Annotated in this window: 107 protein-coding genes, 4 tRNA genes and 3 pseudogenes (1 of these 114 running past the window's edge); 96 read left to right on the top strand and 18 right to left on the bottom strand. The window is 64.4% G+C overall.

The window, feature by feature from the left end; genetic code table 11:
- The 3 genes from VN706_20265 to VN706_20255 all read right to left on the bottom strand — a co-directional run.
- Positions 1 to 42: the 5' end (the start) of a diguanylate cyclase gene (locus VN706_20265; protein HXT17977.1), read on the bottom strand. 1,047 nt of this gene lie to the left of the window's left edge; 42 of the gene's 1,089 nt are visible here — the first part of the coding sequence; it begins with the start codon at positions 40 to 42; its stop codon lies off the left edge, out of view.
- Complete coding sequence (locus VN706_20260) at positions 26 to 457, bottom strand: response regulator (GenBank protein ID HXT17976.1); 432 nt, start codon at positions 455 to 457, stop codon at positions 26 to 28. Before VN706_20260 ends, VN706_20265 begins: the two co-directional genes overlap by 17 nt.
- Positions 458 to 897: 440 nt before the next feature.
- Positions 898 to 1,596, bottom strand: a complete 699-nt coding sequence (locus VN706_20255) for a hypothetical protein (protein ID HXT17975.1) — start codon at positions 1,594 to 1,596, stop codon at positions 898 to 900.
- Positions 1,597 to 1,649: 53 nt separating this feature from the next.
- Here VN706_20255 and VN706_20250 point away from each other — a divergent pair, with 53 nt between their 5' ends.
- The 8 genes from VN706_20250 to VN706_20215 all read left to right on the top strand — a co-directional run bounded on the left by VN706_20250 (position 1,650) and on the right by VN706_20215 (position 8,677).
- Positions 1,650 to 2,981 carry a thymidine phosphorylase gene (locus VN706_20250; GenBank protein HXT17974.1) on the top strand — a complete coding sequence of 444 codons (1,332 nt, stop codon included), beginning with the start codon at positions 1,650 to 1,652 and terminating at the stop codon, positions 2,979 to 2,981.
- Between the two features lie 168 nt (positions 2,982 to 3,149).
- The gene (locus VN706_20245; protein ID HXT17973.1) at positions 3,150 to 3,395 is read left to right on the top strand and encodes a hypothetical protein; all 246 of its coding nucleotides are present in this window, start codon (positions 3,150 to 3,152) and stop codon (positions 3,393 to 3,395) included.
- 5 nt (positions 3,396 to 3,400) lie between these two features.
- A complete protein-coding gene (locus tag VN706_20240) occupies positions 3,401 to 3,844 on the top strand; it encodes a DUF983 domain-containing protein (protein HXT17972.1) in 444 nt (147 codons plus the stop codon).
- Positions 3,845 to 3,853: 9 nt separating this feature from the next.
- The gene (locus VN706_20235) at positions 3,854 to 5,917 is read left to right on the top strand and encodes a M3 family metallopeptidase (protein ID HXT17971.1); all 2,064 of its coding nucleotides are present in this window, start codon (positions 3,854 to 3,856) and stop codon (positions 5,915 to 5,917) included.
- A gap of 223 nt (positions 5,918 to 6,140) precedes the next feature.
- Entirely contained in the window at positions 6,141 to 6,608 is a 468-nt protein-coding gene (locus tag VN706_20230; protein ID HXT17970.1) for a MarR family transcriptional regulator, read from the top strand.
- A gap of 72 nt (positions 6,609 to 6,680) precedes the next feature.
- Complete coding sequence (locus VN706_20225; GenBank protein ID HXT17969.1) at positions 6,681 to 7,103, top strand: DoxX family protein; 423 nt, start codon at positions 6,681 to 6,683, stop codon at positions 7,101 to 7,103.
- Positions 7,100 to 8,005 carry a VOC family protein gene (locus tag VN706_20220; protein ID HXT17968.1) on the top strand — a complete coding sequence of 302 codons (906 nt, stop codon included), beginning with the start codon at positions 7,100 to 7,102 and terminating at the stop codon, positions 8,003 to 8,005. The genes VN706_20225 and VN706_20220 overlap by 4 nt, the downstream gene beginning before the upstream one ends.
- A gap of 9 nt (positions 8,006 to 8,014) precedes the next feature.
- A complete protein-coding gene (locus tag VN706_20215) occupies positions 8,015 to 8,677 on the top strand; it encodes a DsbA family protein (protein HXT17967.1) in 663 nt (220 codons plus the stop codon).
- Here VN706_20215 and VN706_20210 read toward each other — a convergent pair.
- Positions 8,655 to 9,323, bottom strand: a complete 669-nt coding sequence (locus tag VN706_20210) for a VTT domain-containing protein (protein HXT17966.1) — start codon at positions 9,321 to 9,323, stop codon at positions 8,655 to 8,657. The two genes, VN706_20215 and VN706_20210, sit on opposite strands and share 23 nt — an antisense overlap.
- 134 nt (positions 9,324 to 9,457) lie before the next feature.
- On the opposite strand from VN706_20210, the gene VN706_20205 reads away from it, so the two are divergent.
- Genes VN706_20205 through VN706_20195 form a run of 3 tightly spaced genes read left to right on the top strand, consistent with a single transcriptional unit; the run spans position 9,458 to position 12,584 of the window.
- Positions 9,458 to 10,051 carry a TetR/AcrR family transcriptional regulator gene (locus tag VN706_20205; GenBank protein HXT17965.1) on the top strand — a complete coding sequence of 198 codons (594 nt, stop codon included), beginning with the start codon at positions 9,458 to 9,460 and terminating at the stop codon, positions 10,049 to 10,051.
- Positions 10,048 to 11,244, top strand: a complete 1,197-nt coding sequence (locus tag VN706_20200; protein ID HXT17964.1) for a cytochrome P450 — start codon at positions 10,048 to 10,050, stop codon at positions 11,242 to 11,244. The genes VN706_20205 and VN706_20200 overlap by 4 nt, the downstream gene beginning before the upstream one ends.
- Positions 11,245 to 11,285: 41 nt before the next feature.
- On the top strand, positions 11,286 to 12,584 hold the full coding sequence (locus tag VN706_20195; protein HXT17963.1) for an MFS transporter: 1,299 nt from the start codon (positions 11,286 to 11,288) through the stop codon (positions 12,582 to 12,584).
- A 15-nt stretch (positions 12,585 to 12,599) separates the two neighbouring features.
- On the opposite strand, the gene VN706_20190 is transcribed toward VN706_20195, so the two are convergent.
- Positions 12,600 to 14,189, bottom strand: coding sequence for a M28 family peptidase (locus VN706_20190; protein HXT17962.1), 1,590 nt, complete (start codon positions 14,187 to 14,189; stop codon positions 12,600 to 12,602).
- A gap of 171 nt (positions 14,190 to 14,360) precedes the next feature.
- Between VN706_20190 and VN706_20185 the strand changes: the two genes are divergently transcribed.
- The 4 genes from VN706_20185 to VN706_20170 all read left to right on the top strand — a co-directional run bounded on the left by VN706_20185 (position 14,361) and on the right by VN706_20170 (position 21,763).
- The gene (locus VN706_20185; protein HXT17961.1) at positions 14,361 to 14,729 is read left to right on the top strand and encodes a PadR family transcriptional regulator; all 369 of its coding nucleotides are present in this window, start codon (positions 14,361 to 14,363) and stop codon (positions 14,727 to 14,729) included.
- 1 nt (position 14,730) lies between these two features.
- A complete protein-coding gene (locus VN706_20180) occupies positions 14,731 to 17,409 on the top strand; it encodes an ABC transporter permease (protein ID HXT17960.1) in 2,679 nt (892 codons plus the stop codon).
- A gap of 167 nt (positions 17,410 to 17,576) precedes the next feature.
- A complete protein-coding gene (locus tag VN706_20175) occupies positions 17,577 to 20,087 on the top strand; it encodes an ADOP family duplicated permease (protein ID HXT17959.1) in 2,511 nt (836 codons plus the stop codon).
- A gap of 119 nt (positions 20,088 to 20,206) precedes the next feature.
- A complete protein-coding gene (locus VN706_20170) occupies positions 20,207 to 21,763 on the top strand; it encodes a lipopolysaccharide biosynthesis protein (GenBank protein HXT17958.1) in 1,557 nt (518 codons plus the stop codon).
- A gap of 92 nt (positions 21,764 to 21,855) precedes the next feature.
- Here the strand turns inward: VN706_20170 and gyrB are convergent, their stop codons facing one another.
- From gyrB to VN706_20150, 4 genes are all read right to left on the bottom strand, one after another.
- Positions 21,856 to 23,802 (bottom strand): DNA topoisomerase (ATP-hydrolyzing) subunit B, encoded by a 1,947-nt coding sequence (gene gyrB, locus VN706_20165; GenBank protein ID HXT17957.1) that lies wholly within the window; start codon positions 23,800 to 23,802, stop codon positions 21,856 to 21,858.
- Between the two features lie 153 nt (positions 23,803 to 23,955).
- Complete coding sequence (locus VN706_20160; GenBank protein HXT17956.1) at positions 23,956 to 24,267, bottom strand: DUF721 domain-containing protein; 312 nt, start codon at positions 24,265 to 24,267, stop codon at positions 23,956 to 23,958.
- Positions 24,264 to 25,409: a DNA replication and repair protein RecF gene (gene recF, locus VN706_20155; GenBank protein ID HXT17955.1), complete on the bottom strand. Its 1,146-nt coding sequence runs from the start codon at positions 25,407 to 25,409 to the stop codon at positions 24,264 to 24,266. The genes VN706_20160 and recF overlap by 4 nt, the downstream gene beginning before the upstream one ends.
- The gene (locus VN706_20150; protein HXT17954.1) at positions 25,406 to 26,182 is read right to left on the bottom strand and encodes an enoyl-CoA hydratase-related protein; all 777 of its coding nucleotides are present in this window, start codon (positions 26,180 to 26,182) and stop codon (positions 25,406 to 25,408) included. The genes recF and VN706_20150 overlap by 4 nt, the downstream gene beginning before the upstream one ends.
- A gap of 76 nt (positions 26,183 to 26,258) precedes the next feature.
- Here VN706_20150 and VN706_20145 point away from each other — a divergent pair, with 76 nt between their 5' ends.
- The 9 genes from VN706_20145 (at position 26,259) to VN706_20105 (ending at position 34,459) form a co-directional block, all read left to right on the top strand.
- Positions 26,259 to 27,284, top strand: coding sequence for a hypothetical protein (locus VN706_20145; GenBank protein ID HXT17953.1), 1,026 nt, complete (start codon positions 26,259 to 26,261; stop codon positions 27,282 to 27,284).
- A 12-nt stretch (positions 27,285 to 27,296) separates the two neighbouring features.
- Entirely contained in the window at positions 27,297 to 28,319 is a 1,023-nt protein-coding gene (gene mtnA, locus VN706_20140) for an S-methyl-5-thioribose-1-phosphate isomerase (GenBank protein HXT17952.1), read from the top strand.
- Positions 28,316 to 29,803 carry a glycerol kinase GlpK gene (gene glpK / locus VN706_20135; GenBank protein HXT17951.1) on the top strand — a complete coding sequence of 496 codons (1,488 nt, stop codon included), beginning with the start codon at positions 28,316 to 28,318 and terminating at the stop codon, positions 29,801 to 29,803. The genes mtnA and glpK overlap by 4 nt, the downstream gene beginning before the upstream one ends.
- A 1-nt stretch (position 29,804) precedes the next feature.
- Positions 29,805 to 30,443 (top strand): uracil-DNA glycosylase family protein, encoded by a 639-nt coding sequence (locus VN706_20130; GenBank protein HXT17950.1) that lies wholly within the window; start codon positions 29,805 to 29,807, stop codon positions 30,441 to 30,443.
- The gene (locus tag VN706_20125) at positions 30,443 to 30,757 is read left to right on the top strand and encodes a hypothetical protein (GenBank protein ID HXT17949.1); all 315 of its coding nucleotides are present in this window, start codon (positions 30,443 to 30,445) and stop codon (positions 30,755 to 30,757) included. Before VN706_20130 ends, VN706_20125 begins: the two co-directional genes overlap by 1 nt.
- A gap of 88 nt (positions 30,758 to 30,845) precedes the next feature.
- The gene (locus VN706_20120; protein ID HXT17948.1) at positions 30,846 to 31,301 is read left to right on the top strand and encodes a cytochrome c maturation protein CcmE; all 456 of its coding nucleotides are present in this window, start codon (positions 30,846 to 30,848) and stop codon (positions 31,299 to 31,301) included.
- On the top strand, positions 31,298 to 33,346 hold the full coding sequence (locus VN706_20115; GenBank protein HXT17947.1) for a heme lyase CcmF/NrfE family subunit: 2,049 nt from the start codon (positions 31,298 to 31,300) through the stop codon (positions 33,344 to 33,346). Before VN706_20120 ends, VN706_20115 begins: the two co-directional genes overlap by 4 nt.
- A 4-nt stretch (positions 33,347 to 33,350) precedes the next feature.
- Complete coding sequence (locus VN706_20110; GenBank protein ID HXT17946.1) at positions 33,351 to 33,983, top strand: cytochrome c-type biogenesis protein CcmH; 633 nt, start codon at positions 33,351 to 33,353, stop codon at positions 33,981 to 33,983.
- Positions 33,980 to 34,459, top strand: a complete 480-nt coding sequence (locus tag VN706_20105; GenBank protein ID HXT17945.1) for a zinc ribbon domain-containing protein — start codon at positions 33,980 to 33,982, stop codon at positions 34,457 to 34,459. The genes VN706_20110 and VN706_20105 overlap by 4 nt, the downstream gene beginning before the upstream one ends.
- Before the next feature lie 38 nt (positions 34,460 to 34,497).
- On the opposite strand, the gene VN706_20100 is transcribed toward VN706_20105, so the two are convergent.
- The 6 genes from VN706_20100 to cutA form a co-directional block, all read right to left on the bottom strand.
- The gene (locus VN706_20100; protein HXT17944.1) at positions 34,498 to 34,821 is read right to left on the bottom strand and encodes a hypothetical protein; all 324 of its coding nucleotides are present in this window, start codon (positions 34,819 to 34,821) and stop codon (positions 34,498 to 34,500) included.
- A 163-nt stretch (positions 34,822 to 34,984) separates the two neighbouring features.
- Positions 34,985 to 36,697, bottom strand: a complete 1,713-nt coding sequence (locus VN706_20095) for a hypothetical protein (protein ID HXT17943.1) — start codon at positions 36,695 to 36,697, stop codon at positions 34,985 to 34,987.
- Between the two features lie 21 nt (positions 36,698 to 36,718).
- Positions 36,719 to 37,477 carry an ABC transporter ATP-binding protein gene (locus tag VN706_20090; GenBank protein ID HXT17942.1) on the bottom strand — a complete coding sequence of 253 codons (759 nt, stop codon included), beginning with the start codon at positions 37,475 to 37,477 and terminating at the stop codon, positions 36,719 to 36,721.
- Between the two features lie 13 nt (positions 37,478 to 37,490).
- A complete protein-coding gene (locus tag VN706_20085) occupies positions 37,491 to 39,020 on the bottom strand; it encodes a transglutaminase-like domain-containing protein (GenBank protein ID HXT17941.1) in 1,530 nt (509 codons plus the stop codon).
- An 11-nt stretch (positions 39,021 to 39,031) separates the two neighbouring features.
- Entirely contained in the window at positions 39,032 to 39,370 is a 339-nt protein-coding gene (locus VN706_20080) for a tetratricopeptide repeat protein (protein HXT17940.1), read from the bottom strand.
- A gap of 115 nt (positions 39,371 to 39,485) precedes the next feature.
- Positions 39,486 to 39,821: a divalent-cation tolerance protein CutA gene (cutA, locus tag VN706_20075; protein HXT17939.1), complete on the bottom strand. Its 336-nt coding sequence runs from the start codon at positions 39,819 to 39,821 to the stop codon at positions 39,486 to 39,488.
- A gap of 55 nt (positions 39,822 to 39,876) precedes the next feature.
- On the opposite strand from cutA, the gene uvrA reads away from it, so the two are divergent.
- The 21 genes from uvrA to rpoC all read left to right on the top strand — a co-directional run bounded on the left by uvrA (position 39,877) and on the right by rpoC (position 62,300).
- Positions 39,877 to 42,711, top strand: coding sequence for an excinuclease ABC subunit UvrA (uvrA, locus tag VN706_20070; GenBank protein HXT17938.1), 2,835 nt, complete (start codon positions 39,877 to 39,879; stop codon positions 42,709 to 42,711).
- A 32-nt stretch (positions 42,712 to 42,743) separates the two neighbouring features.
- A complete protein-coding gene (sdaAB, locus tag VN706_20065; protein HXT17937.1) occupies positions 42,744 to 43,412 on the top strand; it encodes an L-serine ammonia-lyase, iron-sulfur-dependent subunit beta in 669 nt (222 codons plus the stop codon).
- A 6-nt stretch (positions 43,413 to 43,418) separates the two neighbouring features.
- Entirely contained in the window at positions 43,419 to 44,300 is an 882-nt protein-coding gene (gene sdaAA, locus VN706_20060) for an L-serine ammonia-lyase, iron-sulfur-dependent, subunit alpha (GenBank protein ID HXT17936.1), read from the top strand.
- A gap of 150 nt (positions 44,301 to 44,450) precedes the next feature.
- Positions 44,451 to 44,855 carry a hypothetical protein gene (locus tag VN706_20055; GenBank protein HXT17935.1) on the top strand — a complete coding sequence of 135 codons (405 nt, stop codon included), beginning with the start codon at positions 44,451 to 44,453 and terminating at the stop codon, positions 44,853 to 44,855.
- 3 nt (positions 44,856 to 44,858) lie between these two features.
- Positions 44,859 to 45,638, top strand: a complete 780-nt coding sequence (locus tag VN706_20050; protein ID HXT17934.1) for a PspA/IM30 family protein — start codon at positions 44,859 to 44,861, stop codon at positions 45,636 to 45,638.
- 17 nt (positions 45,639 to 45,655) lie between these two features.
- Positions 45,656 to 46,858, top strand: coding sequence for an AI-2E family transporter (locus VN706_20045; GenBank protein HXT17933.1), 1,203 nt, complete (start codon positions 45,656 to 45,658; stop codon positions 46,856 to 46,858).
- A gap of 123 nt (positions 46,859 to 46,981) precedes the next feature.
- Positions 46,982 to 47,518, top strand: coding sequence for an ATP-binding cassette domain-containing protein (locus VN706_20040; protein ID HXT17932.1), 537 nt, complete (start codon positions 46,982 to 46,984; stop codon positions 47,516 to 47,518).
- A 54-nt stretch (positions 47,519 to 47,572) separates the two neighbouring features.
- Complete coding sequence (cysS, locus tag VN706_20035) at positions 47,573 to 48,988, top strand: cysteine--tRNA ligase (protein HXT17931.1); 1,416 nt, start codon at positions 47,573 to 47,575, stop codon at positions 48,986 to 48,988.
- Between the two features lie 93 nt (positions 48,989 to 49,081).
- Positions 49,082 to 49,154: transfer RNA gene (locus VN706_20030), tRNA-Thr, on the top strand.
- Between the two features lie 82 nt (positions 49,155 to 49,236).
- Positions 49,237 to 49,321: transfer RNA gene (locus VN706_20025), tRNA-Tyr, on the top strand.
- 87 nt (positions 49,322 to 49,408) lie between these two features.
- Positions 49,409 to 49,481 (top strand) — tRNA-Gly (locus VN706_20020).
- 75 nt (positions 49,482 to 49,556) lie between these two features.
- Positions 49,557 to 49,629, top strand: a tRNA-Thr gene (locus VN706_20015).
- 136 nt (positions 49,630 to 49,765) lie between these two features.
- The gene (gene rpmG, locus VN706_20010; GenBank protein ID HXT17930.1) at positions 49,766 to 49,918 is read left to right on the top strand and encodes a 50S ribosomal protein L33; all 153 of its coding nucleotides are present in this window, start codon (positions 49,766 to 49,768) and stop codon (positions 49,916 to 49,918) included.
- The gene (gene secE / locus VN706_20005; protein ID HXT17929.1) at positions 49,918 to 50,217 is read left to right on the top strand and encodes a preprotein translocase subunit SecE; all 300 of its coding nucleotides are present in this window, start codon (positions 49,918 to 49,920) and stop codon (positions 50,215 to 50,217) included. Before rpmG ends, secE begins: the two co-directional genes overlap by 1 nt.
- A gap of 3 nt (positions 50,218 to 50,220) precedes the next feature.
- A complete protein-coding gene (gene nusG, locus VN706_20000; protein ID HXT17928.1) occupies positions 50,221 to 50,769 on the top strand; it encodes a transcription termination/antitermination protein NusG in 549 nt (182 codons plus the stop codon).
- 178 nt (positions 50,770 to 50,947) lie between these two features.
- Positions 50,948 to 51,370, top strand: coding sequence for a 50S ribosomal protein L11 (gene rplK / locus VN706_19995; protein ID HXT17927.1), 423 nt, complete (start codon positions 50,948 to 50,950; stop codon positions 51,368 to 51,370).
- Entirely contained in the window at positions 51,370 to 52,062 is a 693-nt protein-coding gene (gene rplA, locus VN706_19990) for a 50S ribosomal protein L1 (protein ID HXT17926.1), read from the top strand. The genes rplK and rplA overlap by 1 nt, the downstream gene beginning before the upstream one ends.
- A 3-nt stretch (positions 52,063 to 52,065) precedes the next feature.
- Positions 52,066 to 52,617 carry a 50S ribosomal protein L10 gene (rplJ, locus tag VN706_19985; protein ID HXT17925.1) on the top strand — a complete coding sequence of 184 codons (552 nt, stop codon included), beginning with the start codon at positions 52,066 to 52,068 and terminating at the stop codon, positions 52,615 to 52,617.
- Between the two features lie 95 nt (positions 52,618 to 52,712).
- Positions 52,713 to 53,093, top strand: a complete 381-nt coding sequence (gene rplL, locus VN706_19980; GenBank protein ID HXT17924.1) for a 50S ribosomal protein L7/L12 — start codon at positions 52,713 to 52,715, stop codon at positions 53,091 to 53,093.
- 255 nt (positions 53,094 to 53,348) lie between these two features.
- Positions 53,349 to 57,980, top strand: a complete 4,632-nt coding sequence (gene rpoB / locus VN706_19975; GenBank protein HXT17923.1) for a DNA-directed RNA polymerase subunit beta — start codon at positions 53,349 to 53,351, stop codon at positions 57,978 to 57,980.
- Positions 57,981 to 57,983: 3 nt separating this feature from the next.
- The gene (rpoC, locus tag VN706_19970; GenBank protein ID HXT17922.1) at positions 57,984 to 62,300 is read left to right on the top strand and encodes a DNA-directed RNA polymerase subunit beta'; all 4,317 of its coding nucleotides are present in this window, start codon (positions 57,984 to 57,986) and stop codon (positions 62,298 to 62,300) included.
- A gap of 57 nt (positions 62,301 to 62,357) precedes the next feature.
- On the opposite strand, the gene VN706_19965 is transcribed toward rpoC, so the two are convergent.
- Positions 62,358 to 62,765, bottom strand: a complete 408-nt coding sequence (locus VN706_19965; protein HXT17921.1) for a GxxExxY protein — start codon at positions 62,763 to 62,765, stop codon at positions 62,358 to 62,360.
- 421 nt (positions 62,766 to 63,186) lie between these two features.
- Here VN706_19965 and VN706_19960 point away from each other — a divergent pair, with 421 nt between their 5' ends.
- The 8 genes from VN706_19960 to rpsG all read left to right on the top strand — a co-directional run bounded on the left by VN706_19960 (position 63,187) and on the right by rpsG (position 78,281).
- Positions 63,187 to 63,750 carry a hypothetical protein gene (locus VN706_19960; GenBank protein ID HXT17920.1) on the top strand — a complete coding sequence of 188 codons (564 nt, stop codon included), beginning with the start codon at positions 63,187 to 63,189 and terminating at the stop codon, positions 63,748 to 63,750.
- Positions 63,751 to 63,796: 46 nt separating this feature from the next.
- Entirely contained in the window at positions 63,797 to 65,221 is a 1,425-nt protein-coding gene (locus tag VN706_19955; protein HXT17919.1) for a 1-acyl-sn-glycerol-3-phosphate acyltransferase, read from the top strand.
- A 273-nt stretch (positions 65,222 to 65,494) separates the two neighbouring features.
- Positions 65,495 to 68,608 (top strand): SusC/RagA family TonB-linked outer membrane protein, encoded by a 3,114-nt coding sequence (locus tag VN706_19950; GenBank protein ID HXT17918.1) that lies wholly within the window; start codon positions 65,495 to 65,497, stop codon positions 68,606 to 68,608.
- A 2-nt stretch (positions 68,609 to 68,610) separates the two neighbouring features.
- Entirely contained in the window at positions 68,611 to 70,242 is a 1,632-nt protein-coding gene (locus tag VN706_19945) for a RagB/SusD family nutrient uptake outer membrane protein (protein ID HXT17917.1), read from the top strand.
- 17 nt (positions 70,243 to 70,259) lie between these two features.
- Entirely contained in the window at positions 70,260 to 71,081 is an 822-nt protein-coding gene (locus tag VN706_19940) for a hypothetical protein (GenBank protein ID HXT17916.1), read from the top strand.
- Between the two features lie 409 nt (positions 71,082 to 71,490).
- Positions 71,491 to 77,265, top strand: a complete 5,775-nt coding sequence (locus VN706_19935) for a flagellin hook IN motif-containing protein (GenBank protein HXT17915.1) — start codon at positions 71,491 to 71,493, stop codon at positions 77,263 to 77,265.
- 159 nt (positions 77,266 to 77,424) lie between these two features.
- Positions 77,425 to 77,811, top strand: a complete 387-nt coding sequence (gene rpsL / locus VN706_19930) for a 30S ribosomal protein S12 (protein HXT17914.1) — start codon at positions 77,425 to 77,427, stop codon at positions 77,809 to 77,811.
- Complete coding sequence (gene rpsG / locus VN706_19925; GenBank protein ID HXT17913.1) at positions 77,811 to 78,281, top strand: 30S ribosomal protein S7; 471 nt, start codon at positions 77,811 to 77,813, stop codon at positions 78,279 to 78,281. Before rpsL ends, rpsG begins: the two co-directional genes overlap by 1 nt.
- Positions 78,282 to 78,368: 87 nt before the next feature.
- On the opposite strand, the gene VN706_19920 is transcribed toward rpsG, so the two are convergent.
- Positions 78,369 to 79,760, bottom strand: coding sequence for an Ig-like domain-containing protein (locus VN706_19920; protein HXT17912.1), 1,392 nt, complete (start codon positions 79,758 to 79,760; stop codon positions 78,369 to 78,371).
- A gap of 166 nt (positions 79,761 to 79,926) precedes the next feature.
- Here VN706_19920 and VN706_19915 point away from each other — a divergent pair, with 166 nt between their 5' ends.
- From VN706_19915 to map, 29 genes and pseudogenes are all read left to right on the top strand, one after another.
- Positions 79,927 to 80,238, top strand: a complete 312-nt coding sequence (locus VN706_19915) for a hypothetical protein (protein ID HXT17911.1) — start codon at positions 79,927 to 79,929, stop codon at positions 80,236 to 80,238.
- A gap of 311 nt (positions 80,239 to 80,549) precedes the next feature.
- Complete coding sequence (locus VN706_19910) at positions 80,550 to 81,383, top strand: TonB-dependent receptor plug domain-containing protein (protein HXT17910.1); 834 nt, start codon at positions 80,550 to 80,552, stop codon at positions 81,381 to 81,383.
- 556 nt (positions 81,384 to 81,939) lie between these two features.
- Positions 81,940 to 84,042: an elongation factor G gene (gene fusA, locus VN706_19905; protein HXT17909.1), complete on the top strand. Its 2,103-nt coding sequence runs from the start codon at positions 81,940 to 81,942 to the stop codon at positions 84,040 to 84,042.
- A 44-nt stretch (positions 84,043 to 84,086) separates the two neighbouring features.
- On the top strand, positions 84,087 to 85,289 hold the full coding sequence (gene tuf, locus VN706_19900) for an elongation factor Tu (protein ID HXT17908.1): 1,203 nt from the start codon (positions 84,087 to 84,089) through the stop codon (positions 85,287 to 85,289).
- Positions 85,290 to 85,307: 18 nt separating this feature from the next.
- Entirely contained in the window at positions 85,308 to 85,673 is a 366-nt protein-coding gene (gene rpsJ / locus VN706_19895; GenBank protein HXT17907.1) for a 30S ribosomal protein S10, read from the top strand.
- A 185-nt stretch (positions 85,674 to 85,858) separates the two neighbouring features.
- Positions 85,859 to 86,542, top strand: a complete 684-nt coding sequence (gene rplC / locus VN706_19890; GenBank protein HXT17906.1) for a 50S ribosomal protein L3 — start codon at positions 85,859 to 85,861, stop codon at positions 86,540 to 86,542.
- A gap of 11 nt (positions 86,543 to 86,553) precedes the next feature.
- Complete coding sequence (rplD, locus tag VN706_19885; GenBank protein ID HXT17905.1) at positions 86,554 to 87,429, top strand: 50S ribosomal protein L4; 876 nt, start codon at positions 86,554 to 86,556, stop codon at positions 87,427 to 87,429.
- Positions 87,430 to 87,432: 3 nt separating this feature from the next.
- The gene (locus tag VN706_19880) at positions 87,433 to 87,720 is read left to right on the top strand and encodes a 50S ribosomal protein L23 (GenBank protein ID HXT17904.1); all 288 of its coding nucleotides are present in this window, start codon (positions 87,433 to 87,435) and stop codon (positions 87,718 to 87,720) included.
- Positions 87,721 to 87,730: 10 nt separating this feature from the next.
- Positions 87,731 to 88,561, top strand: coding sequence for a 50S ribosomal protein L2 (rplB, locus tag VN706_19875; GenBank protein HXT17903.1), 831 nt, complete (start codon positions 87,731 to 87,733; stop codon positions 88,559 to 88,561).
- A gap of 12 nt (positions 88,562 to 88,573) precedes the next feature.
- On the top strand, positions 88,574 to 88,900 hold the full coding sequence (rpsS, locus tag VN706_19870) for a 30S ribosomal protein S19 (protein HXT17902.1): 327 nt from the start codon (positions 88,574 to 88,576) through the stop codon (positions 88,898 to 88,900).
- Between the two features lie 3 nt (positions 88,901 to 88,903).
- Positions 88,904 to 89,260: pseudogene (gene rplV / locus VN706_19865) on the top strand (50S ribosomal protein L22).
- A 95-nt stretch (positions 89,261 to 89,355) separates the two neighbouring features.
- Positions 89,356 to 90,015 carry a 30S ribosomal protein S3 gene (gene rpsC / locus VN706_19860; protein ID HXT17901.1) on the top strand — a complete coding sequence of 220 codons (660 nt, stop codon included), beginning with the start codon at positions 89,356 to 89,358 and terminating at the stop codon, positions 90,013 to 90,015.
- 15 nt (positions 90,016 to 90,030) lie between these two features.
- Positions 90,031 to 90,459, top strand: a complete 429-nt coding sequence (rplP, locus tag VN706_19855; GenBank protein HXT17900.1) for a 50S ribosomal protein L16 — start codon at positions 90,031 to 90,033, stop codon at positions 90,457 to 90,459.
- On the top strand, positions 90,449 to 90,673 hold the full coding sequence (gene rpmC, locus VN706_19850; GenBank protein ID HXT17899.1) for a 50S ribosomal protein L29: 225 nt from the start codon (positions 90,449 to 90,451) through the stop codon (positions 90,671 to 90,673). The genes rplP and rpmC overlap by 11 nt, the downstream gene beginning before the upstream one ends.
- Before the next feature lie 19 nt (positions 90,674 to 90,692).
- On the top strand, positions 90,693 to 90,950 hold the full coding sequence (gene rpsQ, locus VN706_19845) for a 30S ribosomal protein S17 (GenBank protein ID HXT17898.1): 258 nt from the start codon (positions 90,693 to 90,695) through the stop codon (positions 90,948 to 90,950).
- Between the two features lie 28 nt (positions 90,951 to 90,978).
- Entirely contained in the window at positions 90,979 to 91,347 is a 369-nt protein-coding gene (gene rplN, locus VN706_19840; protein HXT17897.1) for a 50S ribosomal protein L14, read from the top strand.
- A gap of 95 nt (positions 91,348 to 91,442) precedes the next feature.
- Positions 91,443 to 91,763, top strand: a pseudogene (gene rplX / locus VN706_19835) (50S ribosomal protein L24).
- On the top strand, positions 91,763 to 92,443 hold the full coding sequence (gene rplE, locus VN706_19830; GenBank protein ID HXT17896.1) for a 50S ribosomal protein L5: 681 nt from the start codon (positions 91,763 to 91,765) through the stop codon (positions 92,441 to 92,443). The pseudogene rplX and the gene rplE overlap by 1 nt, the downstream one beginning before the upstream one ends.
- 98 nt (positions 92,444 to 92,541) lie before the next feature.
- Positions 92,542 to 92,727, top strand: coding sequence for a type Z 30S ribosomal protein S14 (locus VN706_19825; GenBank protein HXT17895.1), 186 nt, complete (start codon positions 92,542 to 92,544; stop codon positions 92,725 to 92,727).
- 121 nt (positions 92,728 to 92,848) lie between these two features.
- Positions 92,849 to 93,247 carry a 30S ribosomal protein S8 gene (gene rpsH, locus VN706_19820; GenBank protein HXT17894.1) on the top strand — a complete coding sequence of 133 codons (399 nt, stop codon included), beginning with the start codon at positions 92,849 to 92,851 and terminating at the stop codon, positions 93,245 to 93,247.
- Between the two features lie 11 nt (positions 93,248 to 93,258).
- The gene (rplF, locus tag VN706_19815) at positions 93,259 to 93,798 is read left to right on the top strand and encodes a 50S ribosomal protein L6 (GenBank protein HXT17893.1); all 540 of its coding nucleotides are present in this window, start codon (positions 93,259 to 93,261) and stop codon (positions 93,796 to 93,798) included.
- A 3-nt stretch (positions 93,799 to 93,801) separates the two neighbouring features.
- Positions 93,802 to 94,155 carry a 50S ribosomal protein L18 gene (gene rplR, locus VN706_19810; GenBank protein ID HXT17892.1) on the top strand — a complete coding sequence of 118 codons (354 nt, stop codon included), beginning with the start codon at positions 93,802 to 93,804 and terminating at the stop codon, positions 94,153 to 94,155.
- Between the two features lie 370 nt (positions 94,156 to 94,525).
- Positions 94,526 to 95,056, top strand: a pseudogene (rpsE, locus tag VN706_19805) (30S ribosomal protein S5).
- Positions 95,056 to 95,316 (top strand): 50S ribosomal protein L30, encoded by a 261-nt coding sequence (gene rpmD / locus VN706_19800; protein HXT17891.1) that lies wholly within the window; start codon positions 95,056 to 95,058, stop codon positions 95,314 to 95,316. The pseudogene rpsE and the gene rpmD overlap by 1 nt, the downstream one beginning before the upstream one ends.
- 48 nt (positions 95,317 to 95,364) lie before the next feature.
- Entirely contained in the window at positions 95,365 to 95,817 is a 453-nt protein-coding gene (rplO, locus tag VN706_19795) for a 50S ribosomal protein L15 (protein HXT17890.1), read from the top strand.
- 12 nt (positions 95,818 to 95,829) lie between these two features.
- Positions 95,830 to 97,170, top strand: coding sequence for a preprotein translocase subunit SecY (gene secY, locus VN706_19790; GenBank protein ID HXT17889.1), 1,341 nt, complete (start codon positions 95,830 to 95,832; stop codon positions 97,168 to 97,170).
- A gap of 76 nt (positions 97,171 to 97,246) precedes the next feature.
- Entirely contained in the window at positions 97,247 to 97,774 is a 528-nt protein-coding gene (gene idi / locus VN706_19785) for an isopentenyl-diphosphate Delta-isomerase (protein ID HXT17888.1), read from the top strand.
- Between the two features lie 3 nt (positions 97,775 to 97,777).
- Positions 97,778 to 98,431 carry an adenylate kinase gene (locus tag VN706_19780; protein ID HXT17887.1) on the top strand — a complete coding sequence of 218 codons (654 nt, stop codon included), beginning with the start codon at positions 97,778 to 97,780 and terminating at the stop codon, positions 98,429 to 98,431.
- Positions 98,428 to 99,180: a type I methionyl aminopeptidase gene (gene map, locus VN706_19775; protein ID HXT17886.1), complete on the top strand. Its 753-nt coding sequence runs from the start codon at positions 98,428 to 98,430 to the stop codon at positions 99,178 to 99,180. The genes VN706_19780 and map overlap by 4 nt, the downstream gene beginning before the upstream one ends.
- 23 nt (positions 99,181 to 99,203) lie before the next feature.
- On the opposite strand, the gene VN706_19770 is transcribed toward map, so the two are convergent.
- Positions 99,204 to 100,610, bottom strand: a complete 1,407-nt coding sequence (locus VN706_19770) for a DUF5700 domain-containing putative Zn-dependent protease (protein HXT17885.1) — start codon at positions 100,608 to 100,610, stop codon at positions 99,204 to 99,206.
- A 201-nt stretch (positions 100,611 to 100,811) separates the two neighbouring features.
- Here VN706_19770 and VN706_19765 point away from each other — a divergent pair, with 201 nt between their 5' ends.
- From VN706_19765 to VN706_19700, 14 genes are all read left to right on the top strand, one after another.
- The gene (locus VN706_19765; protein HXT17884.1) at positions 100,812 to 103,727 is read left to right on the top strand and encodes a M14 metallopeptidase family protein; all 2,916 of its coding nucleotides are present in this window, start codon (positions 100,812 to 100,814) and stop codon (positions 103,725 to 103,727) included.
- Positions 103,728 to 103,855: 128 nt separating this feature from the next.
- Positions 103,856 to 104,476, top strand: a complete 621-nt coding sequence (locus VN706_19760; GenBank protein ID HXT17883.1) for an aspartyl/asparaginyl beta-hydroxylase domain-containing protein — start codon at positions 103,856 to 103,858, stop codon at positions 104,474 to 104,476.
- 113 nt (positions 104,477 to 104,589) lie between these two features.
- Complete coding sequence (locus VN706_19755; protein HXT17882.1) at positions 104,590 to 105,636, top strand: integron integrase; 1,047 nt, start codon at positions 104,590 to 104,592, stop codon at positions 105,634 to 105,636.
- Between the two features lie 943 nt (positions 105,637 to 106,579).
- A complete protein-coding gene (locus VN706_19750; protein HXT17881.1) occupies positions 106,580 to 107,086 on the top strand; it encodes a hypothetical protein in 507 nt (168 codons plus the stop codon).
- Positions 107,087 to 108,058: 972 nt separating this feature from the next.
- Positions 108,059 to 108,592 (top strand): hypothetical protein, encoded by a 534-nt coding sequence (locus tag VN706_19745; GenBank protein HXT17880.1) that lies wholly within the window; start codon positions 108,059 to 108,061, stop codon positions 108,590 to 108,592.
- A 162-nt stretch (positions 108,593 to 108,754) separates the two neighbouring features.
- The gene (locus VN706_19740; GenBank protein HXT17879.1) at positions 108,755 to 108,958 is read left to right on the top strand and encodes a hypothetical protein; all 204 of its coding nucleotides are present in this window, start codon (positions 108,755 to 108,757) and stop codon (positions 108,956 to 108,958) included.
- Positions 108,955 to 109,254: a type II toxin-antitoxin system RelE/ParE family toxin gene (locus VN706_19735; protein ID HXT17878.1), complete on the top strand. Its 300-nt coding sequence runs from the start codon at positions 108,955 to 108,957 to the stop codon at positions 109,252 to 109,254. Before VN706_19740 ends, VN706_19735 begins: the two co-directional genes overlap by 4 nt.
- 798 nt (positions 109,255 to 110,052) lie before the next feature.
- Positions 110,053 to 110,601 (top strand): hypothetical protein, encoded by a 549-nt coding sequence (locus tag VN706_19730; protein HXT17877.1) that lies wholly within the window; start codon positions 110,053 to 110,055, stop codon positions 110,599 to 110,601.
- Positions 110,602 to 110,751: 150 nt separating this feature from the next.
- Complete coding sequence (locus tag VN706_19725) at positions 110,752 to 110,964, top strand: type II toxin-antitoxin system HicB family antitoxin (protein ID HXT17876.1); 213 nt, start codon at positions 110,752 to 110,754, stop codon at positions 110,962 to 110,964.
- Positions 110,965 to 110,967: 3 nt separating this feature from the next.
- Positions 110,968 to 111,180 (top strand): type II toxin-antitoxin system HicA family toxin, encoded by a 213-nt coding sequence (locus VN706_19720; GenBank protein ID HXT17875.1) that lies wholly within the window; start codon positions 110,968 to 110,970, stop codon positions 111,178 to 111,180.
- Between the two features lie 1,545 nt (positions 111,181 to 112,725).
- Complete coding sequence (locus tag VN706_19715; protein HXT17874.1) at positions 112,726 to 112,950, top strand: type II toxin-antitoxin system HicB family antitoxin; 225 nt, start codon at positions 112,726 to 112,728, stop codon at positions 112,948 to 112,950.
- A 326-nt stretch (positions 112,951 to 113,276) separates the two neighbouring features.
- On the top strand, positions 113,277 to 113,726 hold the full coding sequence (locus tag VN706_19710; protein ID HXT17873.1) for a hypothetical protein: 450 nt from the start codon (positions 113,277 to 113,279) through the stop codon (positions 113,724 to 113,726).
- A gap of 160 nt (positions 113,727 to 113,886) precedes the next feature.
- Positions 113,887 to 114,393 (top strand): hypothetical protein, encoded by a 507-nt coding sequence (locus VN706_19705; protein HXT17872.1) that lies wholly within the window; start codon positions 113,887 to 113,889, stop codon positions 114,391 to 114,393.
- A 198-nt stretch (positions 114,394 to 114,591) separates the two neighbouring features.
- Positions 114,592 to 115,161, top strand: a complete 570-nt coding sequence (locus VN706_19700; GenBank protein HXT17871.1) for a DUF4236 domain-containing protein — start codon at positions 114,592 to 114,594, stop codon at positions 115,159 to 115,161.
- Positions 115,162 to 115,343: the final 182 nt, after the last annotated feature.

Below are 115,343 nucleotides of genomic sequence, written 5' to 3'. Positions count from 1 at the left end.
GATCAGGATTCGCGCTTGCTCGTGATCACGTGGCGCTTCCATCACTCTTTCCGAGGAATCGTTGAACTTCCGCAACGACCGCCCTCGGCTCGCACGGCTTCGCGAGATACCCGTCGCAGCCGACCTCCATCGCTTTCTCGCGGTCCGAGGCCAGGGCGTGCGCGGTCAGCGCGATGATCGGGATGTCGCGCGTCTGTGGATCGTGCTTGAGCACCTGCGTCGCCTCCCAACCGTCGATCACCGGGATGGAGATATCCATCAGGATGAGATCCGGCTTTTCGGTGCGTGCCTTCGCGATGCCCTCTTCACCATTCAGGGCCTCGGTGACCGAATAGCCGAAATGCCGCAAGATCGTGGAATAGACGATGCGGTTGTCCTCATTGTCTTCGACGAGAAGTACCGTTTTTCCGTTCGCGGTCATGCGTGTCCTCACACCATCGACGGTGGCCTGAATCATTGGACCCTCTCGTCCCGGCGCTGTGATCGCGGTGCTCGGCGTGCCTTGCGCTGCGAGTGCCGACTGCAGTGAACTATCAGGAACGATGAAGCAGAGAGTTGGACTGGGATGTCCAGCTCGACCTCAATCAACAAACACTGACCGTGGTCGAGCCAGTACGCCGCAAGTTTCTTACCACGGTCCACGGAGACGATTCCGATGTCCTACGCCGGCCCCGCCCAACGCCCCCAACGCGCCCCTAACATATACCCAGCATTGGGGTTGGCCATCGGCCTGGCCGTCGGTGCGTGCATTGCCGTCCTGGCGACTCCGCAATCCGGCCCCGACGCCCGCCGAGCCCTCAGCCGAGCAACGCGCCGATTCGCCCGCCGCGGCCACTACGCCTGGGACGACCTGCGCGACGAGCTCCGCCACTACCGCCACGAGCGCGCGCGGCAGCGTCAACGCCTCAAATCACGCAGCAGAGCGGAAGCCTCGTCCTTGTAATGAGCGTCGTTGGGATCGGTCGCCGGCGCGCGCCCGATCCACTCGAGCTGCTCGAAGGCCTTGGCCTTCTGATCGCGATCCGCATACACGCGGGCGAGATCGAGACGGTGCGTGATCCGATTGGGCTCGATCGCCACCGCCTCTTCGAGATCGCGCTGCGCGTTGTCCCAACTTGCTTCGCCGAACACCTTCCCGCCAAGCAGCGTCTTGGCGGTCGTGCGCTCGATCCAGTTCAACTGCATGATGTGCTCGTTCCACACGCCGAGCACGTGCAGCGCGCCGGCGTGCTTCGGCTGCGCGCGCAGCGCCGCGTTCGCCTCGTCATACACGACCTTGGCGAACTTGACCTGATCGCGCTTGCCCATCGTCAACGCGCGCCGGCCGATGGCGCGCGCCAGATGAAAATGCCCCTCGGCATCGTTCGGATTTGCCGCGATCGCGCGCCGCGCGTAGTCTTCTGCCTTCTTGTACAGGGCTTCGCGCTCGTCCGCGTTCTGATCGAACTCGCCGCGATCCACCGCATCACCCGCGGCCTTGATCAGCCACGCGTAGCTCGTCGTATCGGCGGCAGAACTTCCAGTACTCGATTGACCGTGTGCGACGCGGCCCGCGGAAAGCAGCGCCGCAAGGGCGGCGAGAGTGCCCAGTCTCATGATGGCTCCAACAACGTGGGTTGGGTGGTTGGAATTACCCCACAGATCGGTAAATGCTCGCACATCGTTTGATCGAACGTAAGCGCGACGGCGGCAGAATCGAGCCGGGAGAGTGGCGTGCGCTCGCATTGGCCTACGCCAAAGGGCACGTCCCCGACTATCAGATGGCCGCGCTCCTGATGGCCTGTTTTCTTCGCGGGCTCGATCGCGCCGAAACCGCGGCGCTGACGGAAGCCATGCTGTTGAGCGGCGATCGCCTGGAGCTCGAGCACCTGGGCCGTCCGCGCGTGGACAAGCATTCCACCGGCGGCGTCGGCGACAAGGTCTCGCTCGTGCTCGCGCCGATGGTCGCCGCGCTCGGCGTCGCGGTGCCGATGATGTCCGGCCGTTCGCTCGGCCACACAGGCGGAACGCTCGACAAGCTCGAGTCGATTCCCGGCTTTCGCACCGATCTCACGCTCGCGCAGGCCGTGCGGCAGATCGAAGAGTTGGGCTGTGTGATGATCGGCCAGACGCCCGAGATCGCACCCGCCGACAAGAAGATGTATGCGCTGCGCGATGCAACCGCGACGGTCGAATCCATTCCGCTCATCGCGTCGAGCATCATGAGCAAGAAGCTCGCGGAAGATCTCACCGGTCTCGTGCTCGACATGAAGCGCGGCAGCGGCGCGCTCATTCCCGACGTCGACCGGGTGCTCGAGCTTGCGGAGGTGATGATCAAACTTGGCGCCGATCATGGCTGTCCGTGCGTCGCGCTCGTCACCGCGATGGACCGTCCGCTTGGACGCGCGTGCGGCAACGCGCTCGAGGTCGAAGAGGCCATCGCCGCGCTCAAGGGCGAAGGTCCGCCCGAGCTCATGGCCGTGACCTACGCGCTCGGCGCCGAGATGCTCGTGCTCGCCGGCGTGGCGGAAAACACCGATCAGGCGCGGCGAGAGCTGGAGAAGACGATCGGCACCGGTCGCGCCGCCGAGCATTTTCAGAAAATCATCGAAGCGCAGGGCGGGAACCCGTCGGTGGTCGATGATCCGTCGATTCTTCCGCAGGCCGCGGAGTGCGAGATCTTCGCGGCGCCGCGACGCGGATTCGTCGCGCGCATCGAGCCCAGGCACCTGGGTCGCGGCATCATCGAGATGGGCGGAGGCCGCACGCGCGTCGAGGACATCGCCGATCCATCGGTCGGCTTCGTCGTCACCGCGCGACCCGGCGATTGGGTCGAGGCCGGTGAGGCGATGGCCACGATCTTCGCGCGCGATCGGGCGGGCATCGGCAGCGGCCGGCAGGCGTTGCGCGCGGCGTTCGTCATCGCCGACGAGGCCGAGCCGCCGCTGCCGATGGTGTCGCATCGCGTGACGATCGACGGGGTGGAGACAGTGTCATCCTGAGCGAAGGCGCGCAGCGCCGGAGTCGAAGGACCCCCGTCCCGACGAAGGAGCCATTCAGCGCTCCGCTGCGCTCAAGACGACGCGCGTAATGGCCGCGCAGTTGCGTGAAGGAATTGACCCGAAGAGCTTTCGAACTTCACTGGTCTCATTCGTCGTCCCGAGGAAGCAATGCCACCCAACATGGCCCGCATGGCTGGACTAGGCGCATACGGCGCGTGTGCGCTGTTCGTCCTGATCTATTTGTATGTCGCATGGATCAGCCGGCATACCGCGACCGGCGGCATGATGACGGCGTTGTCCGTCGTCACGTGGATCTCCCTGGCGTTGGTCGTCCTGGCGCTGATCGCCGTGCACGTCGCCGTCGGCAAGCAGCTGATCTACATCGCCAATCGCGGCGGCCCGCGCGGAGTTTGAACGACGTGGCGGCAACCTTGCCGCCGGCGTCGAGCGTGGCCACGAAATTCGGCCGCGCGATCGTCTTGCGCTGCCCCCGGTGTGGCGGCAGCGGAATTCTGCGCGGTTGGCTTCACCTCCAGGAACGCTGTCCGCGCTGCGGCCTCGCGCTCGAGCGCGGTGAGCGCTCGGATTTCTGGATCGGCGCGTACGTGTTCAATCTCGTCGCCGGCGAGGTGCTCGGACTCGGTATTCCGATCGTGTGGATGATCATGTCATCGCCGAATCAGCCATGGACGGCCATCGAGATCCTGGCCGTGGTCCTCTGCGTCGCGCTGCCCTTCATCTTTTTTCCATTCTCTCGAACGTTGTGGCTGGCGTGGGATTTGAGTTTCCGCCCGATCGAGCCCGGCGACGCCAAGGGCGGCGCCGCGGGCGATGTGAACGCTCCGCCGCATCCGAACGACTGACCCGCATACGTGACCGCTACGTCTGAATTCCTTGCCGCCGACAATCCATTCGCCGCGGTAAGCACGCTGCCGTTCGGCGCGCCGCCTTTCGATCGCATTCGCGACAGCGATTACGAGCCCGCGATTGAAGAAGGCATGCGCCGCCAGCTGCGCGAAGTCGACGCCATCGTCCATGACACGGCGCCGCCGACGTTCGACAACACCCTCGCGGCGCTCGAGCGGTCGGGCGACCTGCTGACGCGAGCACTCAAGGTCTTCGGTGCGATCACGTCGGCCAACACGAACGACACCTTGCAGGCGGTGCAAACGCGCACCGCGCCGCATCTCGCGGCGCACAGCGATGCCATTTATCTGAATGACAAGCTGTTCGCACGCGTGCGCTGCCTGTACGACTCGCGTGACACCCTCGGCCTGGACGCCGAGCAGCGCCGCCTCGTCGAGCGCTATCACACCGATTTCGTCCGCGCCGGCGCACGGTTGCCAGAGGCGGACAAGGCGCACCTGCGCTTGCTGAATCTCGAGGAGTCGACCCTCACCACCGAATTTCAGAATCGTCTGCTGGCCGCGACCAAAGCGGGAGCGCTCGTCATCACGGATCGCGACGAGCTCGATGGACTGAGCGATGCGGACATCGCCGCCGCGGCCGAAGCCGCGATGGAACGGGATCTTCCCGGCCGGTGGGTGTTGCCGCTCCAGAACACCACGCAGCAGCCGGCGCAGGAGTCGCTGCGCCGCCGCGACGTTCGTGCGCGATTGTTCGAGGCGTCCATTCATCGCGCCGACAAGGGTGATACGCACGACACGCGCGGGATCATCAAACGCCTCGCCGAGGTGCGCGCGGAACGGGCCAGGCTGCTCGGCTACGCCAGCGATGCGGCATACGTCCTCGAGGATCAAATGGCCAAGACGCCGGCCAACGCGATTGCCCTGCTCACGGACATCGGCGCCGCGGCGGTGACCAAAGCCAAGGCGGAAGTCGCGAAGATGGAGGCGTTGGTCGAGCGAGCGGAGACCCACTTCGCGCTCGAGCCGTGGGACTGGCAATACTATGCCGAGCAGGTGCGCCGCGCGGAGTATGATATCGATGAGAATCAGATCAAGCCGTACTTCGAGCTCGAGCGCGTGCTCGTGGACGGCGTCTTCTTCGCGGCGACGCAGCTGTTCGGCTTGACATTCAGGGAGACGACCGCGTTTCCGGTCTACCATCCCGACGTGCGCGTATTCGAAGTGTTCGATGCCGACGGATCGCCGCTCTCGATCTTCTACGCGGACTTCTTCCAGCGCGACAACAAGAGCGGCGGCGCGTGGATGGATTCCTTCGTCGATCAATCGCGCCTGCTCGGCACCAAGGCGGTCGTCGTCAACGTGTGCAACTTCGCGAAGCCTCCCGCGGGAAAGCCCGCGCTGCTCGGCTTCGACGACGTGACGACGATGTTTCACGAGTTCGGGCACACACTGCACGGCATGTTGTCGGACGTGGCGTACCCGACGCTCTCCGGAACGAGCACGCCGCGCGACTTCGTCGAGTTTCCGTCGCAGTTCAACGAGCATTGGGCGCTCGAGCCGTCGGTGTTCGCGCGATACGCGCGGCATCACGAGACGGGAAACCCGATGCCCGACGCGCTGGTCCAGAAGATCAAGAAGTCGCGGACGTTCAATCAGGGCTTCGCCCTCACCGAGTATGTGTCGGCGGCGTTGCTCGACATGGCGTGGCATACGTTGGCGCCGGGCGATGGCCCCGGCGACGTCGCCGCGTTCGAAGCCGACGCGCTGCGGCGGTTTCAGATCGACATGCGCGAGGTGCCGCCGCGATATCGAAGCACGTACTTCGCGCACATCTGGGACGGGGGATATCAGGCGGGCTACTACGCGTATCTCTGGGCCGAGGTGCTCGATCACGATGCGTTCGCGTGGTTCGAGGAGCGCGGGGGCATGACGCGGGAGAACGGCGAGGCGTTTCGGAGCGCGATCCTCTCTCGCGGCGGCACGCGCAACGAGGCGGAGCTCTACCGCGAGTTTCGGGGACGAGAGCCGAAGATCGAGCCGTTGTTGCGGGCGAGAGGGCTGACCTGACCACGGACAACGGCGGACGAACACGGACAGGCGCGGCGACGGCGTTTGAAGATGAGTGCTTTGTTGAGAACTTCTTCGGGATGGTTCGCCAGCCGAAGCGACTCGAGGCTGTTCCAAGAACATCAGTTCACTTGCAGTTGACGCCGTCTCCGTGCCGTTCCGAGTTCGTCCGCCTTCGTCCGTGGTCCTTGACGATGCGTGTTATAACACCTATCTTGCGGGCATGTCATCCGGCCTCCGATCCGAAATCAAGCAAACGAAACCGTTTACCAGCCTCGAGCAGGAAGCCCAGCTCAACATTGAGCGCACCGCGGCCGTGCTCGGCCACGCGTTCGCCGAAGCGCTCAAACCATACGGCGTCACGCCCACGCAATACAACGCGCTGCGCATTTTGCGCGGGGCGGGCAAAGAAGGCTTATGTCGGAACGAAGTGCGCGATCGCCTGATTGCTCAGGTGCCCGACGTCACGCGGCTGCTCGACCGCCTCGAGGAAATCGGGCTCATCGAACGCGAGCGCAGCACCACCGACCGACGGCTGGTCGGCACCCGAATCACCACACGAGGCAACGCACTGCTCCGCACGCTGGACGAACCCATCGCTCGAGTCCACAAACAGCACTTGGGCCACATGACGAACAAGCAGCTTCGGGCACTCAACGAGCTGCTGACGTTGGCGCGCCAGGGTGTCTGATGTTCGACCGAATAGGTGTTATAACACTAGTAGTCCTAACAGCGTAGTGATCCTCTACCGGAACGACCACCCATGACCAACGACAACATCCCGCGCGTCAACCTCGGCCTCCTCGTCCTGCGTCTCGTCGCCGGCGGCATCATGATCGTGCACGGGCTGCAGAAAGTCTTCGTGTTCGGGCTCGGCAACGTCGGCGCGAACTTCGTGAAGATGGGCATTCCCGGCGCGAACGTGATGGGCCCGTTCATCGGTGTGCTCGAGGTCCTGGCGCCCATCGCGATTCTCATCGGCCTGCTCACCCGGCTCGCCGCGCTCGGACTGGCGTTCGATATGCTGGGTGCAATCACGTTCGTGCACTTCAAGAACGGCTTCTTCGCGCCGATGGGTTTCGAGTTTCCACTCTCCCTCCTCGGCATGTATGCCGTGCTCGTCATCGCGGGCGCGGGGGATTATTCGCTCGACGCGTCGCTCGCGCGGCGGAGGACGCACGTATGACCACCATTGCATCCGCTCTTCCATACGGCATTGCGCCGCCGGGATACCGGCTGCCCGACGCCACACATATCGGCCGGGTTCGGCTGCAAGTCGCCGATCTCGAACGCTCGATCGCCTATTATGAAACGGTCATCGGCTTGCGCGTGATCGATCGCGCCGGCGGCGTCGCCATGCTCGGTGCTCAGGAAGGCGACCGCGTGCTCGTCGAGCTGCACGAAAAGCAGGGTGTTCGGCCCGTCGCGCGTCGCGGGCACATCGGCCTGTATCATTTCGCCATCCTGCTGCCGGACCGCGCGGCACTCGGCCGCTTCGTCGCGCACCTCGGCGACATCGGCGCGTACGCCGGTATGTCGGACCACTTCGTCAGCGAAGCGGTCTATCTCACGGATCCCGACGGGCTCGGCATCGAGGTGTATGCGGATCGTCCGCGCAGTGCGTGGCGCGCCGAAGATCGCCAGCTGGCCATGACGACGATTCCGCTCGACGTGCCCGACCTCGTCGCGTCGGCGAACGGCGAGAAATGGACGGGCGCGCCGGCCGGCACCACGATCGGTCACGTACACCTGTACGTGCGCAACATCGAAGAGGCCGAGGCGTTCTATCATCGCGCGCTGGGACTCGACAAGGTGGTGTGGAGCTACCCGGGTGCGTTGTTCATGTCGGCGGGCGGCTACCACCATCATCTCGGAACCAACACGTGGGCGGCCGGCGCGCCGCTCTCGACGGTCGACGACGCACGGCTGCTCGACTGGGAGCTGGTGCTTCCCGGCGAGAGCGACGTGAACGGCGCGGTCGAGAGTCTGGAGGCGGCGGGGCATCTCGTCGATCGCCCGAGCAGCGGTGTCGCCGTACGCGATCCATGGGGCACGCAACTGCGGCTCGTCACCGGCCGCGTCGATTAGAGAACTGGTATGACGGCGATCGATCTCCATTGGCAGTCGCCTGAAGTCGTGTACGTGTTCGACGGCTACTGCGGCTGGTGTTACGGCTTCGATGAAACGCTCATGGCCTTCTGGCAAGCCAATCGCCACCGTGTGCCGTTTCGGGTGGTGAGTGGCGGCTTGTTCGTTGGCGCGAACAAGCCGCGCATCGGCACGTTGGGTTTCATTCGAGAGGCCAACGCGCGCGTGACGCAGTACACCGGCGCGCAATTCGGCGATGGATTCGACGCGGTGCTGCGCGATGGCTCGCTCGTGCTCGACTCAGAGGCCGCCGCCGCGGGCTTCGCGGCGTTGCGCGAGCAGGCGCCCGAGCGCGCCGTCGAGATCGCCGCGGCCATGCAGCACGCGTTCTACATCGACGGCCGTAGCCTCTCTGACCCGGACACGTTCGCCGACGTCGCGCGCACCCTCCAGCTGGACGCGGCGAGAGTGCGCGCCTTCATGACCGGCCCGCAAGGCGGCATGGCCGCGACCGAAGACTTCGCGCTCGCACGCGCGCTCGGCGCGACGTCATTTCCGACGCTGCTCGTGGTCAGCGATGGATTCATCTCACCGCTGCCGCGCATCGGCGCGTCGGTGCAGATGCTCACGCGTCATCTCGACGCGGCACTCAGCGCCCGCGCAGCTTCTTGATCAGATTGGGCAGGAAGGAGAGCGCGAAGAGCGCGGCCATGACGATGGCCGCGACGAGAAACGCACTCTTGCCGCCGCCGCGGAATCCCGCCGCCACGCGATCGCCGACATAGACCGCGGCGATGCTTCCCGGGATCACGCCGATCGCCGTGGCAAGGAGATACGGAAGAAACGGTACCTTCGTGGCGCCGGCGGCGTAGTTGAACACCCCGAACGGCACGATCGGCAGCAACTGCACGCGCAGCACGGTGAGAAACGCATTGCCGCGCTCGAGATCCTGCAGCTTTTCCTGATAGCGGCCGAGCATGCGCTTCGCGGCGCCGGCCCACGCGCCGCGCGCGAGCCAGTAACCGGCCGTGCCGCCGATCATCGAGCCCGTCCACACCCAGATCGTACCTTGTACGACACCGAACATGGCGCCCGCGCCGTACGCCAGCGGTGAGACCGGTGCGGCGAATGCCGCGACGACCCCGTAGGCGATCGCGAACACGGGTCCGAACCACGGAAGGTTCTGTGCGCGGTCGGCCGCCGCGGTGAGCTTCGATGGATCCTTGAGATTGAAGTAGCCGAGCTTCCACGCGGCGACGAGAAACGCCGCGATGAGGAGGAGCGGCACGAGGAGCCGTGCCCAATCGCTTGGGCGCATCGGCTCTCCTTGGGTTCGGGCGGGGCTCACGGTCGCTTCCATCGGACCCATCGACCTATGCAAGGAGCTTGCTAGCGTCGAGTACGCTATTACGAGACACTTGCGTTCCGTAATTAACCGGGCGAGGTTGAATTATGACACGCCAGCGTATCGTAAATCGGCCGCGCGGACGGCCGCGCAGCCAGGATGCCGACACCGCCCTTCATGCCGCTGCCATCGCGCTCATTCGCGACATCGGCTACGACGCCGTGACCATGGAGGGGATCGCCGAACGGGCGGGAGTGGGCAAGGCGACGCTCTATCGGCGGTTCGCGTCGAAGGAGCCGCTCGTCGTCGAGGCGCTAGGCGGAATCATGCGCAAGGTTCCCGTGCCCGACACCGGCACGCTCGGCGGCGACGTGCGCCGCCTGCTGCGCTCCACCTCGATCATGTACGAGGATCCGGCGACACGCCACTTGTTGTCCGGTCTCGTCGCGGCGATGGCGCGCAATGAGGCGATTGCTCGCGCGGTCCGTCACGGCTTCGTGGCGACGTGGCGCGATGCCATGCGACAGATCCTCGCGCGCGCCGCCGCGCGCGGCGAGCTGCGCCGCGGACTCGATGCGGCGTTCGCCACGCATCTCTTCGCCGGACCACTGCTTTATCGTTTTCTCATCGACGGCGACCGCGTGGACGAACGCTTCACGCGCCGCGTCGCCGCCGTCGTGCTGCGAGGTATCGCGTTGTGATCGACATCTTCTCCGAGGACGCACGTCGCAATCCGTATCCCCTCTACGCACAGCTTCGGTCCGCGGCGCCGGTGTTTCGCGAACCACGCACCGGTCTGTGGATGCTCCTGGGCTACGACGACACCAAGCGCGGACTCGCCGACGCCGCGACGTTCAGCTCGGCCGCGTCGCCCGGCGGGGCGCTGACGAGTCAGTGGTTGATCTTCGCGGATCCACCGAGGCACACGCGGCTGCGGTCGTTGATCGCGCGCGCGTTTACGCCGCGCTCCGTGGCGGCGCTGGAAGCGCGCATCGATGCGCTGGCGCGTTCGCTGCTCGATCGCGCGGACGCGAACTCCGACTCCGGCGAAATCGAGTTGATCGGCGATTTCGCGATGCCGCTGCCGCTCATGGTCGTTGCCGAGATGATTGGCGCGCCTCCGTCGGACTACGCGACGTTTCGCCGGTGGAGCGATGCGATCGTCCGATTGAGCCACACCGTCAGCGGCGATCCGCGCGCCGCGCAGGCGATTCACGACGTCACCGTCGCGAACGCGGAGATGCGCGAGTACGTCGGCCGCCTCGTCGACGAGCGGCGCTCGCGGCCAGAGAACGATCTGCTGACGGCACTCGTGCAGCCGAACGAAGAAGGCGAACGCCTGACCGATGACGAAATCCTGGGATTCTTCCAGCTCCTGATGCTGGCCGGGCACGAGACGACGACGAATCTGATCGCGAACGCCGTGTTGTCGTTCATCGAACATCCGGATCAGCTCGCGCTGCTTCGTATCGCGCCGGAGTTGCTGGCTCCGGCGATCGAGGAGGTGCTGCGATATCGATCGCCGGTACAAACCATGTTTCGCGTCGCGAAGAAGGACGCGCGAGTCGGCGATCACACGATTCCCGCCGGGCAGATGGTGCTGCTCGTGATCGGAGCCGCGAATCGCGACCCGCGGCGGTTCGACGGGGCCGAGTCGTTCGATGTGACGCGGCATCCGAATGCGCACATCGCGTTCGGGCACGGCATTCACTTCTGTGTCGGGGCCCCGCTGGCGAGGCTCGAGGCGCGAATCGCGCTCGGATTATTGCTCGAGCGATGGACGCGGTTCGAGCGCGCCGGCGACGAGCCCTGGACGCCGCGCGAAGCGTTCCACGTGCATGGTCCGGAGCGCCTTCAGCTACGTTTCGAGCGGTCGGAGGCAGCGCGCGCGTAGCGCGCCTCCAGCGGTCTCCATATTGCTCGTCCACCCCGCCGATGCCGTCGAACCAACCGCCGCGCCCGCGACTCGGACGCGCGCTCGCACACCGAAATTTTCGTCTGTTCTTCAGCGGGCAGAGCGTTTCGCTCATCGGCACGTGGATCACGCGCGTGGCGACGAGTTGGCTCGTGTATCGGCTGACGCACTCCGCGCTGCTGCTCGGCGTGGTGGGATTCGCCGGCCAGATTCCGACGCTGCTGCTTGCACCGTTCGCGGGCGTGTTGGTGGATCGCTGGGACCGGCATCGCATTCTCGTGTGGACGCAGGTGCTGTCCGCGCTCCAATCGCTCGCGCTTGCCATTCTCGCGTTCACCGGGGCGATCGACGTGGCGTGGATCCTCGTGCTGCAGGTGGTGCAGGGCCTGATCAACGCCTTCGATACGCCCGCGCGGCAGTCGTTCGTCGTGCACATGGTGGACGATCGCGCGGACCTGCCGAACGCCATCGCGCTCAACTCGACGATGGTGAACGGCAGTCGCATCATCGGTCCGTCGATCGGCGGCGTGATCATCGCCGCCATGGGCGAAAGCTGGTGTTTCCTGATCGACGCGATCTCGTACGTCGCGGTGATCATCTCGCTGTTGATGATGCGCGTCAAACGCGATGCGCCGGCGTCGACGCGCGCGGGGATGCTGTCCGAGTTGCGCGACGGCTATCGGTACGTCAGCGGATTTCCTCCGGTGCGATCGGCGTTGATCCTGCTCGCCGTCGTCAGCTGCATGGGGATGCCGTACAGCGTGCTCATGCCGATGATCGCGTCGACCACGTTGCACGGCGGCGCGCACACGCTCGGCTTTCTCATGACCGCGTCCGGACTTGGCGCCGTCGCCGGCGCGCTCTATCTCGCGAGCCGGTCCAGCGTGCTCGGTCTCGGTCGCGTGATGATCGTCGCGACGATGACGTTCGGCATTGGGCTCATCGCCTTCGGGCTTTCACAGTCGTTGTGGGCGTCGCTCGTGATCCTGCCGTTCGTGGGCGCGGGCTTCATGGTGAACATGGCGTCGGTGAACACGATCCTTCAGACGATCACCGAAGAGCGTTTGCGCGGCCGGGTGATGGCGTTTTATACCATGGCGTTCATGGGTTCGGCGCCGATCGGCAGTCTGCTGGCCGGTGTCGTCGCCGACCGCATCGGCGCGTCGGCGACGATCATTCTCGGCGGCGTCGTTTGCGCGGCGGCCGGCGTGTGGCTCGCGACGCGAATCAGATCGCTGCGCGAGCACGTGCGGCCGATTTACGTCGAGCGTGGAATCCTGTCCGCGGTGCAGGCGGAGTCGGGAACGGCGCCGCTCTAACGACACGGTGGTTCGTTACGGCCGTTGCGTGGCCGCCCAGCTGCGCGGGGCTTCGTCGCATTGCGGAACACGCATCGGCTGTCCACTGCGCGGGTCGATTGGCGGCACACGTCGCGTCCGCGAGAGGAACGTCGGATCTTCCGATGCCTCGTACGCGAACAGCGCGACGAGCGTGGCGTTCCGCTTCACGTTGTCGAAATTGATCTTGTCGTACGTGTCGCGGTTGGTGTGCCAGGTGTAATCGGTGTACGACCAATCGGACGACGTGAGAAAGAATCCCGGTGCGTTGCGGCAGTCGAACGCGTCGCTGTCGGTGCTTTCGTTGTGCGCGACACCGGGCATCATCAGCGCGATGCTGCGCGTCATGTCGGCGGGCATGCGCGACATCCAGCGCGCGAGCGCCGGAGCGCCGTCGACGAAGCCGTTCGTCTGCACGCTGTCGATCTCGCCGGTGCCGTTGTCCTGATTGAACAGTGCCTGGAGTCCCTTGAGGATCTCGGGATGGTCCGCGGCGAACGCCGACGATCCGATGTCGCCTTCCTCTTCGCCGCTCCAATGCCCGACGAGAATCGTGCGCTTGGGGTGCGGATAGATCTCGTGGAGTATGCGCATGGCCTCGAGCATCGTGATCGTGCCCGTACCATTGTCGGTCGCACCGCTACCGGCGTCCCACGAGTCGAGATGCGCGGAGAGCATGACGTATTCGTTCGGCTTGTCGCTGCCCGTGATGCGCGCCACGGTGTTGAAGACCGGCGACTCTGCGGCGGCAAGCGTCGCCTGCGCCACCGCTCGCACGCGCGGATGCTGTCCGTTCGCCGCGAGACGCGCGAGCAGCGAATAGTCTTCGCACGACACGTCGAATGAGGGTACGGTGCGTGACCGCGCGGATTGGATCTTGTCCACGCCCCAGCCGCGCGACCAGGAGTTCGTGAGAACCGCCGCGACGCCCGCGCGCTCGAGCACGGGCATGAGATTGCGGGTGCTGACGTGCGCGGCGGTGAAACGCGCGGTCCAGTCGGATGCGACGCTGTCGCGCACCGCGCGCGAGTGCGCGTAGGTCGCCGAGTCGGCCCAGAAGCGCGTGTCGGAATCGGGGCGGCAGCTTGGCTGCGGCATCGACGCCAGCACGATCTTGCCCCTGGCGCCGGCGAGCCACCGCGCGAAGCCGGCGCTATCAACGATCTCTGATGCGCGCGGAATGATGACGACGTCGGTGGTGACGCCGCCCGCCGGCGTCGTGGCGCTCCAGGCGTGCATCGTTGCCTCGAGCACACGCACGCGCGGCGCGACGAGCTCGAGACCGCTCGGCCCGCGCGTCCAGTCGCGCCAGGTGCCGTATTGCTCGTTCTTCGCGTCCACGCCCCACGCGCGATAGGTGGCAAGGAGCCAGTCGTTCGCGGCGCGGTTCGCGGGCGAGCCGGTCAGTCGCGGTCCGATCGAGTCCATGAGCACTTGTGCAAGACTCGCGGCGTGCGAGTGGTGCATGCCTTCGTCGTAGAGACGTTGGACGATCGGATCGCCCGTCGGATTGTCCTGGGCGGCGGCGCGCGCCGCGGGCACGGCCAGCACGGCGGCGAAAGCGGGGAAGAGGACGAATGAGCGCATGCCGCACGATAGCGACCCCGCCAATCGATTGTAAGGAGAATGTACGAGATCGGCCGGCGTGCCAACGAAATCACGAGGCGCCGGTTCCAAGGATATAGACTGTCTCTAGCCTACCATATAGACACGCTATATCCTTGATATAGACGGTCTATACCCTTGCTCCAGGCGCTTATGACCAATCGTCGACCCAAGCCGGCCCTCGCGCGCATCGAGCTCCTTCAGGGCACGCTCGATCTCATCATCCTCCAGGCCCTGCGCTGGGGACCGCGCCACGGATACGGGCTCGTACAGCTCGTCCGCGCGACCTCCAACGGCGTCCTGCAAGTCGATGCCGGGTCGCTCTATCCCGCGCTGCATCGGCTCGAACGACAGAAGCTCGTGAAAGCCGAGTGGGAGAAGTCCGATAACAAACAGCGCGTGCGCGTTTATCGCCTCACACCCGCCGGCCGAAAACGGCTCACCGCCGAGCGCTCGCGCTGGCAGCAGCTCTCACAGGCCATCGAAGGATTGTTCGTGCCGCCCGCTCCCGAGGAGGTTTGACATGCCGAACAGCTTCTGGCGCCGCCGGTCAATTCGCGAAAGCGAATTGACCGACGAGCTTCGCACGCACATGAGCATGGCAATCCGCGACGGCATCGCGCGCGGCGAGTCGCCCGAAGACGCGGAACGCAACGCGCGGCGCGACCTTGGCGATACCGTCACCATCCGCGAAGTGACGAGCGACATGTGGCCGCGCGACTGGGCGTCCGAGTTCGCCGGCGACGTTCGCTATGCCATCCGGAGCCTCACGCGCTTGCCCGCATTCGCGACCGCGTGCGTCGTGACGCTCGCACTCGGAATCGGCGCGAACACCGCGATCTTCAGCGTCATCAACGGTGTCGTGCTTCGGCCGTTGCCATACCCGAAGCCGCAGCAGCTGGTGCAGATCACGAGCCAGTTCCCGTCGATGGGCCTCGATCACTTCCCGCTCGATGCGGCCGAGTTTCTCGAGTTCCAGGAGCGAAACCGATCGTTCCAGTCCGTCGGCGCGTACGTCGTGAGCGCGGTGAACCTGGGTGGTGACGCAACGCCCATGCGCGTCACCGCCGCCATCGCATCGTCGAGCATGTTCGACGTGCTCGGCGTCCACCCGGCGATGGGACGCGCATTCACGAATGAGGAAACGCTCCCGAATCAGGCGCCGGTCGTCGTGCTCTCACACGAAGTGTGGCAGAGCGCGTTCGGCGGCCGCCCGATCGTCGGCAAGCAGATTCAAGTCGATGGCATGGCGCGCACGGTCGTCGGCATCATGCCGCCGGGCTTCGACGTGCACGAGCAAGGCGTGCAGGTGTGGGCGCCGCTCACGCTCGACCCGGCGCAGCGAAAGCAATACCGCGGCGGCCACAACTTCCTGCTCGTCGGACGACTCAAGGACGGCGTCTCACTCACACAGGCGCGCGGCGAGCTCACGCAAATGGTGAAGCAATGGAACGTCACCGACGGCGGCACGGTCGGAGCACAGTGCTGCGGCCCGGGTTTCGTGCACACGCCCGATCCGAAATTCCACCCCATTCGCTTCGACGATCTGCAATCGGACACCATCGGAGGCATAGGCCGCGCCCTATGGACGCTGCAGGCCGCGGTTGCGTTCGTCCTGCTCATCGCGTGCGCGAATCTCGCGAACCTCCTGCTCATGCGCGCCGAGACGCGCCACAAGGAGCTGGCAGTGCGCGCCGCGCTGGGCGCCGGCCGCGGGCGGCTCGTGCGGCAGTTTCTCGCCGAGAGTTTTGTGCTCTCGATCACCGGCGCCGTGCTCGGTACCGCGCTGGCGTACGTCGGATTGCGCACGCTGGTTCATGCGGCGTCGGCCGGCATTCCGCGCGCCGCCGGCGTTACCATCGACGCGCGAGTCCTGCTCTTTACACTCGGTCTCGCGCTGTTGACGGCGGTGGTGTTCGGTCTCGCGCCGGCGCTCCAGATGACTGCCGGCAACCTGGGGCTGACGCTGCGCGATGCAGGCAGCCGCACGACGGCGATCGGTGCGCGCGCACGCGTGCGCAGCGGACTTGTCATCCTGGAGATGGCGCTTGCGGTGATGCTGGTCGTCGGCGCGGGGTTGCTCGTTCGGAGCTTCTGGAATCTCATGCGCGTCGACGCGGGCTTCGATCGCACGCATCTCACGACGTTCCGCATCGCGCTGCCGCCCAAGGTGTACACTGATCCCGTTCGTCGCGTCGCGTTCTACGACAATCTGACGCGCGAACTGCGTTCCGTTCCCGGCATCGCCGCGACGACCGCGATGAGCGGACTTCCGCCACAGCGCTCGATCAACGCGAACGACACGGACATCGAAGGATACGTGCCCGCGCCGAACGGCCCGATGGCGAACATCGACTACTATCAGTACGCGCTGCCGTCGTATTTCACGACGATGCACATTCCCGTGGTTGCCGGCCGCGCGTTCGGACCGCAAGACGGTCCGATGACGGCGCCCGTCGCGATCATCAACCAGACCACGGCGCGCCTCTTTTATGGAAAGCAGAATCCGATCGGGCGTCGCATTCGGCCGGGCGGCGATTCAGTCTGGATGACGATCGTCGGCGTCGCGAAGGACGTGAAACAGGGCGGCGTCGACTCGAAGACCGGCACCGAGTTGTATCTCGACTACGAGCAGAGCCCAACGATTCGCCAGTACGCGCCGGCAAGTCTCAACGTCGTCGTCCGGTCGGATCGCGACGTCGCCGCGCTCGCGCCGGGAATTCGGAAAGTCGTCTCGTCGCTCGATGCATCGCTGCCGATCGCGCAGATGCGCAGCATGGACGAAGTCTTCGCGGCGTCCGTCGCACGACCGCAGATCCTCGCCGAGCTGCTCGGCACATTCGCGGTGATCGCGCTGGTGCTCGCGGCAGTCGGCACGTACGGTGTGCTCGCCTATTCGATCACACAGCGGGCGCGCGAGATCGGCATTCGCATCGCGCTTGGCGCGAGCGCGCAGAACGTGCGCCGCATGGTGTTGCGCCACGGACTGGGACTCGCCGTCGTCGGACTCGCGCTCGGCTTGCTCGGCGCGGCGGCGCTCGGACGCCTGACCTCGACGTTGCTGTTCGGCATCGCCCCCGTGGATACGATGACCTATGTCGCGGTCTCGGCATTCATGCTGTGCGTCGCCGGCGCGGCGTCGTTCGTGCCGGCGTTGCGGGCAACGCGGATGGATCCGCTCGAGGCGTTGCGCGCGGATTGACGCAACGGGCGATGTGACGTGTGCGTTTGCGGACAGTGCATCCCATCAGCGAACAGCGATGGGCACCGTCCGCCAACGCAACGCGTTGGTCGATACGCACTTCGTCACCGGGCGGCGCGGCACGCATCGTTCATTGAGACGCGGCATCCGAGCCACCTGAGGACGCGATGGCGTTCATGTCGATGTGGGGCCGTTGGGGCAGTTCTGCCGCGCAGGATCTGCGATTCGGCCGTCGACAACTGACTCGGACACCACTCGGTACGACAGTCATGGTCGTGTCGATCGCGCTCGGCATCGGCGTCGCGGCCGCGGTGTTCACGCTGGTCGATGTGATGCTGCTTCGGCCGCTCCCGTTTCCCATGGCCGAGCGGCTGGTGGTGCCGTTTCAGACCGTGAGCGTGAAGGCGCGCGCGCGACAGGATACCGTGGCGTGGACCTTCGCGCGATACGAGCTGCTGAAGCAAGCCGCCGCGGGCTTCGACGACATGGGATTCGCCGATTGGTCGGACGCGCTCGTCCGCCTGCCGAATGAGGACGATCATCCGATTCGTCTGGAAGCGATCACGCGTTCGTTGTTGTCGACGTTCTCGATCGAGCCAAAATTGGGACGATCGTTCGCCGCCGACGAGGATTCGGCGACACATCCGACGACGGTCGGGATGATCTCGGACCGTCTATGGCGCACCGCGTTCGGCGCGAGTCCGGGTGTCATCGGCACGACACTCGAGATCGATGGTTCGCCGGTGACGGTCATCGGCGTCATGCCGCCGCATTTCACCGGCTTCACCATCGGCGCCGACGCATGGCTGCCGGTGCGCATGATGTCGCGCATCGATCCGTCGGCGCGCTGGACCGAAAAGCTCGCCGGTCTTTCGGGAACTGTCATCGCGCGCACGAGTCGGGGCGTGACGCTCGATCGGGAGCGCGTGTATTTGCGCGCCGCGCTTCCACTCATCGATCAGATCGCGACCAATCGATTCGTCGCCGACAAGCAGGATCGCGGCATTGGCGTCGTCTCGCTCGCCGAAGCGCGCCGTCATCCGCTCGTCAAACCGATTCTCGCGCTGATGAGCGCGGCGGTGATCGGTCTCTTGGCGATCGTGTGTGCGAACATCGCGTCGATCCTGCTCGCCCGCGGCCACGCGCGCCGCGGCGAGATGGGCGTGCGGCTCGCGCTCGGCGCATCGGGCGGGCGAGTGGCGCGCCAGGTGCTGACGGAGTGTGCGTTGCTCGGATTCGTTGCGCTGCCGTGCGGAATTCTGCTCGGATCGTTCTGCGCGCAAGCGCTCGCGGCACTTCGGCCCGCCCTCCCACAAAACTGGGTGCTGCTGCGCGGCACGGATTTGCTCGCCGGCGCGTCGTTCGATCCGAACATGCGCGTCGTCGTCTTCGCGTCGCTCGTGACGATCGCGGCAACGCTGCTGTTCGGCATCGGTCCGGCGATCGCGGCCGCGCGTGTCGATGCGAAGGAGCTCATCGCGACGTCGGGCGATCTGCATGCGACGTCGCCGGTGAAGGGCCGGCAGTTGCTGGTCGCCGCGCAGATCGCGCTGGCGACGATGCTGCTGATCTCCGCCGGCTTGATGCTGCGCAGTCTCGACGTCCTGCTGCACGTCGACCTGGGATTTCAGCCAAAGGGCGTGTTGACGCTGCACGTCGCGTCGAACGATACGTCCGCGTCCGCGCGCATACGCCGGGCGGACTTCATCGCGCAGCTCACGACGATGCCCGGCATCACGTCAGTGGCGACGTCGGGTTGCGTGCCGTTCGACGTCGCGTGTCTCTATACGCTCGGCGTGCACTCGATCGGTGGCGTCGGCGGCGACCGACCGATCGAGGCCGAGCTGCACGGTGTGTCGAGCGGCTACTTCCGAACGCTTGGTATTTCGCTCGTCGGCGGACGCACGTTCGTCGATGCCGACACGATGGGCGATCATCCCGTGGCCGTGATCGGCGAGACGATGGCGCGCGAGTTGTACGGCGACCGTTCTCCGGTCGGCAAGGCGCTGGCGCTCGATCAACCGAATGCGCGGCCGATGACGATCGTCGGCGTCGTGCGCGACGTGCGATTCCGCTCGGTCGATGCGGCGCGTTCGCCGGCGGTGTACACGCTGCAATCCGAAGATCAGCAATCGCCCCGCTTCGGCGCGACGCTCCTGGTGCGAACGAGCATGAGCGGCCCGGCCGTCGCGACGACCGTGTCGCGCGCGGCGCAGGCGAGCGCGGTGCCGATGTCGCTGTCGAGCGTGCGGATGCTCGACGAGATCGTGAGCGCGGAGATGTCGGCGACGCGCGTCGTCGCGGTCCTCCTGCTCGGCTTCGCCCTCACGGCGCTCGCGCTGGCGAGTCTCGGTGTGTATGGCGTCGTTGCGTTCGTGGTGTCGCAGCGCAGCAAGGAGCTGGGGTTGCGTCTCGTGCTTGGCGCGGACGAGCGAACGCTGCTGTGGTCGACGGTCGGACGTGGCGCGATGGTCGTCGCCATCGGCTTGGGGAGTGGCGCGCTGGTGGCGATCGGAACGTCGCGACTGGTGGCGTCGTTCCTGTTCGGGATCAAGTCGCTGGATGCGACGACCTATGTCGCGGCGCTCGCGATCGTGGGCGTGGTGGGTGTCGTGGCGACGTTCCTGCCGGCGAGACGGATCATGCGGATCGACGCGGGGATGTCGTTGCGAGGCTGAACAGCGACCACGGCGATACATTTTTCGCGTATCAAGCGAGAGACCCAGCCGAGTATGGCCGCACCCAAAACACCACAGAATCTGCCGGTGAGTTCAACGGGCAGGGTCGCTTCGACGCCGTGAACGGCGGCGGCTCGGCCGGAGACACGGCGTTCGGCGGCGGTTTCGGCGCGAAGCTGCAGCGGCTCGGTCGCGAGTCCCTCGTATACGGGCTCAGCTCGATCGTCGGCCGGTTATTGAGCTACCTGCTGCAGCCGTACTACGCGCATCATTTCGATCCCGCGCAGAACGGGGTTCAGAGCGTCGTCTACTCGTACATCCCCATCGTTTCGATCGCGCTGTATCTCGGGATGGACGTGGCGTACATGCGGAATAGCGCGTCATCGCGCGCCGATCTTCGCGAGCGGCAACGCGTGTTCACCATGTCGTTCGGAATGGTCGTTGTGATCGGCGGCGCGATCACGGCGATCGTGCTGCTCGCGGCCCCGTGGTTGTCGGGCGCGGCGCGGCTCGACGCAGCCTCCATTCGATACACGATGGCCATCGTGTACTCCGATGCGCTGCTCGCGGTGCCGTATGCGCATTTGCGAATGACGAATCGCTCATGGCGGTATGCGATCCTGCGGCTTCTCTTCGTCGTCATCAGCGTGGCGCTCAACATCGTCCTGATCGGGCGGCTGCACTGGGGTGTGCAAGCAATTTTCCTGGCGAACGTCGTTGCGAACCTGTCGGTGCTCGCGCTCTTCCTGGCCGAGATCGGCCGGCTGACGCGGCCGGCGCTTCTGCGGGGCGCACCATGGAAAGCGCTCTGGAAGTACGCCCTGCCGATCATGCCCGCCATGCTCGCCGTCATGCTCGTCGAGAACGGCGATCGGATCGTGCTCAATTATCTGCCCGAGGCGACGGCGCGTGCCGAGTACGGCATGTTGTCGAAAGACGTCGTTGGCATCTACAGCTTCAACTACAAGCTTGGAGTCGCGATGCTGCTCGTCGTGCAGATGTTCCGGCTCGCATGGACGCCCTTCTCCCTGCAGCACGCGGGCCAGCGCGGCGCACCGCAGCTTTACTCGCGCGTGTTGACCGCCCTGATGCTCGTGTGCGCCGCGGTGTTCCTCGGCGTTGCACTCCTTCTGCCGTCGCTCGTTCAGGTGTCGGCGGTGCATCGATACATCAAGCCTGCGTACTGGGTCGGACTGCCGATCGTTCCAGTAATTCTCCTCGGCTACGTGTTCAGCGGGATGTACGCCGTAGTGACCGCGAGCTTGTATATCGAGAGGACAACGCGCGAGCTGCCATGGATCGCGGGCGCGGGCGCCGCGCTCAATATCGCCATCTGCATCGTGGCGGAGTCGCGCTGGGGTATGATCGGCGTGGCGTGGGCGACGCCCGCGTCATTCGCCCTCATGGCTTCGCTCGGCGCATGGCGCGCGAACCGCGTCTACCCGGTGCCGTTCGAGTGGGGACGCATTGCACACGTCGGCTCAGTTGTGCTGGCGATTTTCGTGGCCGACCGACTTGTCGCTGCGCACGGCGTGGATCCACTCTCGGCATCAGGACTGGGGATCAAGCTGCTGCTCTTGTTTGCGCTGCCTGTTGCGCTCGTCATGACGGGGTTCTTCCGCCGAGGAGAGTGGGCAGCCGTGCGGGCGCTGCTGCCCTCACTGTCTCGAACGTGAAGAGGCGAGTGTCATGGACACTCGCCTCCGTCTGAGTTTTCCGATTCGCGGCGCCAGTCGGACGTCTTATGACTCCGACACCGGCAGCTCGATCAAATATCCAGATTCTTCACAAACTGCGCATTCTGCTCGATGAACACCCGGCGCGGCTCGACTTCGTCGCCCATCAGCGTCTGGAAGATGTGGTCGGCGGCCACCGCGTCCTCCAAGCCGACTTTCAATAGCGTACGCCGCTCCGGATCCATCGTCGTATTCCAGAGCTGGTCGGGATTCATCTCGCCGAGTCCCTTGTAGCGCTGAAGATTCACGTTGTGCTTCGCGTCGGGTCCGGCCAGACGCGCCGCGATTTCGTCGCGCTCCTGCTCGTCGTACGCGTAATACTCTTCCTTGCCGCGCGCCACGCGATAGAGCGGCGGCTGCGCGATGTACATATAGCCCGCCTCGATCAACTCCGGCATCTGCCGGTAGAAGAACGTCAACAACAGCGTCCGAATGTGCGCGCCGTCGACGTCGGCGTCCGTCATGATGATGATTTTGTGATAGCGCGCCTTGCCGAGCTCGAACTCCTCCTTGATGCCCGAGCCGATCGCGGTGATGATCGTTCGGATTTCCTCGTTCGACAACACCTTGTCGATGCGCGCCTTCTCGACGTTGATGATCTTGCCGCGCAGCGGCAGGATCGCCTGGAAGTCGCGGCGCCGCCCCTGCTTCGCCGAGCCGCCGGCCGAGTCGCCCTCGACCAGGTAGAGCTCGCACATCGCGGGATCGGTCAGCGAGCAGTCGGCGAGCTTGCCCGGCAGGTTGCCGACGTCGAGCGCCGACTTTCGACGCGTGAGATCGCGTGCCTTGCGCGCCGCTTCACGCGCGCGCGCCGCCGACACGGCCTTCTCGATGACGATGTTCGCCGAGCGCGGATGCTCCTCGAGATACGCGGCGAGCCACTCGTTGACGAGCGTCTTCACCGCCGACTCGACTTCGGAATTGCCGAGCTTCGTCTTGGTCTGCCCTTCGAACTGCGGCTCGCGAACCTTGACCGAGATCACGGCGGTCAGTCCTTCGCGCACGTCGTCGCCCGAGAGCGTGAAATCCGCCTTCTTGAGGAAGTTGCCCTTCTGCGCGTAGGTGTTGATCACGCGCGTGAGCGCCGACTTGAAGCCCGTGAGGTGCGTGCCGCCTTCGTGCGTGTTGATGTTGTTGACGAAGGAGAAGACGTTCTCGTTGTAGCCGTCGTTGTACTGCATGGCGATCTCGATGCCGACGTCGTCACGCGACGTCTCGACGTACATCACGTCGGCATGCAGCGGCTTGCGGGTGGCGTTGAGATGCGCGACGAACTCCTTCAAGCCGCCCTTCGCATGGAAGGTTTCGGATTTTTCCTGGCCGGCACGCTCGTCGGTGAGCGTGATCATCACGCCCTTGTTGAGGAACGACAGCTCGCGGAGGCGCATCGCCACGGTGTCGTAGCGATAGATGAGATCTGTAAAGATCGTGTGGTCCGGCTTGAACCAGACCTTGGTGCCCGTTTCCCGCTTCGGCACATCCCGCAGGATCTTCAGCTTCGTGGTGGTGTCACCCCGCGCGAAGTCCATGTAGTGCTCCTTGCCTTCCTGCTTGACCCACACCTTGAGCTTTTCAGAGAGGGCGTTCACGACCGAGACGCCGACGCCGTGCAGACCGCCTGAGACGGCGTAGCTGTCCTTGTCGAACTTGCCGCCGGCGTGCAGCACCGTGAGCGCGAGCTCGACACCCGGCATCTTTTCCGTCGGGTGGATGTCGGTCGGAATTCCGCGGCCGTTGTCGTCGACGGTGATCGAATTGTCTTCGTGAATCGTGACGCGGACCGTATCAGCGTGACCGGCGAGCGCCTCGTCGATCGAGTTGTCGACGACCTCCCACACCAGATGGTGCAGGCCGCGCTCCGACGTCGAACCGATGTACATGCCCGGGCGTTTGCGTACCGCCTCGAGGCCCTTGAGCACCTGAATATTGCCTGCGTCGTACTTGCCCTTGTTCCCGTCGTCCGCGGTCGATTTCGCCATTAGTCACCTAGAAAGTGCGCCATGAAAAGCAGTTTCTTGCAGCCCGATGAAAACCCGAAAATCGCGCTGTGTGCAGACCGAGGAATTTAATCAATTCTCACGCTGTATGCAACATTTTGTGATCTAGACAACCGATTGCCATACAAGGCTTTATCATCCAAGTAACCACCGAATTTTCCGGATCGGCACACGGTCGGCTTTCGCGTTCAGCGAACGCAACAGCTCGGGCTCCAGCAACGACAGCTCGTTCATCCACGCATTCGTCGTCACGTGCACGAACAACGTCCCGTTCGCGCTGATCGATTGCGGCGTCGTCACCGACGCGATCTGCGGACCCACCAGCTTCGGCCAGTCCGGAATGATCGCCGCCTGCTCGACGCGATCCGCCAGCCCGCTCTCACCCAACCAGCTCGCCACGATGTTGCCGATGGGCTCAGGGCGCTTTTTCTTGGGCGGTTGGGTCACGTGACTCCCTCGAACCATCCGACCCTCCCGTTTGCGACACGCAGCTTCGCCAGACTGGTGAGCTCGCTCGGAATATCACTCTCGCGCGGCACCGCGAGAATGATCTGCTGATCGCCACTCTCGCGCGTGAGCATCTCGAGAATCCGCGTCGCACGCCGCGCATCCAATTCGGCGAACGGATCGTCGAGCAGAAACACCGGCCGCCGGCCGAGCCGCTCGGTGAACGTAGCCGCCTCGAGCATGCGCAGCGCGATCGCGGCGGTGCGTTGCTGGCCCGCCGAGCCGAACGTTCGCAGATCGCGTCCGTCGAGTGTGACGCACACGTCGTCGCGATGCGGACCGGCGTGCGTGAGGCCGCGCTTGAGATCGATCCCACGCTTCGCCTCGAGCGCCCCCGCCAGCGCCGCGACGGGATCCTGTCCCGGCTCGATCGCGCTCTCATACGCCATGCGCACGTTCGCCGACTCGCCGATCTCGCGACACAACGCCTCGAAGCGCCGCGCAACCGACTCCACCCAAGCCGCACGCGCCGACCAGATCACCGCACCATGCTCCGCCAGCGCCGGTTCCCAGACAGCCGCGTGCGCGGCCACCTGGGAACCGGTCTTATTTGATCGGACCGCGTCACGCAGCGCCGCATTGCGTCGTGCGAGCGCCGCACGATAGCGCTGCAACGCCGGCAAATAGCCGCGCGTCGTGAGCGCGAGCATGATGTCGAGAAATCGCCGTCGCACGTTAGGCGATCCCGCGACGAGCTCGACGTCGTCGGGCGAAAACATCACCGACGGCAGCGCGCCGAGCGCATCGCTCAAGCGCTCGGGAATGGCGCCGTCGAGACGCACGCGCTTGCGCTTGCCCGCGCGTTCGAAGCCCACGCCAACTTGCCGCGCGCAATCTGTCTCGACGTCGGCCTGCAAATGAAACGCCTCGGCACCGAACCGAATGAGATCCCGATCGCGCGCACCGCGCGCCGAGCGGAGGATCTGCAGGTAGTAGATGGCCTCGAGCAGATTCGTCTTGCCTTGGCCGTTCTCTCCGATGAGCACCACGCCCTCGGGCGGCGGCTCGAGCTCCACGCGTTCGAGATTTCTAAAATCGCGAACGTCGAGCCGCACGAGCCGCGCGGTATCCCGCGCGGTCACATGCCCTTGAAGCTGGCGGCCCGCTTCTCGAGAAACGCTCGCGTCCCTTCGCGCTTGTCGTCCGTCGCGGCGAGCAACCCGAACGCCGTCGCCTCATAGGCGAGTGCTTCATCGAGTGTGATGTCGTAGCCACGATCGACCAGCTCGATGCAGTGCGCCACGGCGAGCGGACTGTTGCCGAGAATCGTCTCGAGCATCTTCTTCGCCGCGTCGAGAAGCTCGGCCGCGGGCACGACGCGATTCACGAGGCCGATGCGATACGCTTCCTGCGCGTCGATCATCTCGCCGGTCATCAGCAGCTGCAACGCGCGGCCCTTGCCGATGAGCCGCGCCAATCGCTGCGTGCCGCCGTAGCCCGGGACGAGGCCGAGCTTCACTTCGGGCTGCCCGAACTTCGCGCTATCCGCCGCGAGTCGGATGTGACAGGCCATCGCCAGCTCGCAGCCGCCGCCGAGCGAGAAGCCATTGACCGCGGCGATGGTGGGCTTGGGTGAATTCTCGAAGCGGCGGAACACATCTTGTCCGCGACGCGCGAGCGCCTTCGCCGAAATGGCACTGTGCTTCTCGAGCTCCGAAATGTCCGCGCCCGCGACGAAGGCCCGACCGGCGCCCGTGAGAATGATGCCGCCCACGGCGTCGTCGGCGCGCGCGGCGTCGATGGCCTCGCCCAACTCGGCGATGACGCGATCGTTGAGGGCGTTGAGCTTGTCGGGGCGATTGACGGTGATCGTCGCGATGCGGCCGGCGACGTCATAGAGGAGAGTGTCGTACATGGGGAAGAATTTACCGCTTCGGGCGGATGCGCGCGCGGCCTGATCCGCGGTAAAGATCTTGCCAATCGGGACCGATATGTCCCGTTGGATCCGCCGCCTTGGCACCAGGAAATCAGGGTTTCGGTACGTCGATGAGAGCGACCGGGCGGTGCGCGACAAGCGCACGCTCGAGCGCATCGACGCGCTGCGCGTGCCGCCGGCGTGGCGAGACGTGCACATCGCCGCGACCCCGCGCTCGTCGATTCAAGCGTGGGGATTCGACGCTCGAGGACGGAAGCAGTATCGCTACAATGATCGCGCGGTCGAGCGGCGCGAGCTTCGGAAGTACCATCGCGTGCGGCAGCTCGCGAAGGACTTGCCCAAGGTGCGTCGCGCGCTCCGTGAAGATGCGAAGCCGAACGCGCGCGCGCAGTCACTCGATGCAGACACGGTCGCCGCGACGGTGCTGCGCATCATCAGCGAAACGTTCTGCCGAATCGGCGGCGAGCGATACGCGAAGGAGAACGGCACGTTCGGCATCACGACGCTGCGCAAGTCGCACGTCGATCTCCTGGGCGGCACGGCGTGCTTCGAGTATCGCGGCAAGGGCAGCATCAAGCAGCGTCAGTTCGTGCACGATCGCGAGCTCGTGCGCCTCGTCGCGCGGCAGCTGAAGACCCCCGGGGCGGCGCTGTTTCGCTATCGCGAGGACGGGAAGTGGCACGTGATCACCGCGCGCGACGTCAACGAGTATCTGCAGCGTCGCGTCGGCGGATACAGCGCGAAGGATTTTCGCACATGGGGCGGCACGCTGCGCGCGGCAACCGTGCTCGCCGAGCTCGGACCGGCGCGCTCGGAGACGGAAGCGAAGCGCAACGTCGCGCTCGCGATGCGCCTCGTGTCGTCGGAGCTCGGCAACACGCCGACGATCTGCCGGAAGTCGTACGTGCATCCGATGGTGGTGGCGCGCTATCTCGACGATGGCGAGACGATCCCGCTCCCTCGAGCGCGTCGTACGGCGGCCAACCTCGGCCAGGCGCATTCGCCCGAGGAGCGCGCGCTCATCGCCTTCCTCGACAAGCATTTTCCGGAGCGACGCAAGGCGCCGCGCGCCGACGTTTAGTACGTTTCATTCATGGACGTCATCCAACCGGTCGCCTGGTCGAGCGACGGACAGGGCGTGCGGATTCTCGATCAGCGCGAGCTTCCGGGCCGCGAAGTGTATCGCGATCTGCGCAGCGTCGAAGAGGTCCATGACGCGATCCTGACGCTTGCCGTGCGCGGCGCGCCGGCGATCGGCATTGCCGGTGCCATGGGCATGACGCTCGCCGTGGACGGCGGCGAACGGTGCGTCGACGAGTTGATGATTCATCTCCGGCAAGCGCACGCACGCATTCGCGCGGCGCGTCCGACGGCGGTGAATCTCGCGTGGGCGGTCGATCGCATGTTGAAGACGGCGCAGCGCGCGCATGCCCAAGCGCGCGACGTGGCCGACGCTCTGCACGACGAAGCGACGCGTATTCTCGACGAAGATCGCGCGATGTGCCGCAAGATCGGTGAACACGGCGCCACGCTCATTCCCGACGGCGCGCGCGTGCTCACGCACTGCAACGCCGGCGCGCTCGCGACGGGTGGGATGGGCACCGCGCTCGCCGCGATCTACGTCGCGGTCGAGCAGGGCAAACATGTCGAAGTGTTCGCGGACGAAACGCGGCCGTTGCTGCAAGGCAGTCGTCTCACGGCGTGGGAGCTCAAGCGCGCCGGCATTCCCGTCACCGTGCTCGTCGACGGCGCCGCGGCGTCGCTCATGGCGGAGCACGAAGTCGACCTGTGCATCGTCGGCGCGGATCGCATCGCGGCGAATGGCGATGCGGCGAACAAGATCGGCACGTACGGCGTCGCGATCGCGGCCAAACATCACGGCATTCCGTTCTACGTCGCCGCGCCCACGAGCACGTTCGATTCCGAGACGCGGAGCGGTGAGGAAATTCTCATCGAGCAGCGGAAGCCCGACGAGGTGCGCTGCGGCTTCGGATCGCTCACCGCGCCGAACGACGTCGCGATCTACAACCCGGCCTTCGACGTGACGCCGGCGGCGCTCATCACGGCGATCGTGAGCGATCGCGGCGTGCACAAGCCGCCGTACTCGTTCGCATGAAGTACGTTCTGGCGATCGACGCCGGCACGACCGGCGTCACCTGCCTGATGATCGGCGCCGACGGCCACGTTGCCGGCCGCGGCTATCGCGAGGTGCCGCAGTATTTTCCCGAGCCCGATCGCGTCGAGCACGACGCGCTCGAGATTGTGGAGTGCGTGAAGCGGTCGGCGGCCGACGCGATGCGCGCCGCGAACGCAAAGCCCGAAGCAATCGGCGTTACGAACCAACGCGAGACCGTCGTCGTGTGGGAGCGCACGACGGGGCAGCCCGTACATCGCGCGATCGTGTGGCAGGATCGGCGCACCACGGCGCGGTGCGCCGAGCTCGCGCCGCGCACCGAGTGGATTCACGCGCGCACCGGTCTGCTTCCCGATCCCTACTTCTCGGCGACGAAACTCGAGTGGCTCCTGCGCGAGCATCGGCTGCTCGAGCGCTATCGTCCACGCGAGCTCGCCGCGGGCACGATCGACTCATGGCTGATCTGGCGGCTCACCGGCGGCGCGGTGCACGCGACCGATCACACGAACGCGTCGCGCACGATGCTCTACGACGTCAACACGAAGGCGTGGAGCGCCGAGTTGTGTGAGCTGTTCGGCGTGCCGATGGAAATGCTGCCCGAGGTGCGCGCGTCGAGCGGCGACTTCGGCGAGACGGCGCGCGACGCACTCGGTATCGAAGCGCCGATACGCGGAGTTGCCGGCGATCAGCAATCGGCGTTGTTCGGCCAAGGCTGTTGGACGCGCGGTGCGAGCAAGAACACCTACGGCACCGGGGCATTTCTGCTGCTCAATGCGGGAACGGAGCGTCCGGTGGGCGCGCCGGGTTTGCTGACGACGATCGCGTGCGATGAGCGCGGAAACCCTGTGTACGCGCTCGAGGCGGCGATCTTCATCGCCGGCGCGGCGGTGCAGTGGCTGCGCGACGGACTCGGGCTCATCGAGACAGCCGCCGAGACGGACGCGCTGGCGCGATCGGTGGAGTCGAACGGCGGCGTCTACTTCGTCCCCGCCCTCACCGGACTCGGCGCACCGTACTGGGAGCCGAACGCGCGCGGCACGATCGTGGGCATCACGCGCGGAACGGGTCGTGCGCATCTCGCGCGCGCGACACTCGAGGCGATGGCGTATGGAACGGCTGAAGTGCTGGTGAGCATGGCGGACGCGAGCGGAACGAAGTTCGAGCGACTGCGCGTCGACGGCGGCGCGACGACCAATGAATGGCTGATGCAGTTCCAGGCCGATTTGCTCGGCGTGCCGGTCGAGCGGCCGGATATGGTCGAGACGACGGCGCTCGGCGCCGCGGGACTCGCCGGGCTTTCGGCCGGCGTGTGGCGCGATGCGTCGGAGTTTCTCGCGACGCGCCGCTTCACGACGTTCACACCGGCGATGAGTCGCGCGGATGCCGAGCGACTCACGACGGGCTGGCGCCGCGCCGCCCGTGCGGCGGTGTCGTGGGCGCGCGATCGCGGGGCCGAGGAGCGGTAGCATGTCGGTAAAGTCTTCGCTCGCGCAGCATTGTCGAGCACTCGCCGATTGTCGCATGTGCGGACACGAATCGAACGTGGTGCCGATCGTCTCGAGCGCGACGTCGCCGAAGGTGATGCTGGTCGGACAGGCGCCGGGGCAGGTCGAAGCCGCGGGTGGCAAGCCGTTCGCGGGCCGCGCAGGCAAGACGTTGTTTCGCTGGTTCGAGCGAATCGGCATCGACGAAGCGACGGCGCGTCGTCGGATCTACATCGCGGCGATCACGCGATGCTATCCGGGACCGCATCCCGCTGGGCGCGGCGATCGCGTGCCATCGCCGGCCGAGCAGGCGTCGTGCGCCGTGTGGCTGGATGCCGAGCTACGAATTATTCGCCCAAAGTTACTAATTCCGGTTGGCCGCCTGGCGATCGAGCGATTCTTGCCGAAGCTGCCGCTCGACCAATTGATCGGGCGAGCGCACCAGGTTTCGCACGCGGGCGGCACGTCGCTCGCGATCCCCTTGCCGCATCCGTCGGGCGCGAGCAGCTGGATTCACCAGGACGATCATCCCGCGCTGCTCGAGCGCGCGCTGGACTTGATCGGCCGAGAGCTGGCCGTCAATGGTGTGCGCGGCGACCGCGCCAAACGAGGGGCAGCCTGATGCGAGGATTATTGTTGTTGTTCGCGTTGCACGGAACGGACGATCACCCCGGCGGCGATCGCTGGTTCTCGGCCGACAAGGCGAAGCACTTCTTCGCCGCGGCGTTCGTGCAGAGTGTGTCGTTCAGCGCGTTGCGCGCCGTCGGGGCGTCGCACGGCGCGTCGCTGGCGGGCGCGACATTTCTCAGCGCGGGGGTGAGCGTGGGCAAGGAACTGCGCGATCGCAAGACGGGCGGCGATCCGAGTCTCAAGGATCTCGCGTGGGACGCGGCCGGGATCGTGGCGGCGAGTGCGCTGTTGGGGCATACGCGCTAATCGTCAGTGAGTAGGCCGAACGCCCCCGCAGGAACCCGAACCCGCGCACGCGACATTATATTGTAGCTCTGTCCCACCGAGGCCTCACATGAAGCCACGATCGAAATTTCTGCTTGGCGGTGCGCTGGTGGTTGGCGTCGCCGGCTATCTGATGGCGAGCTCGATCCGCGAGACCGGGCAGTACTATCTCACGCCGACCGAGCTCTCGACCAAGCTGAAGGACCCCCGCTTCACCGACGTCGGCGTCAAAGTCGGCGCGCGCGTCGTGCCGGGCACCATTCAGAAGGCGCCGAGTGGAAAGGAGTACGCGTTCAAGGTGACGGATGGCGCGTATACGTTCCCGGTCGTGTATCGCGGCATCGCGCCCGACACGTTCGCCGACAGCGTGGACGTCGTGATCGGCGGCCGCATGGGCCAGGACGGAACTTTTCACGCGACCGAGCTATTGGCGAAGTGTGCCTCGCGTTATGAAAACGCGCCGGACGCGAACAAATACAACAAGTACAAACAGACACCGGGATACAAGGCGGGCAGCCGCGCGTGACGGTCATCATTGGTGAGTTGTCGCTGTGGGTCGCGTTGTTGATGGCGGCCTGGTCGATGACGGCGTCGTTTGCGGGGGCTCGCTTGCGGCGCGACGAGCTGGTGGAAAGCGGCGTGCGCGGATTGTACGCGACGTTCGCGATGGTGCTCCTGGCGTCGATCGGTCTGTGGACCGCGCTGCTGACGAAGGATTTTTCGATCGAGTACGTCGCGAGCAAGATCAGCTCGACGATGCCGAGCGTGTACATCTTCACGGCGTTCTGGAGCGGCCAGGCCGGCTCGCTCCTCTTCTGGGCGCTCATCCTGTCGATGTACGCGACGATCGCCATCGCGACGAGCCGCAAGTCGAATCGCGAGCTGATTCCGTACGCGACAGGCACGCTGGCCGCGATCCTCGTCTTCTTCATCGCCACGGACGCGTTCAAGGCCAACCCGTTCGCGCGGCTCGACTTCACGCCGCTCGACGGAAATGGAATGAATCCGCAGCTTCAGAATCCAGGTATGGCGATCCATCCGCCCAACCTGTATCTGGGCTACGTCGCGACGGCGATTCCGTTCGCGTTCGCGATCGCGGCGCTGTTCACGCGCCGGCTGGACGCCGAGTGGCTGAGTGTGGTGCGGCGCTGGACGCTGCTCTCGTGGTTCTTCCTCACGGTCGGCATCATGCTCGGCATGTGGTGGGCGTATGTCGAGTTGGGTTGGGGCGGCTACTGGGCGTGGGATCCGGTGGAGAACGCATCGTTCCTGCCGTGGCTGACGAACACCGCGTTCCTGCATTCGATCATGATTCAGGAAAAGCGCGGGATGTTGCGGAAGTGGAACGTCGTGCTCGTGGTCGTGAGCTTCCTGCTCTCGATCTTCGGCACGTTCATCACGCGCTCGGGCGTCATCGAGAGCGTGCATTCGTTCTCGCAGTCGCCGGTTGGGACGTGGTTCGCGTTCTTCTTCTTCCTCTCGACGGGCGTCACGATCTATCTCGTCGCCACGCGATTGCCGAACCTCGAGGCGAAGGCCGAGCTCGAGAGCATGGTGAGTCGCGAGGCGGCGTTCCTCTACAACAACCTGCTCTTGTGCGGCATCGCGTTCGCCGTCCTGTGGGGCACGGTGTTCCCGATCATCTCGGAGTGGGTCAAGAACGAGAAGATCACGGTCGGCCCGCCGTTCTTCAATACGGTGAACGTGCCGCTCGGGCTGCTGTTGCTGGCGCTGACGGGCGTTGGACCGCTGATCGCGTGGCGCCGCGCGTCCGTGTCGAACCTCAAACGGCAGTTCGCGTCGCCGGCCATCGCCGGCCTCGTCGTCGGCGTGGTGCTCTTCGCGCTCGGCATGCGCAACGGGTACGTGCTGGTGGCGTACACGCTGTGCGGGTTCGTCGCGGGGACGATCGTGCAGGAATTCTACAAAGGGATGCGCGCCCGCCAGGCGATTCATGAGGAATCGCTCATTACAGCGTTCATACATCTCGTGGGCCGGAACCGCCGGCGCTATGGCGGGTACATCGTCCACGCCGGCATCGTGATGCTGTTCGCGGCGTTCGCCGGCATGGCGTTCAAGAAGGAATCGGACATCACGATCAGGACGGGCGAGTCGTACCAGACGAAGGATCCGTACGGCCACACCTGGAAGTTCGTGAGCCAGGGCGTGTCGACCTCCGACCGGCGCGATCGCTCCGTGAAGGCCGCGACGCTCGACGCCTTCCGCGATGGCCGGCGCGTCGGCCTCATCACCGCCGAGAAGCGCCAGTACAAGGATGCGATGGGGAACGATCTCTTCAACGAGATCACCGAGATCGGTCTCAAGTCGCGGCCGCGGCAGGACGTGTACGTCGTCCTCACGCAGGTGCCAGACGCCAACACGGCGGAGATGCGCATCACGTTCAATCCGCTCGTGATGTGGGTGTGGACGTCGGGATTCCTGATGATGATCGGCGGCTTGATCGTCATGTGGCCGCAAGCCGAGCGTCGCCGTCCGCAGGCAGGGTACGCCGCGGTCATGCCGGCTCACGGCGCCGTGACCGCGGCAAGCGAAATGCCGGTCGGCGTATGACCCCATGACCACGCGACGTCAATTCCTGGAGCGCGTCGCGGGAAGTGCAGCTGCGCTCTTCGCGGGCGCCGGCGTCTCGGCGCAGACGCCCGCGCAGCGCGGCATGATCCACGACACGATGGTCATGAAGGACACGACCAACCTGTTCGCGATGGATCAGAACGCCGCGCGGTCGGTGCGTCTCCCGCCAAAGCCGAATGCGGTGCCCGTGCTCAGCGATGATGAACGAGATGATCTCGAGCATCGCATTCATTGCCAGTGCGGCTGCACGCTCGACGTCTTCACCTGCCGCACGACCGACTTCACGTGCCAGGTGTCGCCGGCGATGCACGCCGACATCGTGGAGCTCGTGCGCGGGGGCTACGGCGCGCAGGAGATCATCGACGCGTTCGTGAACACGTACGGCCAGCGCGCGTTGATGGCGCCGAAGAAATCCGGCTTCAACTTGCTCGCCTGGATCACGCCGGGGATTGGCGTGATCGTTGCCGGCTCCATCCTCGCGATGCTGCTGCGCCGCATGGGCCGGCGCGCGGCGAGTCATGCGCCTCAGTCGCGCCCGGTGGCGCTCGACGTGGACGCGACGCCCGACGAGTTGGCGCGGCTCGAAGCCGCCGTCCGCGGCGACGACGACGCGTGATCGCGCTCGTTCTCGGCACGCTGCTCGCCGTCAGCGCGCTCGCGTTCGTGCTCTTTCCGGTGTTCTTCGGTGTCTCGCGTCGTCCGGTGCCGACGCGATTCACGCCGCGACTGAACGAGGGTGATTCCGCGGTCGCCGCGTTGCGCGAGATCGAGTTCGATCGCGCGACGGGCAAGTTGTCGGACACGGACTACGCGGAGCTCAAAAGCCGGTACACGCGCGAGGCGATCGAGGCGATGCGTCGCAAGCCGGTGGTAGCGGGCGCGCCCTCGGACGAAGAGATCGAGGAGGCGGTGCGGGCGTATCGCGAGTCGCACGGCGCCTGTCCGGTGCACGGCGCGCGTCCCGAGTCGGATGCGCTCTTCTGCTCGGACTGTGGCCGGTACTTACACGACAGGTGCGCCGATTGCGGCGCACCTGTCGTCGAGCAGGATGCTCGGTACTGCGTGAACTGCGGGAACCGGCTCGCGGCGTAGGGAGGACCGGGGCCGGCTGCGTCGCAGCCTTGACTGCCTTAGCTGCCCTTCTTGGTCGAATCCTTCGGAGCGGCCTTCTTGCTGCTCTTCTTGTGGCTGGCCTTCTTCGGGGCCGTGGCGCCGGCAGCCTTGTCGGCGGCGTTGGAGGCGACCTTGGCTTCCTTCTTCGCGTCGGTGGCGGCCTTCGTCGCCGTCTTCGCGTCGGCCGAAGCCTTGTTCGCGGCCTTGTCAGCGGTCTTCGCGGCCGACTTGGTCGACGTGGCGGCCGGCTTCTTCGCGGCCTTCTTGGTGGTGTCCTGGGCGTGGAGCTGGGCGCCGGCGAGAACAATCGCGGCGGCCGCAAACAGGGCGATACGCTTCATGTGAGACTTCCTCCGGAGGGGTGGGGTTCTATCGAAGCGTCCTGGTCGACCGAGGACGCGATACTCGCAACCGAGCGGACTCCCGAACCCGCTGTGGGAATCCGGGAAGACAGACCCTGGCTCCGAAAACGGCGTCACACCGGCGTTTCGCCGTCATCAAACCTTAACGTTCGACCGCCTCCAGCCGCCGGAGCGCCACCTCGATCGGCACGAGGGTCACGGCGGCGCAGAGCAGCGCCGCCAACCCAAAGCCGATGATCATCTCGATCGGGTCGGCATCCGACCCAAAGGCCTGCGCCGAGAGATACCCGTACACCGGCTTGGCCTCGAGAATCACCACGGCGCCGATCAGCGCCACCGACGACATCATGAACACCAGGCCGCCGAACGACGTCGGGATCTGCGCGGCGTTCTCGGTCTCGAACTGCGGGAACATCGTCCCGAACCCGAGCGCCATGCCCGCGATCGCCAGCGTCATGAACGTGATCGAGAAGACCGACACCGCGAACATGAAGTCGCTCACCTGCAGCAGATAGTCGGTGATGCCGACGATCGCCAGGGCGAGAATCAGGAGCGGTAGCGTACCCACCCAGAACTTCGCCCATAACAATGAGCGAACTGACATGGGGCTGGAGCGAAGCAACCACAGCGTGCGGCCCTCGAGACTCACGCCGGGAAAAATGAACCTCGCCGCGATCGACGCCAGCACAAAACCGGCGAGTACGAGATTCAAAAAGGGCACGACATTCACAAGAAAGAACGTGACCCCTTCGCCGCGCAGCGGCAGAAACTTGATGTTGAACACGTACACCAGCACCAGCACGCCGAGCAGAATGAGCTGCGACCACTGCGTCGTGTCGCGGAAGAAGACGCGAATTTCCTTGAGCACGAGCTCGCGGCGCACGATGCCGACTGGATTGAGCAGCGTCCGCCCCACGCGGCCGAGCGGACCGCCGCGCGCCCAGCGTTGCGCGCTTTCCTGCGCCTTGCTGAAGCCCTTCGCATACAGCCACCGATGCAGCGCCGCGCCGAGCACGAACGAAGCAGCCGCGGTCGACCAGAGCATGTAGTACGGCAGCAAGTCGGTCTTCACGTCGAGCCAGGACATCACCGCGCGCTGCACCCACTCGCTCGGCAGCATCGGCGAGGTGGGCCCGCGCAGGATACTGATGAAGTCAACGAGCGAGCGGAATCCTTCTGGACGCGCGAGTCGCTCGGGCCGCACGAGCCGGAACAACACCACGATGCCGCCGGCCGCGAGCACGGCGATCACGCTCAGAATGTCGCGCGTGCGCCGTGCCGGGAACACGTTCACGAGCAGCAGCGTCACCGCGCTGCCGATTACCGCGGGGACGATCAGAAACGGCAGAAACGTCGCGACGACGATGAGCGGAAAGAGAACACCGCCGTCGTACACGACACCGTACGCGGCGAACATCGGCACCGCCATCAACACGACCATCCAGCTCGAGTTCACGAGCGTTTCGATGAGCTTCGCGAGATATACCTTGAGCCAATCCACCGGCGCCGAAACGAGCAGATCGAGATCGCGCGCGAGGAAGAAGCTCGACAGCGCGGTGATGATGTTCGAGAGCAGCAGAATGGAAAAGAAGCCGACGAGAATGAGCCCGAGCAGCTTGCCGGCGAGCAGCGGTCCGATCTCCTGCACGCCCTTGAAGTAGCGCAGCAGGCGATAGAGCATCACGAAGATGAATGCCCAGAAGCCGAGTCCGAACACCGCGAGCAAGAGCATCCGCGCGCCGTGACCGCGTTCGCCGCCACCGGCCGCGCGCGCGCGGGCGGTGAGCCACTTGGGCACGAGCAGGTGGCGCGTGGACGGGTCAGGGAGTGCCGTCATTCCGGCGATGTGCGTCATTCCGATCGCAGCGAGGAATCTCTACGCATCCAGCACGTCGACCAGCGCGCGCGCCGCGTTCTCGCCCGTCAGGCGCAAGAAAATCTGCTCGAGCCCTTCCGTGCCGGACGCGGCGCTCGAGCGCAGCTCGGCCATGGTGCCCTGGGCGCGAATCACGCCCGCCTGTATGATCGCGATGCGATCGCACAGCGACTCGGCCACCTCGAGCGTGTGCGTGGACATCATGATCGTGTGGCCGCGTCGTGTGTATTCTCTAAAGAGATCCTTCAGAATGCGCGCGGCCTTCGGGTCGAGCCCGACCATCGGCTCGTCGACGACGATCACCTCGGGCCGATGCACGAACGCGCTCGAGATGATAAGTTTTTGTCTCATGCCGTGACTGTAGCTCTCGACCAGCTCGTCGCGCCACTCCTCGAGATCGAACAGTGCCAGCAGCTCGCGCGCGCGGTGCTCGACCTGCTCACCTTCCTGATCGTATAAGCCCGCCACGAAGCGCAGGAACTCGGCGCCCGTGAGCTTTTCATAGATGAACGGCCGATCGGGAATGAAGCCGAGCTTCGCCTTCGCCGCGATCGGTTCACGCTCGATGTTGATGCCGCCGATCTCGACCACGCCGCTCGTTGGACGCAGGATGCCGGCGATCATGCGCAGCGTCGTCGTCTTGCCCGCGCCATTGGGGCCAAGGAATCCGAACAGCTCCCCGCGCGGCACCTCGAGGTCGATGCCGTTCACCGCGGTGAAGCTGCCGTATCGCTTGGTCAGGTTCGTGAGCTTGATCATGCGCGAGGCGTATTCAGGGCGTGGGACGCGAGTTGGCCATCAGCACTTTGATTTGAAGATTGCCCATCACCCGCAGCAGCTCGGCTTGGCGACCGAGTCCGCCGACGATGAGCCGCAGGTGCGCAGCGTCTGCAGGAAACTGGCCGAACGTTGGGTCGACGGGGACCCAGTCCCCGAGGTAGACCTCGGGCCAGGCGTGGTAGTAAAACTTTCCGCCGACGTAGGCGAGGCCCGAGGCAATGCGCGCCGGGAGCCCGATCGCCCGCGCGAGCGCGACGTAGAGTTGGGTGTGCTCGTTGCAATCGCCGACGCGCTTGTCGAGCACTTCGAGCGCACTTGGAATGCCGAAGGTGACGCGCGGGCGAATCGAGTCGTATACCCACGCGTTGATTTGTTCGGCAACGAGCCGCGGGTCGCGATGCGGCCCCTCGATGCGAAGCGCGAGCCGGCGAATCTGCGGATCGTCGCTCTGGATGAGCGGCTCGGGGCTCGTGTACTTCGAATCGACGGGCGGCCGTTGCCCGACGAGATACTTCGACGTGAAGGCTTCCGGCGGAATCTGCGTGATCGTCAGCGTTCCGTTGGAGAAGCGCTGCCGTTGGCCGCTGATGTCGAATCCCGACAGGTCGGCTCCCGTGAGGCGCGCGGTCAACGATTCGACGTTCCGATCGAGCTTCTTGTTCGCGGCGATCGCCGTTGTCTCGAGGATGTCGCGATCGTCACTCACCATGGTGTGATTCGAGTCGGCGCGCCAGTTCTCGAATGCGACTTCGTAGGGCAGGCGCCGCAGCGCGAAGCCAAGCTGCGTCGTCTCCACGATGCGCCCCTGCTCGTCGATCCATCCGGAGAATCCGCCGTTCGACGACGAGGTGATTTGCCACGCGTGAATCGAATCGGGTTGAATGCCGCGCCAACGCTTGGAGGTCGAATCGTACACCGAGCTGTCATTCACGATGAACAGCGATTCGGCGCGCACCTCGAGCTCGACGTTCTTCGGGGCCATCGTCGAGGGATCGAACACGGGAAGCGTGTAGTGTTTGCCGACTTTCGGCTTCTCGCCCAGGGCGACCGCGAGCGGGACGAGCGTCGGAAGCAGGATTGGGCCGTCGATCGGAATGCGCGACGTGCGTCCCGTATCGTTGCCCGACGAGATGTTGAGCAGCAGCACGCTGTCGCCTTCGACCAAACCGCGCGCACGAACCGGCCCGCTCTCCGTGTCCAGCGCAAGATCGAAATTCTTGAGGCGCAGAGCGCGCGAGAGCGTCACGTTGGTGCGCGCGGTCGCGCGGCGCGCTTTCCCACCGATGGGAATGTCGGCGACGAAGTAGTCGTTGACGGTGATCGAGGCTTGCGCGGTGTCGATGGTCGACGAGGCGAAGCCGATCTGTCTCGTGCCCTGCATCACGCCGTAGTAGACCGCGCCGGGAGAAATGCGCATGGCCGCTTCCGCCAGGCGTTCGACTTGCGGGCGGAAGTACTCGCGATGAACCAGCAGCGCGATGCCGGCGAGCCACGCGATGATGATCGCGGTCCCGACCAGCACGCGCCTGTGCATTAGCGGCGTTGCGCTTCCCGCGCGCGTTGATACGCGGCCGTCGCTTCTTCGGGACGACTCATGCGATCGAGTACACGGCCGATGGCGTTCATCGCACGCCAGTTCTCAGGCTGCAGTCGCGCCGCCGTTTCATATGAAGCAAGCGCCTCGGGCAGCCGGTCGACCTGATTGTACGATTCGCCGAGCTGGTAGTGCGCGACCGCTTTCTCGGGATCGAGGCTGACGGCGCGCTCGAGCGGAGCGATCGCATCGCGCCAGCGCGCGCGGCGGCACAGCGAAATGCCGAGCTCGATGAGTGCCTCGACATCGGTTTCTTCGAGTTTGTCCTTCGACGTCATGGTCCGGCGTGAAACGAGAGTTGTCGTTGAGGTACCTGCCGTCAATCGGTCCTGCCGTGCTGCAGTTGTGCTGCAGTTGTGCTGCCGCCGTACTTCCGCCGTGCTACCGCGTTGCTTACGTCAGCGCGAGCGTCGTCTCGCCGTTGATCCACTCCAGGTACTTCTCGGTTCCGGCCTCGACTGGAAGGGCGAGCAGCTCCGGCACCTTGTATGGATGCAGCTCGTCGAACGCGGCGCGCAACGAATCGAGGCGCGCCGAGCGGGTCTTGAGCATGACAACCACTTCGCGCTCGTCGGCGAGCTTGCCTTGCCAACGATAGAGCGAGCGCGCCGCCGGAAGAAGCGTCCCGCAGGCGATCAACCGCCGTTCGAGCAGCGTCCGCACGAATTTCACCGCCTCCTCGTCCGAGGCGACGGTGGTCAGCACGACGATGGCGTCCGTATGAGGCATCCCCGAATATAGCGACCTTGTATCAGCTCGGTCCGATGGGCACTTTTCCCTGGCTATGGCAGAAGATGCGCTGATCGTACGGGGTGCCCGCGAGCACAACCTCAGGAACATCGACGTCACGATCCCACGCGATCGCCTGACGGTCATCACGGGCTTGTCCGGCTCCGGCAAATCGTCGTTGGCGTTCGACACGATTTACGCCGAAGGACAGCGCCGCTACGTCGAATCGCTGTCGGCGTACGCGCGACAATTCCTTGGGCTGATGGAAAAGCCGGACGTCGATTCGATCGAAGGACTGTCGCCCGCCATTTCCATCGAGCAGAAGACGGCGGGCCACAATCCGCGCTCGACGGTCGGCACCGTCACCGAGATCTACGACTACCTCCGCCTGCTATGGGCGCGCGCGGGTACGCCGCATTGTCCCAACTGCGGGCGTCCGGTGCAGCGACAGAGCGCGGCGCAGATCGCGGGGCTCGTGTTGACGTGGCCGCGCGACACACGCATCGAAGTGCGCGCGCCGCTCGTGCAAGGTCGCAAGGGCGAGTTCCGCGATCTGTTCGAGCAGGTGCGCCGGCAGGGATTCATTCGCGCGTACGTCGACGGTGAGCTGATCGAGGTCGCGTCGCCGCCCAAGCTCAACAAGCGCCAAAACCATTCGATTTCCGTGATCGTGGATCGTCTCGTCGTGCGCGACGAAGATCGCGCGCGGTTGACCGATTCGGTCGAGACGGCCCTCAAGCTGGCGGACGGTGTCGTCGAAGTCGGGAACGCCGATTCGAAGACCGCCGAGGTATTCTCCGAGCGCTACGGCTGTCCGACCTGCGGCATCTCCTTGCCCGAGCTCGAGCCGCGACACTTCTCGTTCAACTCGCCCTTCGGCGCATGCCCCAAGTGCGGCGGCCTTGGCACCACGCGCCGCGTGAGCGAGCAGCTCATCCTGGGCGATCCGCGCATCTCGATTCTCGAGGGCGTGATCATCCCGTGGGGTGAGCCGAGCGGGTATCTGCGGAAGATCGTGCTGCCGGCGTTGGCGCGGCAGCTCAAGTTCGATCTGAACGCGCCGTGGGGCGACCTGTCGAAGAGCGTGCGCGACTCCATCCTCCACGGCGACAAAGGCAAGAGGGCGGCAGGCAAAGATTCGATCGAATGGGAAGGCGTGCTTCGCAACATCGAGCGCCGGTACGAGGAATCCGATTCCGATACCGTGCGCATGGAGCTTCAGGAATACATGATCGAGGTGCCGTGCTCGGCGTGCGAGGGCAGGCGGCTCAAGCCGGAATCGCTCGCCGTCACGGTCGAAGGGAAGAACATCGGCGAGGTCGTCGAATATCCGGTCACCGAGACTTTAGCGTTCTTTGATCGCGTGCCGGTGCGCACCGACAAGAAGCCGGGGCTCGATCCGGAAATCGCCGGTCCAATTCTCAAGGAAGTCAAGGAGCGCCTGCGCTTTCTCGTCGACGTCGGACTCGACTACCTCACACTCGGCCGATCGGCGGAATCGTTGTCGGGCGGTGAGGCACAGCGCATCCGGTTGGCGACGCAGATCGGTTCGCGGTTGGTGGGTGTGTTGTACATCCTCGACGAGCCGTCGATCGGACTCCACCAGCGTGACAACTCGCGCCTGCTGGCCACGCTCGAGCAGCTGCGCGACCTCGGCAACACGGTGATCGTCGTCGAGCACGACGAAGAGACCATGCGCGCCGCGAACCACATCATTGATTTGGGCCCCGGCGCGGGGAAGCACGGGGGCGAAGTGATCGCGGTGGGCGACGTCGATCAGATCATGCGCAACCCGAACTCCGTGACGGGCAAGTTTCTGAGCGGCGAGATGAAGATCGCGACGCCGCCGGCGCGCCGGCCGGTCGATGCGCACAAGAAGATTCGCATCGAGGGCGCGCGCGAGCACAACCTGCGCAACCTCGACGTCGAGATTCCGCTCGGCATGTTCGTGGCGGTGACCGGCGTGTCGGGTTCCGGCAAGTCGACGTTGATCGAAGACATTCTGCATCGCTCGCTCGCGCGGCATTTCTATCGGGCGCGAGTGATTCCGGGTGCGCACACGCGCATCACGGGCTTCGAGCACATCGACAAGGTCATCGACATCGATCAGAGTCCGATCGGGCGTACGCCGAGGTCGAATCCCGCCACGTACACCGGCCTCTTTACGCCGATTCGCGAATTGTTCGCCGAGATGCCCGAGGCGAAGATTCGCGGCTACGGGCCGGGGCGCTTCTCGTTCAACGTGAAGGGCGGCCGCTGCGAGTCGTGCCAGGGCGACGGTCTCGTGAAGATCGAGATGCACTTCCTGCCGGACGTGTACGTCCCCTGCGAGGTGTGCAAAGGCAAGCGCTACAATCGCGAGACGCTCGAGGTACGCTTTCGCGGCATGACGATCGCCGACGTGCTGGAGATGACGGTCGAAGACGCGTGCGCGTTCTTCCAGAATCAGCCGCGCATTCATCAGAAATTGCAAACGCTTTCCGACGTGGGGCTTGGCTACATCCACCTGGGCCAAAGCGCGACGACGCTGTCCGGCGGCGAGGCGCAGCGCGTGAAGCTGGCATCAGAGTTATCTAAACGCGACACCGGACGGACGTTCTACATTCTCGACGAACCGACGACGGGGTTGCACTTCGAGGACGTTCGTGTGTTGCTCGACGTGCTGCATCGGCTCGTCGATCGCGGGAACACGGTGCTCGTCATCGAGCACAATCTCGACGTGATCAAGACGGCCGACTGGATCCTCGATCTCGGGCCGGAAGGCGGAAACCGCGGCGGGACGATTGTCGCGCAGGGGACGCCGGAGGATGTGGCGGCGGTACAGGCGTCGTATACCGGTGAATTCCTGAGGCCGTTGCTGGCGAGAGAGAAGAAGCGCAAGGCTGGGTGAACGCGTGTGACACCACCGTCTAGGTTTCACGAATGGTCTCCCTCCTCGACATCATCGGCCCCGTCATGGTTGGGCCGAGCTCATCACACACCGCAGGCGCGTGCCGGATCGGGCTTCTCGCCCGCGGCCTCGTCGGCGGAACGCCCGAGCGCGCGAAGATCGAGCTGCACGGGTCGTTCGCGCGCACCGGTGAAGGACACGGCACCGACAAAGCGATCGTCGCGGGTTTGATGGGCTTTCGCCCGGACGACGATCGCATTCGCACGGCCCTCGAGATCGCGGAGCGTGAGGGGCTGGATTATCGGTTCGAGAAGACGACGCTCGACGAGGAGGCGCATCCGAACAGCGTGCGCATCACCGTCGAGCGCGCCGACCGGTCGGCGGTGATGACCGGCGCATCGCTCGGTGCGGGGCGCGTGCTCGTGAGCAGGATCGATGGGTTTCCGGTCGAGGTATCAGGAAACTATCACACGATCGTGCTGGTGGCCGAGGACATGCGCGGGTCGATCGCGAAGATCGCGTCGCTGCTCGCCGAGGACGGATTGAACATCGCGACGCTTCGGCTCACACGGCAGAAGAAGGGCGGCGACGCGTTCATGGTGATCGAGCTGGACGACTATCCCGACGAAACCGTGCGCGACCACATCCGCGCGCTGCCGTGGGTGCGATGGGCGTTTCGCCTTGATAAAGTTTCGGCATAAAATAATATGTATAAGTCTCTCACGGCGGCCGTCCGCGACGCGACGTCGCGCGGCATCTCGCTCTCCCAGCTCGCGCTCGAGACCGAATCCGACGATCAGGGCCGCCCCGTCGGCGAAATTCGCGACGTGCTGCGCCGCGCGCTGACGGTGATGAAGGGCGCCGTCGAGCAAGGCCTCACCGGCAACATGAAATCCGCATCGGGTTTGGTCGGCGGCGACGCCGCAAAGCTCGTGCACGGGCGCCATGGCCCGCTGGCCAACACGCCGTTCCGGGACATTCTTGCGAGGGCGCTCGCCGTGCAGGAAGTGAACGCCGCGATGGGAGTGATCGTCGCGGCGCCAACCGCGGGCGGCGCCGGTGTGCTGCCCGCGGTGCTCACCGGATTGGCGCACGCCAACAACTTCGACGACGAAAAGCTGATCGACGCGCTCGCGACCGCCGGATTGATCGGCGCCGTCGTCGCCGAGCGTGCGTCGTTGTCCGGCGCGGAGGGTGGGTGTCAGGCGGAGACGGGAGCCGCGGCCGGCATGGCGGCGGGCGCGGGAACGGAAATGATGGGTGGCTCGCCGGAGCAGGCGATGCACGCCGTGGCGCTCGCCCAGCAGGGAACGCTGGGCCTCGTCTGCGATCCACTCGGTGGCCTGGTGGAGCTGCCGTGCGTCTTCCGCAATGCGACGGGCGCGGCGATCGCCCTCGCGGCGATCGAGATGGCGATGGCCGGCATCACGTTCGCCATTCCGGCCGATGAAGTCATCGATACCATGGGCGACATCGGTCGCGAGATGGACGTGCGCTATCGCGAAACGGCGGGCGGCGGCCTCGCCGCCACGCCGACGGGACGACGATTGGCGCGCGAACGGTTGGTGCAGATCAAGCGCAGCGAATGAGACGCCTGTCGGGCCGTCTCGCCGAACGCGCTGTCGCGTCATACCTTATCCGTCATCCCTCGCTGCGCTCGGGACGACACGTAGTGTCAGCTTGAAACGTTCTCGGCTTTGCATCGTAGGAACTAGAGCATCTCACGCCAGGACCACGCGATGGTGACCAAGGAAGACATCGAACGCTTTCTCGACCGGTTGGAGGGCGAGGGGGCGACGTACTCGGAAGTCGAACCCGGCCTCTATGTATTGAAGCCGAGCGGCGAGCTGGATTTCAGCGTCGTCGTGCACTTCTCACCGCCCGTCGTGGTGCTGCGCGTCAAAGTGATGACGCTTCCCAGTAACGCGGACTCGCTGGCGACCCTCAGTCGCCGGCTGCTCGAGCTGAACGCCACCGATCTGGTGCACGGCTCCTACGGCATCGAGAACAATTCCATCGTCATGACCGAGGCGCTCGAGCTGTCGCACCTCGATTTCGAGGAATTCCTCGCCGCCTACGAGAGCATCACCGTGGCGCTGGCGTCGCATCTGCGTGAACTCGGCTCGTACCGCGAGGCACACTAATCCATGGGCATCTTCGATAGACTGTCGGCGCTGCTGCGCTCGAACATCAACGACATGATCTCCCGGGCTGAAGACCCGGAGAAAATGTTGAATCAGATTCTGGTCGACATGCGCTCGCAGCTCGCCAAGGCCAAGCAGCAGGTGGCCACGGCGATCGCCGACGAGAAGCGATTGCGCGATCAGGCGGACGCCGAGTTCAAGCAGGCGGCCGATTGGGAGAACAAGGCGATGCTCGCGATCAAGGAAGGCCGCGACGATCTCGCCAAGCAAGCCCTCATGCGGCAGCAGGAGCATTCCACCCACGGCCAGCAGCTCGAGCAGACGTGGGAGCAGCACCGCATGGAAACGGAGAAGCTCAAGAACTCGCTCCGCGATCTGAACGACAAGATCGAAGAAGCCAAGCGCAAGAAGAATCTGCTCGTCGCGCGGCAGCGTCGCGCGCAGGCGCAGAAGCGCATCGCCGAAACGATGTCGTCGATGTCGGAGAAGTCGGCGTTCGACGCATTCGCCCGCATGGAAGAGCGTATCGAAACGAACGAACGCCAGCTCAAGGCGTCGATCGAAATCGAAGAGGAGTTCACGGGCGACCGCCTCGCGCAGGACTTCAAGCAGCTCGAGCGCGGCGCGGCGGCGGGTACCGTCGACATGCAGCTTCTTGCCCTCAAGCAGAAGATGGGCATGCTCCCTGCTGGATCACCCGAGAAGAAAGCGCTCGGCGCGGGAAGCAACGAAGAGGAAGTCCACGCCGAGATCGAGGACATCACCGAGAAGAAAAGCCATTGACCTCTGACGGCACGCGCATGGTAGTTCCGGTGGGGCGGTTCAAGTTCGGCCCCATCCTGGCAGCGACGGTATTGACAGTCCTGGGCATCTGGCTGTTCAAGACGGTCGCTGAGGTTTTTGTGCTGCTGATGCTCGGCATCCTCATCTCGTTGTTCTGGGGCGCGGTCGCCGGTTTGATCGAACGGCACACGCGCCTGCCCGAGGGCGCGTGTCTCGCGTTCGCGATCATCGGATCGCTGAGCGTGCTGGTGTTGCTGGGGTGGATTCTCGCGCCGCCGGTGATCGATCAGACGCGCAAGCTGATTCAGGCGCTGCCCGATCAGGTGACGGCGTGGGAGAACGGCATCGACGGGATGGCGAACCGCATGCCCGCGCTGCGTGACATTGTCGGACCGCCGGGCGAGCATCGGATGGTGCACGCGGTCTACGATCAATTCAGCGGATTCTTCGGGACGATTCCCACGAAGGTGTTCCAGCTCGTCGATGCCGCGATCAGCATTTTCGCGGTGATGGTGATGGCGATCTACCTCTCGCTGCATCCCGCGTTGTATCGCGAGTGGCTGATCGCGCTCTTTCCGCCGATCCATCGCGATCTCGTGCGCGACGTGCTCGCCGATCTCGCCGATGCGCTGCGTGCGTACATCGTCGGCCAGCTGTTGACGATGACCTTCCTGGGCGCGATCACCGCGCTTGGTTTGTATTTGTTGAACGTGCCGTTCTGGCTGCCGTTCGGCATCTTCACCGGGCTCGTGGCGATCGTCCCGTTCTTCGGCACGCTGTTGTCGACGACGCTGCCGGCGTTGTTCGTGCTGACGGGCAAGGGCTACTACGGCTTCACGCCGCTCGGCCACGCGCTGTTGGTTGTTGGACTTGGCGTGGTGGTGCATTTGATCGAGGGCAACATCGTTTCGCCGCTCGTGATGTCGAAGAAGGTCGATCTGCCGCCGGTGCTGACGATCATGTCGGTGCTGGTGATTGGAAAGTTGCTTGGGCCGCTGGGCCTGATCGTCGCGCTGCCGACGCTCGCCGCGCTGATGGTGATCGTGCGCCGGATTCTGATCACGCGCATCTACGAAGGACAGGGCTTCCGCCGCACGACGCGCGAGCGTCCCGTGGTGTTGCGCGTGCCGGCACCCGGTGGTGGTGTGATCGTGCCGCCGGGGACGTCGTTCGATGTGGTGACGGCGGCGGAGCGGTCGGGGGCGCGGCGGAGTGCGTGAACGTGCGCGAACGTGCGCGCACGTGCGTGAACGTGCGTGAACGTGCGTGAGGCCCGCGCGACAATAGCCCGGTCGGCGACAAAATGATGGTGAACGACGGCGATCCGCGCGAAAGATTGCCGCATGTCGATCGCGCTCGAGGTCCGCGGCGTACGCAAACGCTACATCGCCGGTGACGGCAATTGCGTCGCCTCGGCAAACGTGCTGCGCGGCATCGATCTCACCGTGCGTTGCGGCGACGCCATCGCCATCATCGGTGCCGCGGGCGCGGGCAAGTCCACGTTGATGTTGTGCCTCGCCGGCCTGCTGCGAGTCGACGCCGGCGACATCGAATGGTTTGGCGAACGCGATCGGGCGCTCGCGGCGCGACGCGCGGTCTATCACGTCGCGCGCACCGACTTGCTTCGCGCCGGAGCGGCGGGCGATGCGCACGTCCATCTCGTCGATCTGCCGGCGGACGTCCTCGCCGGCGCCCACGTCCGCACGTGGATTGCCGGGCGTCGAGCGGCGGGCGATGCAATCGTCGTCGGCGCTCGCGAGGCGGACAGCGTCGCCGACGTCACGACGCGCATGGTCGAGCTTCGCGGCGGTGTGCTGCGACCACACGTCCGCGCCGCGACGCGCGTCGCCGAAGGCTTCGCGCGCGCGCAGATTTGTTGACCGCTCTTCGGGACACGTCTAGCATTCGTTGAATTCACCTCAACGCGCTGACGCATGCCCGCCGAATTCCGCCTGTTCAACACGATGACGCGCTCGATCGAACCGTTCGCGCCCGCGGACGGCGAGACGGTACGCATCTACAGCTGCGGACCCACCGTGTACAACCCCGCCCACCTCGGCAACTTTCGCACGTTTTTGTTCGCGGACTTGCTGCGGCGGACGCTGCGTCTGCGCGGATGGAAGGTGCGCCAGGTGATGAACCTGACGGACGTCGATGACAAGATCATCAAGCGCGCGCACGAACAGAAAAAAACGATTCGCCAAGTGACGGAGCCGGTCACCGAAGTTTTTCATCAGGACCGCGAGTACCTGCGCATCGAGCGCGCGGAGGTCTATCCGAAGGCGACGGACTACATCCCGCAGATGATCGCGCTGGTCGCCACGCTGATCGAGCGCGGCGTCGCCTACGTCGCCGACGACCGATCGGTGTACTTCGCCATCGACCGGTTTCCGCAGTACGGGCGGCTGTCGCGCCTCGACAAGCGCGAGCTCAAGACCGGCGCTCGCGTCGCGCAGGATGACTACTCGAAGGAAAACGCGCAGGACTTTGCGCTCTGGAAAGCCGCGACGCCCAACGATGAGGTGACCGGGGCGGCGTGGGACTCGCCGTGGGGCAGGGGTCGGCCCGGGTGGCACCTGGAATGTTCGGCGATGGCGATCGATCTGCTGGGCGAGACGCTGGACATCCACTGCGGCGGAATCGATCTCATCTTTCCGCATCATGAAGACGAAATCGCGCAGTCCGAGGCTGCTACTGGCGCTACGTTCTCACGATTCTGGTGCCATGGTGCCTTCTTATTGATCGAAGGCACCAAGATGGCCAAGCGCCTGGGCAACGTCACCACGGTCAAGGGGATGCGCGAGGCCCAGATCTCGGCAGCTTCGGTGCGGCATTTCGTGTTCAACACGCACTATCGGAAGGAGTTGAATCTGTCCGAGGAGGCGCTCGAGGCGTCGATCAATGCGGTTCGGCGCGTGGGTGATTTCGCGGATCGGTTGGCGGGCGCATCGGGTGGGACGCCGGCACTAGCTGAGGCGGCGAGGACGGCAGTGGCGGAGGTGGAGGGGGCGTTGTTCGATGATTTGAACGCGCCGAATGCGCTGGCCGGGTTGTTCACCTTCATTCACAATGCGAATGCCGAGCTGGACAGGCGCGGCACGGATGAGGCGGCGTTGGATGAGGCGCGGCGAGCGTTTGCGCGGATCGACTCGGTGTTGGATCTGGTGCCGGATCGGATGGTCGAGGATCCTGAGCTCGTTGCGTGGGTGGAGGAGCGGATGGCGGCGCGGAGGGCGGCGCGTGAGCGGCGGGATTTTGCGGCGGCGGACGAGATTCGGGGTGAGCTGACCGCGCGGGGAATTGCGATCGAGGATACGGCGCAGGGGACCAAATGGAAGCGGGCGCGGTAGAACGGGCGAACTCTGTAACTAACGGTAGGAGCGCGTCTTGACTTGCTTTCCCAGCCTGGCTATCCTACGAGTCTCGCGCAAAATTGGCCGTCTGCTGACGTAGCTCAATTGGCAGAGCACCTGATTTGTAATCAGGCGGTTGCGAGTTCGATTCTCGCCGTCAGCTCTGTTTGTTGAGGAAAGGTGATTCGTCGCCGCTATCGGAGCGTCGTAGAAGACGTTGAGTGGGTGGTCGCGCAGGACAATCCGGTGGGGTGGCCGAGTGGCTAATGGCAGCAGACTGTAAATCTGCCGGGTTAACGCCCTACGAAGGTTCGAATCCTTCCCCCACCATGCGAAGGGCGATGGCGTCGGGCGGGTGCCCGCGAGCGGGCGGTTGGTGGAGGATGTGAGTGGAGTTGGAGTGGGAGCGCAGGCGATGCGGGAGTAGCTCAGCTGGTAGAGCGCAAGCCTTCCAAGCTTGATGTCGCGGGTTCGAGCCCCGTCTCCCGCTCTTCGAGTTGTGTCAATGCAACCATCGGTCGCGGCACGGATGCAGGTTTTAGTAAACTGGTAATTGTGCAAGAATGCTGACGTAGCTCAGTTGGTAGAGCACACCCTTGGTAAGGGTGAGGTCATCGGTTCAATCCCGATCGTCAGCTCTGAGCAAGCCTGAACAAGCAGGTTGAAGCACGTTCGAAGATTTGGACATCAGGGAACACGCGGGCGGGAAGAGGGAAGCGGGCACGGCGTCCGGGTCTCGCTTCCCATTTCGTGTCCCGCAATTCGGAAGGCAGCATGCCCAGAGAGAAGATCATCCTCGCGTGCAGCGAGTGTAAGAATCGCAATTACTTCACCACGAAGAACAAGCGCCTGCATCCCGAGCGCGTCGAGTGGAAGAAGTACTGTCCGCGCTGCAACAAGCATCAGACGCACAAGGAAACCAAGTAATGGCGGAAGCGGTCGCGCGTCCGACTGGGTCGGGCACGGGCGGCAGCGCCGGCGGTTCCGGCGGCCGCGGTACGGGCTCGGCGAACGAGCCGGGGTTCATCGGCAGAATGGTCGCGTTCTATCACGGCGTCATGGCCGAGATGCGGAAGGTGACGTGGCCGGACATGGCGCAGGTGCGGTCGGCGACCATCGCCATCATCATCTTCGTGCTGCTGTTGGGCCTCCTGATCACGATTCTGGACTTCGTGCTCACCGGCCTTCTGGTCAAGATGATTCCGTCGCTCTTCGCGGGCCGGTAGCGCATGGCGGAACACCGCTGGTACGCCATCCAAACGACGGCCGGGCACGAGAACAAGGTTCGCTCGCTCTTGCAGCGGAAGATCGAGGCGGACGCTCGCGCGGCGGAAGAGCGTCCGATTCGACAGGCGCTCGTGCCGACGCAGGAAGTGGTCGAGATCAAGAACGGCAAGAAGGTCACGGTCGAGCGGAAGCTCTATCCCGGCTACGTGTTGGTCGAGATGGACATGAATCAGGAAACCGCGCACGTCGTGAACGGCATTCAGGGCGTCATCAAGTTCGTCGGACACGACCAGCGATTCCCGCAGCCGCTCCGGCCGGATGAAGTCAACCGTCTCTTGGGCATTGCCGACGAGCGGGAAGAGGAAGCGCCGAAGGAGGAGATTCCGTTCCTCGTCGGTCAGGCAGTCGCGATCACGGAAGGGCCGTTCACGGATTTCAATGGAACGGTGGAAGAAGTGATGGCGGACAAAGGCAAGGTGCGCGTGTCGGTGTCGCTGTTCGGGCGGCCGACGAGCGTGGAGTTGGATTACCTGCAGTTGAAGGCGTATTAGTCATCCCGAGCGCAGCGAGGGATCTGGCATCACGGTAGAGGGACATCCCTCAGACCAGGACGCAAGATTCCTCGCCTTCGGCTCGGAATGACAGAGGGCCGTCAGCGACCACTCTGACGTAAAAGGTTCAGTGGGAGATCGACCGGTTCTCTGAACCGGATAGTTCACAAGGAGTTCTATGGCGAAGAAAGTCACGGGGTTCGTGAAGCTCCAGATCCCCGCGGGCAAGGCCAACCCGGCCCCTCCGGTCGGTACGGCGCTCGGTCCGCAGGGCATCAACATCATGGCGTTCTGCAAAGAGTTCAATTCTCGGACGCAGGGCCAGGATACGATCCTCCCGGTCGAGATCACGATCTACTCCGACAAGTCCTTCACCTTCATCACGAAGACGCCGCCCGCGGCCATTCTCCTGAAGAAGGAAGCGGGCATCGAGAAGGGATCGGGACAACCGAACCGCAACAAGATCGGGAAGGTCACGCGCGCGCAGGTCCGCAAGATCGCGGAGCTCAAGATGCCGGACCTCAATTGCGACAGCATCGAGTCGGCCATGGCGATGATCGCCGGCGCCGCGCGCTCGATGGGCATGGAGGTCGTGGACTGATGCGCGACCATGGCAAGCAGTACGTCAACGCCGCGAAGAACCGCGACATCGCTTCCACGTACCAGCCCCGTCAGGCGCTGGAGATCGTGAAGAAAGCGGCGTACGCCAAGTTCGACGAGACGGTGGAAGTCGCCGTACGCCTGGGTGTCGATCCGCGCCACGCCGATCAGGTCGTGCGTGGCACCGTCGTATTGCCCGCGGGTACAGGGAAGTCCGTTCGCGTGCTCGTCATCGCGGTCGGCGACAAGGCGAAAGAAGCGCAGGATGCCGGCGCTGACTACGTCGGGGCCGAGTTCATTCAGAAGATCAAGGACGGCTGGCTGGATTTCGACGTCCTCATCGCGACCCCGGATCAGATGGGCCAGTTGGGCCAGCTGGGACGGGTGCTCGGTCCACGCGGTCTCATGCCCAACCCGAAGGCGGGCACGGTGACGTTCAACGTGGGCAACGCGGTGCGTGAAACGAAGGCGGGCAAGATCGAGTTCCGCGTCGACAAGGCGGGGAACGTCCACGCGCCGATCGGCAAGGTGTCGTTCGGGGTCGAGGCGCTCGAGACCAACTTCACCGCGTTCATGGATCAGATCGTCCGCGCGAAGCCGGCCGCGGCCAAGGGTGTCTACGTCAGAAACGTCTCGGTGTCCTCGACCATGGGTCCTGGCGTCGCCGTCGACAGCACCCTCTACCGGGTCTAATCAATGAAGCGCAACGAAAAAGAGCAGCTCGTCACGGAGCTGAAAGAGAAGATTCAGGGCGCCACGGCGCTCTATTACACGGATTTCACCGGGCTGAACGTGAAGCGCATGACGGAACTTCGTCGCACGCTCCGGAAGGCGAAGGTGGAGTACGTGGTCATCAAGAACACCCTCGCGCTGCGCGCCGTGAACGAGAGCGGTCTCGTCGGGCAGAAGCTGCGCGGGCCCACGGGTCTGGTCGTCACGAATGATCCCGTGGCCGCGGCGAAGATCATCACGGATTTCGCCAAGGCGAACGACGCGAAGCCCGAGGTGAAGGGCGGCGTGTTCGAGGGCAAGCAGATCGACAAGGCCCAGGTGACGAAGCTCGCGTCCATGCCGTCGCGCGAGCAGATGCTCAGCGAGCTGGGGGCGAGCATGCAGGCGCCGATGGCGATGTTCGCGACCTATATGAACAGCGTGTTGTCGAACTTCGCGGGGGTGGTCGAAGCGCTCCGCGTTTCAAAACAAGATTCCGCCGGAGGCGGCAGCGTTGCGGGTGAATCCGCGGCGTGAAAGTCGGTCAGCGACCGACAGTAGCAGTACCTGACCGATCCATCGTTTGACCGACTTTTAAAAAACTTGAGGAGATTGACACAATGGCTACGACCATGAGCAAGGACGAGATTCTCGACGCGATCGGCAACATGTCCGTCTTCGAGCTCGCCGAGCTGATCGAAGCGTTCAAGAGCAAGTTCAACGTCACGATCGCGGCGGCCCCGGTGGGCGGCGCGGCGGCGGGCGGCGGCGGCGCGGCTGCGCCGGCGGCGGTCGAAGAGAAGACCGAGTTCGACGTGGTGCTGAAGGATGCGGGTGGCAAGAAGATCCAGGTCATCAAGGTCGTGCGCGAGCTGACCGGCCTGGGCCTGAAGGAAGCCAAGGACCTGGTCGACGGCGCGCCGCAGACGGTGAAGACGGGCGTGTCGAAGGACGAGGCGGCGAGCGTCAAGACCAAGCTGGAAGAGCAGGGCGCGACGGTGGAAGTGAAGTAACGCCGAAAAATTGTCATCCTGAGCGAAGCGAAGGACCTCTTGGTCCTCCGCCGGGACAGGGGTCCTTCGGGGCTTCGCCCCTCAGGATGACGAGGCTTGGGCAACTTCACTTCAGCCAACCGCGCATAAGTGACACGATCTTTAGAGTTCCTTCAAATCAGAGCTGTCTTGAGGCCCTTCTCGCAGGGACGCGCTGCAACGCGCCCCTGCGAGGGCCTTTTCGTCGCCTGAAGCGTATGCGAAACCGGGTGATCCATGGCTGACACGATCAACACGATCAAGCAGATTTCTTTCGCGAAGCTCGAGCAGGGGATGGAAATGCCCCATCTCCTCGACATCCAGACGCGCGCCTTCGAGGCGCTGCTTCAGCTGGATGCGGCTTCGCACGACCGCGAGGACATCGGTCTCGAGCGGGTCTTCAAGGACCTGTTCCCGATTACCGACGTTCACGAAAACTTTTCCCTCGAGTTCGTTCGCTACTCGCTCGGCGAGCCGAAGTACACCGTCGAGGAGTGCATCGAACGCGACATGACCTACTCGGCGCCGCTCAAGGCGACGCTGCAGCTGGTCATCAACGAGGTCGTCAACGAGCAGAAGCGGCCGCGCAACATCATCGAGAAGGAAGTCTATCTCGGCGAGTTGCCGCTGCTCACGCCGCTCGGGACGTTCGTGATCAACGGCGCGGAGCGCGTGATCGTCTCGCAGCTCCATCGGTCCCCGGGCGTCGTGTTCGAGGAATCCACGCACCCGAACGGACAGCGCCTCATCTCGGCGCGCATCATTCCGTTCCGCGGCTCGTGGGTCGAGTTCACGGTCGATATCCACGACGTCGTGTACGTGCACATCGACAAGAAGAAGAAGTTCCCGGCCACGGCGCTCCTGCGCGCGTTCGGCTACGGAACCAACTCGGACATCCTCCGGCTCTTCTTCGCGACGCGCGATCTCGATCTCACCAAGAAGCGTGAGAGCCGCACCGACGTGCGCGAAGTCTACGGCGCGATCATCGCCGAAGACATTGCGCTGCCCGGTGAAGCCACCGCCGAGGACGCACCCAAGGCGCGCACCAAGAAGGCGAAGGCCGAGCGCGAACGTGCCGAGAACGTGCTGTTGGTCAAGGAAGGCGACGAGCTGACGGAAGAGGTGTTCAATCGCCTTCGCCGCCAGAACATCGACACGATCAAGGTCTTCGCGTCGCACACGAAGATCGATCTGCGCGACGAGCAGGACGCGATCGAGCGCGGCGAGCGTCCGGTCCGCCGCCAGCTCGCGCTCGACGTGGTCGATTCGGACGGCGAAGTGATCGCCGAAGCGGGCCAGATGCTGACCGACGCGATCATCAAGAAGATTCGCAAGGCCGACATCACGAAGGTCTCCGCGTTCGTCGCTTCGGGCCGCGCGGAATCGACGCTGATCAAGAACACGCTGGCGAAGGATCCGACGCACAGCGAGAAGGAGTCGCTGTCGCAGATCTACGCGCTGCTCCGTCCGGGCGACGCGCCCGACGCGACGACGGCGAAGCAGGCGCTCGAGCGTCTCTTCTTCTCGCCGAAGCGGTACGACCTGGGCCGCGTCGGCCGATACAAGATCAATCAGCGGCTCGGCATGACCATGCCGGCCGATTACACGGTGTTGTCGAAGGAAGATTTCGTCGAGATCATCCGCTACCTCGTGGAGTTGCACGAAGGGCGCGGCCACGTCGACGACATCGACCATCTCGGCAATCGTAGAATTCGTTCGGTGGGCGAGTTGATCGCCAACCAGTTCTCCGTCGGCTTGAGCCGCATGGCGCGCCTGGTGAAGGAGCGCATGTCGATCAACACCGATCCCGAAAAGATCTCGCTCGACGATCTCGTGAACGCGCGTACCGTTTCGGCGGTGATTCAGGCGTTCTTCGGATCGTCGCAGCTGTCGCAGTTCATGGATCAGACGAATCCGCTGGCCGAGTTGACGCACAAGCGTCGTCTCTCGGCGCTCGGACCGGGTGGTCTGACGCGCGAGCGCGCCGGCTTCGAAGTGCGCGACGTGCACTATTCGCAGTACGGCCGCATGTGCCCGATCGAAACGCCTGAAGGTCCGAACATCGGACTGATCACGTCGCTCGCGTGCTATGCGCGCGTGAACGACCTGGGCTTCGTCGAGACGCCGTATCGCGTGGTGAAGAACGGTCGCGTCACGGGCGAGATCACGTGGCTCGACGCGAACCGTGAAGAGGACGCGTTGATCGCGCAGGCAAGCTCGCCGCTCGACGAGAACGGCAACTTCCTGGACGAGTTGGTGTTGGCGCGGCAGCAGGGCGACGTGCCGCTCACGCCGCGCGATCGCATCGATTATATGGACGTGGCGCCGGAGCAGCTCGTGTCGATCGCGGCGGCGCTGATTCCGTTCCTCGAGCACGACGACGCCAACCGTGCGTTGATGGGCTCGAACATGCAGCGCCAGGCGGTGCCGCTCTTGAATCCGCGCACGCCGCTGGTGGGCACGGGTCTCGAGGAGAAGGTGGCGATCGACTCGGGCGCCGTCGTGATCGCGAAGCGCGCTGGTGTGGTGTCGCGCGTGACGGCGGATGAGATCATCGTCGACGCCGGTCCGGTGGCGGCGAAGAAAGACGCGCAGACGGGAGGAAACGACGGCGATCGTCCGTTGGCGCGTCTGACGCAGCACGATCGCTATCGCCTGAAGAAGTACTGGCGCACGAACCAGGACACGGCGATCAACCAGCGTCCGCTGGTTCGGCAGGGCCAGAAGGTGAAGACGGGCGACGTGCTGGCGGACGGCGCGGCGACCGAGATGGGCCAGCTGGCGCTGGGCTCGAACGTGACGGTGGCGTTCATGCCGTGGTACGGCCACAACTTCGAAGACGCGATCGTTCTCTCCGAGCGACTGGTGAAGGACGACGTCTATTCGTCAATTCATATTCAAGAACTGGAATTGCACGTCCGCGATACCAAGCGCGGCCAGGAAGAGATCACGCGCGAAATTCCGAACGTGTCGGAAGAGGCGCTGCTCGACCTGGACGAGCGCGGCATCGTCCGTATTGGTGCCCACGTCAAACCCGGTGACATTCTGGTTGGCAAGATCACGCCGAAGGGCGAGACGGAATTGTCCCCTGAAGAGAAGCTGCTGACGGCGATCTTCGGCGAGAAGGCGAAGGACGTGAAGGATTCTTCGCTCAAGGTTCCGCCGGGCATGGAAGGCGTGGTCATCGACGTCAAGATCTTCTCGAGGATCGAGGATCAGGTCGTCGAGAAGGATCGCGGTGAACGCATTGGTGAAGTGCGCCGCCTCGAGGCCGATGAGAAGATTCGCGTCAACGAAGTCCGCGACGGCGAGCTGCTCGAGCTGCTCGACGGGCAGACGATCGCGCTGGCCCTCAAGGCGGGCACGGTCGAGGAAGCGATTCCGGCCGGCACGAAGGTGACGGGCGCGCAGCTGCGGGAGATGCGCCTGACGTCGATCGATCTCAAGACGCTTCGCGTCGAGAACAAGCGCATCAACGAGCGCGTGCGTCAGATCATCGACGCTTCGAATGAAGAGAAAGCCAAGATCGAAGAGAAGGCGGAAGAGCGCATCGACCGCATTCTGCAGCCGGATGAGCTGCCTCCGGGCGTCATCCAGCTCGTGAAGGTCTATCTCGCCGAGAAGCGGAAGGTCTCGGTGGGTGACAAGATGGCGGGCCGCCACGGCAACAAGGGTATCGTTGCTCGCGTCGTGCCTGAAGAAGACATGCCGTTCCTGCCGGATGGCCGGCCGGTCGACATCGTGCTCAACCCGCTCGGCGTGCCGTCGCGAATGAACGTCGGACAGATTCTCGAGACGCACCTGGGGTGGGTCGCCAAGCGGCTTGGCTTCTACGCCAAGACGCCGGTGTTCCAGGGCGCGAACGAGCGCGAGATCGGCTTGCTGCTCAAGATCGCGGGTGTGGTGTGGGCACAGCAGGCGCTGAGCCTCCGCACGCCGGCGCCCAAGATCACCGACAAGGAAGTTCGAACGATTCTCGCCGACGTGAAGCCGGATCTCTCGAAGGGCGAGGAAGTGTTCGTGAAGCTGCAGGAAACGTCGATCAACGAGCTCGGTGGCCGCGTGATGTCGCAGGAGACGCGCGACATCTTCCACTCGATCCGCGACTTCATCGCCGACGCGGCGAAGGAGCTGGCCGAGCGCGAGTCGACGGCGGTCTCGAATCAGAGCGAGTTCCACAACGCGTGGGTCGAGGACGACGCGACGCCGGCGAACAAGAAGGCCGAGTACAAGGCGGCGCTCAAGCAGCTGGAGAAGCACGGCGCCATGGAGCCGGCCGATCAGTTGAACGATCTCGAGCTGCCGGCGCTGGCCGGCATGCTCGGCAAGAAGTCCGAGGCGGACGTCGACGCGGCGGCGGTGGAGCTCATGCGCCTTGCCGGGTTGACGCCGTTCGGCAAGGTCCGTCTGCGCGACGGTCGTTCCGGCGAATTGTTCGTGTCGCCGGTGACGGTGGGTGAGATCTACATGCTGAAACTCTCACACCTCGTGGACGACAAGATTCACGCGCGGTCGATCGGACCGTACTCGCTCGTCACGCAGCAGCCGCTCGCCGGCAAGGCGCAGTTCGGCGGCCAGCGTTTCGGAGAGATGGAAGTGTGGGCGCTGGAGGCCTACGGCGCCGCGCACGTGTTGCAGGAGATTCTGACGGTGAAGTCGGACGACGTGAACGGCAGAAGCCGTGTGTACGAGGCGATCGTGAAGGGTCAGAACCTTCCGGAGCCGGGTATTCCGGAGTCGTTCAACGTGCTCGTGAAGGAACTGCAGGCTCTCGGCATCAAGGTCACGATGGGGCAGAGCGTCGACGGGTTCTGGGGAACCGGCATCGACACCGGCACCACGTCCAACGGCAATGGGAGCGAGGAGTAATCGATGATTGACTTCCGTAGCGCGCGCGAACAGCGTGCGAGCTCGTTCGACTTCATTCAGGTCCGCATCGCGTCCCCGGAGGAGATCCGGGGCCCGAAGGATCCCAAAGAGCGCGAGCGTCTCGAGCTTCAGGGCCTCCGCAACTGGTGGTCGTGGGGCGAGGTCACCAAGCCCGAGACGATCAACTACCGCTCATTCAAGCCTGAGAAAGACGGCTTGTTCTGCGAGCGCATCTTCGGTCCGGTCAAGGACTGGGAGTGCCATTGCGGGAAGTACAAGCGCATTCGTTATCGCGGTGTGATCTGCGATCGTTGCGGCGTCGAAGTGACCCTGAGCAAGGTGCGTCGCGAGCGCATGGGTCACATCGAGCTCGCCGTGCCCGTCGCGCACATCTGGTTCTTCAAGACGCTGCCCAGCCCGATGGGCAATCTCCTCGACATCACGCTGCGTGATCTCGAGAAGGTGATCTATTACTCGAATTACGTCGTCATCGAGCCGGGCGAGCAGGACGTGCAGGTCAATCAGCTGCTCGACGAAGACGAGTATCTCAATCTTCGCACGAAGGCGAAGGAAGAGAACGATGCGGCGTTCATGGCCGACATCGGCGCGCCGGCGGTGCGCGAGCTGCTGCGTCGTCTCGACGTGGACACGCTCGCCGAGACGCTGCGTGCCGACGTCGTCACGGAGACGTCGCAGCATCGGAAGAAGATGCTGCTCAAGCGGCTCAAGATCGTCGACGCGTTCCGCAACTCCGGCGAGTCGGGCGATACGCGCAACCGTCCGGAGTGGATGATCCTGGACGTGATCCCGGTGATTCCGCCGGATCTGCGTCCGCTCGTGCCGCTCGACGGCGGCCGGTTTGCCACTTCTGATCTTAACGATCTCTATCGCCGCGTCATCAACCGAAATAATCGACTCCAAAAGTTGATTATGCATCGCGCTCCTGAAGTCATTCTCCGGAACGAGAAGAGAATGCTACAGGAGGCGGTGGACGCGCTGTTCGACAACGGCCGCCGCTCGAAGGCGATCCGCGGTCGCGGCAAGCGTCCGCTCAAGTCGCTGTCCGACATGCTCAAGGGCAAGCAGGGCCGGTTCCGTCAGAACCTGCTCGGCAAGCGCGTGGACTACTCGGGCCGTTCGGTCATCGTGGTGGGCCCCGAGCTGCAGCTGCACCAGTGCGGTTTGCCCAAGCTCATGGCGCTCGAGCTGTTCAAGCCGTTCATCATTCACAAGCTCGTCGAGAAGGGCATCGCCGAGACGGTGAAGCGCGCCAAGAAGATCGTGGAGCGCGAATCCCCCGAGGTGTACGAGATTCTCGAAGAGATCATTCGCGATCACCCGGTGCTCCTGAACCGTGCGCCGACGCTGCATCGTCTGGGTATCCAGGCGTTCGAGCCGGTGCTCGTCGAAGGCAAGGCCATTCGTATTCACCCGCTCGTCTGCGCGGCGTTCAATGCCGACTTCGACGGCGACCAGATGGCCGTGCACGTGCCGCTGTCGTTTGAAGCGCAGCTCGAGGCGCGGTTGCTCATGCTGTCGAGCAACAACATCCTCAAGCCGTCGGACGGCCGCCCGGTCGCGGAGCCCAGCCAGGACATCGTGCTCGGCTGCTACTTCGCGACGAAAGCGCCGGTGAACTTCAACACCGTGCAGGACAAGGAACTGCGCCGCTTCACCGAAGTGGCGGAGATCGAGATGGAGCTCGCGCTCAATCGTCTCACGCGGCACAGCGCGGTGCTGTACTTCGTGCACGACGACGAGGGGGGCGCGCGCTGGGAGAAGACCACCGCGGGCCGCGTGTTGTTCAACGCGATCATCCCGAAGGAGCTGGGCTACAAGAACCACGACATGAAGAAGAAGGCTCTGTCCGAGCTCGTGTTCGAGTCCTACCGCAAGGCGGGACTGGCCGCGACCGTGCAGTTCCTCGATCGCTTGAAGGAGTTCGGCTTCGCGAACGCCACGCGCGGCGGCGTCTCGATCGGTATTGAAGATCTGGAAATTCCGAACGCCAAGGCGAAGCTGCTCGAGGAAGCGACGGAGCGCGTCGAGCGCTTCCAGCGCGCCTATCAGACGGGCAACATCACGAACGGCGAACGCTACAACAAGGTCATCGACACCTGGACGCACGCCAACTCGGACATCGCTGACGAGATGGTGCGCGCGATGCGCGAGTCGAAGCAGGGGTTCAACCCTGTTTTCATGATGTTCGATTCGGGCTCACGTGGTAGCCGCGATCAGATCCGCCAGCTGGCGGGTATGCGCGGCCTCATGGCGAAGCCGCAGAAGAAGCTGACCGGCGGTATCGGCGAGATCATCGAAAGCCCGATCAAGTCGAACTTCCGCGAAGGGCTGTCGCCACTCGAGTACTTCACGTCGACGCACGGCGCGCGCAAGGGTCTGGCCGACACGGCACTGAAGACCGCGGACGCCGGATACCTCACGCGTCGTCTGGTGGACGTGGCGCAGGACGTCACGATCGCCGAAGAGGATTGCGGTACGATCCAGGGTCTCGAAATCGCCGCGCTGAAGGAAGGCGAGGACGTGATCGAGCCGCTCTCGGAGCGAATCGTCGGTAACTTCGCGGCCGAGGACGTCGAGGATCCGCACGAGTTGGATCAGGCGGGTCGTCGTACGCTGCTCGTCGAAGCTGGTCAGTTGATCGACGAGGAGAAGGCGTCCGCGATCGAGGAAGCAGGCATCGAGACGGTGAAGATCCGTTCGGTGCTTACCTGCGAAGCGAAACGCGGGCTGTGCCGCATGTGCTACGGCCGCAACCTGGCCACGATGAACGTCGTGGATCTGGGCGAAGCCGTCGGTATCATCGCGGCGCAGTCCATCGGCGAGCCGGGCACGCAGCTGACGCTGCGTACGTTCCACATCGGTGGAACGGCGGCGCGTATCGCCGAACAGACGGCGCGCAAGTCGAAGGTGGCGGGTGTGATCGAGTACTCGGATCGCATGGTCGTCGTCACGAATCCGGAAGGCCAGAAGATCGTGACGTCGTACGAGGGCGAGCTCTCGATCAAGTCGAGCGGCGACAAGAACGCGAACGTCGCGGCGCGACTGCAGGTCCCGCTCGGCGCCATCATGATGGTGGAAGACGGGAACGAGGTGAAGCGCGACCAGGTGATCTTCACCTGGGACCCGTACACCAACCCGATTCTCGCCGACGTCGAAGGCGCGGTGCGGTTCGTCGATATCGTCGAGGACGAAACGGTATCCGAGGAGCTCGACGAGCTCACGGGTTTGCGTCAGCGCGTGATCATCGAAGACCGTGAGAAGAAGCTGCACCCGCACATCGAGATCATTCAGGAGAAGGCGGGCAAGGAGAAGCGCGTGCGCGACTTCATCATCCCGGCGGGCGCGCAGCTCACCGTGGAAGACGGACAGCGCATCTTCCCCGGAACGATCATCGCCAAGGTCGGCCGCGAAGCGTACAAGACGCGCGACATCACGGGCGGTCTGCCGCGAGTCGCCGAATTGTTCGAGGCGCGTCGTCCGAAGGATCCGGCGACGATTTCGGAAATCGACGGCGTGGTTCGGTTCGGCGAGATCAAGCGCGGCAAGCGCGAGATCTTCGTGGCGCCGATCAATCCGGACGGCTCACTGGACGAGACGCGGGAATCACAGTTGTATGAAGTGCCCGCGGGCAAGCACTTGCGCGTGCACGAAGGCGACCGCGTGCGCGCCGGCGATCGTCTGTCGGAAGGTCCGGTCAATCCGCACGACATCCTGCGCATCAAGGGACCGCGCGCGGTGCAGGAGTATCTCTTGAACGAAGTGCAGGAGGTCTACCGCCTGCAGGGTGTGAAGATCAACGACAAGCACATCGGCGTGATCGTCAAGCAGATGCTGCAGAAGGTTCGCATCATGGATCCGGGCGAGACCGAGTTCCTCGAAGGGGAGCATGTGGATCGCCAGGTGTTCCGCGAGGAGAACGATCGGGCCAAGAAGAAGAAGGAAGCGCCGGCGAAGGCGGAGCCGCTGCTCCTTGGTATCACGAAGGCGAGTCTCACGACGCAGTCGTTCATTTCGGCGGCCTCGTTCCAGGAGACCACGCGCGTGCTCACCGATGCGTCGATCCGCGGCGCGAAGGACGATCTCCTTGGTCTCAAGGAGAACATCATCATCGGTCACCTCATTCCGGCCGGTACGGGTATGTACCGGTACAACGAGGTCGACATCGACATCGCGCAGCCGGAAGGTTTCGAGCCATTGCCAACGATGGCCGAAACGTTGCCGAATGTGTTCTCGATGGCGGACGACGATGACTTCCCGATCCAGGCGCCGCGTGGCGCGGGGGCGAGAGAGGAAGGTTGATCGGCGTTTGATGAGTGAATGGAAAGAGAGGCGAGCTTCGGCTCGCCTCTCTTTTTGTCAATGGACTTCTTCGAGCACTTGCTTGCGGCCGTTCTCGAAAATCATGCGCTTGAAGGTGGCTTTTGGGCCGAAATGCAGCAGCATGCCGACTTCGATGCGCGTTGCGCGAAGCATGTTCAACAACTGCCTGGAGTCCGCGTCGTTGAGTGCTCGCCCGGCCTTTGTCTCGACGACCACTTCTTCGTTGGCCAGGAAGTCGGCGCGGTAATGGCCGATCCGTTGTCCATGGTACACGACGTCAATGGGAGCTTCGCGAACGAAAATCAGTTCGTGGCGTTTCAGCTCGATCTCAAAAGCGCCGCTGTACACGCTCTCGAGAAAACCGTAGCCCAGTTCGTCGTAGACCCGGTAGAACGCGTTGATGATGCGGCTGGTCGTCGCGGCCGCGAGCAGGGGTGTTGGCATGCCGTTACGATAAGTCGCGGGTCGACCGTGTGGCGTACCGAAACCATGCGTGGAAGATCGGAAGAGCGCAACAGCAGCAACGGCATGGACGCGGACGAAACGGACACGGCACGGGCACGGCACGGAGGCGAGAGAGGCTACGCATTCCGCGCTCAAACGCCCAACGAGCCGTGATTTTCCTGGGAGCTACTCGGGATGCGTCCGGTGATGTCCCGACGTCGTTCATAAAGAATTCGTCCGGGCTCGTTGGGCGATTCAATATCGCGGCGCCGTGAATCATCGCGTCCGTGCCGTGCCCGTGCACTGTCCGTGGTGTCCGCGTCCAACGCTGTTGCGCTCTTCCGACAACTCCCGCAACGATTTGATGGGACCCCCGACCCGCCCCGCGCATAGTCTCGAGCACCACCACGGAGATCAGACGATGCGCTACAGCATTTGGAGCAACGGCACGCTCGTCGGGCACACGGAGCTCGACGTCGAATGCATCAACGAAAACTTGCGGATGGGCTTCGTCGAGCCGGCCGAAGAGGGCCGACAGGCGCTCCTCGACGCGACAGGAGTGCACGCGGTGTGCGCGCGCCGGCCAAGTCGTCCCTTCCGCGATCCGGATCCCGACGATGAGCATGGCGCCGAATTCGAGGACGCGCGTGTTCGCCGCGAGGCCCTCAACCTCGAGCTGCGCGACGAGAACGGCGATCTGTTTCCCTGTGCGTTCATGCGCATTTACGACGGCTTCCTCGAGTGGCCGGAGACGGCGGACGATTACGATCCGCTCGACGATCCGGATCTCGACCCCGAAGAGCGCGAACGGCTCGAGGAGTTTGAGGCGGATTTCAACGCGTGGGTCGACGAGCTCGAAGAAGAGCGCAAAGCCGACGCGTGGAAGCGGGGCTACGAAGAACCTGACCTTCGCTGGGAGACGATGCAGTACACGATCCAAGTTTTCCTGCGCGAGGACTTCGGTCCGATCCACGAGTTCGATTGACCGATCCGGCCTTGACGGCGGTCCGTGACTGGGCAATGCTCGCTCCGTGCGAACCTGGATCGTCCTCCTCGGCGCGCTGTTCGCAGCCGCCATCTTCGGCACCTGGTACGCCCGCCGAGCGGGCCGAAAGGCGCTGCTCCGATTTCGCGCGCGCGTCGACCGATTCAAGCTCGCCAGCCGCAAATCCGTCCGAGACCGGCTGCTTGCCGACGCTTCGATCGGCGACGCGGTGCGTGCCTATGCCGCGGCCAACGACGTCTCTGAAACCGCCGCGTGGCGGCGCGTCGACCAGTACGTGCACGAGATCGTGCCGTTCTTCAACGTCGTCGCCTACTACCATATAGGATATCGCGTCGCCGAAAAGATTCTGAACCTCTTCTACAAGGTGACGGTCGAGCACGAGGACCGCGGCGCGATCGGGCGGCTGCCGCGTGATTCCGTGATCGTCTACCTGATGAACCACCGCAGCAACGCCGACTACGTCCTCGTGAGTTACGCGCTCGCCGGGCAGGTGGCGATCTCGTACGCGGTCGGCGAATGGGCGCGCGCGTTTCCGCTGGAGCACATCTTCAAGGCGTTTGGTTCGTATTTCGTGCGGCGGCGATATCGCGAGCCGCTGTACCACGCCGTCCTCGAACGATACGTCCAGCTCATCACGCGCGAAGGCGTAACACAGGGGATCTTCCTCGAAGGCGGCCTGACGCGCGACGGCATGCTCAAGCCGCCCAAGATCGGGTTGCTCGACTACGTGCTCGGCATCGCGCGCGATCCAGGATACCGGTCGCGCATCTTCATTGTGCCGGTCGCGGTCAACTACGATCGCGTCCTCGAGGATCGCTCGCTCTTGCGCGAGCTGGCGTCGCGCGAGGGCAGGGCGCGTCCGTCGCGCGCTGCTCAGCTCGGCGAAGTCGCGCGCTATGTCTGGTGGAATCTCGCACGGCTCATTGCGCGGCGATGGAAGCGATACGGCCGTGCGGCGGTAACGGTTGGCGCGCCGATCGGCGTCGCGCCGTGGCTCGCCTCCAATCCCGACCTCTTCGAGTTGGCGAAACCAGAACGGCTGGCACGCGTGCAGTCGTTGTGCGACGACGTCATGTCACGCATCGGTCTGCTCGTGCCGGTCACGCCCGTGCCGCTGGCGTGCGCGGCGATTCAGAGCTTCGATCGCGACTTCATTCCCCGCGATGCGCTGCTCGAACGGATGGCCGAGATGAGCGATGCGCTTCGCGAATTGAATGGGCGGGTGGTGCGGTACGATGAGGGAATCGCGGCGACGTTCGATCGCGCGTGGCGGATGCTGCGCATGCGGCGCGTGTTGGCGCAATCAGGGGACGGCTACGCGGTGTTGCCGCGAAGCCGGGAGCTGGTGAGCTACTACGCGAACAGCATCGCGCATTTGCTCGGTCCGTTCGAGCACGCGGTGCGTGTGCGCGATGCGCTGCCGGCGCCGTCGGTCGCGGGAATTCGCTGACGAATCCTTTGCTGACGCTTTCTTTGTTGATGAGTCAACTATAATCGTGACCTAGCTTGTACCGCCTCGATACGCCATCATAACGAACCGCGACGAGGCGGACATTCCCAGCGGAAGGCGTTGAGAATCCATGCGGCGCACCGAGCCTACTCCGGTGCGCCCATGAGCGTTTGCTAGTGAGGATTTGCTCATTGGCGCGCCCTCGGTCCGATCGAACGCGATCGGGCGCGCGGAGCTCGGCTCGCGGTCCACCACCACCTGGTACAACTCATCATGAAGAAACGAGTACTCACGGTCTTGCTCGGACTATTCCTGTTTCCTGCGGCCGCGTTCGCGCAGCAGAAAACGGTGACCGGCAAGGTGACGAGTGAGGTTGGTACGCCACTCTCCAGTGTATCCGTCGTCATCAAGGGAACGACGAGCGGCACCACCACCAACGATCAAGGCAACTATTCCATTCGCGCCGCCGTCGGGCAGGTGCTGCAATACCGTCTCATCGGTACCGCGCCGGAAGAGCGCACCGTGGGCAGTGCGGACGTCGTCAACGTGCAGCTGCGCAAGGTCGCGACGAACCTGGACGCCATCGTCGTGACGGCGTTCGGCCAGACGGCATCGCAGCGCGCGCTGGGCACCGCGCAGCAGACCGTCTCCGGTGCGCCGATCGCCCAGACGCAGCGCGAGAATTTCGTGAACGCGCTGCAGGGCCGAGTCGCCGGGGTGGACGTCACGAGCACTTCGGGCATTCCCGGCGCGTCGAGCGTCATCACCATTCGCGGCATCAGCTCGATCTCGAGCTCGAACCAGCCGCTGATGATCGTCGACGGGCTGCCGCTGGACAACTCGACGACGAACACCGCGAACCTGGCGTCCGACGCGCCGACGTCGGCGCTGGCATTCAATAATCGCAACGTCGACTTCACGAATCGCGCGGCCGACATCAACCCGGAAGACATCGAGTCGATCACGGTGTTGAAGGGTCCCGAGGCGGCGGCGCTGTACGGCATCGACGCGGCGAACGGTGCCATCGTCATCACGACGAAGCGCGGCTCGAACGGCGGCCAGTTCGATTACAACAACTCGCTTCGCTTCGACCAGGTACGTGCGAAACCGGATGTACAGGACGTCTACGGCCCGAACAGCACCTGCAACCCGATCTCGACGGCGTTGGCCACGCTCTGCTACTTCGGCGCCCCGTACCCCTCGGGCACGACGTTCTACAACAACGTCTCGAACTTCTTCCAGACGGGCGTGACGCAGAAGCACAACCTGTCGTTCAGCGGCGGTGCGGCGGAGAATCGGCTCAACTATCGCTTGTCGTCGGCGTTCACGCGGGCGCGCGGCGTCGTGCCGAATTCGATGCTCAACAAGGTCAACGTTACGGCGGCTGGCCAGGGTCAGGCGACGTCGTGGCTCTCGAGTGACATCTCGATGATGTACGCGTACGAGAACAACGATCAGCCCTACAAGGGCGATGACGGTCCACTCATCGGTCTTTTGGCATGGCCCGATACAAATAACGCGCAGAACTGGCTGACGCCCGCGGGCCTCCGCCAGCGCATCACGACGGTCGGCGCCGGCTCCGAGCTCGATAATCCGTACTTCAGCGCCAACAAGAACAAGAAGAACGATCGCACGAATCGCCTGTTCACCAACGCGGCGTTCACGATCACGCCGTTCTCGTGGGGCTATCTCAAGAGCAACATCGGCGTCGATGCGTTCACGACGCAGAACCAGGAATTGCGCAATCCGGAAAGCGCCATGGCGTTCACGCAGAACGGCATTCTGGACATCAACGACAACGTCACGCGCAATCTCACGGGACAGACGTTGTTCAACGTGAACGACATCTCGCTCGGCAAGGGGTTCACGATCCACGGCCTCGTCGGCAATGAAATTCAGGACCAGAAGTCGACGGTCGACGGCTCGGAGGGCACCCAGTTCCTCGATCCGAACTTCGTCTCGATCAACAACACGGGAACGAAGTACAGCCGGACGATCATCACGCAGCGTCGTGTCGTCAGCGGGTTCGGCCAGGCGTCACTCGGCTTCCGCGACTACTTCTATCTGACGGCCAGCGGCCGCAACGACTGGACGTCGACGATGCCGAAGAACGCGAACTCGTTCTTCTATCCTTCTGTCTCGTCGAGCTTCGTGTTCACCGACGCGTTTCCGGCGACGAAGCGCTTCTTCGGTTCGGGCAAGCTCCGCGCGGCGTTCGCCGAGGTGGGCCGTGATGCCGCGCCGTATTCGTACGCGACCACGCTCGAATCGAAGACGACGTCGTTCGGCGGCTACGGCTACGGCTTCTACGGTCCAAACCCGGCCCTCAAGCCGGAGTTCGCGAAGTCGTACGAGATCGGCGGCGAGTTCGGCTGGCTCAACGATCGCCTCGGCCTCGATATCACGACGTACCGCAAGCGCACCGAGAATCAGATCGTTCAGAACATCCGTGAGAGCTATGCCACGGGCTTCATCCTGTTCAACCTGAATGGCGCCACGACCCAGAATCACGGCGTCGAGGCGACGTTGCGCGCTACGCCGGTGTTGAAGAGCCACTTCTCGTGGGACTTCACCACCAACTTCACGCTCGCGCGCGGCAAGACGGTCTCGCTGCCGAACTCACTGCCGGAATCGTACAACTCCGATACGTGGCTGTACGGCAACGTGCGCGCGGGTACAGAGCCCGGCCTGTCCACGATGTCGTTCACCGGCTTGTTCTACGCGCGCAACAAGGATTGTCAGCTCCTCATCGATCCGACGAGCGGCCTGCCGATCAAGACGAGCGTGTTCGCCGACGCGAAGTGCGTCGATTCGCATGGCAACACCGTCGTGCAGGGCTACGATCGCCAGCCGAACTTCACGATCGGTCTCCAGAACAACGTCCACTACAAGCAGTGGGGACTGGAGTTCCTGTTCGACATCCGCCGCGGCGGCGACGTCTTCAACGCCACCGAGCATTATCTCACGACCCGCGGTCTGTCGACGGAAACGCTCGACCGCAACACGCCGCGCATCATCAAGGGCGTGATCCGCGACGGCAAGGAGAACACGGCCACTCCGACGCAGAACACGATCGTCGTCGTGCCCTCGCTCAACACGAACTACTACACCGGCATGAGTGAGGAGCTCTTCATCGAGCGCAACATCAATTGGCTCCGCCTGCGCGACGTGTCGCTCACCTACGATCTCCCGCAGACCAAGTATGCGCGCAGCGCGAGCGTGTTCATGACGGCCACCGATCTCCTCATGTTCACGAACTACAAGGGGCTCGACCCGATCGCCAACGGGACCGACGCGGCGTCCGGCGGCTCGGGCGGCGTCGGTATCGACTACGCCAACTTCCCGATTCCGCGCGCGATCAACGTCGGCCTTCGCGTGGGCTTCTGATCATGCATACGAAAACACACTCCATCACATCGCTGACCGAGAAGTCGATGAAACGACTTGGTATCGCGCTCGCACTGGCCGCCGTTGCCGTGACCGCGAGCTGCAAGGATTTTCTGGACGTCAACACCAATCCGAACGCACCGCAGGCCGTCGGCGCGAACTTGTACTTGTCGCCGATGGAACACTGGATGGTGACGGCGCCCGAATTCGACGGACGATTCGTCGGCCGCTATACGCAGCAGTGGTTTCTCGCCAATGGCCAGACGGCCATCAGCACGTGGGACCGCATGGGCTACGACCCGAGCTCCGACAACGGCGCCGAGCAGTGGCGCGACGTGTACTGGTCGCTCGGCCAGAATCTCGTCGACATGATCAACAAGGCTGAAGCCGAGCAGCGCTGGGACATCGCCGGCGCGGGCTACTTCATGAAGGCGTGGGGCTGGTTGGTGCTCACCGATCTGCACGGTGACATCATCATCAAGGAAGCGATGGACCCGACGCGCTCGACGTTCGACTACGACACGCAGGAGTACGCGTACAGCGAAGTCGCGCGTCTCATCGACCTGTCGATCAAGGATCTGCAACGCACCGACGGTGCGGTCGATCCGATCTACTTCGGCAAGACCGACCACCTGTTCAATGGCGATCGCACGCGGTGGTTGAAGATGGCGTACGGGCTCAAGGCCATCTCGCTCAACCATTTCTCGAACAAGGCGTCGTACAGCCCGAAGGACGTGATCGCGGCCGTCGACCAATCGTTCCAGAGCAATGCCGAAGAAGCGGTGTACCAGTACCCGTGCCAGGACCCCGCGTTCGCGGACTGCAACTTCCTGGGCACGCATCGCGGAAACGTCAACAGCTATCGCCAGACGCAATTCGTCGTGAAGCTGATGGACGGCACCGATTTCGGCGCCGTGGATCCGCGCATGAGCCGCATGCTCGCGCCGTCGAGCGACGGCAGGTTCCGCGGCGTCGATCCGACCGTCGCGGGCTATGGCGCCATACCCACCGCGCAGCAGCCGTTCAACTTCTTCGGCTATGCGGGAACCGCCGGCTCTGGTTTGTCGAGCCGCTACATCTTCGACGACAAGAACAAGTTTCCGTTCATGACGTACGCGCAGCTGCAGTTCGTCAAGGCGGAGGCGGCGTATCGCATGGGCGACAAGGCCACGGCGCTCACCGCGTATCGGAACGGCATCTCGGCGCACATCGACTTCGTGAACGCGCGCAACGCCGAAATCAGCTCGCAGTCGGCGACGCCGATTTCGAGCGCCGAGAAGGCGGCATTCCTCGGCGACACGCGTATCGTGCCGACGGATCCGAACAAGCTCACGCTCACGCTGATCATGTCGCAGAAGTACATCGCGCAATGGGCATGGGGACACAACGAGCTGTGGATGGACATGCGCCGCTACCACTACACGGACATCGATCCGGCCAGCGGCACGCAGGTGTTCCCGGGCTTCACGCCGCCGAACACCACCATTCTCTATCCTGACAACGCCGGCAAGGTCGCGCAGCGCATTCGTCCGCGCTTCAACTCGGAATACATCTGGAACGTTCCGGGTCTGTCCAAGATCGGCGCGCTCGCGCTCGACTATCACACGACGCCGCTGTGGATCACTCAACCGTAATCCGGGCCTCACTCATCATGCATAGATCTCGATTCATTGCGCTGTTGCTGGGCGTTGGTTCGCTGGCGGCACTCGCCGCGTGCGACAAGAACGGGGTGCAGGACATCTCGTCGCCGACGTCCGGCGCGTATATCAGGTTCTTCAATTTTGGCGTCACGTCGCCGGGTGTGAACTTCTATGCGAACTCGCAGAAGATCACGGCGATCAGCAACGGCGTCTGCCAGGCCGCGTTGCCGACCGACACGGCGACGATCCGTCTGTGCACGACGACGGGCATCGAGTCGACGTCAGGCACCGGCTACAACGCGGCCGCGAACGGCGCGTTGTACAGCGAGCTTGCGCCGGGCCAGTACACGTTCGCCGGCCAGATCGCGGCGACGACGGACCATGGCGTCGCCGTCTCGACGGCGAGTGCGACGCTCGACGATGCGAAGTTCTACTCGTACTATCAAACCGGCGTGTACAACACGTCGACCAAGAAGGCGGACGCGTTCATCGTCGAAGATCCGATTCCGACCATCTCGGATTACTCGCTGGCGTACGTGCGGCTCGTGAACGCGCTGCCCGGATCAACGCCGATGGTGCTGATCGGCAACAACGAGACAACGGGCGCGCCGGTGACGATCGGTGGTCCCGTCGCGTACAAGTCGGCCGGCACCTTCGTGGCGGTTCCGGCGGGTGTGTACGATCTGTCCGCAACGCAGGGTACGGTCGCGGTGCCGTCGCTGACGGCGGTCTCGTTCGTCGGCGGGCATGTGTACTCCGTCGCGGCGCGTGGTGACTATCAATCCACCGTCACGGCGAACAAGCCGGGGCTGACGAGCACGGCGAACAGGTAGAACGAACAACGCTGACCACGGACCGACGTCGGACGTTCACGGAACGGCACGGAGACGGCGTCAACGGCGGTTGACCGCTGGTGCGTGACTTGTTCAACACCCTCGGGATGCTTCGCGAATCGGAGCATTCCGAGGGTGCTTTTTTAAACAATCATTGAACTGCCGTTGACGGCAGTTCCGCCGTCTCCGTGCCTGTCGGTGGTCGTCCGACGTTCGTCCGCGGCAGCTGTTTTTCGGAACCTTAGCCGCTGTAACACTTCATTACAGGGATGTGAGCAAAGTTTAACGGTGTGTGAATTCACGCCGCCTCACTGCCGTTCTCTAAGGAAGAGGAACGGCTATGAGCTATTCGTGGAATCCATGGGGATCTTCCGGAAACCCCTTCAGATCGCAATTCCTGAGGGGGTCGTTGCACTTGCGCCCGGCGAGCGCGGCAACTGGCTCAGCGGCGGCGCGCGATGCGCTCAAGCAGGCGGCGCAGGGCGTCGTCGACGCGCTCGGCACGTTCAACGGCGCCGCCCCCGCGACAGGCGCCGCGACATCGCGTGCGTTCACGATTCCAGTCACCTCGCTGAGCGGCATCCTCGCGCGGCGCGACGGCGTCGGCGGCGCCTACTCGACGTTTCAGACGACGCAGGCGGTAAACACGCAGACGTCGACCGATCGCGCCTCCTCGTCGCCGCTCGGACTCGATCTGACCACGGCGTATTCGTCGCTCGACTCGGCTGCGCTCGGGCTCGACGTCACGTCGCCAACGTCGGCATCAACGCTGACGTCGTCCGCGTCGCTCGCGCTCGACACGACCTCGCCGGCGGCGGCCTCCTCGCTCGCGTCATCATCGCCGATCGGTCTGGATCTCGCGTCGCCCGACCGCGCGTCGGTGCTCGAGTCATCGCAGCCGCTCCTTCTCGACGTCACGTCGCCGGAAACCGCGTCACAGCTCTCGTCGTCCGCGCTCGGCCTCGATCTCACGTCGCCTGACGCGCCGTCCGAGTTGCAGTCGTCGAGCGGTGTCGGACTCGATGTCACATCACCAGAGCGCGCGTCCACGCTCGATTCCTCGTCGAGCCTTGGTCTCGACATCACGTCGCCGGAAGCGTCGTCCGTGCTCGTATCGAGCGGAACGCTCGGTCTCGACGTGACGACGCCGCAGCGTGTGTCCGCCATTACGTCGTACGCCGCCGTCAACACCGCGACGACGAGTTATGCTCCGAATGTCGCGCTCGGCACCAGCACGAGCGTGGCGACGTTGAGTGGTGTGTACACCGGCGTCGGCACCGCGGCGACGACGTCGACGCTCACCGTGAAGGTGATGGCGGCCGCCACGGTCGGCGCCACCGCGTCGACGGTGCATTTCCAGATTCTCGACGGCGCCACGAAGCTTCTCGACTATTCGGGCAGCATCAAGGCAGGCGATCGCGTCTATCTGGGCGACGACATCGGTCTGTCCATCTCGTTCTCGGCGGGAACGCTCGCGAACGGCCAAACGGGTACGTCGGCGGTCAGTCACAGCGCGCCTGTCATCGACACGGCGGCGAAATTCAACGACCCCGATCCCAATCTGCGTCCGCGCTTCGACAACGCCGCGCAGGTGACCGCCGGCTCGTTCACGATCAACGGGACGACGATCGCCGTCGCGGCCAACGACACGATCGCCTCCGTCATCTCGGCGATCGACAACTCGGCCGCCGGCGTCAGCGCGTCGTTCGACGCGACGACGAAGAAGCTGACGCTGGCATCGAACGACCCCTCGGAAGACAGCATTTATCTCGGGAACGACACGTCAGGCTTTCTGGCGGCCATGAAGCTCACGTCGCAGAGCCAGGAGATCAACACGGCGACGACGTCGTATGCGTCGAACACGTTGACCTTCGGATCCTCCACGACCGTCGCCAGCCTGACCGGCACCTACACCGGCACGGATTCGTTCGCGAGCGCAACATCGCTCACCGTTAAATTTCAAAGCGCGGTCGCCGGTGGGCTGAGCGGCACGCCGCAAACGCTCAAGTTCTCGGTCCTCGATCAGTCAGGGCACTCGCTGTTCTCCTTCAGCGGGTCGTACGTCGCGGGCCAGAAGATCTCGATCGGCAACGACAGCGGGCTGTCGATCTCGTTTTCGGCCGGTACGGTCAGTCAGAACGACACGGCGTCGACGACCGTCAGTAAGACGATCGGCACCGACGTCAACGCCAACGCCGCGTTCAATGCTACCGGCAACGCAGCGCCGCGCTGGGATCCGGGATACACCGTCGGCGCGGGCGCATTCACGGTCAACGGCGTCACGATCAACGTCGCGGCCAGCGACACGATCACGTCGGTGCTGCACAATATCAATACGTCGTCCGCCGGCGTGACCGCCACGCTCGCCAACGACAAGATCACCATCGTCAACAACAGCGGATCGAATCCGGTGGTGATCGGAAACGACACCTCCGGCTTTCTCGCGGCGACGAAGCTCACGACGTCGGTCACCGTGATCGGCAACGTGCGCGACGACCTGCAGGTGTTGTCGAAGACGACGCAATTCTCGAGAGTGACGAACGGATCGTTCAGCATCAACGGCGCGGCGATCTCGGTCGACACGGATACCGACAGCGTGTCGTCGATCGTGAGCCGCATCAACGCGTCGGCCGCGGGCGTGACCGCGACGTACGATTCGGGCCAGGATAAGATCGTTCTGACGACCAACGGGAACAGCGAAGATCTGATCACGGTCTCCGGCGACACGTCGGGCTTCGTCACGGCGGCGAAGCTCTCGACCGCGAACACCGTGAAAGGCAACATTCGCGACGACCAGCAGGTGTTGGACAAAACCACACAGTTCGCCGCGGTGGTGAGCGGCTCGTTCACGATCAACGGCGCGACCGTCGCCGTCGATACGAGCGCCGACACACTCAGCACGCTGATCGCGAAGATCAATGCGTCGGCCGCGGGCGTGGCCGCGAGTTTCGACTCGACCGCGAACACGCTGCATCTCGTCGGCAACACGACCAGCGAGGACCCGATCGTCGTCGGCGGTGACACCTCGGGCTTTCTCACCGCGGCCAAGATGGACACGGCCAACTCGGTGCTCGGCAATATCCGCGACGACGAGCAGGTCCTCGCGAAGATGCCGCAGTTCGCCGGTGTGACGAGTGGATCGTTCACCATTAACGGCACCGCGATCGCATTCGACACGACGACGGATACGATCAGCTCGATTCTCTCGCGCATCACGTCGTCGTCGGCCGGCGTCGCGGCGTCCTACGATGCGGCGAACGACGTCGTGCATCTCACGACGAAGTACGACACCGAAGATCCGATCGCGGTCAGTGATTCGACGGGCCTCTCGAGCGCGTTGCATCTCTCCACGAACAACGCGGTGCCCGGACATCTGTCGGAAGATGGAGTGCCGCTCGCCGATCTCAGCCAGTTTTCATCGGTCGTGGACGGCGCGTTCGTCATCGACGGGCGGACGATCTCGGTCGCGACGACGGATTCAGTCAACGACATCGTCGGACGAATCAATTCCTCCGGAGCCCGCGCGACGGCGACGTTCGACACGAACACGAACAAGATCGTCATCACGACGACGTACAAGACCGAAGACGACGTCGCGATCGGCGGCGACACCTCCGGATTTCTCGCTGCCGCGGGGATCAGCTCGAGCAACACGGTGCAGGGCAACCTGCGCGACGATCAGCAGGTGCTCGCGAAAACCTCGCAGTTCGGTGCCGTGTCGACGGGCTCGTTTACCATCAACGGCGTCGCGATCGCGGTCGATGCGAGCTCCGACTCGCTGGCGTCCGTCATCACGCGGATCAACGGCGCCGGCGCGGGCGTCACCGCCGAATACGACACGATGAGTGATCGCCTGCGGCTGACGGCGACGTTGAATGGCGAACAACTGGTTCAGGTTGGCGCCGACGCCACGGGATTCCTGGGCGCCGCATACCTCGATACGTCGAACACGGTGCGCGGCCATGTCGCCGAGGATGGCGTGGCGCTCCAGGATGTATCGGTGTTCGCGTCGGTCGTGGACGGCTCGTTCGTCGTCGATGGAAAAACGATCACCGTGGACGCCGCCACCGATACCATTCAGACGATAGTTGACAAAGTCAACAATTCCGGCGCACGCGTGACGGCGACGTACGATCCCGTCACGGACGGCCTTCGTCTCGACGCGACGTACGACAGCGAGGACGCCGTGCCGATCGGCGGCGATACCTCCGGCTTCCTCGCGGCCGCGCATGTCGACGCCGCGAACACGGTCATGGGCAACATCCGCGACGACCTGCAGGTGCTGGCGAAGACGACGCAATTCGGAGACGTCACGAGCGGCTCGTTTACGATCAATGGCGTGTCGATCGGCGTCGATCCCGCCAATGATTCACTTACCGACGTCGTGTCACGAATCAACGCAGCCGGCGCGGGCGTGAGCGCCGTCTTCGACGCGCAGGCCAACGCCCTCGAGCTGACGACGACCGGCGACAGCGAAGATCCGATCGCCGTCGGCAACGACACGACCGGCTTTCTCGCCGATGCCCATCTCGACGCCGCGAACACTGCGCGCGGGAACCTGCGCGACGACGAACAAGTGCTCGCCAAGACGTCGCAGTTCGCGTCCGTGACCAGCGGATCGTTCACGGTGAACGGCGTCGCGATCAACGTCGACGCCAACGCCGATTCATTCTCGACGGTCGTCAGCCGGCTCAACGCGGCGGGTGCCGATGTGACCGCCGCGTTCGACGCAAACACCAATCGCCTCACGCTCGTGCGGAGTACGCCGGGCCAGGATCTCATCGACGTTGGCAACGACACCACCGGATTCCTCGCTACGACCGGTCTCGCGACCGCGAACGGTGCGGCCGGAAAACTCAGCGACCTCGCCGAGGTGTTGGCGCGCACGCCCGAGTTCAGCGGCGTGACGGACGGCGCGTTCACGCTCAACGGACAGCAGATCGCCGTGTCGGCGGCGACCGACAGTCTCCAGGACGTCGTCAATCGCATCACTGCCGCGAATGCGGGTGTGACGGCGAGCTACAACGCGTTGACCGACACGCTGTCATTCACGCCCACCATCGCCGGCGCGCCGCTGTCGATCGTCGATGACACGAGCGGATTGCTCTCGGCGCTGCATGTCGCGCAGGGTTCGGCAGGCACGCACGTCAACCCGAACGCGGTGTTCAACGGCGCGGAGCTCAGTGCACCAATGTTCGACCCCGGCCAATCGGTGCACGCCGGTTCGTTCACGGTCAATGGCGTTCAGATCGCCGTCGCAAACAACGACAGCATGACCAGCGTGCTGTCGCGCATCTCGAGCTCGCGTGCCGGTGTGACGGCACACTTCGACCCAACGACGCAAACTGTTTCACTCACCGCGAAAGTGAAATCGTCGTCGCCGATCACGATCGGCGCGGACACATCCGGCTTTGTGGCCGCGGCGAAGATGGATGCGAGCCCGCTGAGCGTCGTGGGCATCGATCCGACGTCGCCGAGTGCGGTGGCCGTTGGCCTCATGTCGGAATATGCGAAGGTGCACGCGGGGAAGTTGACCGTGAACGGCGTCGACATCGCGATCGATCCGTCGAGCACGACGGTCGACGGCGTCGTGAGTGCGCTGAATCAGATCGGCGGCGTCCAGGCGACGGTCGACAGCGACACCGGCGCGGTGAAGATCAACGCCGCTCCGGGTTCGCCCGCGCTCAAGCTGAGCGATTCGAGCGGACTCCTCGGCGCGCTCGGTATTCCGGACTATGCGCTCATGCCGCGAGTGATGGGCTCGGCCGCGCCGCCCGCGGGTCCGGCGAGCAACTCCTCCGCGGCGGCAGTGGGGGTCGAGCAGGCGGTTGGGAATTTCGACGCCATGCTCGAGCGCTGGGCCGTGAGCGGGAGCAACGCGCGACGCATGCTCGGCGACGTGCTGTCGATGATCCACGCGTCGGGCGCGCGAGGTATCGAGTTCGATGCATCGAGTTTGACCCCTCGCTTGACCGTCGACGCGAACCTCCTCGCGAGCAGTCTGGACGCCGGCGGGTCGGTGACCGCGTCTCAGTTGCACACGGGTGGCGCCGTCGCCGGTGTGATGGGTTCGCTGATCGACCGATTCGCGACGGTGGCGAGCACGACCGCGACGGATACGCTCGCCTCGCTCGTGGACGCCGTGCACGCCAACTTTTTGACGTCCGGCCAGTCGTCCCAATAGCACAAGGCATCGCAACCCGGTGTCGTGTCTGGGATTACGACCTCGCCAGCTTGACGCACCGCTCGCGATTGGATACCTTTTCCAGTCTCCCCCGGACCACTCTGGTCAGGCGGGAAGTGCATCCACGGGGCTATCCCGTTCGAATTCCTTCCGTTCTACATGCCAACGATCAATCAGCTCGTTCGTCGTAGCCGCTCCGACGTCGTCAAGAAAGAGAAGTCGCCGGCGCTCAAGTCCAATCCGTTCCGTCGTGGCGTGTGCACGCGCGTGTACACCACGACCCCCAAGAAGCCCAACTCGGCGCTCCGCAAAGTCGCCAAGGTTCGTTTGACGAACGGCTTCGAAGTCATCGCCTACATTCCCGGTGAAGGCCACAATCTGCAGGAGCACTCGATCGTGCTCGTGCGCGGCGGCCGCGTGAAGGATCTCCCGGGTGTTCGCTACCATATTGTGCGCGGCTCGCTCGACGCCAGCGGCGTGAACGGCCGCAATCAGAGCCGCTCGAAATACGGCACCAAGAAGCCGAAGGCCGGAGGTAAGAAGTAATGAGCCGCCGCAAAGGAAGCGTGAAGCGTCCGATTCTCGCCGACGCGCGCTACGACAGCCAGACCGTTTCAAAGTTCATCAACGCCATGATGCTGCAGGGCAAGAAGTCGACGGCCGAGCGCATCTTCTACGGCGCGATGGACCTGGTCGAAAGCCGCACGAATCAGCCGGGCGTGAACGTGTTCAAGCAGGCCCTGGCGAATCTGAAGCCGGTCGTGGAAGTGAAGAGCCGCCGTGTCGGCGGCGCCACGTACCAGGTGCCGGTGGAAGTGCGCCCTGAGCGCCGCACGGCGCTGGCGATGCGCTGGCTGATCAACTACTCGCGCGACCGCAACGAGAAGTCGATGCCGGAGAAGCTCGCGGCCGAGGTGATCGCGGCGAGCAAGGGTGAAGGCAACGCGGTGAAGAAGAAGGAAGACACGCACCGCATGGCGGACGCGAACAAGGCGTTCGCGCACTATCGCTGGTAATCACTCGAGTAGTTCACGAAGACTCGATGACGAAACGCCCCGTCGAATATCGACGGGGCGTTTTGCGTCGTCGGCCGCGGGAATTCCTTACACGCCGCAGAGGAAGTTCGCCGGCACCGGCTGGCTCGCGAGATATCCCGGGAATTGCGCGTAGAACGCCGAGATCGACGTACCGAACGCGGTCTGAAACGCCGTTTGCCACGGCGTGCCCGACGCGATCGCGTCCGCGTACACCTTGAGCGAGCCGATTCCCGCCGACGCAATGAGCTCGTCGACCGCGATCCAGGAATACGGGTACACCGGACCGACCGTGGTTTGAAGCACCGTCGCCGGCTCGAGCGTTGGCAGCGACGGCAAACCCGGCGGCTGCTGCTTCGCGAAGTCGGCGACCTGTTTCGCCATGCAGCCGCGCGTAGTGGCGATCGGAATCAGCTTCTCCGCGTCCATGCCGTCATACCCCATGAACTCGGCCGAGCCTTCGATCAGCCAGTCAGCCCCCGCGGTGTTCGGATTCCCGAGCCACTTGTACTGGAACTGCCAGAGATGGAAGACCTCGTGCACCGTGATCTTCTGTCGCGAGATCGGACCGTTCAGCACCCATCCCGCATTCGAAGTACAGAACGTCACAGCGCCGGCGCCCGTGAAGGCCGCCGAGCCGCCGCGCGAGCAGCCGTCCGACGTCGTCGAGGTCGAGATGGTCGACGCCGTCGTGATGGTTCGCCCGAACGTCGTTTGATAGAAGCCGGCGGCGAATTGCACGGCGTCCTTGATCAACTGCTGATCCGACGCGCTCGTGGCCGGATCGAAGCTGAAGGTGTATGGCGTGAGTGAGCTCGTGACGGCGAGCGTCGCGGACTTTCCACCGGCCGTCGCGGTGATGGTGACGTTCGCGATGTGTCCGGCGTTCACGAGCCCGGTGTTCGAGACGGTGATGAGCGTTGCATCGGAGCTCGACCACGTGACGGGAACGCTCGTGATCGCGGCGCCGCTTGCGTCCTTGACCGTTGCCGTGAGCTGTGTCGTCGTGCCGGCCTGCAGCGAGGAGGTGCCGGAAATCGAGATCGATGCGACCACCGGTGCCGGAGCGTTGACCGTAACGGCCGCCGATCCGGACTTGCCGTCGACGGACGCGCTGATCGTCGTTGATCCGGCGGTCTTTCCGGTCACCGTGCCATCCGATGCAACGCTCGCGATGGCGTCGTTCGCGCTCGACCACGTGAAGGTCTTTCCGGAAATGGCGGTGCCCGTGGAGTCCTTCGCGACGGCGCTGAACTGCGCCGTCTTGCCGACGTCGAGCGCGGCTGAACCGGTCACGGTGACCGTAGCCACGACCGGGACCGGCGGTGGCGGGGGCGGAGGCGTTGACGTGGTCGGTTGCGTCGACGGGACGGATTCGCCGCCGCCGCACGCCGTGAGGCCGCAAGCGATGAGTCCGAACACGGCGGCGAGAATGACGTGTGCTTTGGCGGGGCGCTGCATCAGGTTCTTCATCTCCAGGAGTCGCGTCAGGCAGTGCTATCGAATCGAAGCTACGGGCTCGGCGTTAGCCACCGGTTAACGGGTGGTTAATCAGGGAGGAGTTCACCGCGGTCCGCAAGGCGCGGGGCACACCGTCTGCCGCTTGACCAGCGTACAGGAGGACTTCATGAGCGACTTCCGGCAGGACCGCAGCGACAAGTTCAGGCAGCAATTGAATGAGCGGGGCAATCCGCACGGTGGCCGCGGTCGCCGCGCCGAGAACAACATTGCGGAGCAGTTCGAGACGCAGACCGGGCATCCGTTGGGGGAGACCGCGAGCAACCAGCGCGGCGATCAGCTCGCCGGCGATTTGCCGCCGAGCATCGATCTGCGGCGGGATCAGCATGCGCGAAAGGGACAGGCGCAGAGTCCGCGCGAGCGCAACCTCAATCAGCCTGAAAAGAAGATCGAGGGACACGGCAGACATCACGACAAGTAGGAGGCTCGGCAATTCATCGACGGCGGCGAGTGAGAGACATCACTCGCCGCCGTTGTCGTTTCTCACAGGGAATATCCCGCGGCGAGCCGCACCGCTGAGTCGGTCACATTTTTTATCGGGAAGTTCGAGAGGCGGTCGTGTCCTGGCACGATCCTGGTCTATAGGAAAAGTGCCGGGTGGGCGTGTGGGGTGGGGCCGGGGTGGACGAGCAGTCGGTTGGAAGCTCGGGCGCAGTCGGACCAAAGCACGATGGATTGCAGGGAGCAATCCGAAATGGGCCCGGCGACTCTCGTCCGAATTGAGGTGGCACCATGAGCTTCCAATCGCTGAACCGTGCGGCCGCGACCGCACTGACTTTCTGCACGTTCGCGGCAACGGGCCTCTTCGCGCAGGCTACGGTGAAGGGTGTGCTGTACGACGATGCGACGGGCACGCCGGTGCGCGGCACGGTGATGCTCGTGGATCCGGCGAGCGATGCGCCTGTCGTGCACGTCGTCGCGGACTCGGCGGGCCAGTTCTCGCTGAACGTGGGCCACGGCACCTATCGGATCGCCGCGGTGCGCGCGGGCTACACCTCGGTGTTGTCGTCGCCGATTCCGCTGCTCGATGGCGAGCGGCTCGTGATCAAGGTACCAATCGCCCAGTCGGGTGATCCGCAGCATCGCATCGGTGTGCTCGAACACGTTCGTCCGGAACAGTCGGCGGCGCCGAGGATGAATGCGCGGAGCGCGCTGCTCACGGGCTTCGAGTCGCGTCGCGCCACGGGTCCTGGTCTTCACTACGATCGCGTGGCGCTCGAGAAGTCGGGCGTGCACACCCTCGGCGAATTCCTGCAGAGCGTGCCGGGCCTTCGAGTGCTCGATCCGGGTTCGACGTCGAGCATGAACATGTCGCGCACGAGTGTTGGCACGATGGTAGGCACGCCGGCGGGCATTCAGGCGTGTCACGTGGGCTGGTTCGTGGACGGTCATCGCATGGACATTCCGGGCCGGAGCGATCCGGTGACGGACGGGTTGGGCTCGCTGTCGATGGATGTGGTTGAAGCGGTCGAGGTGTTCCGGGGCCTGAGCGAGATGCCGTCCGAGTTCGCCGAGCCGGATCTTCGGTGTGGGGCGGTGGCGGTGTGGACGCGGCGAGGGGAGTAGCGTTGGGCGTTGGGTGTTGGGTGTTGGGCGAAACTGCAAAGGGCGACGGAGGATTCTCCGTCGCCCTTTGCTTTCGCGCGCTGTGCCGGCCCCCTTGACCCGCGCCCAATCCTCAATAAATTCAAGGGGCTACGGCATTTCCGGCTCGCGTCGGCATCGTCGTGGTGATCGAAAAACCGGCGAACTGCGCGCCGACCCTTATGGGCTTGCAATAACGCAAGGGCCTGCTCCGGCTGACGCACTCGGGTGAGTGCAACGGCTCCCGACAAGTAACGCAGGACAATCGAACACCGATGACGGCAGGTCCTCCGCGCTTCGGCGCGAAGGACGATGGCGAACTCGGTGCGCCTTGGGTCCCCCTCGCGCGGCAGTGGCGAGTGCACCCGGCGATGGCGGATGGATACCGCGCTCCTCTGGAGCGGCCCGGTCCACCCGCGTTTTTGCTGGTAAAAGCTTGAAAGAGCGGAGGCGCAACGCGCCGACGTGAGGAACGATGAATACACGCCTGATTGCAGAACTTGAATAACGAAGTCCCATAGCCCAACGCTGATTTCATATGGCCCGCACAACGTCGCTCGATCACTATCGCAATATCGGCATCATGGCCCACATCGATGCCGGTAAGACGACCACGACCGAGCGTATTCTCTACTATACCGGCAAGGCGCACAAAATCGGCGAGGTGCACGAAGGCACCGCGACGATGGATTGGATGGAACAGGAGCAGGAGCGCGGCATCACGATCACGTCGGCCGCGACCACGGCCTTCTGGACGCGCAACAACGTCGAGTACCGCATCAACATCATCGATACGCCGGGGCACGTGGACTTCACCGTCGAGGTGGAGCGCTCGCTCCGCGTGCTCGACGGCGCCGTCACGCTGCTCGATTCCGTCGCCGGCGTCGAGCCGCAGACGGAGACGGTGTGGCGGCAGGCCGATCGCTACGGCGTGCCGCGCATCATCTTCTCGAACAAGATGGACCGCACCGGCGCCGACTTCGACCGCTGCCTGTCGATGATCCGCGACCGGCTGTCCAAGGATGCGTATCCCCTGCAGCTGCCGGTCGGCTCGGGCGAGCTGTTCACCGGCCACATCGACGTCCTCGAGCGCAAGCAGTACATCTTCGACGAAGCGACGCTGGGCAAGACGTTCACCGTCGTCGACGTGCCGGAGCAGTACAAGGCCGCGGTCGAGCAGGCGCGCCACGACGTGATCGATCACGCGGTGGCGGTGGCGCAGGACGACGCGCTGATGGAGAAGTATCTGGGTGGCGAGGAGCTGTCGCTCGACGAGATTCGGAAAGCGATTCGCACCGCGACGGTCACGGGCAAGATGATTCCCGTGCTCTGCGGCGCGTCGTTCAAGAACAAGGGCGTGCAGGCGCTGCTCGACGCCGTGATCGATTATCTCCCGGCGCCGGTCGACGTGCCGGCGATCAAGGGCCACCTGCCGCACCACGACGAGCATTTCGCCGAGCGTCCGGTGACCGACGACGCGCCGTTCGCGGCGCTGGCGTTCAAGATCGCGACGGACCCGTTCGTCGGAAAGCTGACGTTCTTTAGAGTGTACTCAGGCGTGCTCAAGTCGGGCTCGTACGTGTACAATTCGACGAAGGACAAGCGCGAGCGCGTGAGCCGCGTGCTGCAGATGCACGCGAACAAGCGCGAAGAGATCGAAGAGGTGCGCGCCGGCGACATCGCGGCCGCCATCGGGTTGAAGGACACCCGCACGGGCGACACGATGTGCGACGACGAGCATCCGATCATCCTCGAGGCGATGAAGTTCCCGAACCCCGTCATCGACGTCGCGATCGAGCCGAAGACGAAGGCGGACCAGGACAAGCTCGGCATCGCGCTCGCGAAGCTGTCGGAAGAAGATCCGACGTTCCGCGTGCACACCGATGAAGAGACGTCGCAGACGATCATCTCGGGGATGGGCGAGCTGCATCTCGAGATCATCGTCGACCGCATGATGAGAGAGTTCAAGGTCGACGCCAATATTGGTCGGCCCCAGGTCGCCTACAGAGAAACCATCCGCAAGCGCGTCGAGAAGGTCGAAGGCAAGTTCATCCGCCAGTCGGGTGGTAAGGGCCAGTACGGCCACGTCGTCATCAACATGGAGCCGAGCGACACGGGCGCGGGCTTCATCTTCGAGGACAAGGTCGTGGGCGGTGTGATCCCGCGCGAGTACATCGCGCCGGTCGAGCAGGGCATCAAGGAAGCGCTCGAGAACGGCGTCTTGGCGGGCTATCCGATGGTGGACGTCAAGGTCGAGCTGGTATACGGCTCCTATCACGAAGTCGACTCCAGCGAAATGGCGTTCAAGATCGCCGGCTCGATGGCGTTCAAGGAGGCGGCGAAGCGCGCGCATCCCGTGATCCTCGAGCCCATGATGAACGTGGAAGTGGTCACTCCTGACGCGTTCATGGGCGACGTGCTCGGCGATTTGTCGGCGCGTCGCGGCAAGATCGGCGGAATGACGCAGCGTGGCGAAGCGCAGGTGATCGCCGCGACCGTGCCGCTCGCCGAGATGTTCGGGTATTCGACGAAGCTGCGCTCGATGAGCCAGGGCCGCGCCGTGTACTCGATGGAATTCGCGCACTATGAAGAAGTGCCGAAGTCGAAGGCTGAAGAGATCGTCGCCAAAGTGAAGGCGTAAGGCAGAAACGGGCAGTAACGACTTAACCAACCAGGATTCGTACAATGGCAAAGGCAAAGTTCGAGCGGAACAAGCCGCACGTGAACGTCGGCACCATCGGCCACGTCGATCACGGCAAGACGACGCTCACCGCGGCGCTCACGAAGGTGTCGTCCGACAAGGGCTACGGCACGAAGTACATCGCCTACGACGAGGTCGCGAAGGCGTCCGCGTCGCAGGGCCGCCGCGACGCGACGAAGATCCTGACGATCGCGACGTCGCATGTCGAATACGAGACGCCGAACCGTCACTACGCGCACGTCGACTGCCCGGGCCACGCTGATTACGTCAAGAACATGATCACGGGCGCCGCGCAGATGGACGGCGCGATCCTCGTGGTGTCGGCCGTGGACGGTCCGATGCCGCAGACGCGCGAGCACATCCTGCTCGCCCGTCAGGTGAACGTGCCCGCGATCGTCGTCTTCCTCAACAAGTGCGACCTGGTCGACGACGCCGAGCTGCTCGATCTCGTCGATCTCGAGGTGCGCGAGCTGCTCTCCAAGTACGATTACCCCGGCGACGAGACCCCGGTCATCCGCGGCTCGGCGATCGGCGCGATCAACGGCGAGAAGCAGTGGGTCGACAAGCTCGAGGAGCTCTACTCGGCGCTGGATACGTACATCAAGGAACCGGTCCGCGAGATCGACAAGCCGTTCGCGCTGCCGGTCGAAGACGTGTTCTCGATCACGGGCCGCGGCACCGTCGCGACGGGTCGTATCGAGCGCGGCATCATCAAGGTCGGTGAGGAAGTGGCGCTCGTCGGCTTCGGCTCGGACAAGAAGTCGGTGGTGACCGGCGTCGAGATGTTCCGCAAGCTCTTGGATCAGGGCCAGGCGGGCGACAACGTCGGTCTGCTCCTGCGCGGCATCGAAAAGGACGCGATCGAGCGCGGCATGGTGCTCGCCAAGCCGGGTTCGATCAAGCCGCACACGAAGTTCGAGGCCGAAGTCTACGTGCTGAACAAGGACGAGGGCGGCCGCCACACGCCGTTCTTCAAGGGTTATCGTCCGCAGTTCTATTTCCGCACGACGGACGTGACGGGCTCGATCGAGTTGCCGGCCGGCACGGAGATGGTGATGCCGGGCGACAACATCCAGATGACGATCGAGCTGATCACGCCGATCGCGATGGAAGAGCAGGTGCGCTTCGCGATTCGCGAAGGCGGTCGCACGGTGGGCGCGGGCGTCGTCACGAAGATTCTGGCCTAACGCAATGGGCGTTGGGCGATGGGCGTACATGCCCATCGCCCATCGCCCAACGCCCAACGCACACAGAGAACTCTCATGGCAGGCAGAATTCGTATCCGTCTCAAGGCCTTCGATCACGCGGTGATCGATCAGGCGTCGGCGGACATCGTGCGGACGGCGGAGAAGACGGGCGCGCAGGTGTCCGGTCCGATTCCGCTGCCCACCAAGACGCAGCGGTGGACGGTGCTCCGGTCGCCGCACGTCGACAAGAAGTCGCGCGAGCAGTTCGAGCTCAAGACACACAAGCGGGTGATCGACATTCTCGATTCCCGCGCGCAGACGGTGGACGCGCTCACCAAGCTGGATTTGCCGGCGGGCGTGGACGTCGAGATCAAGGTCGAGTAGCACCACAAGTAGCACCACAAGTAGCACCACAAGCGGGTTGTCATTCCGAGCGACGCGAGGAATCCGGCATCACGGTCGCGAGGCCGGCCAATCCGGGGAGACGGTAGATCCCTCGTCGCTTTGCTCCTCGGGATGACGATCACAGTCCAACTGTCAATGTCGACAGTGACTCTGCAGAGGAATTCATGATAGGCATCATTGGCAAGAAGCTGGGCATGACCCAGATCTTCAACGAACAAGGGCAGCAGATCCCCGTCACGGTGATCGAAGCCGAGCCGAATCCGGTGCTCGCCGTGACCGACAAGGCCAAGGCGGGGCACGCGTCGATCCAGCTCGGGCTGGGCAGCGCGCGTCTGCGCCGCGACAACGCCAAGGGCGAGCGGACCCCCAAGGGTCACCGCGCGTCGAAGGCCGCGGTCGGCCACGCGAAGAAGGCGAATCTCGAGACCGTGCCGCGCGTGCTGCGGTCGGTGCGTCTCGACGAGCCGGGGAACGCGAAGATCGAAGTGCCGGCGTACAACGTCGGCGACGTCGTGAAGGTCGACGTGTTCGCGGTCGGCGACACGGTCAAGGTCACGGGCACGTCGAAGGGCCGCGGATTTCAGGGCATCGTCAAGCGCCACAAGGCGGGCGGTGGTCCGAACACGCACGGCAACACGAAGCACCGTCGTCCCGGCTCGATCGGACCTGGCACAGATCCGTCGCGCGTCATCAAGGGCAAGGCCATGCCGGGCCACTATGGCGACGAGCGTCACACGCAGACTCATCTCCGCGTCGAGAAGATCGATACGGATCGCAATCTGATCTACATCCGCGGCTCGGTCGCCGGCAAAGCCGGTGGCATCGTCGTCGTGCGGAAGCAGGGCTAACGGTACATCCTATGGCTGAGAACTCGACTACCACATTCCAGGCGGCCGCGTACTCGTCGCAGGGGACGTCGCGCGATGCCGTCGCGCTCCCCGAGACGTTGTTCGACGGAACCGTCAACATGCCGGTCATGCACCAGGCGGTGAAGGCGTTTCTCGCCAATCAGCGCCAGGGCAACGCGGCGACGAAGATTCGCAAGTACGTCACCGGCGGCAATCAGAAGCCGTGGAAGCAGAAGGGCACGGGTCGCGCCCGCCAGGGCTCGACGCGCGCGCCGCACTGGGTCGGCGGCGGCACGGTGTTCGGTCCGATTCCGCGCAGCTACGCGCAGTACGTGCCGCGCCAGGTGAGAGCCCTCGCTCGCAAGTCGGCCTTCAATGCGCGCGCGCGCGAGAACGCGATCATCGTGATCGACCAGTTCAACTACGACGCGCCGAAGACCGCGCGCCTGAAGGGGCTCGTCGAGCGGCTGGGCGTCGCTGATAAGAAAGTGCTCATTCTCACCGACGGCGTGAAGACGAACGTCTTCCTGTCGGGCCGCAATCTGCCGACCGTGCACGTGATGCCGTACGCCGACGTGTCGACGTATCACATCCTGTGGTCGGACGTGGTGTTGATCGAGTCGTCGGCGATCGGCGACGGCATGCAGCCGCTGGCGAACGAGAAGGCTGAAGCGGTGGCGCCGAAGCGCGCGCCGGCGAAGGCTCCGGCCAAGAAGGCGTCCGCCGCGAAGAAGTCGACACCAGCGAAGCAGGGCGCGAAGGCGGCCGCGAAGAAGGCGCCAGCGAAGAAAGCGTCGGCGAAGAAGGCGCCAGCGAAGAAGGCAGCGGCGAAGAAGAAGTCGCCCAACGCCCAACGCCCATCGCCCAACGCGAAGAAGAGGAAGTAGCCAATGCCCACCCTGCACCGCACCATTGTGCGTCCGTTGATCACCGAGAAGACGTCGTCCGCGTATCAGGCGCGCGGCGAGTACGTGTTCGAGGTGCATCCGGATGCGACGAAGACGCAGATCCGTTCGGCGATCGAGCAGCTCTTCGGCGTGAAAGTCACCGGCGTTTGGACGATGAACGTGCGCGGCAAGGAAAAGCGCATGGGACGCAGCATCGGCCGCCGCCCCAACTGGAAGAAGGCGATCGTGACGCTCCGCGAGGGTGACACGATCGAGATCTTCGAAGGCTGAGGCATAGATCATGGGAATTCGTCAATTCAAGCCGGTGACCAAGAGCTCGCGCTTCCGTTCGGTCTCGGATTTTTCCGAGATCACGACGACGACGCCCGAGAAGTCGCTGCTCGAGCCGATCAAGAAGTCGGGCGGGCGCGACAATCACGGTCACATCTCGATGCGCCGCCGCGGCGGTGGCCACAAGCGGCAGTATCGCATCATCGATTTCAAGCGCAACAAGCACGGCGTGGCCGGTACCGTCTCGACCATCGAGTACGATCCGAACCGCTCGGCGCGTATTGCGTTGATCACGTACGCCGACGGCGAGAAGCGCTACATCATCCACCCGAAGGGGCTGGCGGTGGGCGACACGGTGATGGCCGGTCCGGGCTCGGACATCCGCAACGGCAACGCGTTGCCGCTCGCCGAGATGCCGCTGGGGACGGCCGTTCACAACATTGAATTAAAGATCGGGAAAGGCGCGCAGCTCTGCCGCTCGGCGGGCATGTCGGCGCAGGTCGTGGCGAAAGAGGGCGAGTACGTGACGCTCCGCATGCCGTCGACCGAAATGCGTCTCGTGCACGGCCGCTGCTACGCGACGATCGGCGTCGTGGGCAACGAGGAGCACGAGCTGATCTCGTGGGGCAAGGCCGGCAAGACGCGCTGGAAGGGCCGGCGCCCGAAGGTGCGCGGTGAAGTCATGAATCCGGTCGATCACCCGCACGGTGGCCGGACGCGCGGCGGACGAAACGTCGTCAGCCCGTGGGGCAAGAAGGAAGGCGTCAAGACGCGCAACAAGAAGAAGTCGTCCGAGCGCCTCATCGTCCGCGGCCGCAAGCGCGGCAAAGCGACTCAATAAGGTATCGATCCTATGGGACGTAGCGTAAAGAAGGGACCGTTCGTTCAGGAGGCGCTGACCAAAAAGGTCGACGCGCTCAACGCCAAGAACGAGAAGCGCGTGATCAAGACCTGGTCGCGGGCGTCGACCGTGCTGCCCGAGTTCGTGGGGCACACCTTCGCCGTGCACAACGGGAACAAGTTCATCCCGGTGTACGTGACGGAGAACATGGTCGGCCACAAGCTCGGCGAGTTCGCGCCGACGCGTCTGTTCCGAGGCCACACCGGCCAGAAGGCGGCGGACAAGAAGGCGCCGGCGCCGGCCGCCGGCGGCGCTCCGGCCGCGCGCGGAGGCAAGTAACCGATGCCGCAGAATACGAAGACGGCGTTGGCCACCGCGTTCCAGCGCTCGACGCGCCAGTCGCCGTACAAGATGCGGCTCGTCATCGACGAGATTCGCGGCAAGAGCGTGAACGACGCCCTCGCCTATTTACAGTTCTCGAAAAAGCACGCCGCGAAGCAGATCGAGAAGACGTTGCGGTCCGCGGTCGCGAACGCCGAGCATGCCGCGCGTGAGGGTGGCCCGTCGGTGGACGTCGACGAGCTGTACATCTCGCGCGCCGTGATCAACGAGGGGCCGAAGCTCAAGCGGTTCACGCCGGCCGCGATGGGCCGCGCGACGCCCGTGCAGAAGCGCACCAGCCACGTCGAGATCGAGCTCAACGCGCGCGAAGTTCGGAAGCCGAAGCCCCAGCCCGTGGCGAAGAAGGCCGCCGGAAAGCGCGCGGCGAAGAAAAGCACTCGGAGAGAGAGCTAATGGGACAGAAGACACATCCGGTCGGTTTCCGACTCGGCATCTCGAAGGATTGGAAGTCGCGCTACTATGCGGGCCGCGATCTGCCGGCGCTTCTCCGTGAGGACGAGCTCCTGCGCAAGTATCTCAAGGCGCGTTTAGGACATGCCGCGATCGCGGACATCGTCATCGACCGCAAGCCCGGCAAGGTCGTCGTCACGCTGCACACCGGCCGTCCGGGTGTCGTGATCGGCAAGAAGGGCGCGGAAGTCGACAAGCTGCGCGACGAGCTCGCGCATCTCACCGGCAAGGAAGTCGGCATCAACGTCGAAGAGATCAAGCGTCCCGAGCTCGACGCGCAGTTGGTCGCGGACAACATCGCGAGCCAGCTCGCGCAGCGCATCTCGTTCCGCCGCGCGATGAAGCGCGCGGTGCAGAGCGCCATGCGCATGGGCGCGCAGGGCATCAAGGTCAAGGCGGGTGGCCGGTTGGGCGGCGCGGAGATCGCGCGCGTCGAGGGCTACCACGAGGGTCGTGTGCCCCTGCACACGCTGCGTGCGGACATCGACTATGCGACGTCGACCGCGAAGACCACCTTCGGCGCCATCGGCGTGAAGGTCTGGATCTTCAAGGGCGAGAAGGTCGAGGATCGCCGCGGCACCACTTACTCCTCCGGCATGTAAGGGGGATCACGAACAATGCTGTCACCCAAGCGCGTCAAATTCCGGAAGCGGTTCAAGGGTCGGACGACCGGTCTCTCCCATCGTGGATCGGAGATCTCGTTCGGCACCTATGGCCTGCAGACGTTGGAGCCGGGTTGGATCACGGCTCGTCAGATCGAGGCCGCCCGTGTGGCGCTCACGCGTCACATCAAGCGCGGCGGCAAGGTGTGGATCCGCGTATTCCCCGACAAGCCGATCACGAAGAAGCCGGCCGAAACCCGCATGGGCAAGGGCAAGGGTTCTCCGGAGATGTGGGTGGCCGTGGTGAAGCCGGGCCGCGTGATGTTCGAGCTCGAGGGTGTGACGAAGGACATCGCCCAGAAAGCGATGGCCCTGGCCGCCGCCAAGATGCCCGTGCGCACGAAGTTCGTGATGCGTGAGGAGGCGCACACCAATGAGAGCTGAAGAAATCCGCGAGATGAGCGTCGCCGACATCGCGTCGCGCATCCACGAGCTGGAAGAGGAACAGTTTCGGCTGAAGTTTCGCGCCGCGACGGAACCACCCGAGGATCCGCTTCGCCTGCGACTGATTCGCCGCGACATCGCGCGCCTCAAGACCGTGCTGCGCGAGCAGCAAGTGGAGCAGCGCGCCGCTGCCCAGGGACAGACCAATGGCTGATACGACACAGACGAACGCACTGACGGAGCGCGGCTCGCGCAAGACGCGCACGGGTCTCGTGGTGAGCGACAAGATGCAGAAGACGGTGGTGGTGGCGATCGAACGTCGCGTGCCGCACCCGGTCTACGGCAAGATGGTCACGCGTACCAAGCGCGTGAAGGCGCACGACGAGGAGAATTCGGCGAAGACGGGTGATACCGTGCGCATCGCCGAGACGCGGCCGCTGTCGAAGGACAAGCGGTGGCGTGTCGTCGAGATCGTCGAGCGCGCGCGGTAGCGGTGTCACGGAGTAAGGAGAACTCTCAATGATTCAGCAAGAGTCGATGGTCAAGGTCGCCGACAACTCGGGCGCGAAGACCGCACAGGTCATTCGCGTGCTGGGCGGTACCCGCCGGCGGTATGCCGGGCTCGGGGACGTCGTGATCGTGGCCGTGAAGAACGCCCTGCCGAACGGCACGGTGAAGAAGTCCGACGTGGCGCGCGCGGTGGTGGTGCGCACGGCGAAGGAGACGCGCCGGAAGGACGGCTCCTACATCCGGTTCGACGAGAACGCGGTCGTCATCATCAACGAGCAAGGCGAGCCCCGCGCGACGCGCATCTTCGGTCCCGTGGCGCGCGAGCTCCGCGAGAAGCGCTACATGAAGATCGTGTCGCTGGCGCCCGAAGTGATTTAAGGTATTCTAATATGAGAATTCTCAAGTATCGCAAGACCGATCGGCCGCGCCCGGTCAACAAGAAGCGGCACACCGACAACGCGGCGCGCGTCAAGGTCCACGTCACGAAGGGGGACACGGTCCGCGTGGTGCGCGGCGACGACAAGGGCAAGGAGGGGAAGATCCTCCGCGTCTACACCAAGACGGGGCGCGTGACCGTCGAGGGCGTCAACATCGTCAAGAAGCACCGCCGCGCGCGCAACGCCGACGAGCAGTCGGGCATCATGGAGATGCCGGCGCCGATTCACGCGTCGAACGTCATGCTGCTGGATCCCAAGTCGGGCGACCCGACGCGCACGCGCCGGCAGATCGACGACGACGGCACCAAGGAACGGATCGCCGTGAAGAGCGGTGAAGCGATCCCGAGGACACGCTAATGGCGACCAAGGAAAAGAAGGGCGGTTCCGGCGGCAAGGGCTCCGGCAAGAAGGGCGGCGGCGATGCGAAGGCGCGTGGACCACACGCCGGCGCCGGCCTGCCCGTGCCCGCGCCGCGGCTCAAGGATTTCTATCAGAACACCGTGCGCCAGCGCTTGATGCAGCAGTTCGGGTTCACCAACCCGCATCAGGTGCCGCTGCTCGAGAAGATCGTGATCAACGTCGGTGTGGGCGAGGCGATCAAACAGCCCAAGGCGCTCGACTCGGTCGTCGACGAGCTGGCGATCATCACCGGGCAGCAGCCGGTCCGCAAGAAGGCGAAGAAGTCCATCGCCAACTTCGGCCTGCGCCAGGGCCAGGAGATCGGCGCCGCGGTCACGCTGCGCGGCGCGCGGATGTGGGAGTTCCTCGATCGCTTCATCACGGTCGCGATTCCGCGCATCCGCGACTTTCGCGGTCTTGGCACCCGGTCGTTCGACGGGCGCGGCAACTATTCGCTCGGCGTCAAGGAGCAGATGATCTTCCCCGAGATCAACTACGACTCGATCGAATCGATTCACGGAATGGACATCACGTTCGTCACGAGCACGAACCGCGACGATCAGGCGTTCGCGCTCCTGAAGGAGCTCGGCATGCCGTTCCGGACGGACGAGAAGAAAGGACGCGGCGCGGCCGCGTGAGCGCTGGGCTTCGCGTTGGGCGGTGGGCGCTGGGCGATGGGCGTGGTGCCCGTCGCCATTCGCCGATCGATTAACAACTTTTAGTTGAGAGTACTGAAATGGCCCGTAAAGCCATGATCGAAAAGAGCAAGCGGAAGCCGAAGTTCCAGGTGCGGGTGCACAATCGCTGCGGCCGCTGCGGCCGTTCGCGCGCGTTCCTGCGCCGCTTCGGTCTGTGCCGCATTTGCTTCCGCGAGCTGAGCCTGCAGGGGATGATCCCCGGCGTGCGTAAGGCGAGTTGGTAATCGCGTTGGGCGCTGGGCGTTGGGTGATGGGCGTGAGTCCATCGATCTGCGCACCGCCCGCCGCCCATCACCCATCACAGTCCTCCACGTCCACGGAAACGAGAGGAGCAGAGGTTCACTCATGAGTATGACCGACCCGATCGCCGACATGCTGACGCGGATCCGCAACGCCTGCGGATCGAAGCACCGCCGCGTCGACATGCCGGTGTCGAAGATGAAAACCGAGATCGCGCGCATCCTGAAGGAGAACAACTACATTCAGGATTATTCGACGCTCGAGACGGATGACGGCAAGAAGGTCCTGCGCGTGCGCTTGAAGTACGCCGGCGGCCAGCCCGTCATTCGCGAGCTGCAGCGCGTCTCCACCCCCGGGCTCCGGAAATACGTCGGCGCCGGCGAAATTCCGCGCGTCCGCAACGGACTCGGGCTCGCCATCCTGAGCACGAACAAGGGCTTGATGTCCGACCGTGAAGCGCGCCAGTCGCGCACCGGCGGCGAGCTCGTCGCCGTCGTCTGGTAGGAGATCAGAATATGTCGCGAATCGGCAAACTTCCCATCACCGTTCCCGCCGGCGTCACCGTGACGATCGACGGCAACACGGTCAAGGTCAAAGGTCCCAAGGGCGAGCTCACGCATCGTCTGCCCGAGGGCGTCACCGTCGACAAGAGCGACAACACGCTCAACGTCGCGCGCGCCTCGGACGAGACCAATCACAAGTCGCTGCACGGCCTCACGCGTTCGCTCATCGCGAACATGGTCGAGGGCGTGACCAAGGGCTATGCGAAGCAGCTCGAGATCACGGGCGTCGGCTACAAGGCCGAGGTGCGTCCGTACGGCCTCCAGCTCTCGCTTGGCTTCTCGCACACGATCGAGTTCAAGGCGCCCGCGGGCATCAAGCTCACCGCGCCGCAGCCGACGGCCGTCACCATCGAAGGGTCGGACAAGGCACTCGTCGGACAGGTCGCGGCGGAAATCCGCGGTCTGCGTCCGCCCGAGCCGTACAAGGGCAAGGGCATTCGTTACGCCGGCGAAGTCATTCGGCGCAAGGCCGGTAAGGCGGGAGGCAAGTAACCCATGCCAGCAATTCCGAAGACGCGTGTTGAGCAGCGGTATCGCCGCCATCTCCGCGTACGCAAGAAGGTCACGGGCACCGCGGAGCGTCCGCGTCTCGTGGTGTTCCGTTCACTCAAGCACATCACCGCGCAGCTGGTGGATGACGTCGCGCGCCGCACGCTGGCGACCGCGACGTCGACCGATCTCCTGAGCGGCAAGAAGACGGACAAGTCGACGGAAGTCGGCAAGCGCATCGCTGAAAAGGCCAAGGCCGCGGGGATCACGAAAGTCGTGTTCGATCGCGCGGGCTACAGATACCACGGCCGCGTGAAAGCGGTGGCCGACGGAGCCCGCGAAGGCGGGTTGGAGTTCTAATATGGCAGAAGACACATCGAACAACGCGCCGGCGAGCGGCGCTCCTGCGTCCGGCGGCTCGACTTCCGGCGGCGGCGATCGCCCGGGTGGCGGCGCCGGTCGTCCCGGCGGATTCGGCGGCGGCAGCGCGCGCTCCGGCGGTGGCCGTAGCGGCGGTGGCCGCGGCGGTCCGGGCGGCGGCCGTGGCGGTCGCGGCGGCGGCGGCGGTGGTGGTCGCGGCGGCCCTGGCGGCGGCCGCGGACGCGGCGGTCCGGGCGGCGGTGGTGGTGGCCGTGGCGGCGAAGGCGGCGGCGATCGTGGTGGTCGCGGCGGCCGTGAAGGCCGTGGCGGCGGCGACGGACGTGGCGGCGAGCGCGGAGAAGGTGGTTCCGAGCTCGTCGAGAACGTGATCGCCATCAACCGCGTCGCGAAGGTCGTGAAGGGCGGCCGGCGCTTCTCGTTCAACGCGCTCGTCGCGGTGGGCGACGGTCAGGGCAAGGTCGGCTTCGCGTCGGGCAAGGCGAACGAAGTCTCGGAAGCGGTCCGCAAGGCCGTCGACGCGGCGCGTCGCAAGATGGTGAACATTCCGCTCACGGGCGGCACCATTCCGCACGAGATCGTCGGCCAGCACGGCGCGGGCAAAGTCCTCATGAAGCCCGCGGCGCCGGGCGCCGGTGTGATCGCCGGCGGTGCGGTGCGCGCCATCATGGAATGCGCCGGCATCTCGGACATCCTGACGAAGAGCCTGGGCTCGACCAACCCGCACAACATGGTGCGCGCGGCGATGGACGGCCTGCAGCATCTCACGACCGTCGAGCAGATCGCGCGCGAGCGCGGCATCGAGACGTCGAGCCTGCAGTACCGGTCGCGCGCCAAGTCTCGTGAAGTCGTGCGCCATGCGGCGCATGGGGAGACGGTCTAATGCCGCGCACGTTCGTATGGCACCCGAGCAAGGGGCCGCGCAAGACGGCGAAGCAGAATCTTCCCGAATCGGGAAGCGTACGGATCAAGCAGGTTCGCTCCGGCATCGGCCACTCGTGGCGGATGCGCGCGACGCTCGAAGCGATCGGTCTCAAGCATCACCAGGATGAAGTGGTGAAGGAGATCACGCCCGGGCTCAAAGGTCAGCTGAAGCAAGTGCGCCACCTCGTCGAGGTGACGCCGGTGGAAGGAGACAAGTAAATGGCGACCACAAAGAAGGCGGCGGGCGAGACGGCGGCGAGCGAGAAGATCGGCTTGCACAACCTCGCCGTCGTTCCCGGCGCGACGAAGAATCGCAAGCGTCTCGGCCGCGGTCCGGGGTCGGGCACCGGCAAGACCTCGGGTAAGGGTCACAAGGGTATCAAGGCGCGCGCGGGCCACCACGGTCCGGGCGGCGGCAAGCCGCACTTCGAGGGCGGCCAGATGCCGATCACGCGCCGGTTGCCGAAGCGCGGCTTCACGAATCCATTCCGCGAGGAAAATCAGATCGTGCGGCTCGACGATCTGGCGACGCTCTCGGCCAGCGGTGCGGAGATCACGCGCGACTCGCTCGCTGAAGCGGGGCTGATCAACAGCAACAAGGGGCAGGTCAAAGTGCTCGCGAACGGCGAGATCTCGCAGGCGATCACGGTGAAGGGCCTCAAGGTCAGCGCCGGCGCGCGCGAGAAGATCGTCGCGGCCGGAGGCCGCGTCGAGGACTAAGGGGTAATTCTCATGGCACAGAACAATGCGGCGGCGGCGGTTCAGAATCTGTTCCGCACGCCCGAGCTGAAGGACAAGATCCTTTTCACGCTGCTCTGCCTGCTCGTGTACCGCATCGGGTCGGCCATCACGGCGCCTGGCGTGAATCCGATCGCGATTCAGGATTACATCAACACGCAGCAGCGCGGCGGCGGCCTGCTCGGCCTCTACAACCTGTTCACCGGCGGCTCGCTCGCGCGCGCCACGGTGTTCGCGCTGGGCATCATGCCGTACATCTCCGCGTCGATCTTCCAGCAGATCGCGCAGGCGGTGGTGCCGTCGATCGACAAGATGTCGAAGGACGAAGAAGGCCGAAAGAAGATCAACCAGTGGTCGCGCTACGCGACGATCGTGCTGGCCGCGGTGCAGGGCTGGGGCTTCGCGATCTTCGCCGAGTCGATCACCGCGGCGGTGACGAATCCTGGGTTCGGCTTCCGCGTGTCGATGACGTTCTTCCTCACCGTCGGCGCGATCTTCGTGATGTGGCTCGGTGAGCAGATCACCGAGCGCGGCATCGGCAACGGCGCGTCGCTCATGATCTTCTTCGCGATCGTCGAGCGCATCTGGCCGGGCATCATCTCGGCGTTCCAGTTCGTGAGCACGGGCGCGATCGGCGCCTTCTCGCTCCTCGTGCTGGTGGTCGTGATGGTGCTCATCGTGGCGGCGGTCGTCGCGGTCACGATGGCGGCGCGGCGGGTGTTGATTCAGATCCCGCAACGCACCATGGCGCGCGGACGCATGCGCGAGGCGAGCCGGAGCTTCATTCCGCTCCGCATCAATTCGTCGGGCGTCATGCCGATCGTCTTCGCCCAGTCGGTGATCGTGGTGCCGGGCGCGGTCGCGCAGTTCATGGGCAACCAGCGCATGCGCGATTTCGCGGACTATCTCGCGCCGGGCAACACGTTGTACAACATCCTGATGGCGATCCTCATCCTCTTCTTCACGTACTTCTACACGTCGATCATCTTCAATCCGGTCGACCTGGCGGAGAACCTGAAGAAGCAGGGCGGCTTCATTCCGGGCGTGAAGCCCGGCGCCCGCACGGCGGAGTACATCGACGACGTCGTGTCGAAGATCACCCTGCCGGGCGCGATCTTCCTCACGTTCGTCGCGCTGCTGCCGATCTGGATCGCGAACATGCTGCACATCGCCTCGTTCAACTTCGGCGGCACGTCGCTGCTCATCGTCGTCGGCGTCGCGCTCGACACGATTCAGCAGATGAACCAGCACCTGCTGCTCAGAAAGTATGACGGTTTCATGAAGAAAGGCCGCATCAAGATGCGCGGTCGTCAAGGCGCGCCGGGCGGATTCTGAGTCTCGTCGCGCTCCACGAGAAAAGCCCGGCTCTTTCAGCCGGGCTTTTTTTCGCCATTCCTTCTCGAGCATGGTCGTGACTCACGAGCAGGTCATTCTCGTCGACGCGGCGGACGCCGAGATCGGCGTCGCCGAAAAGCTCGCCGCGCATCGCGACGGGCAGCGGCACCGCGCGGTGTCAGTGTTCGTGTTCTCACCGGACGGCGCGCGGCTGCTGCTGCAGCGGCGCGCCCACGCGAAGTATCACTCGCCCGGGCTCTGGACGAACACGTGTTGCGGCCACCCGCGGCCCGACGAAACCAGCATCGCCGCCGCGCAACGCCGTCTTCGCGAGGAGATGGGTCTCGACTGCGCGCTCGAGGAGCGGTGCGTGTTCTCGTATCGCGCCGCGGTGGGCGACCTGGTCGAGAACGAGATCGATCACGTCTTCGTCGGTTGGACGTCGGCGCTCCCCGAGCCCAACGCCGCCGAGGTGGCGGAGTACGAGTGGGTGGATACCGCGGCGCTCGCGCAGCGCCTGTCGTCGCACCCGCGGGAGTTCACCGCGTGGTTTCCGCTCGCGCTGGACGCCTTGGGGCTGCGCGCCGGAACGCACTACCTTTAATACATGATCATCGTCCTTTTCGGGAAGCCCGGCGCCGGCAAGGGAACACAGGCCCCGCTTCTCGCCGAGTCGCTCGTCGTGCCGACGCTCGCCACCGGGGATGTGCTGCGGGCCGCCCTGCGCGCCGGCACGAAGCTCGGCCTCGAGGCCAAGGCGTGCATGGAGCGCGGCGAGCTGGTGCCGGACTCCGTCATCCTTGGCATCATCGCCGAGGAGCTCGCCCAGCCGCAGTACGCGAAGGGCGTCATTCTCGACGGCGCCGTGCGCACCGTGCCGCAGGCGGAAGGACTCGATGCGATGCTGAAGAAGATCGGCCGGAAGGTCGACGCGGTGCTGGCCTTCGACATCGAGAATGACGAGATCGTGCGGCGCCTGAGCGATCGCACGGTGTGCGAGAAGTGCCAGACGCCGTACAGCGGCCGCAAGGTTGGCGACATCTGCGACAAGTGCGGCGGCGCGCTCATTCGCCGCAAGGACGACGATCCCGACGCCATTCGCACGCGCCTCAAGGCGTACGGGGAGCAGACCGCGCCGGTGCTCGACTGGTATCGGAGCCACGGCGACAAAGTCGTCGTCGTGAACGCGGTCGGCGCGGTCGACGACGTAAAACGGCGCGCACTCGGCGCGCTGGGGGCGGAAGGAGCAACGCGCAAGTGATTCAGTTGAAGTCGGCGCGTGAGATCGATCTCATGGCGCAGGGCGGAAAAATTCTCGCCGCGACCGTCGAGCATCTCCGCGCCGCGGTGAAGCCCGGCATCTCGACCGGCGAGCTCGATGCGATCGCCGAAGAGTTCATTCGTGCACACGACGGCGCGACACCCGCGTTCAAGGGATTGTACGGCTTTCCGGGCAGCATCTGCGCGAGCGTGAACAACGAGATCGTGCACGGCATTCCCAGCCGCAAGCGCGTGCTGAAGGACGGCGACATCATCTCGCTCGACGTGGGCGTCGGCTACAAGGGGTACTTCACCGACAGCGCGAGCACCGTCGGCGTCGGCGCGATCGCGCCGGAAACGCAGAAGCTGCTCGACGTGACGGTGGCTTCGCTCGAGGCGGGGATTGCCGCGGCGGTGATCGGCAATCATATCGGCGACATCGGCTTCGCGGTGCAGAACGTCGTCGAAGCGTCGGGCTTCAGCGTCGTGCGCGACCTGGTGGGCCACGGCATCGGCGTGGAGTTTCACGAAGAGCCGCAGGTGCCCAACTACGGAAAGCCGAAGAGAAAGGAGAAGCTCGTGCCGGGGCTCACGATCGCGATCGAACCGATGGTGAACATCGGCGGCCCGGCGACGAAGACACTGTCCGACCGCTGGACGATCGTTACGCTCGACGGCAGCCTCTCTGCTCATTTTGAGCATACGGTCGCGATTACGGAAAACGGGCCGCTCGTGCTGACTCGCGCGTAGCGGCGCGCCTCCAGCGGCGCGCGCTACGGTCTCACGTACCGCTTCTCCATCTCATCGAGCTTCGCCTGCGCCTTCACTGAGAATGGCGACGGGCGCCCGTGCTTCCGTTCGGCCGCCGCGTAGATGCGCAGCAACGCGAACGGGTCATACACCGCCGGCAGAAGCGAGTCGACCCCAAACGTCTCGGCGATCTCGCGCGCGATGTACGCGCCGTTCGGATGGCCGTTCGACCAGAACAGTGCGCGTGCACGCTGGCCGACGACGGCGGCCTTGGTGGAATCGTCCGCGGCGACGACCACGAGCGAGTCGAACGTCTTCAACAGCGCGGGAGTCTTGTCGTACGCGGCGTTGTAGCGCGGCGGATACCACGCGAGCGCGCCGGACGTCGCCGGCAGCGGATGCGGCTTGTCGATCTGATCGGCGATGCCCTCGTTGCGCAACGAGCGGATGGCGCCGTACAGCGCGGCATCGTACTGCATGTTGGCCGTGCGCACCGACCGATCCACCGTCGCGACATACGCGTGATGAAACTCGTGCGAGATCAACGGCACGAGGCCATTCTCGATCACGAACAACGGATCGAGCAGCACGCCGCCGTCGAGCGCGTAGCCGTCGTCGGCGAAGACCGCGAACGCGATGAACGGCGCTGGAGTCTTCTCGGTCGTTCCGGCGGGCAGATAGCGGGCGGCCGCCCGCACGCCGAGTGCGATGCTGTCGGCGATCGAGCGACTGAGCGCGTCGCGGGCGCGCATGACGGCGTCGCGCTGGTCGTACGCGCGCAGCAGGTGCCGAATCGCGAGGCTCTGGTCCGACTCGACGGCGAGCAGGCTGTCGCGCTTTGGCTTCATCGATGGCTTGAACGCGGTGGCCATGGAGACGCGGATCGACCGGTTCTGCTTCCAGACGAGTTGATAACCCGGCGTCGCGAGCATGGCGTTCCACTCAACTGGTGAGGGGTCGCGATCGCTCCGCAGGATGTCGGCGATGCGATAGAACGCGTCGATCGCCGTCATGTCGACTCCCGTCGCGGGCAGCGGCGGCCATTTGCCTGGATCGATGTCGTTCGGCGCCGCGGACGCGCGAGACGAGGCGAGCGCGGCTCGAATGGCGGCGATGTCCGTGGCGTGCGTCCGGACCGCTTGGGTCTCGCGGCACTGCGTGTCGATGGCCTGCAGCACGCCCGCGGTCTCGGACTCGCCCATCCGGCCGAGCGCGTAGCCGCCGCCGATCAGGAAACCGCACTTCTCTTCAATCGTTTTCGCCGCGTCGAGCCCGCGCTTGGCGGTGCGAGCGGCGTCCGCGAACTGACCCGCGCGGTTCAGCATCATCACGCTGTCGGCGAGCGACGCCTGGCCGTGTTGCGCCGGTTGTCCTGTTTGCTGGGCGAGCAGGGCGGCGGGGAACAGCACGGCGAGAGCGACGCGGCGCATGGAGGCTCCGGAATGGACGGGATTACCCAGCAGAACGGACGTTCGCGGGGAAAAGTTGCGTCCGGCGCCCGGGCCCGAACGGCAGCATCCGGGCCTTCTGGCGCGTAGTTCCATGGGGTAAACTCCCTTGATCCCCACCAAGAAATTCCCAGGCAAGCCCCAAGAAAGCCCCAAGAAAGCCCCACCTTCCGGAGGTTCTGGATGTCGATGCGGTCATACCGCACCTGGCGCTCCGCCGTTGCCCTGCCGCTGATCTTCGCGGCGATCACGGCCGGTTCCCTCAGCGCCCAGGGTCATATCACGACGCCGAAGGAGTTCTTCGGCCACAACATCGGCGACGACTGGTTCCTGCCCAACTACGACCAGTTCGCGGCGTACTGGCACAAGATGGATCAGGAATCCGACCGCATGCAGGCGGTGGAGATCGGCAAGACGAGCGAAGGCCGCCCGCAGCTCGCCGCCATCATCACCGATCCGGCGAACTTCAAGCTATTAAAAAAATATCAAGATATTTCTCTCAAGCTCGCCAAGGGTGAGAACCTCACCGACGAGCAGGCGCACCAGCTGGCGAAGGAAGGCAAGGCGGTGGTGTGGTTCGACGGCGGGCTGCACGCCACGGAAGTCGTGGGGGCCAACCAGCTGATCGAGACCACGTACCAGCTCATCTCGCGCAACGACGACGAGACGAAGCGCATTCTCCGGGACGACATCATCCTGGCGGTGCACGTCAATCCCGACGGCATGCAGCTCGTCGCGAACTGGTACATGAAGGACAAGGACACGCTCGCCCGCAACATGAACATCCCGCTGCTCTACAATCACTACGCGGGACACGACGACAATCGCGACTCGTTCATGTCGAACCTGGCCGAGACCAAGAACATCAATCATTTCATGTTCTGGGACTGGCATCCGGTGATCATGTACAATCACCACCAGACGGGCCCCGCGGGCACGGTGATCTTCACGCCGCCGTTCCGCGATCCGTTCAACTACAACATCGATCCGATGATCGTCATGGGGCTCGACGCCGTCGGCTTCGCGATCCATCAGCGCTTCCTCGAGGAGAACAAGCCCGGCTTCACCATGCGCTCGGGCTCGAGCTACTCGACGTGGTGGAACGGCGGCCTGCGGACGATCGGCTACTTCCAGGGCATCGTCGGCATTCTCACCGAGATCATCGGCAACCCGACGCCGACGCGCATTCCGTTCATTCCCGAACAGCAGTTGCCGCGCGGCGACCTGCCGGCCCCGGTCGCGCCGCAGGTCTGGCACTTCCGCCAGTCGATCGACTACTCCGTCTCGGCCAACTACGCGATCTTCGATTACGCGAGCCGGTATCGCGAGACGCTGCTCTATGACAAATATCTCATGGCGAAGCACGCCATCGAGAAGGGCAGCCACGACAACTGGACGGTGAGCGGCAAGGTGATCGCCGCGGCCGAGCAGGCGTTGAATGGCAACGCGGAACAGGCGGGCGCGCCTGCGAACGGCGCAGGGCGTGGCGCTCGCGGGGGTCGTGGTGCGGCTGGGGCGAACGGCGGCGCGGATGTCGTGGTCGGTGGCGCGCCGGATCGCGGCGGCCGCGGCAACGATGCGGCGGGTTTAAAGGTTTGGAATGACGTCGTGCACAATCCGGCGACGCGGGATGCGCGGGGCTACATCATCCCCAGCGACCAGCCCGATTTCCCGACGGCGACGAAGTTCGTCAACACGCTGCGGCACGTCGGCGTGACGATCGAGCAGGCAACCGCGGCGTTCAGCGTGAACGGCAAGCAGTATCCCGCCGGCTCGTACGTCATCAAGACCGCGCAGGCGCCGCGCGCGCAGATCCTGGACATGATGGAGCCGCAGGATCACCCGAACGACTTCGCCTATCCGGGCGGCCCGCCGAAGCGTCCGTACGACAACGCCGGCTGGACGCTCGCCTACACGATGGGCGTGCAGTTCGATCGCATCCTGGACGGCTTCGACGTGCCGAACACGACGAAGATTCAGGGGCACGAGCTCGCGAAGCCGCTGCCGGGCAAGGTCAATGCTGAACAGGGCGCGCAAGGGTACTTGCTCTCGCACAGCTACAACGACGCGGTGACGGTGATCAACCGCGCGTTCAAGGCGGGCGCCGACGTGTACTGGCTCAAGTCGCCGATGACCGCGAACGGCAAGACGTATCCCGCGGGCACGTATTACATCGGCGCGAACGGCAAAGCCGTCGTCGACAAGGCGGCGCAGGAGCTGGGTGTCAGCTTCGACGCCACCACCCAGCGCCCCGGCGCGGACGCTCAGAAACTTTCGGCGAAACGTGTCGCGTTGCTCGATCGTTTCGGCGGCTCGATGCCCAGCGGGTGGACGCGTTTAGAGTTTGAGAATTTCGAGGTTCCTTATACGGTCGTGTACCCGAAGGACATCGACGCGGGCGATCTCAAGTCGAAGTACGACGTGATCATCTTCCCGAGCGACATGACCATTCAGGGTGGCGTGCAGGGCGTGGGCGGCGGCCGTCGCGGCGGCGGCGGTGGATTCGGCGGCGGCAACAACGCCAACATCCCCGCGGAATATCAGAAAATGCTCGGCAACCTCACGGCGGCGACCAGCCTTCCGCAGCTCAAGAAGTTCGTGGAGGAGGGCGGCGTGATCGTGGCGAGCGGCGGCGCGACGAACCTGGCGTATCAGCTTGGGTTGCCCGTCGAGAATCACCTCGTGGTGCGGAGCCCGGGCGAGCCGGACCGCGCGCTCTCGGGCGAGGAGTATTACGTGCCGGGTTCGGTGTTGCGCGTCGCGGTGGACAACACGCTGCCGATCGGCGAGGGGATGCCGGCGCAGGCCGACGTGTTCTTCGACAACGACCCGGTGTTCCGTCTCAAGCCCGACGCGATGGCGAAGGGCGTGCGGCCGATCGCGTGGTTCGACAGCAAGACGCCGCTGCGCAGCGGGTGGGCGTGGGGCGAGAACTATCTCGAGGGTGGTGCGGCGGCGATCGAGGCCTCGATGGGCCGTGGGAAGGTGTACTTGTTTGGACCGGAGATCACGTTCCGCGGGCAGCCGCATGGATCGTTCAAGTTCTTGTTGAACGGGATCTATGCGCCGACGCAGAACACGCAGCCGGTCGTGCCGTAAGCGTTTGGTAAAGAGCATTTGCTGAATAGCATTTGCTAAAGCCCGTCAAGACGCCCGCCGAGGTTCACTGCTCGGCGGGCGTTTTTTGGTGTGATGGGCGGATTATCGCCAGTCTGGAGAGGCGTCTCATGACCGAGCTGTCCGACGCGATTCGCTTTCCCTTCTCGTTCGATCCCGAGCGTTTGCGTGCCGATCTTGCCGTCGCGGGCGCCGACGGCTGGACCGAGCATTTCGTCCAGCGCAACTTCGACGGCTCGTGGTCGGCGATCGCGTTGCGTGGTCCGGCGAACGCGACGCATCCCGTGCAGATGATTTATTCGGATCCGACCTGCGCGGCATTCCGCGACACGCCAGTGCTCGAGCGGTGTGCCTACTTTCGCGAGGTGCTCGCCTCGTTCGCGTGCGAGTTGCAGGCAGTGCGGCTGATGCAGCTGGCGTCGGGTTCGGTGATTCACGAGCATCGGGACCATGATCTGTCGATCGAGCAGGGACATGCGAGAATTCACATCCCGGTGATGACGAATCCGAACGTGACGTTTCTGTTGAATGGGCGGCGCGTGGTGATGGCGGAGGGCGAGTGTTGGTATTTGCGGTTGGCGGATCCGCATGCGGTGAGGAATGATGGGGCGGCGGCGCGGGTGCATCTGGTGATCGATGCGGTGGTGAATGGGTGGCTGGTGGGGCAGCTCGGTGGTGAGACGGATCGGCGTGCGTCGGATGGATCTGGTGTATCGGTAACGACGTTTTGATTCGGCGCGCGGCGTTTTGGTGTGCCCCTCGGCCAACGGCTACGCGATTATAGGCTCTGGATCATGCGGCGAGGGGATATGTTCGGGGGGGCGAAGTGACGGCGGGTTGCGAGATGACTGCCTCGCCTCGCTTGCTCGCGAGCGTTCGGCGTTGCGCGCGCGAGCGTCGGTTCAGCCGACGGACGGAAGACGCGTACGTCTATTGGATTCGCCGATTCGTGCTGGCGAACGACACGCGGCATCCGTCCGAGCTGACGACGGCGGACGTGCGCCGATTTCTATCGTCGCTTGCGGTTGATGCCGGCGTCGCCGCCTCCACGCAGAATCAGGCGCTCGCGGCGCTCAAATTCCTCTATGACCGTGTGCTCGAATTGCCGATTGGTGACTTGAGTGCGCTCACCCCGGCGCGTCGCCCGAGACGGCTACCGGTGGTGCTGACACCCGCGGAAGTTCGTGCCGTTTTCGAGAAGCTCGAACTCCCGGTCCGATTGTGCGGGATGCTGATGTACGGATCTGGACTCCGCGTGAGCGAGTGTCTGTCGCTTCGCGTGAAGGATATTGATACGACGCGCCGCGAGATCACGGTAGTCGGCGGGAAAGGCGACAAGGACCGCCGGACGCCGATGGCGATATCGTGTGTAACGCCGCTCGACGCCTGGCTGGCGGCACGGAGAACGGAGTTCGAGGCGGATACGAGGCTGAGGATCGTCCCGACGGCAATCTCGGCGAGCCTATTGCGCAAGTATCCGGCGCTGGAGACCGCATGGGGGTGGCAGTATGTCTTTCCGGCGTCGCGGACGCTGATCGATCGCGGCGGCCGACGTCGCCGTCATCACTTGCACGAGTCGGTTGTGCAGCGGGCCTTCGCGACGGCGGTGCGGCGGTCGGGCATCGCGAAGCGGGCCACGTGCCATTCGCTCCGTCATTCGTTCGCGACGCCCTTGTTGGAGAGCGGATCGGATATTCGGACGGTGCAGGAGCTGCTGGGGCACACGGATCTCCGGACGACGATGATCTATACGCATGTGAGTGCGACGGGGGTGTTGGGTGAGGAGTCCTGGGGATGGGTTGTAGAGGGGGGCGCGGCGGGAGGTGGGGTCGGAATCGGAGTGCGCGGGGATGGCGGGGGCGCAAGGCTTGGTGGCAAAGGGCGATGTTAGACTTTACCGTTAAACGCCGCTATTGAGGCGCGCCATCAAACCCCGCTATTAAACGCCGCTATTAAACACCGCAGTCCAATTGGCGTTATACCGCCAGAGAGCACTACTGCTTGTGTCAAATGCTGAGGGGAAGAGCCGCCCCGTCGCTCCGGCCCATGTGCGCCGGCCCCGCGCCTGGACGGCCCACAGAATTTGGACAAGTCGTTGGGTCGCTGCGCCACGCGCCTGCGCCGCGGCCCGCGCCTGGACGGCCCAACCATCTCGATCGAATCGTTCGGTATCGCGCCACGCGCTTGCGCCGGCGAGTTCCTCGCGCCGGAGCGAGGCGGGGTGATTCCCGGAACTCTTTTGCGTGACGCGAGCCTTCGGCGCGGCCCCTTGTGCGGCGCGGCGGTATAACGAACGCTGAAGCTGACGAGTTCTGCATCTCGGCAGGTTGGCGCCCGCCGGCATCTCGATTTAGTCTTTCGGTATTGCCCCTTGAAGGCTCGCAGCTTAGCTCGGGCGTTAGAGCGACGACACGCACTTATCGCGATTCAACCACCTAGGCATCGATGACCGAATCACCCGTCAGTCCGTGTCCAAACTGTACGGGCACGAATCTCTACCGGTCGCCGACGACGGCGAACAGTGCCTACGGCCCGGCGCTCCTCCCAGGACTCGCGAGAATGTTTCGGCCCGCCCAGCTGGAGGTTGTCGTGTGCGAGGATTGTGGTCTCGTCCGTCTGTTCGCTGGCGAGGCCGAACGCGCGCGACTCTCAAGGGGGGCGACCTGGACGCGACTCTGACCAGTCGTCGGTATCGCCCACCCGCGCTCTAACGAACGCTGAAGCTGACAAGGAATCTGCGGATTGCGCCGGGCTGCGCCCGGCGCTCCTATTAGACTTCCTTGCAGCTTAGCTAGGGCGTTAGGTAGCTACATGACTTCTCTGTGGTGCCGGGTATGACGCTTACGCTGTGGCGTGGCGAGCATCCGATTGGCGAACTTTGGCCACGCACAACGCCGCGTGACGCGCTGGATCGGCGAGCGGGCAGACCGCCGGCATTTTCGGCTTTTCTCGTTCGCGCACCTGATGCTCCGTGGTGTGAAGGAGTGTGGCAAGTTGCCGCGCGGGTTCCCGGCATCGGCGTGCAGCAGTACCCGGTTGAGCGAGATATCGTGGCCGAGCGCAGCCATCGCGCGGCGCAGTCCGAGCCCACCTCTTCAGGCGCCCTTCACCCCGCGTCGCCGGAGGAGGCGGTCGGAGTTCCGGCCGCGGAGCAGCTCACGGTTCGAGATACGGCGGGCAAGGTGTACCTTCCGCTCCAAATCACACTTCAAGAAAGTCGATTTGAGCCGCAGCACGAGGATGAAGTCCGTCGGGAGGCGCCTGCGGAGGCCATTGTCGAGGGCGTCATCTGGACCGCCTTCATCGTCTTTGCGTCTGACAGGGATGCGCCAGCTACCTAACGAACGCTGAAGCTGACAAGGAATCTACGGATTGCGCCGGGCTGCGCCCGGCGCTCTTATTAGACTTCCTTGCAGCTTAGCTAGGGCGTTATACCGCCAGAGAGCACTACTGCTGCTGTCAAATGCTGAGGGGAAGAGCCGCCCCGTCGCTCCGGCCCATGTGCGCCGGCCCCGCGCCTGGACGGCCCACAGAATTCGGACAAGTCGTTGGGTCGCTGCGCCACGCGCCTGCGCCGCGGCCCGCGCCTGGACGGCCCAACCATCTCGATCGAATCGTTCGGTATCGCGCCACGCGCCTGCGCCGGCGAGTTACTCTCGCCGGGTCGAGGCGACATGCTTTCCCGTTGCTTCTGCGCGTGAACGAGGCTTCGGGGCGGCCTCTCGTGCGACGCGGCGGTATAACGAACGCTGAAGCTGACGGGTGCCGACTGCAATCTGGCGTCGTCCGTCGTTAGCGTATTGTGATCGGACTGGTTTCCTCTTTGAAGGCCCGCAGCTTAGCTCGGGCGTTATACCGCCAGAGAGCACTATTGCTTCTGTCAAATGCTGAGGGGAACAGCCGCCCCGTCGCTCCGGCCCATGTGCGCCGTCCCCGCGCGTGGACGGCCCACCGATCGCGGTGAAGTCGTTGGGTAGCTGCGCCACGCGCCTGCGCGAGGGCCGCGCGCCCAGACGGCAAAGAGATCGCGGTCGGGCATCAGGTCTCGCGCCACGCGCTTGCGCCGGCGAGTTTCGCTCGCCGGATCGAGGCGCGGTGAATTCCGGAGCTCGGCCGCGTAACGCGGGCCTTCGGCGCCGCCCCTCGTGCGACGCGGCGGTATAACGAACGCTGAAGCTGACGGGTGCCGACTGCAATCTGGCGTCGCGCCCGTCGTTAGCGTACTGTGATGGGCAAGTTTCCCCCTTGAAAGCCCGCAGCTTAGCTAGGGCGTTAGGTGGCTATACACATCGCTTCACGGCCGGAGGCCCAGCATGCACGGCGATGCCATTCCAGCAGTCGCAGCGATCATCAGCATCATCATCGCACCTGCCGCCGCGCTCAGTTGGCGCGTCATGCGGAAGCGCGCTCTCCGGCGGAACGCTGCCAACGCATGTGGCGTCTGTGGAACTCCCTGGACCGATATCGGTGTCGCCGCCCACGAGCATCAGGTTCATGGCGTGCGGATTTGCGCGCCGTGTGCCCATCGTCTGCGCCGGCGAACCGTCGTCGAGTTCGCTGCGCTCGCGCTCACCACGGCGATCACCGCAGGCATCACTGCGGTGGCATTTCCGAAATATCTGCCATGGACACCGTGGTGGGCCATGGTGTGGCTAGCGTCGCCTCCGGTCCTAATGGCTGCCGCGACCAGCTGGACGATTCATCGCATGAAGATGCTGAACCGTCAGAACTCCTCGCACTCCGGAGACGGGCCGGCGGAGCTCGGAGAGACGAAGTGGCACGAAGCGCCGCGACATCAGCGCGAGGTTACGGATCGCGACCGGAAGCTTCTCGCGCAAGCCACCTAACGAACGCTGAAGCTGACAAGCGATCTAGTGAATTGCGCCGGCTGCGCCGGCGCTTCTTATTTGAATCGCTTGCAGCTTAGCTAGGGCGTTATATGGCCACGACCTTTCGCGGACCGCACGCCCGCGCTTGCTCCAATTCGCGCGGCGCGGCACTTTTCAGACATGGCTGACACCCCGAATATCAAAGCGGACGCCCGGCAACTCGTCGAGGCGCTCCCCGAGACGGCGACGTGGGACGACTTGGCCTACGAAGTGTACGTGCGCCAAGCCGTGGAAACTGGCCTTGCTGATGCCGACACCGGCCGCACCGTATCGCACGAGGATGCCATGGCCCGCGTCCGCAGCCGCATTCGTCGCGCGTCGTGACCTTCGCGCTCCGCTGGACGGAGCACGCCGTAGGGCAGCTCGGGGCGATCGCCGAGCATATTAGTCTCGTCTCCCCGGTGTATGCCGAGCAGCTCCTCGACCGAATTGTCCAGCGCCTTCGCCAGGCTCAGGCCTTTCCGGAATCGGGCCGCCGCGTTCCCGAGGCCGCAACCCTCGGCGTTCGCGAGCTCATCGACTTTCCATATCGCCTCATCTACCGCGTACATGGTGACACCGTCGAGGTGGTCGCCGTCGTTCACGGTCGCCAAGACCTCATCGCCCATCTGCCACGCTGAGATCGCGTGGCGGCCATATAACGAACGCTGAAACTGACAAAGGGTTTATTGAATTGTGCATGCTGCGCATGCACTCTTGTTTGATCCCTTTGCAGCTTAGCTAGGGTGTTAGGCAGCCATTTGAACGTTCTTGTTGATTCAGACTGGACCAGATATGCGTCGCGCCACCTCGATCCTACTTGTTGCGCCGTTGATGTTGTCGTCTCGAGTCGTGCGAGGCCAGGGCAGGGACACTGCCTCGACATTCTTGACGGGCACCTGCCCGACGCGGTCCGCGGACTCCGTGAAGTGGGACCAAGTCGTCACAACTCCGGATCAGCCAGCGCACTTGTTACCGGAGCCCCGTCCGCAATTTCCCATGTCGGTTCATCGAGACGGCTACAAAGGCAAGGTCGTGTTGGGCATGGTAATTGACACCTCGGGGCGAGTGATGGCCGGGACAGTATCAGTTACAGCATCCACCGATCCGACGTTGAGCGCATGGGCGTGCCTCGTCGCCGGCGACCTCCGATTCACCCCGGCCCTCGTTGCGAACAGGCCAGTCAACGCACTGAGCGAGCAGCCGCTGAGCTTTACCGCGACTGTAATCCGACGTCGTCCGCCGGCGCTTTACCTGAAGCTGCCATAAGCAAAGCTCCGGCGCGATGCTGCCTAACGAACGCTGAAGCTGACGGGCGATTTAGGGATTGCGAATGCTTCGCATTCGCTCTTATTCTGTTCGCCCGCAGCTTAGCTCGGGCGTTAGGCGACGCCAGACGGCATCGACGCAGACCGACAAATCATTGTCCTGGAGACCGCATGCCAAAAGTGGACGTCTATCCCGTCGGCCGATGCGAGAACTGCGGTGCGCGCGTTATGTCGGATTACTCGCTTCGCAACTGTAGTGCGTGTGGCACGTCGCTATCCCCGGATACCGTCGAGATTCTCCGAGTAAAAGGCGCGCTCGACAAGCCAGGGGGCAACAAGAGTGTCGTCGGAGGACAAGCGTATTCACCTTCGGCAAGCACCCCTGGGGGTCGACCGAACCCTGCGTTGCGTCGCTACAGTGACGCGTATCTAGTCGCGCGCACGATCGTCGCCGTTGGCACGACGGTAAAGATCATTGGTGTCGTCCTGGGTATCCTTATCGCGGTTGCTGGATTATTGACGGGGCAGGGTGGCGTTGTTGCTGCCGCGGTGATCGGGGGTGTGGTAGCCGGAGTGACGCTGTATGTCACGGGCGTATTGGTGTCGTCGGTTGGACAATTGCAACAGGCGACACTTGATAGCGCGGTTAACTCATCACCGTTCCTGACCGACATCGAGCGCGCGACGGCGATGTCTCTGCCGGTCCAGTTTCCGTCATGACTACCGCTTAGGCACCGCGTCGCCTAACGAACGCTGAAGCTGACAAGCGATCTATTGAGTTGTGCGGGCTTCGCCCGCACTCTTATCTGACTCGCTTGCAGCTTAGCTAGGGCGTTAGATTGCCACAGGCATCCCGAAGAGGACCGTTAGATGTCCATGCAGCTCACATTGGAAGTTGAACGCGAAGAAGATGGCCGCTGGATCGCCGAGGTCCCTGACCTCGCCGGGGTGCTCGCGTACGGCGGTTCACGCGACGAGGCCGTCGCACGTGCCGAAGCGCTAGCGCTCCGTGTGCTTGCGGACCGACTCGAGCACGCCGAAGTGGGCCCGGATCTCTTCAGCGTCACGTTTCGGGCAGCATAGCTCGTGAGCACGTGGCCGGCCGCGAAGGCAAAGCGCGTTCTCGCCGCGCTCCTTCGAATTGGCTGGCAGATCAAGCGGGAGCGCTCCTCGCACAAAATGCTCAGCCGCGACGGCTTTCCGGATTATGTGTTCGCTTTTCACGACTCCGAAGAGATTGGCCCGCGAATGCTCGCGCGCATCGCGCGCCACACTGGCTTGAGGCCTGAAGATCTCTGATCGGGCAATCTAACGAACGCTGAAGCTGCCAAAGCGGTTATTGAATTGTTGCGGCTTCGCCGCAACTCTTATCCGATCGCTTTGCAGCTTAGCTGAGGCGTTAGGTAGCGACATCGTCCACAACCGGCATGTCTCCTCGCACATTTATTTGTCGTCACTGTGGCAGCATTCGGCGGCGGGAGGCGCGCATCTGGATCTCGGCGCCTCCGACGCCTCGTATGTGGCCTCATTGCCATGAGCAGGCGATGGAACTCTTGACCCATGTCGAGGCCGCCGGTGCGGCGAAATTGACGCGGACCGAGCGCCTCCGATGGCTCGCCCATGGGAAGCAGGTGCTTCGGCGGCCGGGCAATCGCTGGGTCGCCGCGCTCACCACGCGAGCCGAAGGGCGGGCGAAGAGCCAACGAGCGGCGTACGAGGAAGCAACTCGCGCAGGAGTGCTGACATCGTCGACGCAAAAGCGCAAGCATCGCGGTCCCGCTACCTAACGAACGCTGAACCTGGCAGAGGAGCTATTGAATTGTTTGCCGCTGCGCGGCAAACTCTTATATGAATCCTCTGCAGGTTAGCTCAGGCGTTAGCTGGCACCCACACGCGTCTCGGAGGGAGAGCATGCCTGACCCATCGGGTGTCGGCGATACACAGCCGACGCGCCGGACAAGTTGGCTCATTGGCCTGGCGTCTCTCGGCGCTGCGATTACTGGCGCGTTCGCACTGGTTGTGGGTCTCGTTGCGTTTCTATCCGGGCAGTGGCAGGCAGCCGGTATTTGTCTCCTCGCTGCAAGCGTGGCCTTTGGCGCGCTCGCCAACGCGATGCTGCGACGATAGTGCGCTCAGATCAACGTGCTCGTTCCGTGCCACCTAACGAACGCTGAAGCTGACGAGTTCTGCATCTCGGCAGTGTGGCGCCCCTCGGCATCGCGCTTTAGTCTTTTGGTATGCGCGCCCGTCGGGCTCGCAGCTTAGCTGGGGCGCTAGAAGCCATCAACTCCTATGCTCATCAAGACTGCCATGGTCGCCCTATGTGTGACCGCGCATGCACTGTTCAGCCAAGTACCTCGGTTTCAGCCGCCTGTCCAAGCGGCCGCGCGGAGTCGTACTATGGCAACCGACAAGGCACCTTTGATTGTCAGCGGTGCCGTCGCCGTGTCGCGCGCGCCAAGCTGAGACAGCCGCCGTAGCCGGAGCTATCATCGGCGCTGTAGTTGGTCTATTCGCCGGCGCCACCGTCCCGGTCGGCTGCGAGGTCGGCGGCTGTCATAAACGGAATGCGCGACTCACGGCAGTCCTGGGACTCGGCGCCGTGGGCGCGGCGACTGGAGCGGCTCTCGGCGCGCTGATCGGTGTGATAGTGCGGAGCGAACATCCGCCGACGTATTCAAGTCCGGCCCGCCGGCATCCTAACGAACGCTGAAGCAGACAAAGGATCTGTTGATTTGTTTGCGGCTGCGCCGCAAACTCTTATATGGCTCCTTTGCAGCCTAGCTAAGGCGTTCGGCATCAAGTACGCATCGGCGTACATTTCAGGACCACACGGAGACATCGATGCAGCTGGAGCTGACAGCCGTCTTTAAGCCGGCCGACGAGGGTGGATACATCGCGTTCGTCGAGGAACTGCCGGGAGCCAACACGCAGGGTGAGACGCTCGAGGAAGCGCGCGCCAACCTGCGGGAAGCCGCGGAACTTGTCATCGAGGCCAATCGGGCGCTCGCCGAAGAGCAGCTCAGGGGCGCCGAGGTTATTCGTGAGCCGCTGCGCCTCACCGCCTAGTGAAGTGCATTGAAGTGCATTGAAGCGCAGTGATCTCATTCGGTACTCAGAATCGCATGGCTGTCGACTTCTTCGGGAAGGCGGCAGCCATTCAGTTTTCCTGAATCCGGAGGTCTGAAGATTTCGACGGTTCCGCGCCATCGGAAGATCAAAGAGTTCTTCGCACGAAAGATCTGCCGCGATTTGGAGGTCCCGGAGCCTTGAACGAACGTTGAAGCTGACAAGGAACGCTATTGAATTGTTGCGGCTGCGCCGCAACTCTTATTTGATCGCTTTGCAGCTTAGCTAGGGCGTTAGGTTGCCACCCGCATCGCGAGGTGAACACGTTGATGATTCGTCGTGTGCGCGCTGCCGTCATACTCGGCCTTACCTGGGCAGTCCCGCGGGCGCTCGCAGGCATCGCCTTCATTACGTGGCGCGTGTTTCTCGGCTCTCCGCGCCTCGCGTTCCCGTGGAGTTACTGGCCGCGCATGGCCACGACCAGCGCGTTGACGCTCGGGGTCTTCGGATTCGTCGCCGGGGTAGTGTTCGCGCTGACGGTTCGCAAGACGGTCGGCGCGCGGACGCTCGATGATCTGTCGCCTGGTTATGCGGCGCGGTGGGGAGCGACCGCGGGGGCGGCTTCCATCGCCGCGGTTGCGTTAACGGGCATCGTTGCATGGCCGCTCCTTGTTGTTGGAGGTGCTTTGTTCGCGATTGTCGGCGCAGGATCGGCGATGGCGACGCTCGCCATGGCGCAACGAGCTGACGCGCCGATGAAGTCACTGACGCGTTGACAGTGCGCCCCGATTGCTATCGATAACGCGGCACCCTGACGAACGCTCAAGCTGACGGGTGATTCTTGGAGTTGCGCGACGCTGCGCGCCGCACTCTTATATGGCTCACCCGCAGCTTAGGTAAGGCGTCAGGTGACCATCTAGCCACAAGGTACGACCAATGCCGCGCTCCCTCGCGCAGATTGAAAGCCTCGCGGTGACGCCGTTCATTCTATTGGTCGCTGCGATCGCCGGCACAGTTCAAGCGATTCCGATGTTTCTACATATCGGCCGGCTCAATCTTGCGAGCGCACGCTTCGTCGAGGTCGCCGCGATCACCGGCCTCGCGGTGCTCAATTGGACCGGCGCAGCAGTCCTCTGGTGGTTTGCCGTTCGACGTCGTCAGTATGCTATCTGGCTCACCGCGCTCCGCGTGACTGTCGCCTTGGCTGCGGCCGATTTGTTCATGGATAGCCTCGGGTACGTTGCTGCCTCGATCGAAACGCGTGGCGAGTTCGCGATTGCTCTCGGGCGCGCGCTTCCGGGGCTCTCTCGGGTCCGGTCGGCATCGCGCTACTTCGGAGTCCGTTTTGGTTTGTTGAAGCCCTCGTACTCATCGCCGTTGGTCGGGTCGTGCTGCACATGGACGTGCTCGTCCAGCCGTCACCCGTCGCCGCGCCCCGGCTGAACAGCCGTGATGATGGGTAGCAGAGGCCTAACCAACCCTGATCCTGACAGAGAATTTATTGAATTCGTATTTGCTGCTGCGCAGCAAACTCGTATGGTTCCTCTGCGGGTAGCTGAGGCGCTCGGTCGCGAACAGACGTAATAGAACACTCATAGTCGTCCGTCTGGCGCTTGGGCGCCCGATTCGGCATATCTAAGCATGGGCTTCTCCATTCGGCAAAGCGTTCGGGTCGGTCCCCTGCGATTCAATCTTTCAAAATCCGGTGTTGGGGTATCCGCCGGCGTTCCAGGGTTTCGCGTCGGCATGGGCCCTCGCGGCAACTACGTTCATGCGGGCCGCGGCGGGTTCTACTATCGAGCGACGCTTCCCTCGCACCGGACAGCGAGACCGGCACCTGGTCCGTCGTTCACGCAATCGCCGCGTGCCACATTGCAGCCATCGCTCGGACGGCCCACGCTCGGCCCAGACGTCGAGATCGAGAGCGGACCTGTCGTCGAGATGCGGGATGAATCGGCCGAGGGACTCCTGGCAGAGCTCATCGCGAAGCGGTCGCTTGCTCGGTTCGGGCCGCTGGTTCTCGTCCTCGCAGTGTTGGCGTTCGCATTTGCCTCGCTGCAGCTACTCGTGATCGGGCAACTGTTGGTCGGGGTGGTGGCAGTCACGGCGACGGTTACCGCGTTCATCACCGATACGATGCGGAAGACCACCGTCATTCTGTACGAATTCGACACGGATGCCGAGGCATCGTTCCAGGGCCTAGATCTCTGACCGCCTGAAAAGATTCGTAATATTGCTTGTGAGGCCGGCAGGGTCCAATCTATACTTTGACCATGCCACGTCCTCCCGCGTCGTTCCGACTGAAGTCGCAGGACACGAAGGAGTTACAGACGTTGTTGCATGGCGGAGTCCAGCAGGTGCGCGTGGTCCTTCGCGCGATGGCGTTGCTGCGA

Source organism: Gemmatimonadaceae bacterium (genome assembly GCA_035606695.1).
GTDB lineage: Bacteria > Gemmatimonadota > Gemmatimonadetes > Gemmatimonadales > Gemmatimonadaceae > JAQBQB01.
This window is presented reverse-complemented; position numbering and strand designations above follow the sequence as displayed.

What these genes read in the sequence shown, in the direction of transcription:
- gyrB (HXT17957.1), bottom strand. Translation starts at nt 23,802, where the DNA reads ATGGCGAAATCGACCGCGGACGACGGGAACAAGGGCAAGTACGACGCA.
- VN706_20205 (HXT17965.1), top strand. Translation starts at nt 9,458, where the DNA reads ATGACACGCCAGCGTATCGTAAATCGGCCGCGCGGACGGCCGCGCAGC.
- VN706_20195 (HXT17963.1), top strand. Translation starts at nt 11,286, where the DNA reads ATGCCGTCGAACCAACCGCCGCGCCCGCGACTCGGACGCGCGCTCGCA.
- VN706_19880 (HXT17904.1), top strand. Translation starts at nt 87,433, where the DNA reads ATGCCCACCCTGCACCGCACCATTGTGCGTCCGTTGATCACCGAGAAG.
- VN706_19910 (HXT17910.1), top strand. Translation starts at nt 80,550, where the DNA reads ATGAGCTTCCAATCGCTGAACCGTGCGGCCGCGACCGCACTGACTTTC.
- rplB (HXT17903.1), top strand. Translation starts at nt 87,731, where the DNA reads ATGGGAATTCGTCAATTCAAGCCGGTGACCAAGAGCTCGCGCTTCCGT.
- VN706_19730 (HXT17877.1), top strand. Translation starts at nt 110,053, where the DNA reads ATGCCAAAAGTGGACGTCTATCCCGTCGGCCGATGCGAGAACTGCGGT.
- VN706_20055 (HXT17935.1), top strand. Translation starts at nt 44,451, where the DNA reads ATGGTGACCAAGGAAGACATCGAACGCTTTCTCGACCGGTTGGAGGGC.
- tuf (HXT17908.1), top strand. Translation starts at nt 84,087, where the DNA reads ATGGCAAAGGCAAAGTTCGAGCGGAACAAGCCGCACGTGAACGTCGGC.
- VN706_20145 (HXT17953.1), top strand. Translation starts at nt 26,259, where the DNA reads ATGTCCCGTTGGATCCGCCGCCTTGGCACCAGGAAATCAGGGTTTCGG.
- VN706_19770 (HXT17885.1), bottom strand. Translation starts at nt 100,610, where the DNA reads ATGCGCCGCGTCGCTCTCGCCGTGCTGTTCCCCGCCGCCCTGCTCGCC.
- VN706_20040 (HXT17932.1), top strand. Translation starts at nt 46,982, where the DNA reads ATGTCGATCGCGCTCGAGGTCCGCGGCGTACGCAAACGCTACATCGCC.
- VN706_19755 (HXT17882.1), top strand. Translation starts at nt 104,590, where the DNA reads ATGACTGCCTCGCCTCGCTTGCTCGCGAGCGTTCGGCGTTGCGCGCGC.
- VN706_19745 (HXT17880.1), top strand. Translation starts at nt 108,059, where the DNA reads ATGCACGGCGATGCCATTCCAGCAGTCGCAGCGATCATCAGCATCATC.
- VN706_20110 (HXT17946.1), top strand. Translation starts at nt 33,351, where the DNA reads ATGACCACGCGACGTCAATTCCTGGAGCGCGTCGCGGGAAGTGCAGCT.
- VN706_20215 (HXT17967.1), top strand. Translation starts at nt 8,015, where the DNA reads ATGACGGCGATCGATCTCCATTGGCAGTCGCCTGAAGTCGTGTACGTG.
- cutA (HXT17939.1), bottom strand. Translation starts at nt 39,821, where the DNA reads ATGCCTCATACGGACGCCATCGTCGTGCTGACCACCGTCGCCTCGGAC.
- VN706_20095 (HXT17943.1), bottom strand. Translation starts at nt 36,697, where the DNA reads ATGACGCACATCGCCGGAATGACGGCACTCCCTGACCCGTCCACGCGC.
- rplP (HXT17900.1), top strand. Translation starts at nt 90,031, where the DNA reads ATGCTGTCACCCAAGCGCGTCAAATTCCGGAAGCGGTTCAAGGGTCGG.
- VN706_20250 (HXT17974.1), top strand. Translation starts at nt 1,650, where the DNA reads ATGCTCGCACATCGTTTGATCGAACGTAAGCGCGACGGCGGCAGAATC.
- VN706_20230 (HXT17970.1), top strand. Translation starts at nt 6,141, where the DNA reads ATGTCATCCGGCCTCCGATCCGAAATCAAGCAAACGAAACCGTTTACC.
- rpsL (HXT17914.1), top strand. Translation starts at nt 77,425, where the DNA reads ATGCCAACGATCAATCAGCTCGTTCGTCGTAGCCGCTCCGACGTCGTC.
- secY (HXT17889.1), top strand. Translation starts at nt 95,830, where the DNA reads ATGGCACAGAACAATGCGGCGGCGGCGGTTCAGAATCTGTTCCGCACG.
- VN706_19750 (HXT17881.1), top strand. Translation starts at nt 106,580, where the DNA reads ATGACGCTTACGCTGTGGCGTGGCGAGCATCCGATTGGCGAACTTTGG.
- VN706_19920 (HXT17912.1), bottom strand. Translation starts at nt 79,760, where the DNA reads ATGCAGCGCCCCGCCAAAGCACACGTCATTCTCGCCGCCGTGTTCGGA.
- VN706_20125 (HXT17949.1), top strand. Translation starts at nt 30,443, where the DNA reads ATGCGAGGATTATTGTTGTTGTTCGCGTTGCACGGAACGGACGATCAC.
- rplF (HXT17893.1), top strand. Translation starts at nt 93,259, where the DNA reads ATGTCGCGAATCGGCAAACTTCCCATCACCGTTCCCGCCGGCGTCACC.
- sdaAB (HXT17937.1), top strand. Translation starts at nt 42,744, where the DNA reads ATGGTCTCCCTCCTCGACATCATCGGCCCCGTCATGGTTGGGCCGAGC.
- VN706_19760 (HXT17883.1), top strand. Translation starts at nt 103,856, where the DNA reads ATGACCGAGCTGTCCGACGCGATTCGCTTTCCCTTCTCGTTCGATCCC.
- VN706_20225 (HXT17969.1), top strand. Translation starts at nt 6,681, where the DNA reads ATGACCAACGACAACATCCCGCGCGTCAACCTCGGCCTCCTCGTCCTG.
- rplK (HXT17927.1), top strand. Translation starts at nt 50,948, where the DNA reads ATGGCGAAGAAAGTCACGGGGTTCGTGAAGCTCCAGATCCCCGCGGGC.
- mtnA (HXT17952.1), top strand. Translation starts at nt 27,297, where the DNA reads ATGGACGTCATCCAACCGGTCGCCTGGTCGAGCGACGGACAGGGCGTG.
- VN706_19945 (HXT17917.1), top strand. Translation starts at nt 68,611, where the DNA reads ATGCATACGAAAACACACTCCATCACATCGCTGACCGAGAAGTCGATG.
- VN706_20220 (HXT17968.1), top strand. Translation starts at nt 7,100, where the DNA reads ATGACCACCATTGCATCCGCTCTTCCATACGGCATTGCGCCGCCGGGA.
- VN706_19825 (HXT17895.1), top strand. Translation starts at nt 92,542, where the DNA reads ATGGCCCGTAAAGCCATGATCGAAAAGAGCAAGCGGAAGCCGAAGTTC.
- rplA (HXT17926.1), top strand. Translation starts at nt 51,370, where the DNA reads ATGCGCGACCATGGCAAGCAGTACGTCAACGCCGCGAAGAACCGCGAC.
- VN706_19715 (HXT17874.1), top strand. Translation starts at nt 112,726, where the DNA reads ATGCAGCTGGAGCTGACAGCCGTCTTTAAGCCGGCCGACGAGGGTGGA.
- VN706_19915 (HXT17911.1), top strand. Translation starts at nt 79,927, where the DNA reads ATGAGCGACTTCCGGCAGGACCGCAGCGACAAGTTCAGGCAGCAATTG.
- rpsH (HXT17894.1), top strand. Translation starts at nt 92,849, where the DNA reads ATGAGTATGACCGACCCGATCGCCGACATGCTGACGCGGATCCGCAAC.
- VN706_20045 (HXT17933.1), top strand. Translation starts at nt 45,656, where the DNA reads ATGGTAGTTCCGGTGGGGCGGTTCAAGTTCGGCCCCATCCTGGCAGCG.
- rpmD (HXT17891.1), top strand. Translation starts at nt 95,056, where the DNA reads ATGCCGCGCACGTTCGTATGGCACCCGAGCAAGGGGCCGCGCAAGACG.
- rpsC (HXT17901.1), top strand. Translation starts at nt 89,356, where the DNA reads ATGGGACAGAAGACACATCCGGTCGGTTTCCGACTCGGCATCTCGAAG.
- rpmG (HXT17930.1), top strand. Translation starts at nt 49,766, where the DNA reads ATGCCCAGAGAGAAGATCATCCTCGCGTGCAGCGAGTGTAAGAATCGC.
- VN706_20190 (HXT17962.1), bottom strand. Translation starts at nt 14,189, where the DNA reads ATGCGCTCATTCGTCCTCTTCCCCGCTTTCGCCGCCGTGCTGGCCGTG.
- rpsG (HXT17913.1), top strand. Translation starts at nt 77,811, where the DNA reads ATGAGCCGCCGCAAAGGAAGCGTGAAGCGTCCGATTCTCGCCGACGCG.
- fusA (HXT17909.1), top strand. Translation starts at nt 81,940, where the DNA reads ATGGCCCGCACAACGTCGCTCGATCACTATCGCAATATCGGCATCATG.
- cysS (HXT17931.1), top strand. Translation starts at nt 47,573, where the DNA reads ATGCCCGCCGAATTCCGCCTGTTCAACACGATGACGCGCTCGATCGAA.
- VN706_20260 (HXT17976.1), bottom strand. Translation starts at nt 457, where the DNA reads ATGATTCAGGCCACCGTCGATGGTGTGAGGACACGCATGACCGCGAAC.
- rplJ (HXT17925.1), top strand. Translation starts at nt 52,066, where the DNA reads ATGAAGCGCAACGAAAAAGAGCAGCTCGTCACGGAGCTGAAAGAGAAG.
- secE (HXT17929.1), top strand. Translation starts at nt 49,918, where the DNA reads ATGGCGGAAGCGGTCGCGCGTCCGACTGGGTCGGGCACGGGCGGCAGC.
- VN706_20245 (HXT17973.1), top strand. Translation starts at nt 3,150, where the DNA reads ATGCCACCCAACATGGCCCGCATGGCTGGACTAGGCGCATACGGCGCG.
- rplE (HXT17896.1), top strand. Translation starts at nt 91,763, where the DNA reads ATGGCGACCAAGGAAAAGAAGGGCGGTTCCGGCGGCAAGGGCTCCGGC.
- rpoB (HXT17923.1), top strand. Translation starts at nt 53,349, where the DNA reads ATGGCTGACACGATCAACACGATCAAGCAGATTTCTTTCGCGAAGCTC.
- VN706_20100 (HXT17944.1), bottom strand. Translation starts at nt 34,821, where the DNA reads ATGAAGCGTATCGCCCTGTTTGCGGCCGCCGCGATTGTTCTCGCCGGC.
- VN706_19950 (HXT17918.1), top strand. Translation starts at nt 65,495, where the DNA reads ATGAAGAAACGAGTACTCACGGTCTTGCTCGGACTATTCCTGTTTCCT.
- VN706_20050 (HXT17934.1), top strand. Translation starts at nt 44,859, where the DNA reads ATGGGCATCTTCGATAGACTGTCGGCGCTGCTGCGCTCGAACATCAAC.
- VN706_20185 (HXT17961.1), top strand. Translation starts at nt 14,361, where the DNA reads ATGACCAATCGTCGACCCAAGCCGGCCCTCGCGCGCATCGAGCTCCTT.
- rpoC (HXT17922.1), top strand. Translation starts at nt 57,984, where the DNA reads ATGATTGACTTCCGTAGCGCGCGCGAACAGCGTGCGAGCTCGTTCGAC.
- VN706_19965 (HXT17921.1), bottom strand. Translation starts at nt 62,765, where the DNA reads ATGCCAACACCCCTGCTCGCGGCCGCGACGACCAGCCGCATCATCAAC.
- nusG (HXT17928.1), top strand. Translation starts at nt 50,221, where the DNA reads ATGGCGGAACACCGCTGGTACGCCATCCAAACGACGGCCGGGCACGAG.
- sdaAA (HXT17936.1), top strand. Translation starts at nt 43,419, where the DNA reads ATGTATAAGTCTCTCACGGCGGCCGTCCGCGACGCGACGTCGCGCGGC.
- VN706_20090 (HXT17942.1), bottom strand. Translation starts at nt 37,477, where the DNA reads ATGATCAAGCTCACGAACCTGACCAAGCGATACGGCAGCTTCACCGCG.
- VN706_19765 (HXT17884.1), top strand. Translation starts at nt 100,812, where the DNA reads ATGTCGATGCGGTCATACCGCACCTGGCGCTCCGCCGTTGCCCTGCCG.
- VN706_20175 (HXT17959.1), top strand. Translation starts at nt 17,577, where the DNA reads ATGGCGTTCATGTCGATGTGGGGCCGTTGGGGCAGTTCTGCCGCGCAG.
- rplR (HXT17892.1), top strand. Translation starts at nt 93,802, where the DNA reads ATGCCAGCAATTCCGAAGACGCGTGTTGAGCAGCGGTATCGCCGCCAT.
- glpK (HXT17951.1), top strand. Translation starts at nt 28,316, where the DNA reads ATGAAGTACGTTCTGGCGATCGACGCCGGCACGACCGGCGTCACCTGC.
- VN706_20255 (HXT17975.1), bottom strand. Translation starts at nt 1,596, where the DNA reads ATGAGACTGGGCACTCTCGCCGCCCTTGCGGCGCTGCTTTCCGCGGGC.
- VN706_19740 (HXT17879.1), top strand. Translation starts at nt 108,755, where the DNA reads ATGGCTGACACCCCGAATATCAAAGCGGACGCCCGGCAACTCGTCGAG.
- VN706_19960 (HXT17920.1), top strand. Translation starts at nt 63,187, where the DNA reads ATGCGCTACAGCATTTGGAGCAACGGCACGCTCGTCGGGCACACGGAG.
- VN706_20080 (HXT17940.1), bottom strand. Translation starts at nt 39,370, where the DNA reads ATGACGTCGAAGGACAAACTCGAAGAAACCGATGTCGAGGCACTCATC.
- VN706_19725 (HXT17876.1), top strand. Translation starts at nt 110,752, where the DNA reads ATGTCCATGCAGCTCACATTGGAAGTTGAACGCGAAGAAGATGGCCGC.
- rplN (HXT17897.1), top strand. Translation starts at nt 90,979, where the DNA reads ATGATTCAGCAAGAGTCGATGGTCAAGGTCGCCGACAACTCGGGCGCG.
- VN706_19780 (HXT17887.1), top strand. Translation starts at nt 97,778, where the DNA reads ATGATCATCGTCCTTTTCGGGAAGCCCGGCGCCGGCAAGGGAACACAG.
- rplL (HXT17924.1), top strand. Translation starts at nt 52,713, where the DNA reads ATGAGCAAGGACGAGATTCTCGACGCGATCGGCAACATGTCCGTCTTC.
- rpsS (HXT17902.1), top strand. Translation starts at nt 88,574, where the DNA reads ATGGGACGTAGCGTAAAGAAGGGACCGTTCGTTCAGGAGGCGCTGACC.
- VN706_20130 (HXT17950.1), top strand. Translation starts at nt 29,805, where the DNA reads ATGTCGGTAAAGTCTTCGCTCGCGCAGCATTGTCGAGCACTCGCCGAT.
- VN706_20180 (HXT17960.1), top strand. Translation starts at nt 14,731, where the DNA reads ATGCCGAACAGCTTCTGGCGCCGCCGGTCAATTCGCGAAAGCGAATTG.
- VN706_19700 (HXT17871.1), top strand. Translation starts at nt 114,592, where the DNA reads ATGGGCTTCTCCATTCGGCAAAGCGTTCGGGTCGGTCCCCTGCGATTC.
- rpsJ (HXT17907.1), top strand. Translation starts at nt 85,308, where the DNA reads ATGGGCGTACATGCCCATCGCCCATCGCCCAACGCCCAACGCACACAG.
- VN706_20210 (HXT17966.1), bottom strand. Translation starts at nt 9,323, where the DNA reads ATGCGCCCAAGCGATTGGGCACGGCTCCTCGTGCCGCTCCTCCTCATC.
- VN706_20150 (HXT17954.1), bottom strand. Translation starts at nt 26,182, where the DNA reads ATGTACGACACTCTCCTCTATGACGTCGCCGGCCGCATCGCGACGATC.
- uvrA (HXT17938.1), top strand. Translation starts at nt 39,877, where the DNA reads ATGGCAGAAGATGCGCTGATCGTACGGGGTGCCCGCGAGCACAACCTC.
- rplD (HXT17905.1), top strand. Translation starts at nt 86,554, where the DNA reads ATGGCTGAGAACTCGACTACCACATTCCAGGCGGCCGCGTACTCGTCG.
- VN706_20120 (HXT17948.1), top strand. Translation starts at nt 30,846, where the DNA reads ATGAAGCCACGATCGAAATTTCTGCTTGGCGGTGCGCTGGTGGTTGGC.
- VN706_19940 (HXT17916.1), top strand. Translation starts at nt 70,260, where the DNA reads ATGCATAGATCTCGATTCATTGCGCTGTTGCTGGGCGTTGGTTCGCTG.
- rpmC (HXT17899.1), top strand. Translation starts at nt 90,449, where the DNA reads ATGAGAGCTGAAGAAATCCGCGAGATGAGCGTCGCCGACATCGCGTCG.
- rplC (HXT17906.1), top strand. Translation starts at nt 85,859, where the DNA reads ATGATAGGCATCATTGGCAAGAAGCTGGGCATGACCCAGATCTTCAAC.
- VN706_19705 (HXT17872.1), top strand. Translation starts at nt 113,887, where the DNA reads ATGCCGCGCTCCCTCGCGCAGATTGAAAGCCTCGCGGTGACGCCGTTC.